Origin of the sequence: Streptomyces sp. NBC_00029 (assembly GCF_045160505.1) — a bacterium.
GTDB lineage: Bacteria > Actinomycetota > Actinomycetes > Streptomycetales > Streptomycetaceae > Streptomyces.
Map to the genome: position 1 here is coordinate 2,141,641 of NZ_CP108292.1, position 113,599 is coordinate 2,255,239.

The following is a 113,599-nucleotide window of genomic DNA, read 5'->3' on the forward strand; positions in this document are numbered from 1 at the left end:
GCTATTCCGTCGTGGATCCGGGTCAGTGCACAAGTGACACCACAAACCCACCCCCAAACAGGGGTAATTGGGGCAAACGGTCGGCGATTCGAGCGGTCCGCTCTCGCTGACCCCACTCCACGACGAAATGGCCGCTGTCAGGCGTCTTTCCACCCCAGACAGCGTCGAGACGCCCTCAATGAGGAGCGCTGGGGCGTCCTGGGCGGCCTATGACCGGCCACGGACGGTGGCCGGACGCATCTCGGCAGAGGAACCGAGGCCGTGGGCGGCCTATGTCCAGCCCAAGACGGTCTGGAGACGCTGAGAGGTGAGGAGCGCGTAGCGATCGGACGCGCCTCCCCCGACCCGGGCCCTGGGCTGCATGGGCCCCGTCTCGGGAAGAAGCCTCACCCCCGACAGGGCAGGGCTTCTCCGGCCGCCCCGTCCCTGTCTTGATGGCCCGGCCCGTTCCTTTGGGGGTTTCCCGGCAGTCTTCGTATGTCCGGGGCGGGACGGTCGGTCAAGGGTGGCCGCAGGCCATCGCGCAGCGACGCGACCGTAGGGAGCGCCCTTGAGGGGCCGGCCCGACACGGAGAGACGATGAGACTGACGGGAAACCCCCATACACATCCCAGACCACCGCCCCAGCGGCTCCCGCCGCCCCAGAAGCCACCCCGCGCCCCGCCAGGTCCGCCCGTCGAGCGCCTAGCCGCGCGTCGCGTCCGTGAGGTCCGGTCCGCGGCCGTCGATGAGGTCGGGAGCCGCGAGCCCGTAGCCCACGGCTCGTCCGTAGTACGTCGGCTCGCCGGCCTCCGCCGCCGCTCCGAGCGCCTGGTCGAGCTCCCGCAGGGCCGACTCGAGCCGGGGTGCGTTGTGGGCGTGGATGACCGGCTGCGGCTCGCCCCGGAAATCGCAGTGCCCCCAGACGTCGTGGTACACGGACAGTTCGGCCCAGAGGCCCGTCCGGTCGGACGCCAAGAAGAGTTCCACCAGCCGGTACTCCCTGTGCCGTTCACCGTCGGCATCGAGCCAGACGCCCGATCCCAGCACGGTGATCCCCCCGATCTCCGCCTGCGGATAACCGGTCGGCCGACAGGCGCGGAGCCGATCGGGCAGTGCCGGATCGTCGAGTGATCGCGTCACGAGGCTCAGGCGACTGTGCATACCGAGGCCGCCCCGGCCGGTCTGGAACCAGTCCCACTCAAGTGAGGACGGCACCAGCAAGGTGTACTTCTCCAGCACGGCGCTCATACGGCCGGCGGTCTTGAGCGCGAACTCCAGACCCGGCTCCGGCACATCATCCAGATCCCAGACCCACGAGCCGCTCTCTTTCGGCGCCCGCATCAGCATGGCCCACGAACCTCCTTACACTTCAACGGCATTGACGCGGCAATCCCAAGCCCCTTGCGCCGTCACCCCGGCGGCATCGGCTGCTCCGGCGCCTCGTTGAACAGATAGCCGTAAAGGGCCCGGAGATACGTATCCAGGGTTTCGGTGTCAGGAAATTCAATATCAGTCAGCTGCTCATACTCGGCCGGCCCGAAGGAATCGTCCGCAATGATCCGATCGAATCCCGAGCGGATCAATTCCACATAAGAGTCACTGAAGCTCAGCAAAGTGGGCCTCAGATAACCGCTCACGTCATAGCCCTCTTCGAGGCTCAGATGCGCTCTGAAGAAATTTCTGAAATTCGCGTCCACTGAATCATCTTCTTTGATGACGAGGACCGGACCTACGCTCGCCACCCGGCCCGGGCCGACTAGGCGGGCGGCGCGCCGCGCAGGTGGCGCAGGAGCTGCTCCAGAGCGGTCCAGCTCTCAGCGGTCCGGCCGTCGCCGAGCGCGTAGTAGAAACCGGGCCGGACGCTCGGGCCCAGCCGCACCGGGCGTTCCTTGAGCGGCGTCCTGCTCGCCCTGTCACGCCCCGCCTCCTGGACCTCCGTGGGGCCGAGTACGAACGCGTACGGCAGCGGCGGGTTCTCGTAGTGGGGCGGGGCGCTCAAGTCCCGGCGGGCTTCGCGCAGCTGGCACAGCATGGTCTGCAGTCCGTACCGGGTCACCAGCTCGCCCGCCAGCCCCGGCAGCGCCTCCATCGGGAGCTCCTCATCGGGGCCGTAGCCCACGGTGAGGGTGATGTCCTCCTCCACTCCCTCCGGGGTGCGGATGACGCGCAAGGTGGCGACGGCGGGCCGGTCAGGGGTGCCGACGGCAACGGTCCATGTGGAGCGGGGGGCGCGTTCGTACGCCAGCTCGGTCAGCTGGCGCCGCGACCACGTCAGACCGGCGGGCTCCGACGTGCCCCAGCCGGCCGGCGGGCCGCCGGTCAGCGCCTGCCAGGCGGCTTCGAGCGCGCCGCCGAGGAGCAGGTCCGCCGTGGGGCGGTGCAGGGTGCGGAAGGAGACGCTGAGCTGGCGCTCGCCGGTGGGCCCGGCCTCCTCGAAGGCGTCCGCCACCGGCGTCTCGCCGTTCTCGTCCCGGGCCGGGGAAAAAGCGTCGTCCTGCCAGGTCAGTACGGCGCCGGTCAGGCCGTCGTAGTAGCCGCACCGCTCGTCCTGCACCACCCAGCGCGAGGGTATCGACTGCAGCAGCAGGCGCGTGGGCAGGGAGATGCGACAGTGCGGCGGGGTGACGATCTGCAGGGACCGGTCGCTCTCCACGGTGGCTCGCAGCACCTCGGAGAGCCAGCTCGTCATGGGGACGACAGGGCGGTCCTGGAGGACAATGGCAGCCTTGTCGGTGAGCATGTCGACGGCCGGCTGGGCTGCGGCGGGGGCCGGTACTGCGGTGATGCCGGAGACGTCGACGGGGCGGGCCGCGCCGACGGTGCCCGGGGCGTCCGGCGGCCAGACCCGGCCGCCCAGCAGCATGGTCAGCCGGGCCGCGAAGGCTCCGGCGAGCTGCTCGGCCTGGGGTACGCCCGCGGCGGCGCGGGCCTCGACCCACCACGCCGGGCCGTCGCCCGACAGCTCTGCGCCGGGCCCCAGCAGGCGGGCCGCCTCGCCGGGCACCTGGAGCATCAACGGCACTTCGATCGATACGAGCGGCCGGCCATCGGCGTCACACAGTTGAACCACTGCGCCCTCGCCGGCGCTCTCGACCCGCAGGTCCGGCCCGCCCGCGAGCAGGCCGGCCAAAACGCTCATCGCGTCGGGCATGCGCTCGGTGAGCGCGATCACGTCCTTGGTCATGCCGTGTTCCCTGTCGTCATATCTCTCGGTGCGTTTCTGTCAGTGCTTCGCGGACCTGCGCACGCACGCGTTCGTTTCCGAAGGCCGGCAGATACTCGCCGAACCGCCGACCTTCCGGGCCCCGCGCTGGGGAGACGACGGCCCCGCATGGACCGGCACCCGATCTCGCCGAACTGGTCGCCCACTAGCCGAGCGCCGCATCGGTGACGTCCGATCCGAGCCCGTCGATGATGTCGGGAGCCCCGAGTCCGTAGCCCTCGGCCCGCCCGTAGTACGTCGGTTCGCCGGGCTCCGCGGCGGCGCCGAGCACCTGCTCCAGCTCCTGAAGGGCGGCGGCGAGCCTCGGTGCGTTGTTGGCGTGGGTGAGTGGCTGCGGTCCACGGAAATCGCAATGCCCCCAAACGCCGTGTGTCGGCCCTCAGCCTGCAGTGCACACCGAGGCCGCCCCTGCCGGTCTGGAACCAAGGCCACTCGAGTGAATGCAGCTCCATCAGGTCGTGCTTCGCGAGCACCGCGCTCATACGCGCCGCGGTGGCGAGCGCGAACTCCAGACCGGGACCCGGCATGTCGTCCAGGATCCAGGTCCACGAGCAGCTTTCCTTGGGCGCGCGCATCAGCATGGTCGGCGAACTCTCCTGCTTCGGGGCAGCTTTGCTGCGGAAGGACGGCGGTGGGCTCACCGCGGGTGTTGTTGTCGGCTCAGGCGGCGAGCAGAGCCTCGGCACGACGGAAGAGGTCGTCGTCCTCCAACTCCACGTGCTCTGCATTGATGTCGGTGACGATCCGCCGCAGAACCTTCACCCACTCACCGATGAACTCCCCCACAGGAACGACGACATCGCCCCGTTCGGCCAGTAGCGACTCGTAGCTGCCGAGGATGCTGTGCCAGCGCGCCCGGATCCTCAGCGAATCGCCCTTGCGGACGATGCCCCACTCGGCCGAGAACGTGTCCGACCCCCAGAAGACCTCGTCGTCCGAGAATCCCGGCCGCCGGATCTTCTCGAGCAGGGGCACCAGATCGTCGAGAAGGACGGCCAGGTCATGGCCGTACGACAGCCGGACCGGCACCAGATTCCAGACGAGAAAGGCGTCGTCGGCCGCGGAGGAGTACATCTCGCCGACGGCATCAGCCATGTCGGCGGCCGAGCCACACCTCTGAACGGCCGGGCAACCCGCCTGCATCGAAAAGCTCACCGTCGCACCACAGCACCGTCAGCCCGGCGGCATCGGCTGCTCCGGCCCACCCTGGAACAGGTAGTCGTACATCGCCCGGAGGTAGGCATTCAGATTCTCCTGGTCGGGGAATTCGATATCAGTCAGCCGCTCATATTCAGCCGGGCCGAAGGAGCCGTCTGCCAAAGCCCGAGCGAAACCCGAACGAACCGCCTCGACGAACGGTTCGTTGAATCCGAGCAGCGTGGATCTGAGGTAGCCGCTCGTGTCATACCCTTCCACGAGATCGAGATACCTCCCGACGAAGCGCTCGAATCGCTCGTCCAACGCCGCCGTTATTTCCCGTCCATCCTATCGAGGGCTTCACAGCTTCAGAATTCGAACGCAGCGTCGGACGGCCATTCGCCTTGAAGTATCGGACCTACCCCCGAGTCGCGTTGGTGAGGTCCGGCCCCAGCCCGTCAATGATGTCGGGAGCCGCGAGCCCGTAGCCCTCGGCCCGCCCGTAGAACGTCGGCTCGCCGGGCTCCGCGGTGGCCCCGAGCACCCGGTCGAGTTCCCGCAGCGCGGAAGCGAGCCGCGGCGCATTGTTGGCGTGAATCATCGGCTGCGGATCGCCCCGGAAATCACACTGACCCCAGACGTCATGAAAAACGGACACTTCGGCCCAGATCCCCAACTCATTCGAAGTCACCAGAAGTTCCACCAGACGGTATTCCCCGTGCCGCACTCCGTTCGCGTCGAACCAGGCACCCGAACCCAGTACGAGGATTCCGCCGATGTCCGCCTGTGGATTGCCAGTCGGTCGACAGGCGCGGAGCCGATCGGGCAACGCCGGATCGCCGAGCGGGCGCGCGCGGATGCTCATCCTGCAGCTCACATTGAGGACGCCCTTGCCGGCAATGGACCAGTCCCACTCGAGTGAGTCAGGCGCCAATAGGGCGTGCGCCTCCAGCACCGCACTCATGCGCCCGGCGATCTCGAGCATGGACTCCAGGCCGGGCTCCGCGACGTCGTCCAGATCCCAGGTCCACGAGCCACTCTCCTTGGGCGCGCGCATCAGCATGGTCGGCAAACTCCTTAAGGAAGGGTGGAATTGGTCGGATAGAAGGTGACGGACCCGTCATCAAACTTTAGTTCAAAATAGGCGTTGCAGGAGTCGGCGGCCCTCTGCACGAACTGCGCCTCGCGCTGCGTCATCTCGGTAACCGAGCCGCGAATGTCCAAGATTCCGGCCTTTACGTCGACCTGCGTGTACGGCAGGCCCGTCTTTTCATCGATCTTTCCCTTTAGCTGCTTATCCGCGATCTTCTTGACCGCTGACTTGATGCCCGAGACGCCATCGACATCCTTGAGCTGGGCACCGTACTCGATGCGCCCGTCACTACGAACCAGTACGTCGAGGTCGAGCTTCTCGGCAGGCAGCTTCACCTCAAACTCAATTCCCTTCAACCCCTTGGCCTGGAGCTCTGCAGCATGCTCCATCGCCTGATGCACAGCCGGGATCATGTCCTTCTGCTTGACCTGGTAAAGGAGGCCGTCCGGCTTCTTGAACCCAGGGACGTCCGCAAATCTACCGCTCGATATGTACTCCGCAACGGCCGCCCCGTATTCCGACTTCTTCAGGGCCGCGAGCAGACGGCCCTGGTCCACCGGCGGGACCTTCACGTCCTTGAGCGCCGCCGCGACGGCAGCCTCCCGCTCCGCCGCCATGGGCCCGCTGGGCTGTTGACCCGTCCGGTCGCGGTTCAGAGTGACCTCGGGTTGCCGGTCAGGGTGACCGGAGCCGCTTCCCGGACCGTCACCAGTGCCGCCTCCTCCGCCCGAGGACGGCCCGTCGGTGACGCCCCCGCCTTCCGGAGTGTCCGGGCTGCCGCCATGGCCTCCCCCACCACCGTGGCCCCCCGCCGGGTCGTGGCCGGCGCGCCCCTCGGCGCCGTGAGCGCTGCCGCCACCCGAGGTGTGCGAGTTGCCCGTCTCGCGGGAGGGCGCGTGCGAGTCCCCGCCTCCGCCGGTCGGGTGGTCCGCGGCGTGGCCGGCCGCGGGCGGCGTGTTGTGTGTGCCGCCGCCCCCGCCCGTGGGGTGGCCCGTGGAGTTCTCCACTCGGCTCGGGCCGCCCGCGCCTTCGAGGATCCGCTCCCTCACGGGGGCGGGCTCGTGGGTGTTGGGCAGGTCGTCCTTGTGCGGCTCCCTGTGAGGGGCCGTGTCGGGGACGACGTTGCCGTGCTCGTCGCGGATGGTGCCGTCGCGGCCGATGACGCGCTTGTTGCCCTGCGGGTCGGCGTACTCGTAGCCGGGCGGCGTCCTATCGCCGGCGCCTGCGGGGGGTGCGGTGGTGTCGGCCGGGTGCGGGGAGGTTCCGTCGGGCATGGTGCGGGCCATGTCGTCCACGCCCGCCCTGCTCGCCTTCAGGCCCTCCATCAGGTCGCCGACCTTGATCTTGGTGAGGTTCGCGGCCTTGCCGAGGTAGCTCATCGGGTCGACGAGCACGCCCGCCTTGCCCACCACGGTCGCGATCTCCGAGCCCACGCCCAGCTTTCCGGCCTTGCCGAGCTTGAGGAACGAACCCGCGCCGATGGTCACGATGTTGAACACCACCGTCCCGCCCGCCCGCGCCGGATCCTTGCCCCACTCGTCCCACGCGACCAGCGACTTGCCGAAGTTGCGCAGGGCCGCCTTGTTCTTCTCGCGCTCGGTGTGGTCGGCCGGGCCGAGCGTCTTGTCCATCACCCAGTCCCACGGCGTGAGGAGGTAGCCGCTGACACCCTCGAAGACGTCGCCGATGCCCGACCAGGTCTTCTTGAGAGTGTCCATGTCGAACACGTTGACCATGTTGCCGAGGCCCTTGAGGGTGCCCCAGACGCCGTCGACGAAGAAGCCCTTCAGGCCGCTGCCGACCTTGTCCTTCGTCCACTCCCACGCGGCCCGCAGGCCCGTGTACTCGCGCTCGTCGGCCGTCCCCCAAGGCGTCTCCTTGGCGTCCTTGACGTCGCTCTCCTTGAAGCCGTACATGCCGGCCTTGTGGGAGCCGTCGTCGACGACGAAGTGCGTGCCGCCCACCAGCGTGGTGATCTTGTTGGCCGCGTCGCGCTCGACGCCCTGGAACGCCACCCACGTCACGCCGACCTCACGGACGAGGCGCGCGTTCTCGTCGATCTTGCCCTGGTCCTGCTGCCAGTCCTCGTCGTCCTTGTTGTCCGCGACGAACTTCTCGGCGTCGATGCGGAGTTGCTTCATCTTGGCCACGAGCGGGCGGGCGGTCGACGCGAAACCCGTCAGCGCCCCGCTGACGGACTCCAGCTTCGTCGCGAACGCGTCCGCCTTGTCCCGCACGGGAATCGTCGAGTTGAGCAACTCCCCCTGTTCGGGGGCGTCATAGACCGGATCCAGCGCCTGGAAGGCGTTGTGCACGTCCCTGCCGGTGCCCCGGATGCTGGAGGCGGTCGTCTTGAGCGCGGCCGCGTGCGTCTCCAGGGTGTCCAGGTTGCCGGTGAAGGTCGGTATCTTCCCGACGTCGATCACTTCTTGGGACCCTTCAGCTCTTCCGCGGTCGGAGCCTTGGAGTACTCCTCCTGCTTGTTCTTCGCCATCTGCAGGTCGCCCTTGACGTACTCCTCGGTGGCGAGGCGCGCACCGGTGATGGACTTGCCCGTCCGGACGGGGAGGAACTTCAGGTCGCTTTCCGTTCGCTGCTGAAACTCAAGCAACGCCTGGGCCACAGGGCCGAACGCGCCCTCCTTGGGCAGCTCGGTCCCGCCCAGCACCATCGTGCCCGCCCACGTCGCGGCGCCGACCACACCGTCGCTGTACGACGTGAACTCTTCCTCGAACTTGCTGCCCGCTTCGGCGGTCTTGTTCAGGACCCCTTGGACGCCGGCCGGCTTGATGTCCCACGTAGACACGTTGTCCCCCGTTCCTCACAACGCTTCTCTCGAGTGCCCCGCCGCCGGCCGACGGCGCCGCCGCCCACCCGCACAGGTGATCCATTTCTATCAACTCGGCATTACTGTCTGCAAAGTGAATGAGGGTCATTCCGGCCCAGCGGCCGCCCCTGTCGCGAAGTTGTGACAAAGCGCGGAACAGCCCCTCGCCGTTTCACGACCCCACCCCGCCGACGGCGATCACGTCGGCCGGGTCGTCCACCGCGCAGGCTCTGTCGCGGTCGTCGGCGGCGGTTGGGGGTGCGGGACCGTGTGGCCCGCGGCGGGCCGGGAAGGGTTCACGGCGTCAGTCCGCCGCCGCCCACTGGCAGGGCCGCGGCAGACCGCAGATACGGGACACCCCCCGCGACAGACATCGTCGCGGGGGGTGTCGGGCCGTGCGGGGCCGAGCCGTGCGCTGCTACGCCGTGCGGCGCAGCAGGGCCAGGTACATCGCGTCCGTGCCGTGCAGGTGCGGCCACAGCTGGACGTCCGGGCCGTCGCCCAGGGCCGGGACGCCCGACATGAAGGGCCTGGCGTCGATCAGTTCGGCGGACACCGGTTCCTGGCCGGCGCCTCGGCCCTTGAGGACGTCGTCCACGACGACCCGGGTCTCCGCCAGGTGCGGCGAGCACGTCGCGTAGCCCACGATGCCTCCCACCCGCACCGCCGACAGCGCCTCGCGCAGCAGCCCGCGCTGGAGCGGTCCGAAGCCCTCCAGGTCCTCCGGGCGTCGGCGCCAGCGCGACTCCGGGCGCCGCCGCAGCGCGCCCAGGCCCGAGCAGGGCACGTCCATCAGGACGCGGTCGAAGGAGCCCGGCAGCCAGGCCGGCCGGGTGCCGTCGGCCGCGATGACCTGGTACGGGCCCGGGTTGCCCGCCAGGGAGCGCTCCACGAGCCGTGCCCGGTGCGGCTGCTTCTCCGAGGCGAGCAGGAACGCCCCGCGCTGCGCCGCGAGCGCCGCGAGCAGCGCCGCCTTGCCGCCCGGGCCCGCGCAGCCGTCGAGCCACCGCTCGTCGCGGCCCTCGACCGGCGCGGCCGCCAGGGCCATGGCCACCAGCTGGCTGCCTTCGTCCTGCACGCCCGCGCGGCCCTCGCGGACCGCCTCCAGCGCGCCCGGTTCGCCGCCCTCGGCCATCCGGACGGCGTACGGGGACCAGCGGCCCGGCAGTGCCGAGTCCTCGCCGACGGCCTCCAGCAGCTCTTCCGGCGTGGACCGCCCGGGGCGGGCGACCAGCGTCACCTCGGGCCGCTCGTTGTCGGCCTCCAGCAGGTCCTCGATGCCCGCGCGTCCGCCGCCCAGCGCGTCCCACAGGGCGCTGACGACCCACCTGGGGTGCGAGTGGTAGACCGCGAGGTGTTCCTCGGCGTCGTCCTCGTAGGGCGGGGCGACCCGCTCCAGCCAGCCCTCGAGGTCGTGCGCGGCGATCTTCCGCAGGACCGCGTTCACGAACTTGGCGCGTCCGTCCCCGAGCACGACCCGGGCCAGTTCCACGCTCGCCGACACGGCCGCGTGGGTGGGGATGCGGGTGCCCAGCAGCTGGTGCGCGCCGAGCGAGAGCACGTCCAGCACCGGCGGGTCCACCTCCCGCAGCGGCCGGTCGATGCACGCCTTGATGACGGCGTCGTACGTGCCCTGGCGGCGCAGCGTCCCATAGACCAGCTCGGTGGCCAGGGCTGCGTCGCGCGCTTCGAACTTCTCGTCCTGGCGGGCCTTCTTGAGGAGCGGCGGCAGGACGAGGTTGGCGTAGGCGTCGCGCTCGTCCACCGCCCGCAGCACCTCGAAGGCCAGCATCCGGACGGGGTCCTTCTGGGGCCGGCGGTGCGGCTTGGCCTGCTTGCCACCCGCGCCTGCGGGTGCAGGCTTGCGACGGGGCTGACGGGGCTGTTCGCTCACGTGAAAGGTGCTCCGGGTTTACGAGTGCTGCGAGATTGCTGCGTGGCGTGGTTGCTGCGTGATTGCTGCGTGACGGGTGATGTGGGTGATGCAGGTGGTATGTGCGGAAGGGCGTCCGTGCCCGGACGTCCCCTCCGATCAGCCTACGTCGGCTCCGCCGAGCCGCTCGCCGGGAGCGATCCGCACCCCGCGCGCCCAGTCGGCGGCCCGCATCGGCTTCTTGCCCTGCGGCTGCACCCAGAGCAGCTCCACGGCGTGCGAGCCGGTGCCGACGTGGACGTTGTTCTTGGCGGGGGCCAGTGCGCCCGGCTCCAGGTCCGTGCGGTCGGGCACCAGGCCCAGCGAGATCAGCTTGAGCCGCTCCCCGCGGAAGACGGTCCACGCGCCCGGCGCCGGGGTGCAGCCGCGCACCACGCGGTCGGCGCGCATCGCGGGGGCGGTCCAGTCGATCCGGGCGTCCTCCACGGTGATCTTGGGTGCGTGGGAGACACCGTCGTGGGGCTGCTCGACGGCGCGCAGGGTGCCGTCCTCGATGCCGTCCATGGTGGCGGCGAGCAGCCCGGAGCCGGCGAAGGCGAGCCGGGTGAGCAGGTCGCCGCTGGTGTCGGTGGGCCGGATCTCCTCGGTGAGGATGCCGTAGACCGGGCCGGTGTCCAGGCCTTCTTCGATCCGGAAGGTGGAGGCGCCGGTGACCTGGTCCCCCGCGATGATCGACTGCTGGACGGGCGCGGCTCCGCGCCAGGCGGGCAGCAGCGAGAAGTGCAGGTTGACCCAGCCGTGGCGGGGGATGTCGAGGGCGCTCTTGGGGATCAGGGCACCGTAGGCGACGACCGGGCAGCAGTCCGGGGCGATCTCGCGCAGCCGGGCCTGGAAGTCCGGGTCGCGGGGCCGGGCGGGCTTGAGCACCTCGATGCCCGCTTCCTCGGCGCGCTCGGCGACCGGGCTGGCCACGAGCCGGCGGCCGCGGCCGGCCGGGGCGTCGGGCCGGGTGATGACGGCGGCGACCTCGTGCCGCCCGGAGGCGATCAGGGCGTCCAGGGCGGGTACGGCAACCTCGGGGGTGCCTGCGAAGACGAGCTTCACTGGGGGACTACCTCGCTATCTCGGCTGTCAGCAGCGCACCAGTCTATGGGGCGTCCGTCGGGCCGCCCACCTGTGGTGTTGAGGGGGCGTACACACATGCGCGCGCCTCTCGCATATGCCGACACGCCCCCACAGCGTGACCTGGGCGACGGGTGGCGCGTTGGTCAAGAGAGATTGACCAAAACGGGCCGCGTGTGAACGGTGTCTGCGGCCCGATCCGCCCTTCAGCACCGGTTCGAGAGGCTTCTTCATGGCCGACCACGCCACCCACGACGCTCAAGCCCGGGCCAGCCTGCACCTCCTGGTACGGGACATCGAGCGGGTTCGCCGGCAGGTGGATGCTCTGCGTACGCTCACCGCCCAGCTCGGCAACGTGTACCGCCCGCGCCGATCGGGTCCCTCCACGGGCTTCGTCGTCTACGGCCGGGCACCCGCGCCGACCGTCCGTCTCGCGCAGGAGCTGCGGGACAGCGTCGAGACGCTGGTCACCGCCGCGGTGGACTTCGACCGCTCGCTCGGTTTCTCGTGGGACGCGGTCGGCTCGGCGCTGGGTGTCACCAAGCAGGCCGTGCACCGCCGGTACGGGGCCCGGCGGGCGCAGTCCGCGGAATCCGCGGAGCCGCTGGCCGAGGGGACGACGACCCGGACGCTGGGGCCGCTGCCGACCGTCCCGGCGGCCCGTTCGATGCCGCCGCAGCCGGTGCGCGAGGAGGCCCAGGCCGCTGCCGGGGGCGCTCCCGGGCGGGCTCTGGGCGAGGTTCCCCGCTCCCCCGCCTTCCCCGGTCCGCGCAACGGCTGAGGGGTGTCCTGCCGCCGGGACGCCGACACCCGACGGCCGGCCGGCCCGGTCCGCCGCATCCGATTCCGCCCCCGGTGGGACGACCGTACGGGTCGCCCCACCGGGGGTTTCGGCGTTCGGGCGGTGTCCTGTCCGCAGCGCGTGGGCGTCAGCCGATGTCCGAGGGGTCGATCCGCACCCGGACCGCCTCCGCCGCGGGCACCCCGCGGGCCATCCGGGCCGCCTGAGCCGACTTCAGGGCGGCCGCCAGGGCTGCGCCGCTGCCCGGCGGGACGCGGACCAGCGCCCGCTCTCCGGGAGACGCCTCCCCGCGCCGCCCCGGGAGCGGCACCGGGCCGAGGATCTCCGCGTCCGGCGGCAGTCCGGCTCCGGCCAGGAAGCCCTCCACCGCCTCGCCCCGCCCGGCCACCGCCGCCATCCGGGACACCGGCGGGAAGCCCAGCTGGGCCCGCTCCGCGAGCTCCCGTACGGCATGGCCCACGGGGTCCCACCGCACGAGCGCCTGGACGGGCCGCAGCGTCGGCTCGGCGACCACCACGACCTGCCCGTCGCCCCGGACCAGGGAAGCGGCGGCGATCCACCGCCGCAGTGCTTCCTCTCCCGCCCTCAGGTCGGGCCGGCTCAGCATGGCCCAGCCGTCGAGCAGCAGCGCCGCCGCGTACCCGGCGCCGGACGCCACCGGCTCGGCGCCGGGGGTGCACACCACGAGCGCGGGGCGGTCCGGCACCTCGTCCAGGACGTGGTCGCGCCCGGAGGTGCGGACGGGCACGGCCGGGAAGGCCCGACCCAGTTCCTCGGCGGTGCGCCGCGCGCCGACCACCTGGGCCCGCAGCCGGAACGACCCGCACTCCTCGCAGTGCCAGGAGGGTTCGTCCCGCCCGCACCACCCGCACCGCAGGTCCCGCTCGTCGGGGGCCTCCAGCGGTCCGGCGCAGACCGTGCAGCGGGCGGGCGTACGGCACCGCTCGCACGCCAGCCGGGGCACATAGCCGCGCCTCGGTACCTGCACCAGTACGGGCCCGGTCTTCAGCCCCTCCCGTACGGTCTCCCACGCCAGGCTCGGCAGGCGCGCGGCCCGGGCCGCCTCGTCGCGGGCGAGCAGCTCGTCGCCGACGGTCCGGATCCGGGGCGCGCAGGCCCGTACGGTCTCGCGGTCGGCGACCAGGGGCCGCGCCCAGCCGGACTCGACCAGCTGGGCGGCCTCCACGGTGCAGCTCGTACTGCCCGCGAGGAAGCCGCAGCCGTCGCTGACGGCGCGCAGTTCCAGGACCTCCCGCACGTGCGGGAAGGGGGCCCGGTCGTCGCTGTGGCTGGAGTCGCCGTCGTCCCAGATGGCGACCAGGCCGAGGTCCCGTACGGGTGCGAACATCGCGGCGCGGGTGCCGATGACGGCCCGCACGGAGCCCCGGTGGACGGCGAGCCACTGGCGGTAGCGCTTCTCGGGTCCCGACTCGGCGGTGAGCAGCGCGTGCCGTCCCTCTCCGAGCAGGGCGGTGAGGGCCGCGTCGACGCGGGCGGCGGTCCGCCCGTCGGGGAGCACGGCGAGGGCGCCGCGGCCGGAGGCCAGGGTGGCGGCCATGGCCCGGGCGAGTTCGTCGGCCCAGCCGGGGCCGGGCAGTGCGGTCCAGACGGCGCGCGGGGTGGCCCCGGTGGCAAGGGCGCGCAGGAAGCCGGGGCCGGCGCCGTACCGCTCCCAGCCGCCGGGCTCGGGGGCGGGGGGCGGCGGCAGCGGCTCCGGCGAGGGCTTGGCCTCGGCCCTGGCGTTGCGCGGGGGCAGGGCGAGCTGCAGCACGTCGGCGAGGCTGCCGGCGTACCGTTCGGCGACGGCGCGCGCGAGGGCGAGCATGCGGGGGCCGAGGACCACCTCGGGCGAGACGACCTGGGCGAGGGCGGCGAGCGCCCCGTTGTAGTCGGACTCCGCGCGACGCTCGATGATGAATCCGTCGATGAGGCTGCCGCCCTCGCGGCGGCCGCCGCGGACCTGGTGGGAGCCGGCACCGAACCGGACGCGGACGCGGACCCCGGGCTGGGCGGCCTCGGCGAGCTCTGCGGGCACGGCGTAGTCGAAGGTCCGGTCGAGGTGGAGCACGCCCTTGTTCACGAGGACCCGGGCAACGGGCAGCTCCTCGGCCAGGGCGGCCCCCCGCCAGGTGCGCGGCTTCGCCTTGGGCGCCTTGGCCTTCGCCTCGGCGACCATTTCCCGGATCAGTGCGAGCTGCTCCGGCGGGCCCGCCGCCCCGGTTTCGCTCTCGCCGTTGTCGCTGCTCACAGCAGCATTCTTGCAAACGGCACCGACAGTGGACGCTCTCCCGAGATCAAGGCGGGCGGCGGCGGGTGGAACAGTCCTTCAACACCGGGCTCGCGCCCGGCTCCAGATGAAGCCGTCATCCGGCGCACCGGGAGAGCAGGAACAACATAGACGTCCGGGCGGCTGTCGATCAACGCAATACGGCCCCGGACCAACAGGGGTCCGGGGCCGTACGGGTCCGCCGTGGGGCGGAGCGTGCTTACAGGCCGGCGGCGGCGCGCAGGGCGTCGACGCGGTCGGTGCGCTCCCAGGTGAAGTCCGGCAGCTCGCGGCCGAAGTGGCCGTAGGCGGCGGTCTGGGCGTAGATCGGGCGCAGCAGGTCGAGGTCGCGGATGATGGCGGCCGGGCGGAGGTCGAAGACCTCGGCGATGGCGTCCTCGATCTTCTGCGTCTCGACCTTGGCGGTGCCGAAGGTCTCGACGAAGAGGCCGACGGGCTCGGCCTTGCCGATGGCGTAGGCGACCTGGACCTCGCAGCGCGAGGCGAGGCCGGCGGCGACCACGTTCTTGGCGACCCAGCGCATGGCGTACGCGGCGGAGCGGTCGACCTTCGACGGGTCCTTGCCCGAGAAGGCGCCGCCACCGTGACGGGCCATGCCGCCGTAGGTGTCGATGATGATCTTGCGGCCGGTGAGGCCGGCGTCGCCCATCGGGCCGCCGATCTCGAAGCGGCCGGTCGGGTTGACCAGCAGGCGGTAGCCCTCGGTGTCGAGCTTGATGCCGTCCTCGACGAGCTGCGCGAGCACGTGCTCGACGACGAACTCACGGATGTCCGGGGCGAGCAGCGAGTCCAGGTCGATGTCCGAGGCGTGCTGCGAGGAGACCACGACCGTGTCGAGACGGACGGCCTTGTCGCCGTCGTACTCGATGGTGACCTGGGTCTTGCCGTCGGGGCGCAGGTACGGGATGGTCCCGTTCTTGCGGACCTCGGACAGACGGCGCGAGAGCTTGTGCGCGATGTGGATCGGCAGCGGCATGAGCTCGGGAGTCTCGTCGCAGGCGTAGCCGAACATCAGGCCCTGGTCGCCGGCACCCTGCTTGTCGAGCTCGTCCTCGTCGCCCTCGACCCGCTTCTCGTAGGCGGTGTCGACGCCCTGCGCGATGTCCGGGGACTGCGCGCCGATGGACACCGACACGCCGCACGAGGCGCCGTCGAAGCCCTTCTTCGAGGAGTCGTAGCCGATTTCGAGGATCTTCTCCCGGACGAGCTGCGCGATCGGCGCGTAGGCCTTCGTCGTCACCTCTCCCGCGATGTGCACGAGACCCGTGGTGATGAGGGTCTCGACGGCGACGCGCGAGGTCGGGTCCTCGCTGAGGAGCGCGTCGAGGATCGTGTCGCTGATCTGGTCAGCGATCTTGTCGGGGTGGCCCTCGGTGACGGACTCCGAGGTGAACAGACGACGGGACACAACGCTCCCTGGGGGTTGCAGCGGCTGCTGGCTGAATCATTTGGCGGAACCACATCGGGGGCTGCGCCCGATCACGTTCCGGATGCAGTTTATCGGTCGCCACCGTTTCCGGGACCACCCGTCTCGCCTTATGGGAGCCGTGTGACCTGCGGCACTCCATTCTTACGCACGGATTCGACGAGGAGAAGGGGAATCCGTCCAGGCGCGTCGCGGCTACAGCCGCTCGGCCACCTGGTCCCAGATCACATCGGCCAGTGATTCCTTCGGACCGTAAGGGACCTGGGTCTCAGACCCGTCGGAGGCCAGGATGACCGCCTCGTTCTCCTCCGAACCAAAGGTGCGGGCCTCGCCCACTTCGTTCACGACGAGAAGATCACATCCCTTGCGAGCGAGCTTGGCCCGGCCGTTCGCGAGGACGTCGTCGGTCTCGGCGGCGAACCCCACCACCACCTGCCCGGACCTGGCCCGATCGGCCGAGATCTCCGCAAGAACGTCCGGATTCCGTACAAGGGCGACCGGCGCCGGGTCCTGCCCGTCCTTCTTCTTGATCTTTCCGCCCGCGTACTCGGCAGGGCGGAAATCCGCCACGGCGGCGGCCATCACCACGGCGTCGGCGTCGGCGGCCGCCTTGAGGACGGCCTCCCGCAGCTGCACGGCCGTCCCCACGCGTACGACGTCCGCCCCGGCCGGGTCGGCCAGCGCGGTGTTGGCCGCGACCAGGGTGACCCGGGCCCCGCGGGCGACAGCCGTGCGGGCGAGCGCGTAGCCCTGCTTGCCCGAGGAGCGGTTGCCGAGGAAGCGGACCGGGTCCAGGGGCTCCCGCGTGCCGCCGGCGCTGATCACCACGTGCCGCCCGGCCAGGTCCGGCTCGGCCGCCCCGCGGGCCAGGACCCTGCGGCAGACCTCGAAGATCTCGTCGGGGTCGGGCAGCCGGCCCTTGCCGGTGTCCTTGCCGGTGAGCCGCCCGACGGCGGGCTCGATCACGAGGGCGCCGCGGCGGCGCAGCGTGGCCACGTTCTCCTGGGTGGCCGGGTGCTCCCACATCTCGGTGTGCATGGCGGGGGCGAAGACCACCGGGCAGCGGGCGGTGAGCAGGGTGTTCGTGAGCAGGTCGTCGGCGAGCCCGTGGGCGGCCTTGGCCAGCATGTCGGCGGTGGCCGGGGCGACGACGACGAGGTCGGCGGACTGCCCGATGCGCACGTGCGGCACCTCGTGGACGGACTCCCACACCTCGGTGGAGGCCGGGTTGCCGGAGAGGGCGGACCAGGTGGCCTCCCCCACGAAGTTCAGGGAGGCCGCGGTGGGCACCACCCGCACGTCGTGGCCGGACTCGGTCAGCCGGCGAAGCAGCTCGCACGCCTTGTAGGCGGCGATCCCGCCGCTGACTCCCAGTACGACCTTCGGCTTTTCCACCACGCACACCCCTTTGACAGCTCGCCGTGTCCGACGCGTTCGGCCCTGATCGTCGTCGTACCGTACCCACCCATGACACACCACAGGCCCGGCAGATGTTCTGCCGGGCCTGTGGTGAAAGGACTTCTACGCGCCTTACTGAGCCGGGGCCTCGATGGCCTCGGAGGTCAGCAGACCCGCGTTGATCTCGCGCAGCGCGATCGAAAGCGGCTTCTCGTGGACGTGGGTGTCCACCAGCGGGCCGACGTACTCGAGCAGGCCCTCACCGAGCTGCGAGTAGTACGCGTTGATCTGACGCGCGCGCTTGGCCGCGTAGATCACGAGGCTGTACTTCGAGTCAGTAGCCTCGAGCAGCTCGTCGATCGGCGGGTTGATGATGCCCTCGGGCGCAGTGATGGAAGAGGACACGCTCTACCTTCCGAAGATGGGTGAAAGATTCGGCCGCCCTGGAATCGATCGAAGCAAGAACATCGATCAACGATCAGACAACTGCCATCAAGGCTAGCAGCTCACGGGCCACGTCCTCGACGGAGGTGTTGACCAGGGTGGTGTCGAACTCGGACTCGGCAGCGAGCTCGATCTTGGCGGCGGCGAGCCGACGCTCGATGACCTCGGCCGATTCGGTGCCCCGGCCGGTCAGCCGACGCACCAGCTCGTCCCAGCTGGGCGGTGCCAGGAAGACCAGCTGGGCGTCGGGCTTGGACTCGCGGACGAGTCGTGCGCCCTGGAGATCGATCTCCAGCAGTACCGGCTCGCCGTTGTCCAGGCGTTCCAGCACCGCGCCGCGCGGTGTGCCGTAGCGGTTGCCCGCGAACTCGGCCCACTCCAGCAGCTCGCCGTTGGCGATCAGCTTGTCGAACTCGTCGTCATTGACGAAGAAGTAGTGGACTCCGTGTCGCTCACCGGGCCGCGGCTTGCGGGTGGTGGCCGATACCGAGAGCCATACCTCGGGGTGAACCTTGCGCATATGCGCGACGACCGTGCTCTTGCCGACCCCTGAAGGGCCGGAGAGCACGGTCAGCCGCGGACGAACCTCTGCTGCCATAGAGCGATTATCCAGGTTCTCGGGACTGCCTGAGAACGCCGGGAGAACTTCAGTCGACGCCTCAGGCGCCGGTGCTGCCGAACTCGCGCTCCAGAGAGGCGATCTGGTTGGAACCGAGACCTCGGACACGCCGGGACTCGGAGATGCCGAGGCGCTCCATGATCTGCTTGGCGCGCACCTTGCCCACGCCAGGCAGTGACTCCAGCAGGGCGGAGACCTTCATCTTGCCGATGACGTCGTTCTCCTGGCCCGTCTTGATGACCTCTTGGAGGGAGGCGCCGGAGTGCTTGAGTCGATTCTTCACCTCGGCCCGCTCCCGGCGAGCCGCGGCGGCCTTTTCGAGCGCGGCTGCGCGCTGTTCAGGGGTAAGGGGCGGAAGAGCCACGCCTACGTCACCTCGGATGTCGAACTGTCGGATACGGACCGGTGGGCAACCCAAAGGCAACACACCTCGCGAGCTCCCGAACAGCGATGGAACTCGTTCGCTGCACGTTCACTCTGGTCGGAGACTAGCGGCCAACACCGCTCCAGTCAGCGAGAACGGACGAAAAGTCCTGGTCAGCCTCCACTGAACCGTACATCACGGACAAAATACCCCTGTTTTGTCCGATGAAGAGCGTTCGAGTTTCGCCACGAAGTGCGAGAGGCCCTGCCGCGGAGGTGCGACAGGGCCTGAGCAGGTGACCGATTACGCCGAGACGGCCGCGTGGACCTCGTCGGCGAACCGTCGCGCCGAGTCGCGCAGGGCCGCCACGTCCGGACCGTGCTTCAGGACGCCCCGCGACACGTTCGGGACGACGTTGCGCACGGCCTTGCCGAACACGCCCGGCAGATCCGCCGCCGTCGCGCCCTGGGCGCCGATGCCGGGAGCCAGCAGCGGCCCGTTGATGTCCAGGTCGAAGGAGGACAGGTCGCCCAGCGTGGCACCGACCACCGCGCCGAAGGAGCCCATCGGGGCGGCGTCCGCGTTCTCCGCCGCCAGGTGCGCGAGCATCGTCGCGCCGATCGTCCTGCCGTCCTCCCGGACCGCCCGCTGGACCTCCGCGCCCTCCGGGTTGGAGGTCAGTGCCAGGACGAAAAGGCCCGCGCCCGACTCCCGGGCCAGGTCCACGGCCGGCTTCAGCGAGCCGTAGCCCAGGTACGGGGAGACCGTCAGTGCGTCCGAGAACAGCGGCGAGGCCGGGTCCAGGAAGGCCGAGGCGTACGCCGCCATGGTGGAGCCGATGTCGCCGCGCTTGGCGTCCATGACCACCAGGGTCCCGGCCGCGCGGGCGTCCGCGACGGTGCGCTCCAGGACGGCGATGCCCTTGGAGCCGAACCGCTCGAAGAAGGCCGCCTGCGGCTTGAAGACCGCCACCGACTCCGCGAGTGCCTCGACGACCGTACGGGAGAACCGCTCCAGGCCTGCGATGTCGTCCTGGAGGCCCCACTGGGCCAGCAGGGCGGCGTGCGGGTCGATGCCCACGCACAGCGGGCCCCGGGAGTCCATCGCCGCACGCAGGCGGGTGCCGAACGGGGTCACAGTCACTTGGTGGCCTTTCGGGTCTCGGCGCCCACGGCGTCGGCGAGCGTCGCGTACGGGCTGTTGGCCAGGCGCGCGGCCAGGCCCTTGTGGATGGCGCGGGCGTAGAACGGGCCCTCGTAGATGAAGGCGCTGTAGCCCTGGATCAGCGTGGCGCCGGCCAGGATCCGCTGCCAGGCGTCCTCGGCGTTCTCGATGCCGCCGACCCCGACGAGGACCAGGCGGTCCCCCACACGGGCGTACAGGCGGCGCAGGACCTCCAGGGAGCGCTCCTTGACGGGGGCGCCGGAGAGGCCGCCGGTCTCCTTCACCAGGGACGGGGAGGACTTCAGGCCGAGCCCCTCGCGGGCGATGGTGGTGTTCGTCGCGATGATGCCGTCGAGGCCCAGCTCCAGGGCCAGGTCGGCGACCGCGTCGACGTCCTCGTCCGCCAGGTCGGGGGCGATCTTGACCAGCAGCGGCACCCGGCGGTCGGTCACCGTGCGGTCGGCGGCCTCGCGCACGGCCGTCAGCAGCGGGCGCAGCGATTCGGTGGCCTGGAGGTTGCGCAGGCCCGGGGTGTTCGGGGAGGAGACGTTCACCACGAGGTAGTCGGCGTGCCGGGCCAGGCGCTCGGTGGAGGCGACGTAGTCCCCCACGGCCTCCTCCTCGGGTACGACCTTGGTCTTGCCGATGTTGACGCCCACGACGGTCCTGAAGACCGCCTCACGGGCCGCCAGGCGGGCTGCGACGGCCGCCGAGCCCTCGTTGTTGAAGCCCATGCGGTTGATCAGCGCGCGGTCCGCCACGAGGCGGAAGAGGCGCTTCTTCGGGTTGCCGGGCTGCGGCTCGGCCGTGACCGTGCCGATCTCGATGTGGTCGAAGCCGAGCATCGACATGCCGTCGATGGCGACGGCGTTCTTGTCGAAGCCCGCGGCGAGGCCGAAGGGGCCGTGCATGCGCAGGCCGAGGGCCTCGGTGCGGAGCTCCTCGTAGCGCGGGGCCAGGGCGGCCGCGGCGAAGGTGCGCAGCACGGGGGTGCGGGCGGCGAGGCGGATCCAGCGGAAGGCCAGGTAGTGGGCCTGCTCCGGGTCCATCCGCTTGAAGACCAGGTTGAAGAAGGTTTTGTACATCGTCGGTAAATCCTTCTGCGCTCGTGAAGAGGGGGACACCCGTCGTGAAACCGGTGTCCCCCTCCCCGTGTCCGGGCTGGCTGTGCGACCTGGGTCAGTCGCGGGCTGCGGTCAGGTGCTCCGCGTGCTCCTGGAGGGAGCGGACGCCCACGTCGCCGCGGTTGAGCGCGTCGATGCCCTGGACGGCGGCGGCGAGCGCCTGGACCGTGGTCAGGCACGGGACGCTGCGGGCCACGGCCGCCGTACGGATCTCGTAGCCGTCGAGGCGGCCACCGGTGCCGTAGGGGGTGTTGACGATCAGGTCGACCTGGCCGTCGTGGATCAGCTGGACGATGGTCTTCTCGCCGTTCGGGCCCTCGCCCTCGCTGAGCTTGCGCACCACGGTGGCGTTGATGCCGTTGCGGCGCAGCACCTCGGCGGTGCCGGAGGTGGCCATCAGCTCGAAGCCGTGGGCGACGAGCTCGCGCGCCGGGAAGATCATCGAGCGCTTGTCGCGGTTGGCGACGGAGATGAAGGCACGGCCCTTGGTGGGCAGCGGGCCGTAGGCGCCGGCCTGCGACTTGGCGTAGGCGGTGCCGAAGACGGCGTCGATGCCCATGACCTCGCCGGTGGAGCGCATCTCCGGGCCGAGGACGGTGTCCACACCTCGGCCGTGGATGTCGCGGAAGCGCGACCACGGCATGACGGCCTCCTTGACGGAGATCGGCGCGTCGATCGGCAGGGTGCCGCCGTCGCCGGTCTTCGGCAGCAGGCCCTCGGCGCGCAGCTCGGCGATGGTGGTGCCGAGCGAGATGCGGGCGGCGGCCTTCGCGAGCGGGACGGCGGTGGCCTTCGAGGTGAAGGGGACGGTCCGGGAGGCGCGCGGGTTGGCCTCCAGGACGTAGAGGATGTCCCCGGCCATGGCGAACTGGATGTTGATCAGGCCGCGGACGCCGACGCCCTTGGCGATGGCCTCGGTGGAGGCGCGCAGCCGCTTGATGTCGTAGCCGCCGAGGGTGATCGGGGGCAGGGCGCAGGCCGAGTCGCCGGAGTGGATGCCGGCTTCCTCGATGTGCTCCATGACGCCGCCGAGGTAGAGCTCGTGGCCGTCGTAGAGGGCGTCGACATCGATCTCGATCGCGTCGTCGAGGAACCGGTCGACCAGCACGGGGCGGGTCGGGGAGATCTCGGTGGACTCGGCGATGTACGACTCGAGGCGGGCCTCGTCGTAGACGATCTCCATGCCGCGGCCGCCGAGCACGTAGGACGGGCGCACCAGGACCGGGTAGCCGATCTCGTCGGCGATCGCCTTCGCACCCGCGAAGGTGGTGGCGGTGCCGTGCTTGGGGGCCGGCAGGCCGGCCTCGGCGAGGACCTGACCGAAGGCGCCGCGGTCCTCGGCGGCGTGGATGGCCTCCGGCGGGGTGCCGACGACGGGGACGCCGTTGTCCTTGAGGGCCTGGGCGAGACCGAGGGGGGTCTGGCCGCCGAGCTGGACGACGACACCGGCGATGGGGCCGGCCAGCGACTCGGCGTGGACGATCTCCAGCACGTCCTCGAGCGTGAGCGGCTCGAAGTACAGGCGGTCGGAGGTGTCGTAGTCGGTGGAGACGGTCTCCGGGTTGCAGTTGACCATCACGGTCTCGTAGCCGGCGTCGCTGAGGGCGAAGGAGGCGTGGACGCAGGAGTAGTCGAACTCGATGCCCTGGCCGATGCGGTTCGGGCCGGAGCCCAGGATGATCACCGCGGGCTTGGTGCGGGGCGCGACCTCGGACTCCTCGTCGTACGAGGAGTAGAAGTACGGGGTCTTCGCGGCGAACTCGGCGGCGCAGGTGTCGACCGTCTTGTAGACCGGGCGGACACCGAGCGCGTGGCGGACCTCGCGGACGACGTCCTCGCGCAGGCCGCGGATCTCGGCGATCTGGGCGTCGGAGAAGCCGTGGCGCTTGGCCTCGGCGAGCAGCTCGGGCCGGAGCTTCTCGGCGGCGGCGAGCTCGTCCGCGATCTCCTTGATGAGGAAGAGCTGGTCGACGAACCAGGGGTCGATCTTCGTGAACTCGAAGACCTCTTCCTGGGTGGCGCCGGCGCGGATGGCCTGCATGACGGTGTTGATGCGGCCGTCGGTCGGGCGGACCGCGGTGGCGAGGAGCTCGTCCTTGTCGCCGGTGGGGCCGACGAAGGTGAACTGCGAGCCCTTCTTCTCCAGGGAGCGCAGGGCCTTCTGGAGGGCCTCGGTGAAGTTACGGCCGATGGCCATGGCCTCGCCGACCGACTTCATGGTGGTGGTGAGGGTGGCGTCGGCCAGCGGGAACTTCTCGAAGGCGAAGCGCGGGGCCTTGACGACGACGTAGTCGAGGGACGGCTCGAAGGAGGCCGGCGTCTTCTCGGTGATGTCGTTGGGGACCTCGTCGAGCGTGTAGCCGATGGCCAGCTTGGCGGCGATCTTGGCGATCGGGAAGCCGGTGGCCTTCGAGGCGAGCGCCGAGGAGCGCGAGACGCGCGGGTTCATCTCGATGACGATGACGCGGCCGTCGGTCGGGTCGATCGCGAACTGGATGTTGCAGCCGCCGGTGTCGACGCCGACCTCGCGGATGATCGCGATGCCGATGTCGCGCAGCCGCTGGTACTCGCGGTCGGTGAGCGTCATCGCCGGGGCGACGGTGATCGAGTCGCCGGTGTGGACGCCCATCGGGTCGAAGTTCTCGATGGAGCAGACGACGACCACGTTGTCCTTGGTGTCGCGCATCAGCTCCAGCTCGTACTCCTTCCAGCCGAGGATGGACTCCTCCAGGAGCACCTCGGTGGTCGGGGAGAGCGTGAGGCCCTGGCCGGCGATGCGGCGCAGCTCGTCCTCGTCGTGGGCGAAGCCGGAGCCGGCGCCGCCCATGGTGAAGGAGGGGCGCACGACGACGGGGTAGCCGCCCAGGGTGTCGACGCCCTTGATGACGTCGTCCATGGAGTGGCAGATGACCGAGCGGGCGGACTCGCCGTAGCCGATCTTGGCCTTGACGGCCTCGACGACGCCCTTGAAGAGGTCGCGGTCCTCGCCCTTGTTGATGGCCTCGACGTTGGCGCCGATGAGCTCGACGCCGTACTTCTCCAGCACACCCTGCTCGTGCATGGAGATGGCGGTGTTGAGCGCGGTCTGGCCACCGAGGGTGGGCAGGAGCGCGTCGGGGCGCTCCTTCGCGATGATCTTCTCGACGAACTCGGGGGTGATCGGCTCGACGTACGTGGCGTCGGCGATCTCCGGGTCGGTCATGATCGTCGCGGGGTTGGAGTTGACCAGGATGACCCGCAGGCCCTCGGCCTTGAGGATGCGGCAGGCCTGGGTGCCGGAGTAGTCGAACTCGGCGGCCTGTCCGATGACGATCGGGCCGGAGCCGATGACCAGGACGGACTGGATATCGGTGCGCTTAGGCACGCTCGGCCTCCATCAGAGATACGAAGCGGTCGAAGAGGTACGCGGCGTCGTGCGGGCCGGCGGCCGCCTCGGGGTGGTACTGGACGGAGAAGGCCGGCTGGTCAAGCAGCTGGAGGCCTTCGACGACCTGGTCGTTCAGGCAGACGTGGGAGACCTCGGCGCGGCCGTAGGCGGTCTCGGAGACCTTGTCGAGGGGCGCGTCGACGGCGAAGCCGTGGTTGTGCGCGGTGATCTCGACCTTGCCGGTGGTGCGGTCCTGCACCGGCTGGTTGATGCCGCGGTGGCCGTACTTCAGCTTGTAGGTGCCGAAGCCGAGCGCGCGGCCCAGGATCTGGTTGCCGAAGCAGATGCCGAAGAGCGGGGTCTTGCGCTCCAGGACGCCCTGCATGACGGCGACGGGGCCGTCGGCGGTGGCCGGGTCGCCCGGGCCGTTGGAGAAGAACACGCCGTCGGGGTTCACCGCGTAGACGTCCTCGACGGTGGCGGTGGCGGGGAGCACGTGCACCTCGATGCCGCGCTCGGCCATCCGGTGCGGGGTCATGCCCTTGATGCCGAGGTCCACCGCGGCGACGGTGAAGCGCTTCTCGCCGATCGCGGGGACGACGTACGCCTCCTTGGTGGCGACCTCGGCGGAGAGGTTCGCGCCCTTCATCTGCGGCTGCGACTTGACCTTGGCCAGCAGGGCCTCGTCGCGGATGCCGACCCAGGCCTCGCCCGAGAAGATGCCGACGCGCATGGCGCCGCGCTCGCGCAGGTGGCGGGTCAGGGCGCGGGTGTCGATGCCGGAGATCCCGACGACGCCCTGCTTGACGAGCTCCTCGTCCAGCGAGCGCTGCGAGCGCCAGTTGGAGGGGACGCGGGCGGGGTCGCGGACGACGTAGCCGGCGACCCAGATGCGGGAGGACTCGGGGTCCTCGTCGTTGACGCCGGTGTTGCCCACGTGCGGGGCGGTCATCACGACGACCTGCCGGTGGTACGACGGGTCGGTGAGGGTCTCCTGGTAGCCGGTCATGCCGGTGGAGAACACGGCCTCGCCGAAGGTCTCCCCCACAGCGCCGTAGGCGCGGCCGCGGAAGATCCGACCGTCCTCCAGGACGAGTACGGCGGGAGCTTTGGCTGCTCCCCTGGTGGAGGTCGTCATCGTTCGGCGCCTTCCGTCGTGATGGATGAGTTCATGAGGTTGATCGCCTCGACCCAGGCGGCGTGTTCGGCCGCGCGGTCGGAGCGGAATCCGGAGTCGATCAGCTTGTCGCCGTGCGCCCAGGTGACGACGAGCAGACCGCCCTCGGTGAGTACCTTGCCCGCGATTCCCTTGTCGAGGCGGGCGCCGCGCAGCTGCGCGGCCGGTACGAAGAAATCGCCTGCACCCGGTCGGACCACGTCGAGGCCCGCGTCGGTGAGCGTGAGCTCGACCCGGCTGCGGACGCCCAGTCCGTGGGCGACGATGCGGTCGAGCCACTGTCCGGCGGTGGTGGACCCGTGGTACCGGCCGGTGAGTGCCAGCCGGTGCGCGGGAAGACCGTCGGGTGCGGCGGGCAGCTCCGGCAGATCGTTCTGCAGAGCGCCGCGCCATTTCCAGCCCTGCCGCATCAGCCAGTAGACGAACGCGATGAAGACGGCCAGGCCGATCACCCAGGCGATGCGGGCGCCGACGCTGGTCACCTCCGCCGACTGTCGTTCGGCGGCCTCGGCGGCCAGTTGGATTACTGCAGGTGTCACGCCAGTTTCCCGTCCACGACCGTTGCCCGGCCCCGCAGGAAGGTATGAGTGACGCGCCCCGGCAGCTCACGGCCCTCGTAAGGCGTGTTGCGGCTGCGGGAGGCGAAGTGTGCGGGGTCCACGACACCACGGTACGAGGTATCGACCAAGGTCAGGTTCGCGGGTTCACCTGCCGAGACGGGACGGCCGTGGTTCTCCAGGCTGCCGATGCGCGCCGGGGCGAAGGACATCCGCTCGGCGACGCCCTCCCAGTCGAGCAGTCCGGTCTCGACCATCGTCTGCTGGACGACGGAGAGCGCGGTCTCCAGGCCGACCATGCCCATGGCCGCGGCGGCCCACTCGCAGTCCTTGTCCTCGTGCGGGTGCGGGGCGTGGTCGGTGGCGACGATGTCGATCGTGCCGTCGGCGAGCGCCTCGCGCAGGGCCAGCACGTCGCGCTCGGTGCGCAGCGGCGGGTTGACCTTGTAGACCGCGTTGTACGAGCGCACGAGCTCCTCGGTGAGGAGGAGGTGGTGCGGGGTGACCTCGGCGGTGACGTCGATGCCGCGGGACTTGGCCCAGCGGACGATCTCGACGGAGCCGGCCGTGGAGAGGTGGCAGATGTGGACGCGGGAGCCGACGTGCTCGGCGAGCAGGACGTCACGGGCGATGATCGACTCCTCGGCGACGGCCGGCCAGCCGCCGAGACCGAGTTCCGCGGAGACGATGCCCTCGTTCATCTGGGCGCCCTCGGTGAGGCGGGGCTCCTGGGCGTGCTGGGCGACGACGCCGCCGAAGGCCTTCACGTACTCCAGGGCGCGGCGCATGATCACGGCGTCGTCGACGCACTTGCCGTCGTCGGAGAAGACGGTGACGCGGGCGGCGGACTCGTGCATGGCGCCCAGCTCGGAGAGCTGCTTGCCCTCCAGGCCCACGGTGACGGCGCCGATGGGCTGCACGTCGCAGTAGCCGGACTCCTTGCCCAGGCGCCAGACCTGCTCGACGACGCCGGCGGTGTCGGCGACCGGGAAGGTGTTCGCCATGGCGAACACGGCGGTGTAGCCGCCGGAGGCCGCGGCGCGGGTGCCGGTGAGGACGGTCTCGGAGTCCTCGCGGCCGGGCTCGCGCAGGTGGGTGTGCAGGTCGACGAGGCCGGGGAGGAGGACCTGGCCCTCGGCCTCGATGACGGTCGCGCCCTCGGCGGACAGGCCGGTGCCGACCTCCGCGATGGTCTCGCCGTCGATCAGGACGTCCTGCGCCTCGCCGCCGAGTACCTTCGCGCCACGGATAAGGATCTTGCTCATGGTTACTTGCTCTCCTCGGTACGGGCGGTGGTGACGGCGGGCTCGGAGCCTCCGAGCAGCAGGTACAGGACGGCCATGCGGGTGGAGACGCCGTTGGCGACCTGCTCCACGGCCGTGCAGCGGTCGGAGTCGGCGACCTGGGCGGTGATCTCCATGCCGCGGTTCATCGGACCGGGGTGCATCACGATGGCGTGCTCGGGCATCTTCGCCATGCGGTCGCCGTCGAGCCCGTACCGGCGGGAGTACTCGCGCTCGGTCGGGAAGAAGGCGGCGTTCATGCGTTCGCGCTGCACACGCAGCATCATCACCGCATCGGACTTCGGCAGCACCTCGTCGAGGTTGTACGAGACCTCGCACGGCCAGGTTTCGACCCCGATCGGGACGAGCGTGGGCGGGGCCACGAGGGTGACCTGGGCGCCGAGGGTGTGCAGCAGGTGGACGTTGGAGCGGGCCACGCGGCTGTGCAGGATGTCGCCGACGATGGTGATCCGGCGGCCGTTCAGGTCCTTGCCGAGGCCGGCGTCGCGGCCGACCAGGCGGCGGCGCATGGTGAAGGCGTCCAGCAGGGCCTGGGTGGGGTGCTCGTGGGTGCCGTCTCCGGCGTTGACGACGGCGGAGTCGATCCAGCCTGAGGTCGCGAGCCGGTAGGGGGCGCCGGAGGCGTGGTGGCGGATGACGACCGCGTCGGCGCCCATGGCCTCCAGGGTCAGCGCGGTGTCCTTCAGGGATTCGCCCTTGGAAACGGACGAACCCTTCGCGGAGAAGTTGATGACGTCGGCCGAGAGGCGCTTGGCGGCCGCCTCGAAGGAGATCCGGGTGCGGGTCGAGTCCTCGAAGAAGAGGTTGACGACGGTGAGGCCGCGCAGGGTGGGCAGCTTCTTGATCGGCCGGTCCGCGACGCGGGCCATCTCCTCGGCGGTGTCGAGGATCAGGACGGCGTCGTCGCGCGTGAGATCGGCGGCCGAGATGAGGTGGCGCTTCATCTGGATGGCTCCGTAGGTCGGGAGGGCAGGCGGACTGACGGGCGGAGGTGCGAGCGGGCAGGGCAGGGCTCGGTGCGGGCCCCGACGGGGCCCGTCACTCGGACGGTCTACTGCCCTGCGGCCGGGGCGGTCCGCTGGCCGAGCAGCACGGCGTCACGGCCGTCCTCCTCCTGGAGCTGGACCTTGACGGTCTCCCGCAGCGACGTGGGGAGGTTCTTGCCGACGTAGTCGGCGCGGATCGGCAGTTCGCGGTGGCCTCTGTCGACGAGGACCGCGAGCTGCACGGCGCGGGGGCGGCCGAGGTCGCCGAGGGCGTCCAGGGCGGCGCGGATGGTGCGGCCGGAGAAGAGCACGTCGTCGACGAGGACGACGAGGCGGCCGTCGAGGTCGTCGCCGGGGATCTCGGTGCGACCGATCGCGCGGGCGGGCTTCATCCGCAGGTCGTCGCGGTACATGGTGATGTCGAGGGAGCCGACCGGGATCTTCGTACCGGTGATCTCTTCGAGCTTGGCGGCCAGCCGGCGGGCGAGGTAGACACCGCGGGTGGGAATGCCGAGAAGCACCACGTCGTCGGCGCCCTTGGCGCGTTCGACGATCTCGTGGGCGATGCGGGTCAGGACCCGCGCGATGTCCTGTGCCTCGAGTACGGGGCGCATGGAATCGGTGTTCTGCTGGGTGTCCATGAAAAGGACCTCCTTCTCCGCCTCACGGGACGGACCTTAAAGGACGTCTGATGTACGCCTCCCACGGTACCAGGGGGAGCCCGGTGGCTCGGACCGGGGTGGTACGGAAGGGTCCTCAGAGGGCTGCTGGGACCGACCCCCAGGGGGGCGACGAAGACCATTCGGCTTGACGCATCCAAGTAACGCTGCGTAACCTCACAGTGAGTTACCAGCCGCGCGGCGGAGCCGCACGTAGTTACGTAGTCGCAGTGTCCATCAGTCACAGCGTCACAGCGTCCGGGAGCGTTATGTCCAGCGAATACGCCAAACAGCTCGGGGCCAAGCTCCGCGCCATCCGCACCCAGCAGGGCCTTTCCCTCCACGGTGTCGAGGAGAAGTCCCAGGGCCGGTGGAAGGCCGTCGTGGTCGGTTCCTACGAGCGCGGGGACCGCGCCGTGACCGTCCAGCGCCTTGCCGAGCTGGCGGACTTCTACGGGGTTCCGGTTCAGGAACTGCTGCCGGGAACGACGCCGGGCGGAGCGGCCGAGCCGCCGCCGAAGCTGCGTCTGGACCTGGAGCGCCTGGCGGGCGTCCCCGCCGAGAAGGCCGGCCCGCTGCAGCGTTACGCGGCGACGATCCAGAGCCAGCGCGGCGACTACAACGGCAAGGTGCTGTCGATCCGTCAGGACGACCTGCGCACCCTGGCCGTCATTTACGACCAGTCCCCCTCGGTCCTGACCGAGCAGCTGATCAGCTGGGGCGTGCTGGACGCGGACGCCCGTCGCGCGGTGGCGCACGAGGAACTCTGAGTTCCGGGCTCCAGACCAGCAGAAACGTTTACCGGTGGGTGCCGGACCCTTGCGGGGGTCCGGCACCCACCGGTTTTTCGTCCCCGTCGGGACGCTGCCGGCACCGCCATACGGAAGGGCCCGCAACGCATGCGTTGCGGGCCCTTCCGTATGGCGGTGCCGGCGCCGGCCGTGCGGTCAGCTCTCGCTGCGCCGCAGGTTCGGCTTCAGGTCCTTGAAGCGGGCCAGCATCCCGTTCACGAACGAGGGGGACTCGTCCGTCGAGAACTCCTTGGCCAGCTGGACGGCCTCGTCGATGGCCACGGCGTCCGGGGTGTCGTCCACCCAGATCAGCTCGTAGGCACCGAGCCGCAGGATGTTCCGGTCAGCGACCGGCATGCGGTCGAGCTCCCAGTCCACGGCGTAGGTGACGATCAGATCGTCGATGCGGTCCACCTTGTCGGCGTACCCCTCGACGAGATCCATCGTGAAGGCGCTGACCGGCGGCTGCCGGTCGTCCGACCGCGCGTGGCGGATCCAGTCCGCGAGGACCTCGCGGACGGGCACGCCGCGCTGATCGGCCTCGAAAAGGATCTGGAAGGCGCGCTTGCGCGCATTGCTCCGAGCAGCCACGGGTTAGTTGCTCTTCCGGCCGAGGTAGTCGCTGGTGCGGGTGTCGACCTTGACCGTCTCGCCGGTGGTGACGAAGAGCGGGACCTGGATCTCGTAACCGGTCTCCAGCGTGGCCGGCTTGGTGCCACCGGTGGAGCGGTCGCCCTGGACGCCCGGGTCGGTGTGCTCGATCTTGAGCTCGACCGCGGCCGGGAGCTCGACGTAGAGCACCTCGCCCTCGTGCTGGGCGACGGAGGCGGTGAAGCCCTCGATCAGGAAGTTGGCGGCGTCGCCGACGGCCTTCTTGTCGACCATCAGCTGGTCGAAGGTGCTCATGTCCATGAAGACGAAGTACTCGCCGTCCATGTACGAGAACTGCATGTCGCGGCGGTCGATGGTGGCAGTCTCGACCTTGGTACCGGCGTTGAACGTCTTGTCGACGACCTTGCCGGACATCACGCTCTTCAGCTTGGTACGCACGAAGGCCGGGCCCTTGCCGGGCTTGACGTGCTGGAACTCGACGACGGACCAGAGCTGGCCCCCGTCGAGCTTCAGCACCATGCCGTTCTTGAGGTCGTTCGTGGAAGCCACGGTTGCGGAATCTCCTGCACTGGAAGACCACGGGTGCGCGCACAGCCCGGCGGAGCCGGCTAGAGCGCGAGCAGTTCCTTGGTCGTAATGGTGAGTAGCTCGGGACCGCCGTCCGCCTCGGGGCGTACGACGAGCGTGTCATCGATCCGGACACCTCCCCGGCCCGGGAGGTGAACCCCCGGTTCGACGGTGACCGGCACGCAAGCGTCCAGTTTACCCATTGCCGTAGGTGCAAGCTGCGGGTCCTCGTCGATTTCGAGGCCGACGCCGTGTCCGGTGGACGGAGCGAGGGCCTCCGCGTGCCCCGCGGAGTCCAGGACGGAGCGTGCGGCATGATCCACGTCCCGGTAGGCGGCCCCCGGCAGCAGAGCCTCGCGCCCCGCCCGCTGGGCGGTGAAGACGAGGTCGTACAGCTCGATCTGCCAGTCGGCCGGGCTGGTGCCGATGACGAACGTCCGGCCGATCTCGCAGCGGTATCCGCGGTAGTTGGCGCCCAGGCACACCGTGAGGAAGTCGCCCTCCTCCACCCTGCGGTCGGAGGGCCGGTGCCGGGAGCGGCCGGAGTGCGGGCCGGTGCCGACGGAGGTCGGGAAGGCGGGCCCGTCCGCCCCGTGGTCCACCAGCCGCCGCTCCAGCTCCAGGGCGAGGTGCCGTTCGGTGCGGCCGACGAGGATGGACTCCAGCAGCTCACCGAGGGCCTGGTCGGCGATCTCGGCGGCGATCCTCAGGTAGGCGATCTCCTCCTCGTCCTTGACGAGGCGCTGCTGCTCCACGGCGGTGCCCAGGTCCGCGAGGCGCAGCTTGGGCGCGACCGACCGCAGGGCCCGGTGCCGGCCGACGGTGAGGTGGTGTTCCTCCACGGCGAGCGAGTCGGCCCGTACCGAGGCGGCCAGGTCGGCGGCCGCGACCGCCGGGTCCCCGCCGGGGCTGCCCAGGACGGAGACGTTCAGGTGTTCGTCGAGGCGGCCCTCGTCGGCCTCGCCGGTGGGCGCTCCCGCGCAGAACATCATGTCCTCGGCGGGGCCGACGAGCAGCACCGCGCCGAGCGGGGACGCCCCGGAGAGGTAGCGGACGTTCGCCGGACGCGTGATCAGTGCGGCGGCGTTCCCCGCGACGGCGCATCGGTCGCGAAGCAGGCTCCGGCGGGCGGCGTACACGTCTGACATGTCTTCGAGCGTACGAGCGCCCCGCCGACCCGGCGCGGCGAGCGCGTCCGGACGGGCCTTCGAGCCCCGGGCGCCCGGCGGCCGGCGCCTACCAGCCGCCGGGGGCCGCCAGGGCGCGGGCCAGGGCCTCGTCGAGGGCGCGGGCGGTGCCCTCGACGTCGAGGTGGGAGTTGTCGATGATCGGCAGGCCGGAGCCGTACCAGCCGGCCATGCGGCCGTGGATCCGCGCGACTTCCTCGTCGGAGAGCCGGCGGTTGCCGGAGCGTGCCGCGTTCCGCTCCAGGACGATCTCCAGCCCGGGCAGCAGCACCACCGGCAGCAGCGTGGGGCCCACGTGCCGCTTCCAGCCGCCCAGTCCGACCACGGGCCGGTCGGGGAAGACGGCGTCGTCGAGGATGCAGGAGATGCCGTTCGCCAGGTAGTTGCGGGCGGCGAAACCGCAGGTGCGGCGGGCGAGCCGGTACTGGGCCTCGGAGTGCTCGTTCCAGCCCGCCTGCGGGTCCGCGAAGCCGGCGCAGACCCACTCGCGGACGTCGTCCAGGCTCACGTGGGCGGTCGGTACCGGCCGGGTGCTCGCCCAGTGCCGGGCGACGGTGGTCTTCCCGGCACCGGCCGGTCCGATCAGCAGCACGGCCAGGACGGCCCCGCCGGTGCCCGGCACGGCGGGCGGCAGCGGGATGTGTCCGGTGGCCTCCGGGACGGAGGGCACCGGCTGCGACTGATGATGCTGGTGCGGCTGATGGGGCGGTTGGTGCTGATGGGGCTGGTGCGACGACTGCGGCGGGGGTGAACCCGGCCAGCCCTGCGCCGGGGGTATCGGCGGCTGCGGGGGCGCCGACGGATGCGGGCCCGGCTGTCCCCAGCCCGCGCCCCCGCCCCCCACTCCGTGCTGCATCCGCTGCCACTCCGTCTCGTTCCGGCGACTGATGCGAGAACGTTATATGACTGCCGGGGCCCAGCCGTGCACCAGCACCGTCAGGCAGGGTGTCAGGCGGAGATCTCGTCCGCCAGTGCGCGCAGCGCCAGCCGGTACGAACCGATGCCGAATCCCGCCACCGTCCCGGTCGCCACGGCGGCGATGACCGAGGTGTGGCGGAACTCCTCGCGGGCGTACGGGTTCGAGATGTGCACCTCGATCAGCGGCGCCGTGCGCTGCGCGGCCGCGTCCCTCATGCCGTACGAGTAGTGGGTGAAGGCCCCCGGGTTGATGACCACGGGGATCTTCCCGTCCGCCGCCTCGTGCAGCCAGCGGATCAGCTCGCCCTCGTCGTTGGTCTCGCGGACCTCGACGTCGAAGCCGAGCTCCTCGCCCAGCGAGCGGCAGCTCTCCACCAGGCCCGCGTACGAGGTGGCCCCGTACACGTCGGGCTCGCGCGAGCCGAGCCGGCCCAGGTTCGGGCCGTTCAGCACGAGGACGGGGCGGCTCACGCCGACACCTCGCCGTAGGCGGCGATCAGGTGCGCCGGGTCGGGGCCCTCCAGGACCGTCGGCTTGGCGAGCCCGTCGAGGACGATGAAGCGCAGCAGGTTGCCCCGGGACTTCTTGTCGACCTGCATCGTCTGGAGCAGCTTGGGCCACTGGTCACCGCGGTAGGTCAGCGGCAGCCCCACGGAGGCGAGGACCTCCTTGTGCCGGTCGGCCGTCGCGTCGTCGAGGCGGCCCGCGAGCCGGCCCAGTTCGGCGGCGAAGACCATGCCGACGGACACGGCCGCGCCGTGCCGCCACTTGTAGCGCTCGTTCTTCTCGATGGCGTGCGCGAGGGTGTGGCCGTAGTTGAGGATCTCGCGGAGTCCGGACTCCTTGAGGTCGCTGGAGACCACGTCGGCCTTGACCTGGATGGAGCGCACGATGAGCTCGGCGGTGTGCGGGCCCCCGGGCGTACGGGCCGCCGCCGGGTCCTCCTCGATCAGGTCGAGGATCACCGGGTCGGAGATGAATCCGGCCTTGATGATCTCGGCGAGGCCGCTGACGTAGTCGTTGACCGGCAGCGACTCCAGCGCCGCCAGGTCGCAGAGCACACCGGCCGGCGGGTGGAAGGCGCCCACGAGGTTCTTGCCCTCGGCGGTGTTGATGCCGGTCTTGCCGCCGACCGCCGCGTCGACCATCGCGAGGACGGTGGTCGGTACGGCGATCCAGCGCACCCCGCGCAGCCAGCTCGCCGCGACGAAGCCCGCGAGGTCGGTGGTGGCTCCCCCGCCGACGCCGACGATCACGTCGGTCCGGGTGAAGCCGGACTGCCCGAGCGCCTTCCAGCAGTAGGCGGCCACCTCGATGGTCTTGGCCTCTTCGGCGTTCGGCACCTGGATGGCGACCGCCTCGTAGCCCTGCTCGGCCAGGTCGTCGCGCAGCGCCTCACCGGTCGAGGCCAGCGCCTCGGGGTGGATCACGGCGACCCGCTGGGCCCGCGTACCGATCAGGGAGCCGAGCTCGCCGAGCAGCTGGTGCCCGACCAGCACGTCGTACGCGTCGTGTCCGGCGCTCGCGCCGACCTGGATCCGCGTCACCTGGTCTGTCATACGTCCTTCAACTCCAGAGCGTCGAGGACCGCCTGGGCGACCTCTTCGGGGGTGCGGTCGTCGGTGGCCACCACGACGCGCGCGACTTCGGTGTACAGGGGGCGCCGGGCGTCCATCAGCTCGCGCCACTGGCGGCGCGGGTTGACGGCGAGCAGCGGGCGCGCGGCGCCGAGGCCCACGCGCCGTACGGCTTCCTCGACGTCCATCGACAGGTAGGCGACGGGCAGGCCCGCGAGCAGCTCGCGGGTGCCCTCGTCGAGGACGGCGCCGCCGCCGAGGGCGAGGACTCCGGTGTGCCCGGCGACGGCGGCGGCGACCGCCTGCCGCTCCAGCTCACGGAAGTACGGCTCGCCCTCGTCGACGAAGAGGTCGGAGATCTCCCGGCCCTGGGCGGCGACGATGTCGGCGTCGGTGTCCCGGTAGGGGACGCCGAGCCGCTCGGCGAGCAGCGCCCCCACCGTGGACTTGCCGGAGCCCATGGGTCCGACGAGGACGACCAGTGGTCCGGCCGTCACCGGATCTGCAGGTTGTCGAGGTACGCGCGGACGTTGCGGCGGGTCTCCGGGACGGAGTCACCGCCGAACTTCTCGACGACCGCGTCGGCCAGCACGAGGGCGACCATGGCCTCGGCGACGATGCCGGCGGCCGGCACGGCGCACACGTCGGAGCGCTGGTGGTGGGCCACCGTCGCCTCTCCGGTGGCCACGTCGACGGTCGCCAGCGCGCGCGGGACGGTCGCGATCGGCTTCATCGCGGCCCGTACGCGCAGCAGTTCGCCGGTGGTCAGACCGCCTTCGGTGCCTCCGGAGCGGCCGGAGGTGCGCTTCAGGCCCTCGGGGGTGGAGACGATCTCGTCGTGCGCCTTGGAGCCGGGCACGCGGGCGAGCTCGAAGCCGTCGCCGACCTCGACGCCCTTGATGGCCTGGATGCCCATGAGGGCGGCGGCCAGACGGGCGTCGAGACGGCGGTCCCAGTGGACGTGCGAGCCGAGGCCGACCGGAACTCCGTACGCCAGTACCTCGACGACGCCGCCGAGGGTGTCGCCGTCCTTGTGGGCCTGGTCGATCTCGGCGACCATCGCCTTGCTGGCGTCCGCGTCGAGGCAGCGAACCGGGTCGGCGTCGAGCTTGTCGACGTCGGCGGGGGTCGGGTAGACGCCGTACGGGGCCTTGGCCGCGGCCAGTTCCACCACGTGCGAGACGATCTCGATGCCGGCGACCTCCTTGAGGAAGGAGCGGGCGATCGCGCCGAGCGCGACGCGGGCGGCGGTCTCCCGGGCGCTGGCGCGCTCCAGGATCGGCCGGGCCTCGTCGAAGCCGTACTTCTGCATGCCGGCGAGGTCGGCGTGGCCGGGCCGCGGACGGGTCAGCGGCGCGTTGCGGCCGGTGTCCTTGAGCAGCGAGGGGTCGACGGGGTCGGCCGACATGACCGTCTCCCACTTGGGCCACTCACTGTTGCCGACCATCACGGCCACGGGGGAACCCAGCGACAGACCGTGCCGGACGCCGCCCAGGAAGGTGATCTCGTCCTGCTCGAACTTCATCCGGGCCCCGCGGCCGTAGCCGAGCCGGCGCCGGGCCAAGTGGTCGGCCACCAGCTCGGTGGTGACCGGAACGCCGGCGGGAAGCCCCTCCAGCGTTGCCACCAGTGCCGGTCCGTGGGACTCCCCGGCGGTCAGCCAACGCAACCTGCTCAACGATGCTCCTCATGCTCGCGCCTGGTACAGCGACGGCGCGATCGGGTGCGCGGCCCGGACCCGCCTCACCCGATCCTCCCATGTCCAGAGGGGTTTACAGGGCCCCGGTCCAGCTGTCGGACGCCCGGATGGTCAGCGGACCCGCCTGCCGCGCCCGCGGTGCCAGGTGATCGCCGACCACAGAATGGCGGAACCGATGAGTCCGATAACGATCGCCTTGGCCCAGAGCGGCAGGCCGCCGAAGGCCACTCTGACCATGGTGAAGAGCACGAAGGGGAGGTCCCACTTCGATGCCAGTATCTGGTCCGTGCCGGTCCCGTCCATGCCGCCCCCCTGTGAATACGCAGGTGGAAAGCCTAACGGGAGGCGAGCGCCCGCTCTCCGGCAGCCCTCATGGCGGCAAGCGGGCCCGGGGCGCGACCGGTCATCCGCTCGACCTGGAGCACGGCCTGGTGGACCAGGAGGTCCAGCCCGCCGACGACCCGGCCGCCCTGCCGCGACCAGGCGGCGGCCAGCGCGGTCGGCCAGGGGTCGTAGAGGACGTCGAAGAGGGTGCCCGCGCCTTCGGGTACGGACGCGGCCAGCGCATCGGTCGTACCGGCCGGGGTGGTGGCGATCACCAGCGGCGCGGACAGCGCCCGGGCCGCCTCGGACCAGTCGGCCGTGCGGACGGGAACGCCGAGCCGCTCGCCCCACTGGCGCATCTCGTCGGCGCGTGACTGCGAGCGGACGTACGCCGTGACCTCGCCGGAGCAGATCCGCGAGAGCGCGGCGAGCGCCGAGGAGGCGGTGGCCCCGGCGCCGAGGATCGCGGCGGAGGGCACCTTTTCGACGCCGCGCTCGTGGAGCGCGGCGACGATGCCGGGGATGTCGGTGTTGTCGCCGAGTCGCCGGCCGTCCTCGGTGAGGACGACCGTGTTGACCGCCTCGACGGAGGCGGCCGTGTCGCTGATGCCGTCCAGCAGCGGCATGATCGCCCGCTTGAGCGGCATGGTCAGGGACAGCCCGGCCCACTCGGGGCCGAGGCCCGTCACGAACTCCGGGAGCGCGGCCTCGTCGATCTCGAAGCGGTCGTAGGACCAGTCGTCGAGGCCGAGCTCCTGATAAGCGGCGCGGTGCAGCACCGGTGAGAGGGAGTGCTCGATGGGCGAACCCAACACCGCGGCCCTTATGCGTGACATGTCCTGCTATCCGCCGTTCTTCTGCTTCTGCCGTTCCTGGAACTCGTCGGCCAGCTTCGTGTGCTCTTCGTAGGTCTTGGTGAAGGTCGTCGTATTGCCGTCGACCGACACGAAGAACATCCAGCCACCGTGGTCCGGGTTGAGCGTAGCGGTCAGGGCGTCCAGGCCGGGGTTCCCGATCGGGCCGGTGGGCAGGCCCCTGACGAAGTGCGTGTTGTAGGGGTTGTCGAAGGCCTGGGCTTCCTTCAGGTTGAAGTTGATCTCGCTCTGGTTCTTGACGTAGTTGTACGTCGAGTCGAACTGGAGCTTCTGGTTCGTGACGTCGTTGGTCTTCTTGAGGCGGTTGTAGACCACCTCGGCCATCTTCCGGAAGTCGTCGTGGTTCTTGCCCTCGGCGTTGACGAGGCTGGCGACCGTGACCACCTGGAGGGGGTTCTCCAGGCCCAGTTCCTTGGCCTTGCCCTCGACGCCCAGCTCCGCGTACTTGTCGCTCGCGTTCTTGACCATCTGCTTGAGCAGCGACTCGGGAGTGCTGTCCTTGCTGAGGTCGTAGCGGGCCGGGTACAGGAAGCCCTCGAGCGGGTCGATGAGCTTGGGGTTGTTGTTCGCCCAGGCCGGCAGGCCGAGGTTCTTGACCTCGCGCTTGGCGATGTCCTGGGTGGTGCCCTGCGGCTTGCCGAGCTTCTTGTCGATCGCGTCGTACACCTTGGTGTTGCGCCAGCCCTCGGCGACGGTGAGGACGTTCAGCTTGCTGGGGTCGATCATCACGGCCACGGCGGCCGCACCCGACATCTTCTTCTTCAGCGGGTAGGAACCCGGCTGGATGTTTTTGCCCTTGGGGTTGGCGTTGGCGGCGTCGACGAACGCCTGGGCGCTGGCGACCACGCCGGCTTCCTTGAGGATCCGGCCCATCTGGCCGAGGCCCGCGCCCTTGGGGATCACCACTTCGACCGTCTCGCCGGAGCCCTCGCCCGCGAAGTCCGCGGCCGCGCCGAAGCGATCCTGGAGGTAGGAGTAGCCGTAGTAGCCGCCACCGCCGACGATGCCGAGGATGACCACCGCGGCCACCAGGCAGGCCGTGCCGCTGCGCTTCTTGGGCTTGCCGTCCTTCGAACGGCCGCCCCGGCGGCCGTCACCGGGCTCGTCGCCGTCACTGCCGTCGTCGTCGCCGTCACGGCCGCCACCGGCGGTGAGCAGGCCGTCCTCCGGCTCCTCTTCCTCCTCGACGGGTTCGGGCTCCAGGTGCCGCCGGCCCGGGGGCTGCGGCGGCGCGTAGGCGTCCTCCGTGCCGTAGAGGTCGGGGGCCTCACCCGGGTAGCCCGACACGGGCTGCTGGGTGTAGGGGTCCACGCCCGCGTACGGGCCGCCCTGCACGGCGGCCTGGTACTGGCCGGTGTCCCAGCCCTGGCTGTCGTACACCGGCTGCTGCTGCGGCTGCTGGGCCTGCTGCGGCTGGGCATAGCCCTGCTGCTGCCCAGCGTACTGCTGCGGCGCGTACTGCTGCTGAGGCTGCTGCGGCTGCTGTTGCTGGTACTGGCCCTGCGGGTACTGCTGCTGCGGGTACTGCTGCTGCGACTGCGGCGCGTACTGCTGCGGCTGCTGGTACTGCTCCGGGTACTCCTGGTACTGCGGATGCTGGGGGTACTGCTCCTGGTACTGGGGCTCCTGCGGATACTCCTGCTGCGGGGCACCGCCGTAAGGCACCTGGCCCTGCTGGGTCTGGTGCCCGGTCCACCCCTGGTCCCCGTAAAGGGGGTCCTCGGGGTGCCAGGGTTCGGGGCCACGGCCCCGGCCATACTCAGTCATCGGTCCCCTAGAGCCGCGAGACGAAGGCCACGGACTCCGTCGTCCATGGCACCCGGTTCCGCCTCTTTGACGGTGGGCGACGGCTGTTCGAATGCCGCCTCATCGCGCGGAACGTTACCGTATCGCGATCAGACAACCACTTCGACGCACTCACCAGGCGGATTACCTGATACCCGTTCGGTCTCAAGAGCGTTCTGAAGGATCACCACAGCGGCTGCCTGGTCGATGACCGACCGGCCCTTCTTCGCGTTCCTGCCCGAGGCCCGCAGGCCCTGGGCGGCGGTGACCGTGGTCATCCGCTCGTCCACCAGACGGACCGTCACCGGCTTGATGCCCTTGGCGAGTTCGTTCGCGAAGACGCGCACCTTGGCCGCGGCCGGCCCCTCCCGCCCGCTGAGCGAGCGGGGAAGGCCGACCACGACTTCGAGGGGCTCGTACTCCTCGACGAGCTGCCGCAGCCGCCGGTGGGCGAAGGGGATGTCCCGGCCCGGAACGGTTTCCACCGGTGTGGCCAGCACCCCGTCGGGGTCGCACGAGGCGACCCCGATCCGGGCGTCCCCGACATCGATGGCGAGCCGGCGGCCGCGGCGCAGAGTCATCGTCAGGCCGTCTCGACGACGAGGCGTTCGACCGCGGCGATGGCCTCCGGCACGGCGGCCGGGTTCTGGCCGCCGCCCTGGGCGACGTCCGGCTTGCCGCCGCCGCCACCACCGAGGGTCTTGGCGGCCGTACGGACCAGGTCGCCGGCCTTGAGACCGCGCTCGCGGGCGGCCTCGTTGGTGGCGATGACGGTCAGCGGGCGGTCGTTCGCCACGGTGAAGAGGGCCACGACGGCCGGGCGGTCGCCCGGGATGCGTCCGCGGACGTCGAGGACCAGCTTGCGCAGGTCGTCGGCGCCGATGCCGTCCGCCACCTGGCCGACGACCAGGGCGACGCCCTTGATGTCCTGGGCGTTCTGGGCGAGCCCGGCGGCGGCCTGGAGGACCTTCTCCGCGCGGAACTTCTCGATCTCCTTCTCGGCGTCCTTCAGCTTGCCGAGCATGGAGGCGATCTTCTCCGGCAGCTCCTCCGGACGGCCCTTGACCAGCTCCTGGAGCTGGGCGACGACCGTGTGCTCCTTGGCGAGGAAGTTGTACGCGTCCACGCCCACCAGGGCCTCGACACGGCGCACGCCGGAGCCGATGGAGGACTCGCCGAGCAGCTTCACCAGACCGAGCTGGGAGGTGTTGCCGACGTGCGTGCCGCCGCAGAGCTCCTTGGAGAAGTCGCCGATGGTGACGACGCGCACCCGCTCGCCGTACTTCTCGCCGAACTCGGCGATGGCGCCCTGCTTCTTCGCCTCGTCGATGCTCATGATCTCGGCGGTGACGTCGAGCTCGCGCGACAGCACGTCGTTGATCTTCTGCTCGACGTCGGTGAGGACCGAGCCGGGGACGGCGTTCGGGGAACCGAAGTCGAAGCGGAAACGGCCGGGGCTGTTCTCGGAGCCGGCCTGGGCGGCCGTCGGGCCGAGGGCGTCGCGCAGCGCCTGGTGGGTCAGGTGCGTGGCCGAGTGGGCGCGGGCGATGGCCCGGCGGCGGTGGATGTCGATGGCGGCGTACGCGGAGGCGCCCACCGTCACCTCGCCGACCTGGACGGAGCCCTTGTGCACGGAGACGCCCGGGACCGGCTGCTGCACGTCGCGAACGACGATGACGGCGCCCGAGTCGAGCTTGATGCGGCCCTGGTCGGCGAGCTGGCCGCCGCCCTCGGCGTAGAACGGGGTGCGGTCGAGGACGACCTCGACCTCGTCGCCCTCGGAGGCGGCGGGCGCGGAGACGCCGTTGACCAGCAGTCCGACGATGGTGGACTCGCCCTGGGTGGTGGCGTAGCCGGTGAACTCGGTGGCGCCGGAGCCGTCGGCGATCTCACGGTAGGCGGACATGTCCGCGTGGCCGGTCTTCTTGGCCTTGGCGTCGGCCTTGGCCCGGTCGCGCTGCTCCTGCATCAGGCGGCGGAAGCCGGGCTCGTCCACGGAGAGACCCTGCTCGGCGGCCATTTCCAGGGTGAGGTCGATCGGGAAGCCCCAGGTGTCGTGGAGCAGGAACGCCTTGTCGCCGGAGAGGACCGTGCCGCCGGCGGCCTTGGTCTCGGTCACGGCGGTGTCGAGGATGTTGGTGCCACCCTTGACGGCCTTCAGGAAGGCGGCCTCTTCGGCGAGCGCGACGGTCTCGATGCGCTTGCGGTCGGTGACGAGCTCCGGGTACTGCTGGCCCATCGTGTCGATCACGACGTCGACCAGGTCCTGGACGACGGGACCGGTGGCGCCCATGAGACGCATGTTGCGGATGGCGCGGCGCATGATGCGGCGCAGCACGTAGCCGCGGCCCTCGTTGCCGGGGGTGACGCCGTCGCCGATGAGCATGACGGAGGTACGGATGTGGTCGGCGACCACGCGCATCGACACGTCGGTGCCCTGGGCGGCCCCGTACTGCACGCCGGTGAGCGCGGTGGCCTTGTCCATGACCACGCGCAGGGTGTCGGTCTCGTACATGTTCTGCACGCCCTGCAGGATCATCGCGAGGCGCTCGAGACCCAGACCCGTGTCGATGTTCTTCGACGGGAGGTCGCCGAGGATCGGGAAGTCTTCCTTCCCGTCGCCGGCTCCGCGCTCGTACTGCATGAAGACCAGGTTCCAGATCTCCACGTAGCGCTCGTCGTTGACGGCCGGGCCGCCCTCGACGCCGAACTCGGGGCCGCGGTCGTAGTTGATCTCGGAGCACGGGCCGCAGGGGCCTGGGACGCCCATGGACCAGAAGTTGTCCTTCTTGCCCAGGCGCTGGATGCGTTCGGCGGGCACGCCGATCTTCTCGCGCCAGATCTGCTCGGCCTCGTCGTCGTCGAGGTAGACGGTGATCCAGAGCTTCTCGGGCTCGAGGCCGTAGCCGCCGTCCGCCACGGAGCTGGTGAGCAGCTCCCAGGCGTACTTGATGGCGCCTTCCTTGAAGTAGTCCCCGAAGGAGAAGTTGCCGCACATCTGGAAGAACGTGCCGTGCCGGGTGGTCTTGCCGACCTCTTCGATGTCCGGCGTGCGGACGCACTTCTGCACGCTGGTGGCCCGCGGGGCCGGGGGCTTGGTCTCGCCGAGGAAGTACGGCTTGAACGGGACCATGCCCGCGTTGACCAGCAGCAGAGTCGGGTCGTCCGCGATGAGCGACGCCGAAGGGACAACGGCGTGACCGCGCTCCTCGAAGAAGCTCAGCCAGCGGCGGCGAATTTCAGCCGACTCCATCAGTGGTCCTCATTCCGGTCGTACGTAACCGCCGACTGGTTCGGGCGGTAAGTGGTCTTGGTGTTCTCAATGGCCCGCAGCCGCCGCGGCCCGGGAAGGGCAGTGACGTTGTCGGGCCGGTCGGGGTCCTGGTGGAGCCCCAGCGCATCGTTGAGCTCGTCCTCGCGCTGCGTCATTCCCGCCTTGACGTCGAGGGCGAAGTCCTTGAGGCGGTGACCCGCCTCCACGGCCTTGTCGGCCGCCTGGGCTGCGAGGCTCTCCGGTGTCAGCTTCTTGAGCTGGCGGTTGACCTTGGTGGTGGCCCACACGCCGGCGGCTGCGCCTGCGGTGAACCAGAAGGCTCGGCGGAACATCGGCGGTCTCAGCCCTTCTGCTTCCGGCGCCGGGCGGCCGGCACCGTACGGCCAACGATCACGGTTCGTCGGGATGCCTTCGGCGGCATGCCGCCCGACGTCGCGGCATCCCCCTTGCCCAGCGCCTTGCGGACGCCGTAGCCGAAGGCCGCGACCTTCACCAGCGGCCCGCCGAAGGCGGTGGCCACGGTGGAGGACAGCGCGGAGGCGTTGGAGGTGACCTCCTGGACGTCGCTCGCGATGGCGTCGACCCGGTCGAGCTGGGTGCGCGCGGAGCGGACGGTCGTGGAGGCGTCGGCCAGCAGCGGGACGGCCTGGTCGGTCACGTCGGCCACCAGCTTGGTGGTCGCCTTGAGGACCTGGGCCAGCCTCACCAGGGCCACCGCGAGGAAGGAGATCAGGATGGCCCAGAAGACGGCCACGATGATCCCGGCCACCTCTACACCGGACACGTCACACCGCTCTCTGTCTGTTCCTGAAGTGCAGGACTATTCGCCCTCCGACCCTATCGCGCCGGAGATCCCCGGCCGTACCGGAATACGGGGAGGACGGGACCCGTCTTGAACGCAGCGCATCCGGACCAGTACCCTCCGTGTCCCATGCGACAGAGACCCCATCCAAGTGCCGCCGGGGGCAATCTTCCCTCGGAGCTCAGCCGGTTCGTCGGGCGGGGTGGCGAACTCGCCGAGCTGGGGCGGCTCCTGGATTCCTCGCGGCTCGTGACGGTGACCGGCGTGGGCGGGGTGGGCAAGTCCCGGTTCGCGCTCGCGGCCGCCCGGGCCGCCGCCGAGGGAGTGCAGGAACGCTACTGCGACGGGGTCTGGCTGGCCGAGCTGGCGGGCGTACGGGACCCCGCGCTGCTGGAGCTGGCCCTCGCCGAGGCGCTGGGGCTGACCGACCACACCACCCGGCCGCCCCGCGCCGTCCTGGCCGGGCACCTGGCGGAGCGGCGCCTGCTGCTGGTCCTGGACGGCTTCGAGCAGCTGGTCGACGAGTGCGCCGATCTCGTGCGGGAGCTGCTGCGGCGCTGCCCCGGCCTGCACGTCCTCGCGGCGGGGCGGCGCCCGCTGGCCCTGGACGGGGAGCTGGCCTTCCCGCTGGCCCCGCCGGACCCCGAGGAGGCGCTGGCCCTGCTGGCGGCGCGGGCCGCCGCGGCCGACCCGGCCTTCGCCGTGACCGAGGAGAACCGGGACGCGCTGGTCGAGCTGTGCGCCCGCCTCGACGGGATCCCGCTCGCACTGGAGCTGGCGGCGGGCCGGCTGCGGACGCTCTCCCCGGCCCAGGTGCTGGCCCGGCTGGAGGACCGCTTCGCGCTGCTGACGGGCGGCGCGCGAGGCGGGCTCGCCCGGCACCGGGCGCTGCGGACGGCCATCGGCTGGAGCCATGAGCTGTGCACGCCGGCGGAGCGGCTGCTGTGGGCGCGGTTGTCGGTGTTCGCGGGGCAGTTCGACCTCGACGCCGTCGAATACGTGTGCGCGGGTCCGGATGTGCCGGTGGAGGACGTGCTGGACCTGGTCGGGGAGCTCCAGGCCCAGTCCCTGCTGATCCGCGAGGAGACGCCCGCCGGGGTGCGGTTCCGCATGCTGGAGACCGTACGGGCGTACGGGGCGGGCTGGCTGGAGTCGCTGGGTGACGCCGGGCGCCTGCGGCGGCGTCACCGGGACTGGTACGTGGGGCTGGCGACGTGGTGCGAGCTGGACTGGTTCAGCCCGCGCCAGGAGGAGGTGGCCGCTCTGGTGGAGGTGGAGCTGCCGAACCTCCGGCTCGCCCTGGAGTGCTGCCTGGACGAGCCGGACGAGGCGCACCTGGGCCAGTACCTCGCGGGGACGCTGTGGTTCTACTGGGCGGGCTGCGGGCGCCTGACGGAGGGGCGGCACTGGCTGGACCGGACCCTGGAGCCGGTGGACCGGGCGACGTCGGACTACGAGAGCTCGCGGCTGAAGGCCCTGTGGGTACTGGGCTACGTCGCGGCCCTGCAGGGAGACGCGGCGGCCTCGATGAGCGCCCTGTACGAGTGCCGGGACGGGGCGGCGCAGAGCGGGAACCCGGTGGCGTCGGCCTATGCGGTGCACCGGATGGGCTGTCTGGCTCTGGTCTCGGACGACATGACGCGGGCCCGGGAGCTGCTGGGCACCGCGCTGGAGCAGTACCGGGCGGCCGGCGAGCTGAACAGCAACGTGCTGATGTGCCAGGTGGAGCTGGGGATGGCGCTGGCCTTCCTCGGCGATCTGCCGGGCGCGCTCGCGCTGTGCGGGGAGGTCCGGGAGATCTGCGAGGAGCGCGGGGAGCGCTGGACGAAGGCGTACGCCCTGTACGTCCTGGCGTACGCGGCCCTGGACGGGGGCCGCACGCAGGAGGCGCGCCGGCTGCTGACCGAGTGCGTGGCGATCAACCACGTCTTCCACGACCTGGTCGGGCTGGTGCTCGCGCTGGAGCTGCTCGCGCTGGTCACGGTGGCGGAGGGGGACGCGGCCGAGGCCGCGGTGCTCCAGGGGGCGGCGGAGCCCATGTGGGGCGGGGTGGGGCTGCAGCTGTTCGGCTCGGGGTACTTCAACGCCCCGCGGCTGATGTGCCGGGAGCAGGCGGGCGAGCTGCTCGGCGCCGAGCGGTACGCGGCGTACGAGGCCGAAGGGCGGGAGCTGAGCCGGGAGGCGCTGGTGGGACGGGCCCTGAGCAGCCCCGAGGAGCGCGGTGGCGGCGCCGGCGGGCTCCCGCGGCCGACGGGCCGGGGCGGCGGCGGTCCGCGCGGCTCCCGGGTCTCGACCCGGGCGGCGGCGGACCAGCCCTGAGGGCCCGGCGGAAACGGAAAACCCGCCGCCCCCCGGAGGGGACGGCGGGCTGACCAGCCAGTGAGACTAGGCCTGCATCAGCGGGCGTAGTACTCGACGACGAGCTGCTCGTCGCAGATGACCGGGATTTCCTTGCGGTTCGGGTCGCGGTCCAGGCGGAAGGCCAGGGCCTTCAGGTTGACCTGCAGGTAGCGCGGGGTCTCGCCCTCGCCTGCGTAGCCACCCTCACGGGCAACCTGGAACGGAACCTTCTCGCGGCTGCGCTCGCGCACGGTGATGACGTCGTCCGGGCGGACACGGAACGACGGCTTGTCGACCTTGTCACCGTTGACCTCGATGTGGCCGTGAACGACCATCTGGCGGGCCTGGTAGATGGTGCGGGCGATGCCCGAACGCAGAACCAGGGCGTCGAGGCGACGCTCGAGCTCGACGACAAGCGCCTCGCCCGTCTTGCCTTCGGCCTTCTTGGCGCGGTCGTACGCGCGGGCCATCTGACGCTCAGAGATGTCGTACTGAGCGCGCAGACGCTGCTTCTCCAGCAGACGAACCTTGTAGTCCGAGTTCTGCTTGCGGCCACGGCCGTGCTCGCCCGGCGGGTAGGGGCGGGCCTCGAAGTACTTGACGGCCTTCGGGGTCAGCGCAATGCCGAGGGCACGCGACTTCTTGACCTTGGGTCGCTTCTGGTTCACGGGGAACCTACCTCCATGTAAGTTAGGTGAGGCTTACCTTATCGAGGAGGACGTAATGTCTCGACCACATGGGATCCCCCTGCCCAGTGCGCAACGCAGTCCGGATTCAGACGAAACAGAATCCGCTTGCGCCGACGATAAGCAAGGTCAGCCGCGTCCCAGGGAAGGCGTTCGGCAGCTCACCGGAGCCGAACGCGTACGAACCCTCGTAGAGTCCAACGCCTCAGTATCCCTCACGCTGATCGGTGCTCGTGACAGTCACGAGACCGAGGAGTTCGGGACAGGGCTGCCGGTCGCACGGACCGTCACCCCGGACGGGGACGTGATTCTCCTTGTCTCAGGGGAATCCGCGGCTGCCAGGGCAGCCGCTTACGCCCAGGACGACGACCTCACCGCCGTGATCGAGATCACGGATGTGGCGCCGGTGTCCGTCCCACATCGTATCCGAGGCCGCGCCTGGCTGGCCGGGTGGCTTACCCCGGTGCGCGGGGACGAGCGCGCGGCCTGCGCGGCGCTGCTCGCGGAGCGGCAGCCGGTGGGCGAGCTGCTGGGCATGCGGGAGTCCCTCGACTCCCCGAACGATGCTCTCCGGGGCGGCGGCCGCCCGGCCTGGATGATGCTGCGCCTCGAGGTCGGCGAGATCTCGGTGGACGACCTGTGGGGCGCCGAGCACGTGGACCCGGAGGACCTGGCCGCCGCGGAGCCCGACCCGATGGTCGCGCACGAGACCGAACTGCTGCAGCACCTGCACGCCGCCCACGGCGACCGGCTCGGTGAGCTGGGCGGGCTGCTGGGCGCCCGCGAGGCCCGCGGCATGTCCGCCGTCCCGCTCTCCCTGGACCGCCTGGGCCTGCGCGTCCGCTTCACCGGCGGCGCGGCCGGTTCCTTCGACGCACGCTTCGACTTCCCCGAGCCGGTGGCCGACATCTGCGGCCTGCGCCGGGCGATGCACTCGCTGTTCTCGGCGGCCTCGCACTAAGGGGTGCGCTGCGGGGCGCAAGAGGCCAGCATGTCCTGGAGGGCGAGCTTCTCCGGCGCCGTCACGGACAGCCCGTACTTGGCCTTGATGCCGGTGTAGCGGCGCGCGTACTCGCACCAGTACGCACGCCGGGGCGGCCGCCACTTGTCGGCCGTCCTGCTGCCCTTGTCGTAGTTCGTCTGCTTGTCCGTGGCGAGCAGCACGTCGAGGTCGTTCGCGTACTCCAGCCTGCGCTGCGGGGTCCACGCGTACGCACCGCCCCGCCAGGCGGCGCCGAGCGCGACCACGTGGTCGGTCTGGATCTGCGAAGCCCGCCGGTAGGTGTAGGGCAGCTCCTTGCCGGTGTACGGGTCGTGCAGCACCCCGGACAGCACGACGCACGGGTTGCGGTCCCCCTCACGGAGCTCCCTGAGGTCCCGGCGCAGCACGTCGTCGCGGGTGTCGCAGCCGTTGCGCCCGCCGACGGCACCGGTCCCGTCGGACCAGTACCTGCCGAAGTTCTCGCGCTTGTACGTCCGCCAGTTCCGGCCCGGCCCGACCTTCAGCCCGGCCAGCTGCGCCTGCGCGGTGCGCGCGTCCGGAGGGAACCCGGCGCCGGTGAGGGGCACCTGCGCGACCAGCGCCGCCGCGCTGGCCCGGGCCGTCTGGACGTCGTCGTGGTGGCACCCGGCCGTTGCGGGCCCGGCCAGGGCGAGCGTGAGGACCACGGCGAACGGCCGGGACGGAGCCATGCCCGGAGCCTAGGCTCCGCCGCCCGGACCCCGGCGGGGCCACGCCGGGGTGCGGCGTCGGGCAGGTTGAAGCCGAAGTCGATGCGGCGCTCGTCGGCGAGCGCGTCCCCGCAGCATGCGCGGGTGGGGAGGTGCGTGGTCGCCCGGGCAGCCTGGGCCACCCCTTACGAAGTGGATCCGCGCAGGCGCTCGCGCACCTTTTCCACCACGTCCGCGTAGCGGGCTTCCGCGCCGTAGCGCGTCGGCTCGTAGTACCGCTTGCCCTGGATCTCGTCGGGCGCGTACTGCTGCGCGGCGATCGCGCCCGGCACGTCGTGCGGGTACACGTACCCCTGCGCGTGCCCCAGCTTCGCCGCGCCCTTGTAGTGCCCGTCGCGCAGGTGCGCCGGGACCGCGCCCGCCAGTCCCGCCCGTACGTCGGCCAGCGCCGCGCCGATCGCGGTCGTCGCGGTGTTGGACTTCGGGGCCAGCGCCAGCGCGATGGTGGCGTGCGACAGGGTCAGCGCCGCCTCCGGGAAGCCGATCATCGCCACCGCCTGGGCCGCGGCCACCGCGATCGGCAGGGCCGTCGGGTCGGCCAGGCCGATGTCCTCGCTCGCGGAGATCATCAGGCGGCGGGCGATGAACCGGGGGTCCTCACCGGCGTCGATCATCCGCGCCAGGTAGTGCAGCGCGGCGTCCACGTCCGAGCCGCGGATCGACTTGATCAGCGCGCTGGCCACGTCGTAGTGCTGGTCGCCGTCCTTGTCGTACCGGACCGCCGCCCGGTCGACCGCCTCCTCCAGCGTCTGGAGGGTGATCTCGTCCTCGCCCTTGGCGATGGCCGAGCCCGCGCCCGCCTCCAGCGCCGTGAGCGCCCGCCGGGCGTCGCCGCCCGCGATCCGCAGCAGGTGCGCCTCCGCGTCCGCGGGGAGGGACACGGTCCCGCCCAGGCCCCGCTCCTCGGTGAGCGCGCGCCGCATCAGCGCGCTCAGGTCCTCGTCGGTCAGCGGCTCCAGCGTCAGCAGCAGGGAGCGCGAGAGCAGCGGGGAGATGATCGAGAAGTAGGGGTTCTCGGTGGTGGCGGCGATCAGCGTCACCCAGCGGTTCTCGACGGCGGGGAGCAGCGAGTCCTGCTGCGCCTTGCTGAAGCGGTGGATCTCGTCGAGGAAGAGGACGGTGTCCTTGCCGTAGCCCCCGGCCGCGCGCTTGGCGCCCTCGATGACCGCCCGTACTTCCTTGACGCCCGCCGTGATCGCGGAGAGCTCCACGAAGCGCTTCTGGGTGGCCTGGCTGACCACGTACGCAAGCGTCGTCTTCCCGATGCCGGGCGGGCCCCAGAGGATCACCGAGGAGGCGCCGGCCGGGCCGACCGCCCCTTCCCCGACCAGCCGGCGCAGCGGCGATCCGGGCTTCAGCAGGTGTTGCTGGCCCACGACCTCGTCCAGGGTGCGCGGGCGCATGCGGACGGCGAGCGGGGAGCTCGCGGGGTCTTTCTCCCGGCGGTCTTCGGCAGCGGCGGTGAACAGGTCTGGTTCCACACGGGAAGCCTATGCGAGCCCACCGACAGAGCCGCCCGCCACCGTCAGGAGGTCCAGAAGTCCCACCAGCGGGTCAGGATCAGCATCCCGATGATCCCGACGTGGAGCACGGGCAGGACCCAGGTGAACTCGTCGAAGAAGGACTTGAGCCAGCCCGGCGCGGGCAGCAGTCCCTCGCGGACGTTGTGCGAGGTGACGTACCAGAACATGAAGATCGTGGCGACCCAGGCGAGGCAGCACCACAGGCAGAGCGAGTTGATGTTGTACAGCGACTGGTACATGAGCCAGGCGCAGAAGACGACGCCGAAGAGGGTGCCGGCGTTGAAGGTGAGCCAGTACCAGCGGCGGAACGAGGCTCCGGCCAGCAGGCTCATGCCGACGCAGATCACGATCCCGTAGGCGACGAGTCCGAGCATCGGGTTCGGGAAGCCGAAGGCGGACGCCTGGTCGCTCGTCATGATGTTGCCGCAGGAGACGATCGGGTTCAGGCTGCAGGCCGGCTTGAAGTCCGGGTCCTCGAGCAGCTTGAACTTGTCGATGGTGATCACCCAGGCCGCGATCAGGCCCGCGATGCCGGTGATCACCAGCAGCAGGGCCAGCGCCCGGCTCCCCCCGACGGTCCTGCCCCGGGCGGTGTCCGCGTCCGCGCTTCGTGTCGTCATACCGCCCGCTCCACATCTGCCAGGTGATCAAGCACGGGCCATTGTGCCGTACGAGCCTGTGAACGGGCGGGGCCGGGGAAGGATCCCCGGCCCCGCCCGTTGTGCTGTTCCCGTACCGCTGCCGTCAGGCGAGGCGGGCCCGGACCGTGTCCACCAGCTCGGCGACGGGCACGGCCGTCTGCTCCCCGGACTCCATGTCCTTGAGCTGGACGACGCCCTCGGCGAGGTCCCGCTCGCCCACCACGACCGCGAAGCGGGCACCGCTGCGGTTCGCGTCCTTCATGGCGCCCTTGAGGCCCTTGCCGCCGTACGACATGTCGGCCGCGACGCCCGCCTTGCGCAGCTGCGTCACGAGGCCGAACACGGTCGCCTTGGCCTCGCCCAGCGCCACCGCGAACACCGAGGTCGACGCCGGGATGTCGAGCTCGACGCCCTCCGCCTCCAGGGCGAGGACCGTGCGGTCCACACCGAGCGCCCAGCCGACCGACGGCAGGGCCGGTCCGCCGATCATCTCGGACAGGCCGTCGTAGCGGCCGCCGCCGCCCACCGCGGACTGCGAGCCGAGGCCGCCGTGGACGAACTCGAAGGTGGTGCGAGTGTAGTAGTCCAGCCCGCGCACCAGCTTCTCGTCGTCCTCGAAGGCGACGCCGGCCGCCGTCACCAGGGCGCGGACCTGCTCGTGGTACGCCTTGCACGCGTCGCACAGGTAGTCCCGCAGCACCGGGGCGCCGACGAGCTGCTTCTGGACCTCGGCCCGCTTGTCGTCGAGGACGCGCAGCGGGTTGATCTCAGCCCGGCGCACGGTCTCCTCGTCGAGGTCGAGACCGCCCAGGAAGGACTGCAGCGCCTCCCGGTACACCGGACGGCACTCCTTGTCGCCCAGCGAGTTCAGCAGGATCCGGAAGTTGCGCAGGCCCAGCGAGCGGTACGCCTGGTCGGCCAGGATGATCAGCTCGGCGTCCAGGGCGGGGTCCTCGGCGCCGATCGCCTCGGCGCCGACCTGGGAGAAGTGGCGGTAGCGGCCCGCCTGCGGCTTCTCGTAGCGGTAGTAGGAGCCCGAGTACCAGAGCTTGACCGGCAGGTTGCCCTTCTTGTGCAGGCTGGCCTCCAGCGCCGCGCGCAGCACGGATGCCGTCCCTTCGGGGCGCAGGGCGAGCTGGTCACCGCCCTTGGTCTCGAAGGCGTACATCTCCTTGGAGACGATGTCGGTGGACTCGCCGACGCCGCGGGCGAAGAGGCCCACGTCCTCGAAGCCGGGGGTCTCGATGTAGCCGTAGCCGGAGTTGCGCAGGGGCGCCGCGATGGCCTCGCGCACCGCCAGGTACTTCACGGATACCGGCGGGATCAGGTCGTACGTGCCCTTGGGGGCCTGGAAAGTAGCCACGAAGCTTTCGTCACATTCCTCGTCGTGGAGCGGCGGTGCCGTCTCCGAGCCCGGCGGCGACCTCCCGAAGGTACGGGTTGGTCGCGCGCTCGCGGCCGATGGTGGTCTGGGGACCGTGGCCGGACAGCACCACGGTCGAGTCGTCGAGCGGCAGGCACACGCGGCCCAGCGATTCGAGGATCTCGGCGTGGGAGCCGCCGGGCAGGTCGGTGCGTCCGATGGAGCCGGCGAAGAGCAGGTCGCCCGAGAAGAAGACCGGCGGGATGTCGGCCAGCTCGGGCATCCTGAAGGTCACCGACCCCTTGGTATGCCCCGGCGCGTGCGCGACGTTGAATTCCATTCCGGCCAGTTTCAGGGCGGCGCCGTCGGTCAGCTCGCGGACGTCGTCCGGCTCCCCCACGGTCAGCTCGCCCATGAGGGGCATCCCGATGGAGCGTCCGAGGGCCTTCTCCGGATCGCTCATCATGTAGCGGTCCTCGGGGTGGATCCAGGCCGGTACGTCGTGTGCTCCGCACACCGGGACCACCGAGGCCACATGATCGATGTGGCCGTGGGTCAGAACGACCGCGACGGGCTTGAGCCGATGCTTCTTCAGCGTCTCCTCGACACCCTGGGCGGCCTGATGGCCCGGGTCGATGATGACGCACTCCTCACCGGCGGCGGGGGCGACCACGTAGCAGTTGGTGCCCCAAGCGCCTGCGGGGAACCCGGCAATCAGCACGTTCGTCCTCAATCGTCGTCCGGCGGGAGGTTGTAGACAGGAATCCTGCTGCTCAGAGCCTACCGGCGCCGCTCATTACACAGCGAACCCATATACGGTACGGCCTAGCCCAGCCCGGACAGCAGTACCAGACACGTACAAGGAGACGACCCGGTGGTCACGAGCGATCAGCGACGGCGACAGCTCGCCAAGGAGAAGTACGAGCGCCAGCAGAAGCGCCGGGCCGAGGCCCGGCAGAAGTCGCGCCGGCGTGCGGCCGTGATCGGTGCGGCGGTGGCCGTGGTGATCGCGACGCTGGTGGGCCTGATCGTCGGCGGTGTCTTCGACAAGGACAAGAAGGACCAGGCCGCGGACCCGTCCGCGGACCCCTCGGCCTCGGCGAGCGAGCCCGCGCCCAAGCAGTCCCCCTCGCCGGAGATGGCGATCGACCAGAAGGGGAAGTACACCTTCGCGCTGAAGACCAGCGCGGGCGACATCAACTTCGCGATGGACGCGGCGAAGACCCCGCAGACCGTCAACTCCTTCAAGTCGCTCGCCGACAAGGGCTACTTCGACAACACCAAGTGCCACCGGCTGACGGCCGGAGGGATCTTCGTGCTCCAGTGCGGCGACCCCGAGGGCACCGGCCGGGGCGGCCCGGGCTACAACATCCCGGACGAGAACCTCGATTCGCTGGGCAAGGCCAACGAGCAGGGCCAGGTCGTCTACCCGGCCGGCACCGTGGCCATGGCGAACACGGGTCAGCCCGGCTCGGGCGGCAGCCAGTTCTTCCTGGTCTACAAGGACAGCCCGCTGGCGCCGTCGTACACGCCGTTCGGCAAGATCGACCCGGCCGGCGTGAAGGTCCTGGAAGAGATCGCGAAGGCCGGTACGGTCGACGGCGGCCAGGACGGCGCGCCGAAGAACGAGGTAAAGATCCAGAAGGGCACGGTCACGCAGAACTGACGTGATGCGGGGACCCCGGGCCCGGCCGGCCCACCGCCCGTACGCCGATATTCCGTCGTGCGGGATGCGGACAGCCGGCCCGGCGGTCGCCTATGTTGGCGTTGTGCAGGGCGGGCGCTGCCCGCCCCAGGAAACTGTGGACGATGCCCAGGGGGTGAACCCCTCGCAAGGCATCAGGTGGAGGAGGCGCTGTGAGCAGCGACCCGTGGGGCCGAGTCGACGAGACGGGCACCGTGTACGTGCGTACTTCCGATGGCGAGCAGGTCGTCGGATCGTGGCAGGCCGGCACCCCTGAGGAGGCCCTGGCCTATTTCGAGCGCAAGTACGAGGGCCTGGTGGTCGAGATCGGCCTCCTCGAAAAGCGCGTGCGGACCACTGATCTGTCCGCCAAGGACGCCCAGACGGCTATCGACCACCTGCGCGTGCAGGTCGACGAGCACCATGCCGTGGGTGACCTGGACGCCCTGCGCGTGCGGCTGGACAAGCTGGTCACGACCGTGGAGTCCCGGCGCGAAGAGCGCAAGGTGGCGAAGGCCAAGCAGACGGACGAGGCCCGTGCGGCCAAGGACGCGCTGGTCGTCGAGGCCGAGCAGCTGGCGCAGAGCGACCAGTGGCGCAGTGCCGGTGAGCGGCTGCGCGCCCTGGTGGACATCTGGAAGGGTCTGCCGCGCCTGGACCGCAAGTCGGACGACGAGCTGTGGCACCGGTTCTCCCACGCCCGTTCCGCCTTCTCCAAGCGCCGCAAGGCGCACTTCGCCTCGCTGGACGCCCAGCGCGAGGACGCCCGCAAGGTCAAGGAGAAGCTGGTCGCGGAGGCCGAGTCGCTGTCGAAGTCGACCGACTGGGGTCCGACGGCCGCCCGCTACCGCGAGCTGATGGCGGACTGGAAGGCGGCGGGCCGGGCCCAGCGCGAGTCCGAGGACGACCTGTGGAACCGCTTCCGCGGTGCGCAGGACGTGTTCTTCGCGGCCCGCAGCGAGGTCTTCGCCGAGCGTGACGCCGAGCAGACCGAGAACCTCAAGCTGAAGGAAGAGCTGGCCGACGAGGCCGAGAAGCTCGTCCCGATCACGGACCTGAAGGCGGCCCGCGCCGCGTTCCGCTCGCTCAACGAGCGCTGGGAGGCCATCGGCCACGTGCCGCGGGACGCCCGGCCGAAGGTCGAGGGCCGGATGCACACGGTCGAGCGTGCGATCCAGGAGGCCGAGGAGGGCGAGTGGCGTCGTACGAACCCGGAGGCGCGGGCCCGTGCGGCCGGCCTGACGGGTCAGCTGCAGGCGGCCGTCGACAAGCTGCGTACGCAGATCGACGCGGCGCGTGCGGCGGGCAACAACGCCAAGGCCGACAAGCTGGCGCGTGAGCTGGAGGGCCGCCAGGCCCTGCTGGACCAGGCGCTGAAGGGCCTGGAGGAGTTCGGCGGCTGACGCCCCGGACGCCTGTGTACGCAGGAGGGCCCCGGTACGGAGATCCGTACCGGGGCCCTCCTGCGTGTGCTACGGCCTGCGGGCCGAGGTGACGCGGTAGACGTCGTAGACGCCCTCGACGCCCCGGACGGCCTTCAGGACGTGTCCCAGGTGCTTGGGGTCGCCCATCTCGAAGGTGAACCGGGAGGTGGCCACCCGGTCGCGGGAGGTCTGGACGGCCGCCGACAGGATGTTGACGTGCTGGTCCGAGAGGACCCTGGTGACGTCGGACAGCAGCCGGGACCGGTCCAGCGCCTCCACCTGGATGGCGACGAGGAAGACCGAGGACTGGGTGGGCGCCCACTCGACCTCCAGCATCCGCTCGGGCTCCTGGGAGAGGGAGTCGACGTTGACGCAGTCCGCGCGGTGAACCGATACGCCGCTGCCGCGCGTGACGAACCCGACGATCGGGTCGCCCGGCACCGGGGTGCAGCAGCGGGCCAGCTTGACCCACACGTCGTCGACGCCCTTGACGACCACACCCGGGTCGGCGTTGCTGCGCCGCTTGCGGCCGCGCGCGGGCGGGATCGACTCCTCGATGTCCTCGTTGGCCGCCTCCTCGCCGCCGAGCGCCGCCACCAGCTTCTGTACGACGCCCTGCGCGGCCACGTGGCCCTCGCCGATGGCCGCGTACAGGGAGGAGATGTCGGGGTAGCGCATCTCGTGGGCGAGGGTGACGAGCGAGTCGCCGGTCAGGATGCGCTGGATCGGCAGGTTCTGCTTGCGCATGGCCCGCGCGATGGCGTCCTTGCCGTGCTCGATGGCCTCGTCGCGCCGCTCCTTGGAGAACCAGCCGCGGATCTTGTTGCGGGCGCGCGGGGACTTCACGAAGCCCAGCCAGTCGCGGGACGGGCCCGCGCCCTCGGCCTTGGAGGTGAAGACCTCGACCAGGTCGCCGTTGTCGAGCGTGGACTCCAGCGGGACGAGGCGGCCGTTGACCCTGGCGCCTATCGTCCGGTGGCCGACCTCGGTGTGGACGGCGTACGCGAAGTCCACGGGGGTGGCGCCGGCGGGCAGCGCGATGACGTCGCCCTTGGGTGTGAAGACGAAGACCTCGTTGCGGGAGAGGTCGAAGCGCAGCGAGTCGAGGAACTCGCCCGGGTCCTCGGTCTCCTTCTGCCAGTCCAGCAGCTGGCGCAGCCAGGCCATGTCGTTGACCGTGTCCTGGCCGGCGCTGCCCTTGGCGGCCTGCGGGACGTCGGTGCGGACCTTGGAGGTGCCCGCGACGGTCTGCTGCTTGTACTTCCAGTGCGCGGCGATGCCGTACTCGGCGCGGCGGTGCATGTCGAAGGTGCGGATCTGCAGTTCGACGGGCTTGCCGCTGGGTCCGATGACCGTCGTGTGGAGCGACTGGTACATGTTGAACTTGGGCATCGCGATGTAGTCCTTGAACCGGCCGGGGACCGGGTTCCATCGCGCGTGCACGGTGCCCAGGGCCGCGTAGCAGTCCCGGACGGTGTCGACGAGGACGCGAATGCCCACCAGGTCGTAGATCTCCGCGAAGTCACGGCCGCGGACGATCATCTTCTGGTAGACGCTGTAGTAGTGCTTCGGGCGGCCCGTCACGGTGGCCTTGATGCGGGCGGCCCGGAGGTCGACCTGCACCTCGTCGGTGACGACGGCGAGGTACTCGTCGCGCTTGGGCGCGCGCTCGGCGACCAGGCGCACGATCTCGTCGTACATCTTCGGGTAGAGGATCGCGAAGGAGAGGTCTTCGAGCTCCCACTTGATCGTGTTCATGCCCAGGCGGTGTGCCAGCGGGGCATAGATCTCGAGGGTCTCGCGGGCCTTCTTCTCCTGCTTCTCCCGCTTGAGGTAGCGCATGGTGCGCATGTTGTGCAGCCGGTCGGCGAGCTTGATGACCAGGACGCGCGGGTCCTTGGCCATGGCCACGACCATCTTGCGGACGGTCTCGGCCTGGGCCGCCTCGCCGAACTTCACCCGGTCCAGCTTGGTGACGCCGTCGACGAGCAGGGTCACGGCGTCGCCGAAGTCGCGGCGCAGGTCCTCGAGGCCGTACTCGGTGTCCTCGACGGTGTCGTGGAGCAGACCGGCCATGAGCGTGGCGGGATCCATGCCCAGCTCGGCGAGGATCGTGGTCACCGCGAGCGGGTGGGTGATGTACGGATCGCCGCTCTTGCGCTTCTGGCCGCGGTGCCAGCGCTCGGCGACCTGGTAGGCCTGCTCCAGCTGGCGCAGCGTCGACGTCTCGATCTTCGGGTCGTTGCTGCGGACTATACGGAGCAGGGGCTCCAGAACCGGGTTGTACGGGTTCGAGCGCTGCACGCCGAGCCGGGCGAGGCGGGCGCGCACCCGGTTGGAGGACCCGGCGGACTTCGCCGGCGCGGGCTTGGCCGGCGGCGCCGGAGGGGCCGGCGGGGGCGTGGCGGGAGCCGCCGTGGTCTGCTCGGCCTGCGGGTCGGGCTGCGCGGCGGAGATTGGCTGGACCTCGTCTGGCAAGAGCGCTCCTCTGGGGGTCCCCCCGGACGCAAGTGTGGGGGAGGATCCGGTGCCCGTGTCCGGTCCGGACAACCCATGGTAGCGAGGGTTGGCCCACCCCGTTCCCCCAGCCTCCGCCCCCTGCTGCCGGCCCACCGGTGTCCGAGGCACGGGGGTCCGGGGGCGATGCCCGGCAGCGGCCCCGCACACGGAAGCGGCGGGCACCCGGGATGTCCCGGATACCCGCCGCTTCGGCACAGCAGGGTCAGACGACGATCAGCGCGTCCAGCGGAGCCCCGTCCAGGGCGGGCGCCAGCTTGGCCCGCCCCGGCAGGAACGACAGCTCCATCAGGACCGCCACGCCAGCGACCTCCGCGCCGGCCCGCCGGATCAGCGAGAGCGAGGCCTCCGCCGTCCCACCGGTGGCCAGCACGTCGTCGATGACCATGACCCGGTCACCGGCCGACAGGTCCTCCGCGTGGATCTCGATCTCCGCGGTGCCGTACTCCAGCTCGTACGACTGCGCGAGCGTCGCGCCCGGCAGCTTTCCGGCCTTGCGCACCGGCACGAAGCCGATCCCGGCCTGCACGGCCACGGGAGCCGCCAGGATGAAACCGCGCGCCTCCAGCCCGACGATCTTCGTCGCGCCGTACCGCCCGGCCAGCTCCACCAGCGTGTCCGTCAGCGCGGCGAACGCCTTGGGGTCCGCCAGCAGCGGCGTGATGTCCTTGAACATCACGCCCGGCTTCGGGTAGTCCGGCACGTCCTTGATCCGGCTGAGCAGCAGGGAGCGGACGTCCTCGGACAGCGGCGCCGTCAACGCCGCCGCCCCGGCCGGCCCTGCGCCACGACCTGCGGCTCGTCCTCGGCCTCGTAGGCCTCGTCCGGGGACTCGCCCTTGGCCACGGCGGCCGCCCGCTTCGCGAGCACCCGCTTCTTGAGCGCCTTCATCGCCGGCTCGCGCTCCTTGAGGTCGACGACCAGCGGGGTCGCGATGAAGATCGAGGAGTACGCACCGGCCGCGAGGCCGACGAACAGCGACAGCGAGATGTCGTTGAGCATGCCCGCGCCCAGGAAACCGCCACCGATGAACAGCAGGGCGGCGACCGGGAGCAGCGCCACGACCGTGGTGTTGATCGAGCGGACCAGGGTGCCGTTGATGCTGCGGTTGGCGATCTCGCTGTACGTGTAGCGGGTCTGCTTCGTGATGTCCTTCGAGCCCTCCTTCAGACCGTCGAAGACGACGACGGTGTCGTAGAGGGAGTAACCGAGGATCGTCAGCAGACCGATGACCGTGCCCGGGGTGACCTCGAAGCCGACGAGCGCGTACACGCCGACGGTGATCGTGAGGTCGTGGATCAGCGCGATCAGCGCGGCGACCGCCATGCGCCATTCGAAGGCGATGGCCAGGTAGATCACCACGAGGACCATGAAGATCCCGAGACCGGTCCAGGCCTTGTTCGCGATCTGCTCGCCCCAGCTGGGGCCGACCAGGTCGGCGTTGATGTCGGCCTCGCCGACCTTGAGGTCGGCGGCGAGCTTCTTCTTGACGTCGGTGGCGGCGTCGGTGTCCACACCCGAGATCTGGATGCGCAGACCGCCGGTGCCGAGCTCCTGGACGATCGCGTCGTGGCCGGAGGCCTCTTCCGCGGCTTCCGTCGCCTTGGCCACGGAGACGGTCGTCTTCGGGGTGGTGAAGACGGCACCGCCCTTGAACTCGATGCCCATGTTGAGGCCCTGGACGGCCAGGGCGACGATCGCCGTGATGGTGATCAGGATGGAAACGCCGTACCAGAGAAAGCGCTTGCCGACGAAGTCGTAGCCGACCTCACCGCGGTACAGCTTGGCGCCGAGAGCTCCCAGCTTCGACATCTCTCACGCCTCCTTTGCGTCGACGGGGGCGGGGGCGGAACCGGTACGGCGGGACCGGCGCAGCGGAGGCTTGGCGCCCAGCCGCTTCGGGTCCAGCCCGGACCACGGGTGTCCGCTGGCGAAGAACTTCGTACGCGCCACCAGGGTCATGACGGGCTTGGTGAAGAGGAACACCACGACCACGTCGAGCAGGGTGGTAAGACCCAGTGTGAAGGCGAAGCCCTGGACCTTGCCCACGGTGACGATGAACAGCACCGCTGCGGCGAGGAACGACACGAAGTCGGAGACCAGGATCGTGCGACGGGCACGCGGCCAGGCGCGCTCGACGGCCGGACGCAGGGTGCGGCCCTCGCGGATCTCGTCCCGGATGCGCTCGAAGTACACGATGAACGAGTCCGCCGTGATGCCGATCGCCACGATGGCGCCGCAGACGGCGGGCAGGTTCAGCGCGAAGCCGATGCCCTTTCCGAGGAGCGACATGATCGTGTAGGTCAGGATCGCGGAGACCAGGAGGCTGACGATGGCGATGAACGCCAGGCCCCGGTAGTACACCAGCAGGTAGATCACCACGAGGGCGAGGCCGATGGCGCCGGCGATCAGGCCGGCCTTCAGCTGCTCGCCGCCGAGGGCGGCGGTGACGGTGGTGACGCTGTCCTCGCTGAAGGAGAGCGGCAGGGCGCCGTACGAGAGCATGTTGCCCAGGTCCTGCGCGGACTGCTGGGTGAAGCCGCCCGAGATCTCGGCGTTGCCACCGGTCAGCGCCTGGCTCACGGACGGGTCGGAGATGACCTTGCCGTCGAGCACGATCGCGAACTGGTTCTGCGGCATCTGCTTGGTGGCCAGCTCACCGGTGATCTTGGCGAACTTGTCGGCGCCCTTGTCGGTGAACTGCATGGTGACGATCCACTGGCCGCGCTGGGGGTCGATCTGCCCCTTGGCTTCCTTCACGTCCTGGCCGTTGACCTGGGCCGGGCCGAGGACCCACTTGCTCCAGGCGTCGCCGCGCTGGCCACAGGCGATCATCGGCTCCTCGGGCTTGGCGCCCTGGCCGGCGGCGGCGCGCTGCGCCGGGTCGTTGCAGTCCAGTGCCGCGAACTTGGCCTGGAGGGCCGCTGCGGCGGCCTCGTCACCGGTCGGCGCCGGCGCGGAGGCGGAGGCCGAGGGCGACGGAGCCTTGGTGTCGTCTGCCTTCTTCGACTCGCTCGCCGAGGGCGAGGGAGTGGGGGCGGCCGGGGCCTTGAGGGCCTCACTGAGCGCGCGGCCCTGGGAAGTGGCGCTGGACGACGGGGTGGCGGAGGGGCTGGTCTTGCCGTCCCCGGCCTTGGGAGCCCCGGAGCCGCTCGCGGAGGGGCTCGGGCTCGGGGTGCCCTCGGGAGCGGCCGGGGAGCCGTCCGCGAAGGCGATGACCGGGCGGAAGTAGAGCTGGGCGGTCGTACCGACCTGCTCGCGCGCCTGCTGCTCGTTCGTCCCCTTGGGGATGTTCACGATGATGTGGTCGCGGCCCTGGGTCTGGACCTCCGCCTCGGACACGCCGAGACCGTTGACGCGGCGGTCGATGATGCCGACCGCCGTGTTCATGTTGGTCTCGTTGATGGCGCTCTCTTTGCCGGGCTCGCTCTTGGCCTTGAGCGTGATGCTCGTGCCGCCGGCGAGGTCGATGCCCAGCCTGGGAGTCGTCTGCTTGGAGATGAACATCCCCGCGGTGAGCGCCACCATTGCGATCAGGATGATCGCCAGGGCGCGCCCCGGCCTCCCCTGAGCCCCCGTGGGCCGCCGGCCCTTCTTCGGTGCTGCCACCTTGTCGTTTCTCCCTGTCCAACCGTCCCGCGCCGGGTCAGCGCGTGGACGGCCACGAAATGTGTGGTGGGGACCCCTGCCCCCCGCAGAAGTGTCACAGACGAGGACCGTGCCGGTCGCCGGTCGGGCGCCTCCACGGTCCCCCGTCGAGCGTTACTTCGCGCCGGCCTCGCCGTCGGACTTGCCGTCCTTGGGCTCGTCGTCGCCCTTGGGCGCGTCCTCGTCCTTCTTGCCCAGGTCGAGCTTCGGAGCCTCGTCCTCGTCCTTGGTGAGGTCCGTCTTCGGAGCCTCGGTCAGCGAGGAGGCGTCATCCGGGACGACCGGCGTGTCGGTCGGCTCGTCGTCGCTGATGCCGTGGACGATGCGGTTGTACTCCGCATCCTCGAGAATGGCGCCGATGGAGTTCTTCGCGAAGATCGCGTGGACGCCGGGAGCCAGCTCCAGAGTGACGGTGTCGTCACCGATCTCCTTCACCGTGGCGTACATGCCGCCGATGGTGCGGACCCCGGTGCCGGGCGTCATCTGGTTGCGCATCTGCGCAGCTGCCTGCTGCTTCTTCTTCGCGGAGCGGGTCATCAGGAACATCGCCCCGATGAGCACGATGAACGGGAGGAGTGTCACGAGATTCACGGGACGGAGATCCTTCGCACGACCGCACGCGGACGGCGGCCTTTTCTACGGGGGTGGGCACACCGACCCGAAGGGTCGGCATCGGCGGAGTCTAGGCGAGTCCGCACCGATGGAACAACGCCCAGCATGGCACCGCAGTTCCTGAGGGCGCGAACCTCCGCGCCGTCAGGCCCCGAACAAGCCCTGTTGTCCGCTTGATCCACTCCCGCCGTGCTGCGGCGGTACGAGTCCCAGGTGAGCCCATGCGGCGGGCGTCGCCACCCGTCCCCGCGGGGTGCGGGCGAGCAGCCCCTCGCGGACCAGGAAGGGCTCCGCGACCTCCTCCACGGTCTCCCGTTCCTCGCCGACCGCCACGGCGAGGGTGGACAGGCCCACGGGTCCGCCGCCGAAGAGCTTGAGCAACGCTTCGAGAACGGCCCGATCCAGTCGGTCGAGGCCGCGCCCGTCCACCTCGTACACCTGGAGGGCGGTGCCGGCCACCTCGCGGTTGATCACGCCGTCGGCCCGGACCTGGGCGTAGTCGCGGACACGGCGCAGCAGGCGGTTGGCGATACGCGGGGTGCCGCGGGAGCGTCCGGCGATCTCGGCGGCGCCGGCGGTGTCGATCTCGACGTCGAGGAGGCGGGCGGAGCGGTGGATCACGCGTTCCAGCTCCTCGGGGGCGTAGAACTCCATGTGACCGGTGAAACCGAAGCGGTCGCGCAGCGGCGGGGGCAGCAGGCCGGCCCGGGTGGTGGCGCCGACCAGGGTGAAGGGCGGCAGCTCCAGCGGGATCGCGGTGGCCCCGGGGCCCTTGCCGACGATCACGTCGACGCGGAAGTCCTCCATGGCCATGTAGAGCATCTCCTCGGCGGGCCGGGACATGCGGTGGATCTCGTCGAGGAAGAGGACCTCGCCCTCCTGGAGGGAGGAGAGGATCGCGGCGAGGTCGCCGGCGTGCTGGATGGCGGGGCCGGAGGTGATGCGGATGGGAGCGCCCATCTCGGCCGCGATGATCATGGAGAGGGTGGTCTTGCCGAGGCCGGGCGCACCCGAGAGCAGGACGTGGTCGGCGGTGGCTCCGCGCTGGCGGGCCGCCTTGAGGACGAGGTCCAGCTGCTGGCGGACCTTCTCCTGGCCGACGAACTCCCCGAGGTCCTTGGGGCGCAGGGCCGCCTCGACGGCGGTGTCCTCGCCGTCGGCGGCGGCCGCCACGATCCGGTCGTCGCTCTCGTCTTCCCAGTTCACGCTGTCAGTCTGCCTTCTCGGTGGTGGAGCAGGTGTTCGGTGCCCCGCGGGCGCAGCTCGGCACAGGGGGCCTCGCCGACGTTCGCGGAGCAGGGTGCGGGGCGGATCCGTGGCGGGGTCGGGGGCGGAAGAGCCCCGCTCATGGAGCCCCGGGCACGGCGGGGCCGCGGAGCGGTCAACGGGCCCGGTTGAGGGACTGCAGGGCCGCCCGCAGGAGCTGCGGCACGGGGGCGGAGCCGCCGGCGGCGATGGCCGCCTCGGCCTGCGGGGTGACTGCGGCGACGGCGTCCTCCGCGTCGCGCGAGGCGTAGCCGAGGCCGATCAGGGCGGCGGAGAGCTGCTCGGTCCAGGGGGCGGGTCCGGAGGCCGCGGCCCGCTGGGCGCCCACGAGGCCGCTGCTGCCCAGCGGAGCCCCCAGCTTGCCCTTCAGTTCGAGGAGCAGCTTCTGGGCCCCCTTCTTGCCGATGCCCGGTACCGCCACCAGCGCCTTCTCGTCCCCCGTGGAGACGGCGAGGCGCAGGGCGTCGGGGCTGTGCACGCCGAGCATGGCCTGCGCGAGCCTGGGCCCGACGCCGCTGGCGGTCTGCAGGACCTCGAAGACCTGGCGCTCGTCGTCGTCGGCGAAGCCGTAGAGGGTCAGCGAGTCCTCCCGTACGACCAGGGAGGTGGCCAGCCGGGCCTGCTCCCCCATCCGCAGGCCGGAGATGGTGTTCGGCGTGCAGTGCACGGCCATGCCCACTCCCCCGACCTCGATCACGGCAAGGGTGGGGGCGAGTGCGGCGACGGGGCCGCTGACGAAGGCGATCATCGGGTACGGCCTTTCGAGGCGTGCAGAGCGACCGCCTGCTGGAGGCGGTTCTGGGCGGGGGCCCGCCAGATGTGGCAGATGGCGAGGGCGAGGGCGTCGGCGGCGTCCGCCGGCTTGGGCGGCGCGTCCAGCCTCAGCAGCCGGGTGACCATCGCCCCGACCTGTGCCTTGTCGGCCCGGCCGCTGCCGGTGACGGCGGCCTTGACTTCGCTGGGGGTGTGCAGGGCGACCGGTATCCCGCGGCGGGCGGCGCACAGCATCGCCACGGCGCTCGCCTGGGCGGTGCCCATCACGGTGCTGACGTTGTGCTGGCTGAACACCCGCTCCACGGCGACGACTTCGGGCCGGTGCGTGTCGAGCCACTCCTCGATGCCCTGCTCGATGGCGACGAGCCGGAGGCCCAACTCGGCGTCCGCGGGCGTCCGTACGACCCCCACGCCGAGCATGGTCAGGGGCCGGCCGGCCACACCCTCGACCACGCCGACGCCGCACCGGGTCAGCCCCGGGTCCACACCGAGTACGCGCACGCACCAACCCCCTGTCCTTCGCTCGCCTGTCCGGTCCGGTGCAGGCTATCCGGCGCCACTGACAAAGCGACGGGCCGACAGGGTGTGTCCCTGTCGGCCCGTGGAAATCAGTGCCCGGATCAGGCGTCGACCTTCTCCATGACCTCGTCCGAGACGTCGAAGTTGGCGAAGACGTTCTGCACGTCGTCGCTGTCCTCCAGCGCGTCGATCAGCTTGAAGATCTTGCGCGCGCCCTCTTCGTCCAGCTCGACCTGCATGGTCGGCAGGAAGTTGGAGTCGGCCGAGTCGTAGTCGATGCCGGCGGCCTGGAGCGCGGTACGGACCGCGACCATGTCGGTGGCCTCGCTGATGATCTCGAAGCTCTCGCCGAGGTCGTTGACCTCTTCGGCACCGGCGTCGAGCACCGTCTCCAGAACGTCGTCCTCGGAGAGCTCGCCCTTGGGCAGCAGGACGACACCCTTGCGGTTGAACAGGTACGAGACCGAGCCCGGGTCGGCCATCGAGCCGCCGTTGCGGGTCATGGCGACGCGCACGTCGGACGCGGCACGGTTGCGGTTGTCGGTGAGGCACTCGATGAGCACCGCGACACCGTTGGGACCGTAGCCCTCGTACATGATCGTTTCGTAGTCGGCGCCGCCGGCTTCGAGTCCACCGCCGCGCTTGACCGCGGAGTCGATGTTCTTGTTCGGGACCGAGCTCTTCTTGGCCTTCTGGATGGCGTCGAAGAGCGTCGGGTTGCCATCGATGTCGGCGCCGCCCATACGGGCCGCGACCTCGATGTTCTTGATCAGCTTCGCGAAGAGCTTGCCGCGCTTGGCGTCAACCACGGCCTTCTTGTGCTTCGTCGTAGCCCATTTAGAGTGGCCGGACATCTGCCTGTCTCCTTCGCGTCACCAACAATGTTCGCCTCAGATCCTACCGGGACGCCGTTACAGCCCGGTGCGCACCATGTCGACGAAGTACGCGTGAACGCGGTCGTCTCCGGTCAGCTCGGGGTGGAACGAGGTCGCGAGGACATTGCCCTGGCGCACGGCGACCGTGTGGCCGTCGTACGTGGCGAGCACCTCGGCGGCGGCGCCGACCGACTCGACCCAGGGGGCACGGATGAAGACGCCCTCGACGGGACCGCCCGCTATGCCCGCGAAGTCGACCTTCGCCTCGAAGGACTCGTTCTGCCGGCCGAAGGCGTTGCGGCGCACGATCATGTCGATGCCGCCCAGCGTCTCCTGGTCCTCACGGCCGTCCAGGAGCTTGTCCGCCAGCATGATCATGCCGGCGCAGGTGCCGTACACGGGCATTCCGGCGGCCACGCGCTCGCGCAGCGGCTCCAGCATGCCGAACAGCACGGCCAGCTTCGACATGGTGGTGGACTCGCCGCCGGGGATCACCAGGGCGTCGACCTCGGCGAGCTCCTCGGGACGCCGGACCGGCCTGGCCACGGCGTCCGCCGCGGCCAGGGCGATCAGGTGCTCCCGTACGTCGCCCTGGAGCGCCAGGACACCGATCACGGGGGTGTTCGTCATGACCGATTACCAGCCGCGGTTGGCGTAGCGCTCGGACTCGGGGAGGGTGTCGCAGTTGATGCCGACCATGGCCTCGCCCAGGTTGCGGGAGGCGTCCGCGATGATCTTCGGGTCGTCGTAGAAGGTGGTGGCCTTCACGATGGCGGCGGCGCGCTTGGCCGGGTCGCCCGACTTGAAGATGCCGGAGCCGACGAAGACGCCCTCGGCACCGAGCTGGCGCATCAGCGCGGCGTCGGCGGGGGTGGCGACGCCACCGGCGGAGAACAGCACGACCGGGAGCTTGCCGAGCTCGGCAACTTCCTTGACGAGCTCGTACGGGGCGCGCAGCTCCTTGGCGGCGGCGAACAGCTCGTTGTTGTCGTAGCCGCGCAGGCGGGCGATCTCGTTCTTGATCTGGCGCAGGTGGCGGACGGCCTCGACCACGTTGCCGGTGCCGGCCTCGCCCTTCGAGCGAATCATGGCCGCGCCCTCGGCGATGCGGCGCAGGGCCTCGCCCAGGTTGGTGGCGCCACAGACGAAGGGGGTGGTGAACGCCCACTTGTCGGAGTGGTTGACCTCGTCGGCCGGGGTCAGGACCTCGGACTCGTCGATGTAGTCGACGCCGAGGGACTGCAGGACCTGGGCCTCGACGAAGTGGCCGATGCGGGACTTGGCCATGACCGGGATCGAGACGGCCTCGATGATCTCTTCGATCATGTTGGGGTCCGACATGCGCGCGACGCCGCCGTCCTTGCGGATGTCGGCGGGGACCCGCTCCAGGGCCATGACGGCCACGGCGCCGGCGTCCTCGGCGATCTTCGCCTGCTCGGCGTTGACCACGTCCATGATCACGCCGCCCTTCAGCTGCTCGGCCATGCCGCGCTTGACGCGCGAGGTGCCGATCGCCGACTCGGCGGACTGGGGGGAGGTGGGAAGCGTGCTCACGGATTGACCTCACTCGAAGGGAGCTCGAAAGGAAGACGGGGTACTGCTCGTACTACCCGGCCGAGCAAACCCCAGGGGACCAGTCCACTACAAGGGCCAATGTGGAGCCTGTGGCTCCTTGATTTGTCCCTCGCGGCCCTTGGAAGGTCGGCCTGATCGGCAGGACACCCCCTAGACCGGCCGATCTGCAAGATCCACCGGAGGCTCGTCGTCCATTTCGAAGGCGAGCGGGAAGGGCGCGTGCCCCGCCAGTCTGAACCAGCGGACCTTGCGATGCCTGCGCAGCGCGCGGGCGGCCCGTACCGAGTCGTTGAGGAAGCGCCGCGCCATCGGCACCCGGCGGACGGCCGCCGCCAGCTCCTCCGTGGCCTCCGCCCCGCCGGGGGCCGCCTTGAGCACGTCGACCTGGTCGGCATCGGCGAAGACCGCCCGCAGTGCCTGGCTGAGCTCGCTCTCGGCGACCTCGCGGTGCTCCTCCTCGGCCTGCCGGGCGGCGTGCGCGGCCTCGTACAGCACCAGGGAGGAGGCGGGGTCGAGCACCCCGGAGGTGGCCACCTCCAGCACGACGGAGGCCCGGCGTACGAGCTGCGCGTCGAGGGCGGCCCGCGCGGCGTCCATCCGCGAGTGCAGCCGGTCGAGCCGGCCGGCGGTCCAGCTGAGGTAGACCCCGATGACTCCGAGAGCCAGGGCGATCCAGACAAGGGTTTCGATCACGCTGCGCGACCCTACCGCTCCACTCGTCCCCCGCCCCCATCGGGCCTGGCCCCGGCCACCCCGGACCGCATAGGGTCCGTGATCCACACCGATCGGGGGGACACCGGCACATGGCGCCGTACCGCAGACCACTGGCCACAGCCCTGTCCGCCGTGGCGGCCGTCCTCGTGGCGGTCGCCCTGATCGCCTATCGCTGGGGCGGTTCGGACGGCGGTCTCGTCATCCTGAACAAGGTGCACGGCCATTTCGCCACCATGGGCTGGCTGGCGCTGGTCTTCCTGATCGCGGCGGCGCTGCTGGGAGCGCAACGGCCGTACACGCGCGTCGCCCTCGCTCTCCCGGTGGCCGTCCTCGGCGTCCCGGTCATGACCATCTTCACCATGCTGAGCCTCCTGGGCGGCGGGCAGGAGCAGAGCGAGAGCCTCGGAGCCCCCGGCCGCGAGGACCGGCGGCTGGTCGTCGAGCGGGGCTCGGCCATGATCGACCCGCTGTGGTTCGTGTACGTCCACCAGGGCGAGGGCCTGTGGGAGCGCCGCTGGGCCGTGGGCTACTTCAACGGCGACGCCGACGACAACGAACTCCGCGAGGCCGTGTGGACGGCGCCCGACCGGATTCGCCTGACCACCTCCGGCGGCGTGGTCGAGGAGGTGACCATCACCGCCGACGGTCGGCCGGACCGAACCGTCTCCGTCGGGTGACGGCCGACATCGAAATCCCCGGCCGGCCCGACGGAGCGACGCTCGGGTCAGGAGGACGAGACGTCCTTCGAGAAGCCCAGGCGGGTGCGCAGCGGTACCCGCTCGTCCGCGCCGACCGCCGCCGCGCCGTCCGTCACCGTTTCGTAGACGGCCAGGATGTCCGCCCCGACCGTGGACCAGTCGAAGCGGCGGACGTGCGCCGCGCCGCGGGCGCTGAGCTCGGCCCGGCGGCCTGGGTCGCGGAGCAGGGTGATCGCCGCCGTCGCCAGGGCGTCGGCGTTCTCGTTGGCGAAGAGGTCGCCCGCCCCGCCCTGGTCCAGGACCTGCGCGAAGGCGTCCAGGTCCGAGGCGAGGACCGCGGCCCCCGCCGAGAGGGCCTCGACCAGGATGATGCCGAAGCTCTCGCCGCCGGTGTTCGGGGCGACGTACACGTCGACGCTGCGCAGCAGCCGCGCCTTGTCCTCGTCCGAGACCATGCCGAGGAATTCGACCCGCTTGCGCAGGTCCGGGGGCAGGGAGGCCACCGCCTCCTCCTCGTCACCGCGGCCCGCGACGAGCAGCCGTACGTCCGGGCAGGCCTCGACGATCTTCGGGAAGGCGGCCATCAGCACCGGCAGGCCCTTGCGGGGCTCGTCGATCCGGCCGATGAAGCCCAGGGTCTGCCCGGACCACTCGGGGTTGGGCTCGGCCTTGGCGAAGAAGTCCACGTCGACGCCGTTGGGGATGACCACCGCGTCGCCGCCGAGGTGCTCCACCAGCGTGCGCCGGGCGTACTCGCTCACCGCGATCCGCGCGCTGATCTTCTCCAGGGCCGGCTGCAGGATCGGGTACGCGGCGATCATCGCCCGGGACCGGGGGTTCGAGGTGTGGAAGGTCGCCACGATCGGCCCCTGCGCCGCCCAGCAGGACAGCAGGCCCAGCGAGGGCGAGGCCGGCTCGTGGATGTGGATCACGTCGAAGGTGCCGTCGTGGAGCCAGCGCCGCACCCGGGCGGCGGAGAGGAACCCGAAGTTGAGGCGGGCCACGGAGCCGTTGTACGGGACCGGCACCGCCCGCCCCGCCGAGACCACGTACGGCGGCAGCGGGGTGTCGTCGTCCGCCGGAGCGAGCACGGACACCTCGTGGCCGAGGCGGATCAGGTGCTCCGCCAGGTCCCGGATGTGGAACTGGACGCCACCCGGCACGTCCCACGAGTACGGGCACACGATGCCGATCTTCACTACGGGCGCTCCTCCAGGTCGTCCAGCCACAGCCGCTGCAGCATGTGCCAGTCCTCCGGGTGCTCGGCGATGCCCCACGCGAAGACGTCCGCCACCGCCTGCGTCATGACGGTGGTCTTCTCGGTCCGGGTCCCGGTCTTCGGAACCTCCACCTCGGGGTGGATCCGGCCGTACATCCGGGGAGTGTCGCCGTAGTGCAGGGTGGCCGGGAGCAGGACCGCGCCGGTCTGCTGGGCCAGCAGCGCCGGCCCGGCCGGCATCCGCGCGGTGGATCCGAAGAAGTCCACCTCGACCCCGGAGGCCGACAGGTCCCGGTCCGCGACCAGGCAGACCAGGCCGCCGGAGCGCAGCCTGCGGGCGAGGGTGCCGAAGGCGGCTCCGCCGCTGTGCGGCAGGACCTCCATGCCCAGGCTCTCCCGGTAGGCCACGAACCGGTCGTAGAGGCTCTCGGGCTTGAGCCGCTCGGCGACCGTGGTGAACGGCGCCTTCATGTGGCCGATGGCCCAGGCCCCGGCGAGGTCCCAGTTGGCGAGGTGCGGCAGGGCGACGATCACTCCGCGCCCGGAGTCCAGGGCCTCGCGCAGCAGGTGCTCGTCCGTGAACTCGACGTCCGTGCTGAACCGTTTCGGATCCATGGTCGGCAGCCGGAAGGACTCCATCCAGTACCGCATGTAGGAGCGCATGCCCGCCTGCGACAGCTCGCGCAGCCGCTCCGGACCGGCGTCGGGCACCACCCGGGCCAGGTTCGACTCCAGCCGCAGCACGCTCTTGCCGCGCCGCTTCCACGCGAAATCGGCGATCCGCCGGCCGAGGGCCACGGCGGCCGGCTCGGGCAGCTTCTTGACGCCGGCCCAGCCGAGCCCGTACAGCGAGTCGACCAGCTTGTCCTGTGTGGCACCCATCAGGCCGCGCCGCCCTCGGCGGCGGCGGCCGCCGCGTCGGCCTCGGCCGACTCGCGCCGTACGGTGACCACCCGCTGGATCAGGGTGACGAGCGAGCCCACCGCCACGATCCACAGCGCGATCGGCAGCAGCACGCCGATCCAGGACGGCACCCCGAAGGTCTGCAGCCCCGACAGGCCGGCCGCGACCAGCGAGATCACCAGCCGCTCGGCCCGCTCGATGAGCCCGTTGACGGCCACCGGCAGCCCGATCGACTCGCCGCGCGCCTTGGTGTACGAGACCACCTGGCCGCTGGCCAGGCAGAAGATCGCCACCGCACAGAGCGCGTTGTCGTTCCCGGAGCCCGCGTACCAGAGCGCGAGACCGCCGAAGATCGCCGCGTCCGCCACCCGGTCGAGGGTGGAGTCGAGGAAGGCCCCCCACCGGCTGGAGACCCCGGCCTGGCGGGCCATGTTCCCGTCCACCAGGTCGGAGAAGACGAAGAGGGTGATCGTGATCGTGCCCCAGAAGAACTCGCCGCGGGGGAAGAAGAACAGCGCTCCGGCCACGACTCCGGCCGTGCCGATCAGGGTGACCGCGTCCGGGCTCACCCCCCGCCGGAGCAGAAAAGCGGCGAATGGCGTGAGAACACGCGTGAAGAATGCACGCGCGTACTTGTTCAGCATGGCCTTCCCGGAGGGTCGCTGGGCCGCACGGCCACCACGGCCACCGGCTGGCCCATCGTAGCCAGCGCGCCACCGCGCGAGCGCCGCGCACCCACCGGTTCGTGCCACGTAAGACGTACTTCACGCCGCGGACCCCCTCCGACGGGCCCCCGATCCGTCCCCGCGGCGCCCTCGGCACGTGCTGCGCACGCCCTCCCGTACATCCCCGGTACGACGTATGGACGGGATGTGACACCAGTGCAAAGCTCGAAGAATCCCGCATTCCTCCTCCGGGGAGCAGCCGGGAGACCGATCCGGACACCGATCCTCACATCACCCCACCCTCCTCACCGTCACCACCGGGAGGCATGAGAACCATGGGAGCCACATCACACCAAGCCGGAGCCGCCGGCAGGGCACTGACGGCCGACCGCCCCTCTTCCCTCAGGAATGTCGTGCTGGTCGGCCACAGCGGATCCGGCAAGACCACGCTGGTCGAGGCCCTCGCCCTGACCGCGGGAGCGGTCAACCGGGCCGGCCGGGTCGAGGACGGCGCCACCGTCTCCGACTACGACGAGATCGAGCACCGCCGGCAGCGCTCGGTCCAGCTGTCCCTCGTCCCCGTCGAATGGGGCGGAATCAAGATCAATATTTTGGACACCCCCGGGTACGCCGACTTCGTGGGGGAACTCAGGGCCGGTCTGCGCGCCGCGGACGCGGCCCTTTTCGTCGTCTCGGCCTCGGACGGGATCGACGGCGCCACCCGCATGGTCTGGGACGAGTGCGAGGCCGTCGGCATGCCCCGCGCCATCGTCGTGACCCACCTGGAGGCCGCCCGCTCCGACTACACGCAGATGACCACCGTCTGCGGCGAGATCTTCGGCGCCGACGACCCCGACGCCGTCATCCCCCTCTACCTGCCCCTGCACGGCCCGGCCGGTCCCGACGGGCACGCCCCCGTCACCGGCCTGCTCGGCCTGCTCTCGCAGCGCGTCTACGAGTACGCCTCGGGCGAGCGCGTGGAGCGCGACCCCGACCCCGCCGAGCTCTCCCTCATCACCGACGCCCGCGCCCGGCTCATCGAGGGGATCATCGCCGAGAGCGAGGACGAGGGCCTCATGGACCGCTACCTCGGCGGCGAGGAGATCGACCTCAAGACCCTCGTCGACGACCTGGAGCGGGCGGTGGCGCGCGGCACCTTCCACCCCGTCCTGATGGCCGCCCCCGCCGTCGACGGCGCCCGCCAGGGCCTGGGCACCGTGGAACTCCTCGAACTGGTCACCGGCGGCTTCCCCACGCCCCTGGAACGCGCCGCCGTCACCGTCACCCGCCCCGACGGCTCCGCCCGGCCCGCCGTCACCTGCGACCCCGACGGCTCCCTCGTCGCCGAGGTCGTCAAGACCTCCTCCGACCCCTACGTCGGCCGCGTCTCCCTCGTACGCGTCTTCTCCGGCACCCTGAAGGCCGAGGACACCGTCCACGTCAGCGGGCACGGCCTCGCCGACCGCGGGCACGAGGACCACGATGTCGACGAGCGGGTGGGGTCCCTCTCCTCCCCCTTCGGCAAACAGCAGCGCGTCCTGACCCGGTGCATCGCCGGCGACCTCGCCTGCGTCGCCAAGCTCACCCGCGCGGAGACAGGCGACACCCTCTCCGCCAAGGACGATCCGCTCCTCATGGAGCCCTGGACCATGCCGGACCCGCTGCTCCCCCTCGCCATCGAGGCCCACAGCAAGGCCGACGAGGACAAGCTCTCGCAGGGCCTGGCCCGGCTCGTCGCCGAGGACCCCACCATGCGGCTGGAGCAGAACCCGCACACCCACCAGGTCGTCCTGTGGTGCCTCGGCGAGGCCCACCAGGACGTGGCGCTGGAGCGGCTGCGCACCCGCTACGGGGTTCAGGTCGACCCGGTCCCGCACAAGGTGAGCCTGCGCGAGACCTTCGGCGCCAAGGCCGCCGGGCGCGGCCGGCACGTCAAACAGTCCGGTGGTCACGGCCAGTTCGCCATCTGCGAGATCGAGGTGGAGCCGCTCCCGCCCGGCAGCGGCATCGAGTTCGTCGACAAGGTGGTCGGGGGCGCCGTGCCCCGGCAGTTCATCCCGTCCGTGGAGAAGGGCGTACGTGCGCAGGCCGCTCGCGGGGTCGCCGCCGGATACCCGCTGGTCGACGTGCGCGTCACCCTCCGCGACGGCAAGGCGCACTCGGTGGACTCCTCCGACGCCGCCTTCCAGACGGCCGGCGCCCTCGCGCTGCGCGAGGCCGCCGCCGAGGCCCGCATCGACCTGCTCGAACCGGTCGCCGAGCTCGCCGTCCTCGTTCCCGACGAGTACGTCGGACCGGTCATGAGCGACCTCGCGGGCCGTCGCGGCCGTGTCGTCGGCACCGACCAGGCGGGCCCCGGGCGCACGCGGGTGCGCGCCGAGATCCCCGAGATCGAGATCGGCCGCTACGCCGTCGAGCTGCGCTCCGTCTCGCACGGCACGGGCCGCTTCGCCCGCGCGTACGCCCGCCACGAGCCGATGCCGCCGCAGATCGCGGAAAAGGTGCGCGAACAGAACGGGAAGGGAAGTTAGTTGTCGTAGAACCGGGTTCGGCCGCCCACCCAACCAGCTTGCGGTGGGCGGCATTTCCCTGTCCCATGACCATGGGGCGAGATCCGCCGATAGGCTCATCGGCGCACCAAAAGAGCACGAACGCACAGCGATGGGGGCAGCGGTGGCGGACGACGGATTCGACTTCAGGCCCGGAGCGCAGGTCCCGCTGCAGGGTGGCGGGGGGCAGACGGCGGCGACCAACGCCCTCGCCTCGGCCGCGTACCGCGACGGCGGCAAGGACAGCAAGCTCGAGAAGATAATCACCGCCAACAGCGAGAACCACCCCGCGACGGTCAAGCCCCCGAAGATCTCCCTCTTCGAGCCCAGCCTGGGCGAGGCCTTCTGCCGCGCCGTGGAGGCACGGACGCTCGGGGCGGACCGCAAGCCGCTCATCCAGTCCTTCGGCGCCGATCCGCAGACGGTGGTGGAGCACTGTCTGGCCGCCTCGCACATCCGCAAGGAGCGCGACCGCCGGCTCCGGCTGATCATGCTGGTCTGCGGTGTGCTGTTCCTGCCCGGGCTGCTGCTGTGGCTGGGCCTGTTCCAGCTGCGCAAGAGCCTCGCCTCCAAGGAGGGCCGGAGCTCGTGGCTGGGCACCGTACTCCTCGTCGGCGTCGCCGTCGTGGTGGCCGTCCTGATGTTCCGGCTGCCGCTGACCGGCTTCCTCGGCCTGTACGCCCGCGCCATGATCATCGCCCCGGCCCTGGGCTGGCTGCTCGCCCGCCGTACCTGCGAGGCCACCGCCAGGGACCTGCGCTCCCGCTGGGACGGGCTGCTGGCGGGCGGCGGGGTCGGCGCCAAGATCCCGGAGGCCGTGCCCGGCAACCCCGACGAGAAGGCCCGCGAGGACCTGCGCCACCAGCTCGCCAAGCTGACCGCGGAGGACCGCAGCAACCAGGTCTTCTACGCGGGCCCCAAGGGCATCCTCGGCATGGGGACCCGGTGGGGCAGCTGGCAGATGGCCGAGGAACTGGCTCCCAGGAGCGAGGGCATGGAGATCCACCCCTTCCGCAGCTGGGACGTCGTACGCGCGATCGACTCCCAGCTCCGCAAGCTGGAGCGGGGACCGCTGCACACCGGCGGCTTCCCGCCCGCCGCGATCCAGCACTGGATCGTCACCCCGATCGGCGAGGGCGCCGCCGAGGTGGCACGCCCCACCGGCGAGAACGTGGACGCCTTCCTCATCAAGCCGCACGAGATCACCCGGATCTGCAACGAGCAGCAGTTCAGCGCCGGCAACCGGCACTACCTGGGCATCCAGTACCCGCTCTGGGACGGCCAGCTGGTCATCAACATGCTGGTCACGGTCACCGTGCTGTACAAAACGCTGCGCGTGGACGTCACCGCGCACGCGCTGGGCCCCGTACACGGGCTGTTCACGACCAAGTCCGCGGCCCCGACCGTGGAAGTGCCCAAGAGCATCCGCTTCTGGGAGACGGTCGAGCGGCCGCTGCCGCTGGTGGACGTGCAGGAGGTGGTGCGCCTCGCGGTGCGTGCCCCGCTGACCTGGTACCCGCCGCTCCTCGACTACTTCGGCGGCAAGCTGGTCCTGCCCGAGCCCTTCGGCCTGCGTCACGTATGGGCGAGCTCGATGTGGCGCCACCGGTTCATGGCGGACGACGCCCTGCGCACGGTGGCCCCGGTCCTTCGGTCGATCCACGCGGCGACCTTCAAGGTGCTGGAGGAGAACGGCGTCGACACCGACCGCTTCACCAACCGCTCCTCGATCATGAGCGGGCTCATCCAGGAGCCCGCTCCGCGCAAGGCCGACGTCTACGACGCGTAGCTAGGCTGGAGGGGCGGCCGAGGAGGGACCATGACCGAGCGCAAACCACCGGGTGTCAGCTTCGAGTCCTTCGTGGACCGGCAGATCCGGCAGGCCACCGAACGCGGTGACTTCGAGAGCCTGCCCGGCTACGGCAAGCCGCTGGCCTCCCTCGACGCGCCCTACGACGAGCTGTGGTGGATCAAGGGCAAGTTGCACCGCGAGGGCTTCGCCGTCCTGCCTCCGGCGCTCGCGCTGCGCAAGGAGGCGGAGGACGCCCGGGAGAAGGTCCGCGGGGCCCGCACCGAACGCCAGGTGCGGGACGTCCTCACGGAGATCAACGAGAAGATCCGCGCGGCCCTGCGCATGCCCCCGCCGGGCCCGCCCCTGGGACTGACCGAGTTCGACGTCGAGGCCGAGCTGGAGGACTGGCGCCGGACGCGCAGGGACGGGCCCCGGCAGGATCCGGCCTGATCCGGCCCCTTCTGACTCGATCCGGCCAGATCGTCGAGCAGCTTCTACGACACCTAGTCGTTCGGCCAGGCGTCGGCCAGCATCTGGCGGGTGTCCGCGAGGAGTTGGGGCAGCACCTTGGTATGACCCACGACCGGCATGAAGTTCGTGTCCCCGCCCCAGCGGGGCACGATGTGCTGGTGCAGGTGCGCGGCGATGCCGGCGCCGGCGGCCGCGCCCTGGTTCATGCCGATGTTGAATCCGTGCGCACCCGAGGCCTCGCGCAGCGCGATCATGGCCCGTTTGGTGAGGTCGGCCAGCTCGGCCGTCTCCAGCGCGTCGAGCTCCGTGTAGTCCGCGACGTGCCGGTACGGGACCACCATCAGGTGGCCGCCGTTGTACGGGTAGAGGTTCAGCACGGCGTACACGTGCCGGCCCCGCGCGACGACCAGGCCGTCCTGGTCCGACATCTCCGGAATCCCGCAGAAGGGACAGCCGTCCCCGGCCTCCGGGCCGGTCGGCTTGTTCTCCCCTTGGATGTAGGCCATCCGGTGGGGCGTCCACAGACGCTGGAACGCGTCCTGCGTGCCCACACCGATCTGCTGCTCCGGCTGAGTCGTCATGGCGGCAAGCATATGACCTTGGCTTCGGGTACGAGGAAGGCCCCCGGAAAGTGATCACTTCCCGGGGGCCTTCCCGTGCCGGACGAGCCGGATCAGGCGGTCCGGAGCCGGTCCGGACGCTTCGTGCGTCAGACCTGGACGCGGTCCGCGACGACCTTGGCCAGCTTGGCCAGCGCCTCGTCCTTGGCGATGCCGTTCTCCTGCGAACCGTCGCGGTAGCGGAAGGAGACCGTGCCCGCGGCCATGTCCTCGTCGCCGACGATGATCATGAACGGCACCTTGAGCTTCTGGTGGTTGCGGATCTTCTTCTGCATGCGGTCGGAGGAGGCGTCCACCTCGACCCGCAGGCCCTGCTTCTTCGCCGCCGCGGCGAACTCCTGCAGGTACTCGACGTGCCCGTCGCCGATCGGGATGCCGACCGCCTGGACCGGGGCGAGCCACGGCGGCATGGCGCCCGCGTAGTGCTCCAGCAGCACGGCGAAGAACCGCTCGATCGAACCGAACAGCGCACGGTGGATCATGACCGGGCGCTGACGCGAGCCGTCCGGCGCGGTGTACTCGAGGTTGAAGCGCTCCGGCAGGTTGAAGTCCAGCTGCACGGTCGACATCTGCCAGGTACGGCCGATGGCGTCCTTGCACTGGACCGAGATCTTCGGACCGTAGAAGGCGGCGCCGCCCGGGTCCGGGACCAGCGGGAGGCCCTGCTTCTCGGCGACCTGCGCGAGGACCGCGGTCGCCTCCTCCCAGGCCTCGTCCGAGCCGACGAACTTCTCCGGGTCCTTGGTGGACAGCTCCAGGTAGAAGTCGGTCAGGCCGTAGTCGCGCAGCAGGTTGAGCACGAAGGTGAGGGTCGTGTCGAGCTCCTCCGCCATCTGCTCGCGGGTGCAGTAGATGTGCGCGTCGTCCTGGGTGAAGCCGCGGGCGCGGGTCAGGCCGTGGACCACACCGGACTTCTCGTACCGGTACACGGTGCCGAACTCGAAGAGGCGCAGCGGCAGTTCGCGGTAGGAGCGGCCGCGCGCGTCGAAGATCAGGTTGTGCATCGGGCAGTTCATGGGCTTGAGGTAGTAGTCGGTACCACCGTCGAGCTGCATGGGGGGGTACATGCCCTCCGCGTACCAGTCCAGGTGGCCGCTCTTCTCGAAGAGGGCGCCCTTGGTGGCGTGCGGGGAGTAGACGAACTCGTAGCCCTCCTCCTCGTGCCGCTTGCGCGAGTAGTCCTCCATGGTCCGGCGGATGATGCCGCCGCGCGGGTGGAAGACGGCGAGGCCGGAGCCGATCTCGTCGGGGATGGAGAAGAGGTCGAGCTCATTGCCGAGCTTGCGGTGGTCGCGCTTCTCGGCCTCGGCGAGGAAGTCGAGGTGGGCCTTCAGCTCTTCCTTGGACGGCCACGCGGTGCCGTAGATGCGCTGGAGCATCGGGTTCTTCTCGCTGCCGCGCCAGTAGGCGGCCGCGTTGCGCATGAGCTTGAAGGCCGGGATGTTCCGGGTGGTGGGCAGGTGGGGACCGCGGCAGAGGTCCTTCCAGCACAGGTCGCCGGTCTTCGCGTCCAGGTTGTCGTAGATGGTCAGCTCGCCGCCGCCCACCTCGACGTTCGCACCGTCGTCGGTGGACGCCGAGCCCTTGATGCCGATGAGCTCCAGCTTGTACGGCTCGTCGGCCAGCTCCTCGCGGGCCGCCTCGTCGGTGACGACGCGGCGGGAGAAGCGCTGGCCGCGCTTCTGGATCTCCTGCATCTTCTTCTCGATGGCCTTCAGGTCCTCCGGGGTGAAGGGCCGGGCCACGTCGAAGTCGTAGTAGAAGCCGTTCTGGACCGGCGGGCCGATGCCCAGCTTGGCCTCGGGGAACAGCTCCTGCACGGCCTGCGCCATGACGTGCGCGGTCGAGTGGCGCAGGATGTTCAGGCCGTCCTCGGAGGAGATCTCCACCGGTTCGACGGTCTCGCCGTCCTGCACCTCGTACGCGAGGTCCTTGAGCTCGCCCGCAATGCGCGCGGCGACGATGGTGCGCTCGCCGGCGAAGAGCTCCGCCGCCGTAGTGCCCGTGGCCACCACGCGCTCGTCCCGCTCGGAATCGCGTTGGATGATCACACGGACGTCTGACACCGGTCTCTCCTGACTCAGGGGGTGCGCGGGCGAACGCCGCGCGCCTGAATCGTACCGAGCGGAGTGGCTGCGCCGCTAAACGGTTACCGGTGGGGCCCGGGCAGCGGGGCCGGGGGCGGCCCGCCGACGCGTAACGTGGCCCGCCATGCAGATACGCGCGCTGGACCTCACCGACGATGCCACCGCGGCGGCCGTGCACCGGATCGGGCGGGCCGCGTACACGGTGGAGGCCGGCCTCATCGGCTTCGACGGCATCCCGGCCCTGGGTGAGAGCCTCGCCGAAATGCGGGGCCGCGCTCTGCACTGGCTCGGCGCGTTCTCCGGGGACGGCACGCTCGACGGCTTCCTCGCCTGGGAGGAGGAGGCCGCTGTCGTCTCCATCGACCGGCTGTGCGTGGACCCCGGGCGGTTCCGGCGGGGGGTCGGCTCGATGCTGCTGCGCCATGTCCTGGTGGAGATGTTCCCCGGACGGGCCGTCGAGGTCACGACCGGCGCCGCCAACGCTCCCGCGGTGACCCTCTACGAACGGCTGGGCCTCACCCGCGGCCCGGACTTCTCCCCCGTGCCGGGGCTGACCATGGCCTCCTTCGGCCGGGCCGCCGCGAACGCCGCGTGCGATGGTGGAAGGGGATCTTCCGACCGGGTGTGAGGTGACTCCTGTGGGACTGACCAGGAACGCGGCCGCCCTGGGCGCCGCGACGGCCGTGCTGGCGGGCGGACTGCTCTTCGGCGCCACCGCCACGGCGGCGCCCGCCGCGGCGTGCAGCGGAGAGCAGCTCTCGGCGACCGGCGCGGACCGGACGGACTCCACACGGGTGCGGTTCACGGTGGTCAACGAGGGACCGGCGTGCGAGCTGCGCGGCTTCCCGACGGTGGCCCTCGCGGGCCAGGGCTCACCGGAACGGAACGCGCCGCTGCGCGTCGTCCCCCGGGGCGAGGCCCGGCCGGTGCTGCTGGCCGCGGGCGGATCCGCCTCGACGCTCCTGACCTTCACCCCGGTCCTCGGCGAGGCGGACGGCTACTGCGCCTCCGGGGCCGATCCGACCGTCGCCCCCTCGCTGGTGGTGGGCGTAGCGGGCACGGGCTTCCAGGTGGCCCCGTCCGACGGCGGCGAATTCGCCCTCTGCGGCACCACAGTCCGGGCCACCGCCTTCCGCTAGGCGGTCTCTTTCGTTTTCAGTCGTCCGAGGGCAGGACGTCCTCGGGGTCGAAGGACGCGTCCAGCGACTTCATCAGCCGGTCCCGCTCGACCTCGTCCAGCGGGACCGGTGTCACGTCCGCCGCGTCGGCGAGCCGCCGGAATCCGCCCCGGCGTTGCAGCCGGCCGGTGACCCGGACCGGCAGGCCCACCAGGTGGGCGTGGCCCGCGATGCGGTACGACTCCTCGTCGAGCGCCGCCCGGACGTACGGGACCTCCGCCCCGGCCAGCACCCGCAGCCGGACCGTTCCCCCTCCCCCGGCGGCCTTTCGCCGCATCCGCACCACGGCCCCCGCGAGCCGGACCGGTACGGCGGGTTCCGCGCGGGTGTAGCGGGCCGCGGCCTCCCGCAGTACGGGGAGGTCGCCCGGTGAGAACTCCACCGGCTCGGGGCGGGCCGCGCAGCCCGCCGGGACCCCCGCCGCGGGTGCCCAGGCCAGCGCGATCCGGGCTCCTTCCGAGCCCCGGACCAGGGCGACGAGTGCCTCGGCGAGTTCCCGGCTGACGCCGGCGGCCACCGCCGCGTCGAAGGCCTCCATGCCGCCGGTGGCCCGCTGGTAGTCCACCGCCTCACGGGTCGCGTGCAGGGCGTGGTGCAGTCGGGTCACGGGTCCCCGGCCGCCGTCCACGGGGACGTACGCGGTCAGCCGTCGCCCGCCCGGGGAGGGTCCGACCAGGACCCCGTCCAGGGTGCGCTCGGCCTGCGCCTGGTGCCGGGCCCCGTAGTAGCCGGCCCGGGCCCGGTCGGCGAGGGCGGCCGCGAGAAGCAGCCGGCGGGCGGCGGAGCGCAGCTGTTCCTGTACGGGCCAGGCGGCCTCGCCCCGGAAGCCGTAGGGCCCTTCGGGTATCTCCCGCTCCCAGCGGATCTCGTCGCTGGGCACGCTCAGCCCGAGGAGCACCTCGCGCGCCGAGGGGAGCCCGCCGTGGGCCAGGGCGGTGAGCGCCTCCTCCAGGAGGTCCGTGCAGTCGGGGAAGGTGCGGCTCTCGGGGACGAGCAGGCTGGTGCCGGAGCGCCCGGGCGGGCTCCAGCGCCCGTACCTGCCGGCCGCGCCGCCCCGGCGCAGCCACCCGTGCCGGTGCAGCAGGGCCCCCAGGACCTGCGGGTCGACGTGTGCGGGATCGGGGCCGCCCGGGGTGTACGGCGGGGACGGGAGCGGTTGGAGGTGCGGTGAGTGCAGGTTCATCAGGGTGTCCCTCCCGACCCGACCCGGGTCATGATCTCGCACAGCGCCCGGTCGTCGAAGATCCGCGTGGTGGGGATCCGTACGGTGGTGCGGCGCCGGCCGGTCACGGGGTGTCCGGCGAGGTTGGTCCAGTAGCAGCAGTGCCTCAGGTCGAGCCGGTCGTGCCCGGCGGCGAGCCACTGGTCGCGCTCCCTCGGTACGAGCATCACGACGAGGATCTTGTGGACGGTGACGGGCGTCCGGGCCAGCTTCACCAGGTGCTCGTTGTCGAGGGTGAAGCCGAAGGTGGCCCCGGCCGGCCGGGGCGGTATCTGGTAGGTCGCCTTGAGCTGCACCTTGATGGTGACCTCGTCGTCGACGACGTGTTCCGGTGCCCCGTGCGAGACGTGCCAGTCGATGCCGTTGTCGGGGAAGGGCTGGGAGAGCGAGCACCCCGCGGCGGCCGCGACGGCGTGCAGGTATCCCACCTGGAGGGTCTCCATGCAGGCGGTGGTGGCGAGCGTGCCGCGCAGGGAGCCGGTCCGCGGACCCGTCCCCTCCTGCAGCACCCCGCTCGGTTCGGGCTGTGTGAGCGCCATGGCCGGCTCCCCATGCCTTGCGGGCTCTGCCGCGAGCGGTGCTGGGTGACGACCGGTCATGCGTACGGTCCCCCAAAGAAGTTGTCTCCGTACCCGGCTGCCCGCAAACGGCGTACGGGGCAAACAGCCCGGGTATCACCGATGCGGCGGGGGTGGTGTGTTCAGGAAGCGCCACCAGCCGCTCGGGGACGAGGAGTTCGCCATGACACGCTGGTACGAGGGCCCGCTGGCCGCATTCGACACGGAGACCACCGGGGTGGACGTCGAGCAGGACCGGATCGTGTCCGCCGCGCTCGTCGTCCAGGAGTGTGCGGGCGGCCGGGTCCGCACCACGCGGTGGCTGGTCAATCCCGGTGTGCCGGTGCCGCCGGGCGCCACGGAAGTGCACGGGCTGACCGACGAGCACCTGCAGCGCCACGGGCGCTGGCCGGCACCGGTGGTGGAGGAGATAGCCCGGGCGCTCGGGGAGCAGCAGGTGGCGGGCCGTCCGGTGGTGGTGATGAACGCGCCGTTCGACCTGACGCTGCTGGACCGGGAGTTGCGCCGGCACCGGGCGTCGTCGCTGTCGCGGTATCTGGACAACCGGCCGCTGACGGTGCTGGATCCGCGGGTGCTGGACAAGCATCTGGACCGGTACCGCAAGGGCCGCCGGACGCTGACGGACCTGTGCGCGCACTACGGCATCGAGTTGGAGGGCGCGCACGACGCGGCGGCGGACGCGATGGCCTCACTGGAGCTCGTACGGGCGGTGGGGCGGCGGTTCGCGGCCCGGCTGGAGCGCCTGTCGCCGGCCGAGCTGCACACGCTGCAGGCCGTGTGGCACGCGGCGCAGGCGCGCGGTCTGCAGGCGTGGTTCGCGCGCCAGGGGACGCCCGAGCCGGTGGATCCGCACTGGCCGCTGCGGCCGGACCTGTCGACCGCAGCGTAGGACGACACGGGCCCGGACATGCGGAAGGCCGGTCCGTCTGTGACGGACCGGCCTGTCCCGGTGGGCGATACTGGGATCGAACCAGTGACCCCTTCGGTGTGAACGAAGTGCTCTCCCGCTGAGCTAATCGCCCGGGAACGGACTGAACAATACAGAAGGCTCGGGGCTGGTTCAAACCGCTTCCCCGGCGGGGGACCGCCGGGCGCAGCTCACGTACCTACTCAGGGCACATCTGAGTACGCACACCCATGTCCTGACTGCGTGACCGGCGCCACACTCCCCCTATGAACACCCCTATGCCGCCCGCCGAAGAGCTGGCGCTCATCGACCGCGAGCTGGCTCAACTCGATGCCCGGCGGCTCTATTTGCTGGGCCGCCGGGACTGGCTGCTGCGCCTGCTGCAGCAGGCCGGGCCCGCGCCCGCCCCGGTCCGCTGGGGTCCCGCCGCGTCCTCCGCACCCACCACCGGGCCGGCGAAGGACGCCTCGGCCCCGAGCGCGCAGAACGTGCTGCTCGTCCTGGGCGCCGTGCTGCTGGCCGTCGCCGCGCTCGCGTTCACGCTGGTCAGCTGGGGGTCCATGGGGATCGCCGGGCGCTCGGCGGTGCTGGTCGTGGTGACTGCGGCGGCGCTGGGCGCACCCGTGCTGCTGCTGCGCCGCGGGCTGCGGTCGACGGCGGAGTCGGTCGCCGCGGTCGGCCTGCTGCTGACGGTGCTCGACGCGTACGCGCTGTACGCGGTCGGCATGCCGGAGCTCGACGGCACCGGCTACGCGGCCGGGGCGGCGGCCGTGCTGGCGGCGGCCTGGGCCGGGTACGGCGCGGGCCTGCGCAAGCTGCGGCTCCCGTTGCCGGCGGCGCTGCTGGCGGCGCAGTTCCCGCTGCCGCTGGCGGCGCTGGCCGGTCAGCCGGGGCCGCTGGAGCTCGGCTGGGCGCTGCTGGCGACGGCGGCACTGGATGCGGCGCTCGCGCTGCGGGTGAAGGCGGCGGCGGTTCCGGCGGCCGTCATGGGCGCGGGTGCGCTGCTGATCGGCGTGGCGCGGTCGTGGTCGGCCGATTCGGCGGCGCAGGCGCTGGCCCCGGCGGCGCTGCTGCTGGCGGGCGCGGCCCTCGCGGTGGCGGTGGCCTGGCGTGAGCCGCGCGCCTCGGCCGCGGCGCTGGTGGGCGGCCTGGCGTCGGTGGTCGCTCTGGGCGGGCTGGCCCGGCCGGGCCTGGACCCGGCCTGGGTGGTGCTGGTGCACCTGCTGCTGGCGCTGCCGCTGCTGGCGGCGGTACGGGCCTCCGCGCTCCCGGCGGCGGTCCGGCGCGGGCTCGCCCGGGGCGGCGCAGTGGTGGCGTCCGTGGCGGCGCTGGCGGCGGGTTCCGCGGTGGCTCTGACGCTGCCGGCCCGGGTGCGGGTGCTGGCCGAGGTCTGGGCGTCGACGACCCCGGACCGGGAACCGTACGGGCCGGGGGCGGCGGTCACTCTGACCCTGCTGATCTCCGCGGGTGCGGCCTGGTGGCTGTCGCGGGCGCTGTCGCGGCCGGAACCGTTGGTGGTGGCGGTGGTCCTGGCGTGGGCGGGGCTGTTCACGGCGCCGGAGCTGCTCGGGTTCCCGGTGGCGGCGGTGTTCGCCGCGCAGCTCGTGGTGACGGGTGCGGCGGGGCTCCTGGCCCTGCGCTCGCCGGTGCTCGGGGCCCGGATCGCGGCGGCGGTGTGCGCGGCGGCCGGGGCCGCGAACGTGTCCCTGGGCGCGCTGGACGGCCGGGCGGCGACCTTCGCTGTGTGGGGGCTGCTCGGTGCGGGCTGTGCGGCGGGAGCGGCGTACGGGGCGGCTCCGCGGGCCGCCCGGGCCGGGGCGGCCGTGTGCGCGGTCGGATACGCCACGGGCGTGCTGGTGGCCGCGGGCGCGGTGACGGACCTGGCGGTGGTGTGGTGGTCCCTCCCGGTGCTCGCGGTGCCGGCGCTGGTGGCGGCGCTCGGACCGCGGCTGGGTGAGGTGCGGCTGCCGGCCGAGATCGCGGCGGGTGCGGCGGGCGGGCTGGCGGTGGCCCTGTCGGCCGGGCGGCCGGGCACGCTGGCGCTGGTGCTCGCGCTGGCCGGGGTGATCTGTGCGGGGGCCGCGGTACGGCCGGAACGGCGGGTTCTGGGCTGGGCCGCGGGTGCGCTGTTCGCGGCGGCGACCTGGGTGCGGCTGGCCGAGGCCGGGGTCACCGCGCCGGAGGCCTACACGCTGCCGGTGACGGTGCCGGCCCTCGTGGTGGGTCTCCTGCGGCGGCGCCGGGACCCGCAAGCCTCGTCCTGGGCGGCGTACGGCCCGGGGCTGGCGGCGACCCTGGTGCCGAGCCTGCTGGTGGCCCTGGAGGACCGGAACTGGGTGCGCCCGCTGCTGCTGGGGCTGGCCGCGCTGGCCCTGACCCTGATCGGCGCCCAGCGGCGGCTGCAGGCCCCGCTGCTGCTGGGCGGCGCGGTGCTGGCGGTGGTGGCGGTGCACGAGCTCGCCCCGTACGTGGTCCAGGTCGCGGGTGCGCTCCCGCGCTGGGTGCTGCCGGCCCTGGCGGGTCTGCTGCTGCTGGCGGTGGGGGCGACGTACGAGCGGCGGCTGCGGGACGCCCGCCGCCTGCGGGACGCGATCGGCCGGCTGCGGTGAAACGCCGGAGGCCCGGAGACTGTGAAAGTCTCCGGGCCTCGGGTCCGGGTGGGCGATACTGGGTTCGAACCAGTGACCCCTTCGGTGTGAACGAAGTGCTCTCCCACTGAGCTAATCGCCCGGACGCACCGCAAACATTACCGCATGTCAGCGGTGCTCCTTGACCATCACTGGTCCTTGAGGCTCCAGGGCAGGACGAGCCCGTACTTCCACAGGTAGAAGCCGATCAGCGCGCCCGCGATGACGAGGCCCACGCTGGTCAGGATGATGTTGCGGCGGCGGACCTTCGGGTCGAGCGCCTTCTGCGCGGCCTCGGTGACCTTCCGCTTCGTCCAGCGCAGCACGAGGTGCGCCCAGGCGAACTCGGTGGCCCAGATCGCCAGGCCCGCGAAGATCGCGACCCAGCCGGGGCCGGGCAGCACGAGCATCGCGACACCGGCGCCGATCACTGCGAGGCCGACGATGAAGACGCCGACCTGCCAGCTCAGGTGCAGGCTCCTGCTCCGCTTGATGAAGGCCGGGGCCTTCGATACGTGCGGCGTCTCCTCGGCCGCCTCGGCGGCTGCTTCCGCGCCGGATCCCGTGGCGGGTCCCGTGGTGGATTCGTCGGCGGCGGACTCGTGCGTCCCGTGGTCACTCCCCGTATTCATGAGTCCGAATCTACCGGAGCTCGATGCACACGTGAATGCAGGTTTGGATCCGCCGTCCGAGGGACCCAGAGGTCCGCAAAACGGTCAGAGGGGTTTACAACGGCACCGTAGGTGGCATGTCGATTTCGCCGACGTGCGAATCCCCGAGCGCACACTGAGCGAAAGGCCCTGGCGCTTATGAACACCACGGTCAGCTGCGAGCTGCACCTGCGCCTCGTTGTGTCGAGCGAGTCCTCACTGCCTGTTCCCGCGGGCCTGCGGTATGACACGGCCGACCCCTACGCCGTGCACGCCACCTTCCACACCGGCGCCGAGGAGACGGTCGAATGGGTATTCGCCCGCGACCTCCTCGCGGAGGGTCTCCACCGGCCCACCGGTACCGGCGACGTCCGCGTCTGGCCGTCCCGCAGCCACGGTCAGGGCGTCGTCTGCATCGCCCTGAGCTCACCGGAGGGAGAAGCACTGCTCGAAGCACCCGCCCGAGCACTCGAGTCGTTCCTCAAGCGGACGGACGCCGCGGTCCCACCCGGGACCGAGCACCGGCACTTCGACCTCGACAAGGAGCTCTCCCACATCCTGGCCGAAAGCTGAGCCAGGCCTACAGCCGCTCGACACCGTCCGACTCGGGGCGACGGTGCGGTGCGGCCGACAACCACATACGGCAGTGCCGGCGCTGTTCCCGCGGAAGCCATCCGCGAGGACGGCGCCGGTGTGCTGCGACGGGACCCGCTATTGTCGGGCGGCAGCGGCGGCGCCTCCCGTCGCCGCAGGCCCGGCCCCCTAGGGAGACCCCGTGCAGATCCCCCACGACACCCGTCGCGCGCTCGACGTCGTCGTCGCGCTGGTGAACACCGCGGCCGAGTCGGACCAGCCCGACGGGCTCTCGGACATCGGCGCCCTGCGCGGATTCGTCCAGGAATACTCGATCAGCGACGTCGGCGAGCTCAGCGCCCGCGACCTGGCCGGCGTGCGTACCGTGCGCAGCAAGTTCGCCCAGGTCTTCGCCTCACCGAACCCGCGTGCGGCCTCCATACTGATCAACGAGCTCGTGGCCACGGCCGGCACCACGCCGCAGCTGACCGACCACGACGGCTACGACTGGCACGTGCACTACTTCGCGCCGGGCGCGTCGGTGGGGGACCACCTGGCGGCCGACGGCGGCATGGCCCTGGCCTTCATCGTGGTCTCCGGCGAACAGGAGCGGCTGCGCCGCTGCGAGGCGCCGGACTGCCGGCGGGCCTTCGTGGACCTGTCCCGCAACCGCTCCCGGCGCTACTGCGACAGCCGGACCTGCGGGAACCGGCTGCACGTGGCGGCGTACCGGGCCCGGCGCAAGGAGGCCGACGCGGAGGCGTCAGAGCAGGTAGAGATCGTGCACGGCGGCGAGCAGCAGCAGGATGCCGATCACCGCTAGGAAGATCATCAGGGGCGGTTGGGAGAGCGCGAAGAGGCAGCCCCGCGGCTCCTCCACCACTGGGGCGGGTACCGGCGGCTCACCGTGCGATGTCTCGAACATGTCGGGCCGATGATGGCGCAGCGCGCCGATCACCGCCCTTCAACACGCCAACATCCGCGCGGCAGTTCGCCCGATCTTGTGGACGAGTGGCGTTCCGCGGGTCAGATCCCGTGCTTCTTGAGGATGGCCTCGATGTCGGAGAAGTCGTCCGCGGGGGCGGCGGACTGCGGCGCCGGGCCGGTGCGGGCGGCGCCGGATCCCAGCGACGGCGCGGAGGCGGCCGGGGCCACGGCCCCGGTGGCCGGGCGGCCCTTGACCTTCTTCGCGGGCCCGGCGGGCCCGGCGGCCTCGGCGGGGTCCCCGGAAGCGGCCGGACTGCGGCGCTCGATGGCACGGGTGGTCATGAACAGCACCCATGACAGCCCGAGCAGCCCGAAGCCGGCCCACACCACCGGGTCGAAGACCATCCCGGACACCCAGTCCACGAAGCCGGTCATCACCAGGGCGACCGGCACGAGCGCGTACGCGGTGATCCGCACGGCGGCCAGGAAGCGCTTGCGGTAGGCGGTCACCGCGGCGAGGCCCAGGCCCGCCGCTGACACCGCGGAGCAAATGGTCTCGGCAAGCATGCGGTCCTCCGGACTCTCGGCGGGGCTCGGCGATCTGTCCCTATCCATCCTGCACCGGCCGCAGCCGCAGCGGCCAGGTCCGCAGCCGCTCCCGGGCGGATCTCCGGGACATCTCCGGGTCGCGCCTCCTCCCTGGGTCCCGGTCGGTGGGCCCGGCGGGGGCTGGGAGACTGTCCGTATGACCGATTCCGTGATCCTCGACGTCTGGTGCGAACTGCAGTGCCCGGACTGCCACCGCGCCCTGGACGACGTTCGCGCCCTGCGGGCCCGCTACGGCGACCGGCTGGACATCCGGCTGCGCCACTTCCCCCTGGAGAAGCACAAGCACTCCTTCGCCGCGGCGCAGGCCGCCGAGGAGGCGGTCGAGCAGGGACTGGGCTGGCCCTATGCGGAGGCCGTGCTGGAGCGCACCGCGGAGCTGGCCGAGCGCGGCGAGCCGGTGCTGCTGGATGTGGCGCGTGAACTGGGCCTCGACGTCGAGGAGTTCGACACCGCCCTGATCGACGGGCGGCACATCCTGATCGTCGACGCCGACCAGGCCGAGGGCAAGGCGATCGGCGTGACCGGCACCCCGACGTACGTGATCGACGGACAGCGTCTCGACGGCGGCAAGAGCCAGGACGGCCTGCGCGCCCGCATCGAGGAGATCGCGGACCGCCTGCTGGCGGCCTGACGAATCTAGATCAGGTCCTTGGCGTAGTTGAAGTCGGTGGGGCGGTAGCCGAGGGACCGGTAGAGCCGCAGGGCCGGGGTGTTGCCGGTGAAGACCTGGAGCGCCAGCAGGCGGTGGCCCTCGGCCAGGGCCGCGCGTTCGGCGAGCAGCATCAGGTGGCGGCCGTGCCCGCGGCCGCGGTGCTCGGCCGCCACCTCGATGTCGTAGATGTACGAGCCCTCCCCGCGCGGCGCGAGCCACACGTGGCCGACGGGCACCCCGGCCGCCTCCAGCACGACGAAGGTGGCTCCCGGGCTCGCCAGGCCCCGGGGCAGCTGGCTCTCGTGGTCCGCGACGGACTTGGCGTGCGCGGCCTCGGCGGACATGCCGCGGCTGCTCCAGTTCGCGGCGTAGGTCTCGATGGCCCCGGCGTGCCAGACCTCGTACTCGGCATCGGTCATGGGCCTGCCGTGCACCCCCTCGGGGAGGGCGGGCGGCTCGGCGGGCAGGTCCTTGGCCATGTTCCGGCTGTACTCGGTGTACCCGAGGGCCTCGGCCATGCGCAGGCCGCCTTCCGAGTCGGCCGGAACGGAGATGCGGACCCGGCGGCAGCCCCAGCCGCGCAGCACTTCCTCGGCGGCGAGCGCGGCCACGGTGGCCCTCCCCCGCCGCCGGTCGCCCGTTTCGACGGCGAGGTCGCGGATCTCCCCGACCGTGGGCCCGAAGGGGGTGTCGGAGGCGATCAGCAGGGCGCCGACCCGCCTGCTGTTGACCCGGATCTCGTACGGGCGCGAGCGCGCGCCGTCCGCCGTCTGCTGGATCGGCCCGGACGGCCGCAGGGTGGTGGTCATCCCCCGAGTTCTACCCGTCCCGGGGCCGTCACGACAGCCCTTTCACTCCCTACGGGTCGACGTCCGCGCCCGACTTCACCTCGAAGATCCTCATCACCTCGGCCGTGACGGGTCCTGGGGCGGTGCCCAGCTCCCGGTCGTCGATCCGCAGTACCGCCTGGGCGTCGCGCAGCGAGGAGGTGAGGAAGATCTCCTCGGCCCGTTCCAGCGCCTCGAAGGGCAGGTCGGTCTCCTTGGCGCCGGCCCATTCGACGACCAGTTCCCGGGTGATGCCGGCCAGGCAGCCGGAATCCAGCGGCGGGGTGTGCAGTTCCCCGTCGAGGACGACGAAGACATTGGAGCCGGTGCCCTCGCAGAGCCGGCCGAGGGTGTTGGCGAGGAGCGCCTCGGAGGCCCCGGCCCGGTGCGCGGCGGCGAGGGCGACCACGTTCTCGGCGTAGGAGGTGGTCTTCAGCCCGGCCACGGCCGAGCGCTCGTTGCGGACCCAGGGCACGGTGACAACGGCGGTGGTGTCCGGGCGGCGGGGGGACTCCGCGGCGGCGACGATCAGGGTGGTCCCGAAGTCCCCACGGTCGGAGCCGAGCGGGGAGACTCCGCCGGTGTAGGTGACGCGCAGTCGCCCCCGCTCCACCGGGTTGGCCTCCAGTACGGCGGCGCAGGCGCGGCGGACCTCGTCGAGGTCGGGGTCGGGCAGACCCAGGCCCCGGGCCGAGCGGGTGAGGCGTTCGAGGTGGCGGGTGAGCGCGAAGGCCCGGCCGCGCTCCGCCTTCAGCGTCTCGAAGACGCCGTCGCCCACGGTCAGGCCGTGGTCGAGGACGGAGACCTTGGCGCTGTCCACCTCGGTCAGCGTTCCGTCGAGCCAGATTCTCATGGTGCGGTCCTTCCGATCGTGCCGTTCGGCTCCGGGGTACTGCTCACCTCGTGCCCCGTGGCCACCCGGAGCAGGCGGGCGGCTTTCAGTTCGGTTTCCGCCCACTCGCGGTCGGGATCGGAGCCCCAGGTGATGCCCGCGCCGGTGCCGAAGAGCAGGCGGGGGCCGCCGGGGGCGGTGCGGTCGATCCAGAAGGTGCGGATGCCGACGGCGAGCTCGGCGGTGCCCCGGTCGGCGTCGACCCAGCCGATGCCTCCGCAGTAGGGGCCTCGCGGGGCGGTCTCCAGGGCGTCGATGATCCGCAGGGCGGAGGATTTGGGTGCGCCCGTGACGGATCCGGGCGGGAAGGTGGCGGCGAGCAGCTCGGGCCAGCCCGCGCCTTCGGCGAGTTCGCCGCTGACGATGGAGACGAGGTGGACCAGGCCGGGGTGCTCCTCGACGGCGCACAGCTCGGGGACGGCGACGGAGCCCGTCGCGCAGACGCGGCCGAGGTCGTTGCGCACGAGGTCCACGATCATGACGTTCTCGGCGTGGTCCTTGGGGAGCAGGTCGTGGACGGTGCGGCCGGTGCCCTTGATGGGGCCGGACTCGATGTGCCGGCCGGTCCGGCGCAGGTACAGCTCGGGGGAGGCGGTGGCGATCTCGACTCCGTGCGCGGCCAGGCGAATCGTTCCTGCAAAGGGCGCGGGGTTGCCGCGCGCCAGGAGGGCGGTGAGCGCGTCCACGTCCGCGCGGTCGGGGTGGGGCAGCGGCGCGGACATCACCCGGCAGAGGTTGGCCTGGTAGACCTCGCCCGCGGCGATGTGCTCGCGGATGCGCCGTACGCCGGCCACGTACGCGGCACGGTCCAGCGAGGAGGTCCAGCGGTCGGCGTCGGGGCCGCGCCAGGCACCGGGGACGGGCGCGGGAACGGGCTCGCGGCGCACGTCGCCGAAGCGGGCGCAGATCAGCCGCCCCTCGAAGTCGGCGGACACCGCCCAGAAGCCGGTGGAGTCGAGAGCGGCGGGATCGCTGGTGACGTCCCGGAGATCGGTCGCGAGGAGGCCGCCGAAGCGGGCCATGGGGAGCAGGTCGTGCACGGCTGCGAGTCTATGACCGGTGACGACGCGGCGCCGGTGCGGTGACGACCGGGTGACCTGTGGTGATCGGGCGGCAGCACGCTGCGGAAACGCGTTTTTGAGCTGGCCCGGGAATCCGCTAGAGTTCAACACGTCGCCAGGGAGCGAAGGGGGAAAACCCCGGAGCGAACACGGTGACCTGCGGACGTAGCTCAGTTGGTAGAGCACCACCTTGCCAAGGTGGATGTCGCGAGTTCGAGTCTCGTCGTCCGCTCGAAGTGGGGGATCTTCCCGAGAACCCCTGCAGCTCCATGGTGGAGTGGCCGAGAGGCGAGGCAACGGCCTGCAAAGCCGTCTACACGGGTTCAAATCCCGTCTCCACCTCCAAGGACGATTAGCTCAGCGGGAGAGCGCTTCCCTGACACGGAAGAGGTCACTGGTTCAATCCCAGTATCGTCCACTGATCCGCAAGGATCCCCGCGCGATTAGCTCAGCGGGAGAGCGCTTCCCTGACACGGAAGAGGTCACTGGTTCAATCCCAGTATCGCGCACGCAGCATCTGTTCGACCTGCGGCTTTCGAGCCGTGGAGCCCGCGCGATTAGCTCAGCGGGAGAGCGCTTCCCTGACACGGAAGAGGTCACTGGTTCAATCCCAGTATCGCGCACCACCGGAAAGCCCCGATCGTCCGACGATCGGGGCTTTCGCGTTCCCCCGCACGAGTGGGCCGGCGTGCGGGAAGAGCTCGGACCATGACGGGCTCCCACGGGCCGGTGCCCATTCAAGCGATGAGCAGGCGGAGGCCGAGGTCTGCCGTGTCGAGGTGGGCGAGGTCGCTGTTGCGCTCAGCCCACCGGCCGGAGTCCAGGTCGTCGCGGAGGCTTCGCACCGCCCGCTGCTCGGCGTCCGGCCCGACCCTCGTCCACACCGACATCGCACGCCGGACGTGCTCCTCCAGATACTCCCCCGGTCTGCGCCAGTACGCCTCGAACAGGCCGTCAGTGCAGTCCCACGGGATGGGCACCGGCTCAGCGCGGGCGCCGATCGCGTCGGCCATCCCCGCAAGTGAGGGAAATTCCGCGAGGACGGTGGCGAACTCGGGCAGGTAGTCGCGGGTGAGCCAGAACCGGTCCGGCCATCCGGGCTCGTCGGTGTCGAACGTCAGCACCACCACGCGGCGGGCCACGCGCCGCATCTCGCGCAGCCCCGCTATCGGGTCCCCCCAGTGGTGAACAGTGGAGACGGCCATCGCGACGTCGAAGGAGTGGTCCTCGAACGGCAGGCTCTCCGCGGCGGCAGCCACGCACGGCGCCGAGCCGGCAGGCCGCTGACGCCGCATCACCTCCGAGGGCTCCACCGCGGTCACCTCGCGATCAGCCGGCTCGTAGGAGCCGGTGCCGGCCCCGACGTTCAGCACCGTCCGCGCGTCCCCGAGCGCGTCCCAGGATCTGCGCTGCGATCCGCGGCTCGGTACGCCGCGTCGCCGTGTAGGCGCCGCCGATCGCGTCGTACAGCCGTGCACCGAGCATCCCCAGTTGCTCCTCCGGTGTCACCTTCAGTCCCCTCGCTCGTGCCTCGAGTTCCCTGTCAATGGCCGCCATCATGGCGTCGGCGCGATCACGCCGCTCCAGCAGCAGGCCACGCAGTCGGCGCAGGTGCGCGACCGCGTCGGTGGACGAGTCGCCGACCAGTTCCGCAACCTCCGGCAACCCAAAGCCCAGCCGCCGGCAGGCCAGTACTCCCTCAGCCGCTCAACGTCACCCGCCGAGTAGGCCCATACCCACCAGGGGTCCGCGCCGACGGACGCACGAGGCCGATCTCGTCATAGTGATGCAGCGTGCGGACGCTCACGCCGGCCAGCTCGGCCACGCGCCCCACGGTCCAGTGATCTTCCACGGCACCGACTATGCAGCCTGACGTCACGTGAGGGTCAGGAGCCGCACTCATGACCCGTGAGAGCCCGACGCCCGCCGGGCCGTGATCAATCTCAGCGGACTTTCCGTACCGCAACTACGACATGCAGAGTCACACTCTGCATTGGGGTGCTCGGGAATACGCGACACCTGAACATGCGAGCTCACCAGTCCGCCAGCGCACACCCGGATCAGCGGGGCAGGATGCGCAGTACTGCCTCGCGTTCGCCGCTGAGCCGCAGGCCTTGCTGTACTGCGGTGCTCAGATCGAGGTCGCCGAGCAGGGTCGCGGCCAGCAGGTGCGGCGGTCCGGTCAGTGACGCGGTGGGGTGGTCGACCCGGCCGGCGTGTGTGTGCACCAAGCCGTCCTTGACTTCGATGACCAGGTCTTCGTTGCCGTCGGCGTGCAGTTGCAGGGCGATTGCCGGCTGGTCGGGGCGGTGGTCGGTCAGTGCCCGGGCGGGCATGTCCAGCCAGTGGGTGCGGAAGGTGTCGCTGCCGGCCGGCTCACGCAACAGCGGAATTCCCCATCGGCTCAGTTCCCGCAGCACCGGCTCCAGCTCGCGGCCACGCTCGGTGAGGGAGAACAGGGTGGTGGCCACCGGCGGCGGGGCGGCCTCGCGGTGGATCAGGCCGGCTTCCTCGAGTTCGCGGAGCCGGTCGACCAGCAGGTTGCTGGCGATCCCGGGCAGCCCGTTGCGCAGGTCGGTGTGCCGGCACGGACCCAGGGCCAGCAGTTCACGGACGATCAGCAGGGTCCATCGGTCGCCGACGGTGTCCAGTGTTTTCGCGATGCCGCAGTACTGCCCGTAGGTGCGCATGCCACCACCCTACATCGCGGTGTTGAGATTCAAAACTCTCTTGTTGACTTTCTCAACAGCGTCGGTCTAGCGTCGCTGCCCATGACCCCCACCCTTTCCGTGCGTCGGCTGGCCTGGGCCGGCGTCGAGATCCGTCTCGGCGACACCCGCCTGCTGATCGACCCGCTCGAGAACGTCGCTCCGCTGGCGCCGGTGATGGGGCCGCCGCACCGGCCGGTCGACCCGGTCGATACCCCGCCCGGCACCCACGCCCTCATCACCCACCTGCACCCCGACCACTACGACCACGACCTGATCGCCCGGATCGCGCCCACCGGCACGATCGGCTGCCACACCCCGAGCGCGGCGGCACTGCACGAGGTGGGCATCACCCCCGTCGCCCAGGACCTGGGCCAGTCACGCCGCATCGGAAAGCTGACCGTCACCCCGGTGACCTCGCTGGACTGGCGCGGCAACGACTGCGACCAGGTCGCCTGGGTCGTCGAAGGCGGCGGCCGGCGGGTCATCCACTGCGGCGACACCCAGTGGCACGGCAGCTGGTGGCAGATCGCCCGCGACCACGGCCCGTTCGACGTCGCGTTCGTCCCGGTCAACGGCGTCATCGCCCACTTCGAGGGCTACGCGGCCAACGTCCCGGCGACCATGACCCCCGAGCAGGGCGTCGAGGCCGCCGTCGCACTCGGCGCCGGCACCGTCTGCGCCATGCACTACGGCCTGTTCCACAACCCGCCGTTCTACACCGAACAACCCGACATCGAGCAGCGGTTCCAGCACGCCGCCGCCGAGCGCGGCATCACCGCGGCCCTCGTCGCCGACGGCCAGCCCGTCCTCTGACCATCAGAAACAAGGAGCAACACATGAAGATCGTCCTGTTCGGTGCCAGCGGCAACATCGGCCGGCCCGCCACCGAGGAACTACTGCGTCGCGGCCACACCGTCACCGCGGTCACCCGAGCCGGCCACCTCGACGGCCTCGAGCACAAGGCCCTGACCGTGACCACCGGTGACGTCACCGACGCCGCCGCGGTCGCCGGCCTCGTCGCCTCCCACGACGCCGTACTGTCGGCCGTCGGCCCCCGGATCGGCCAGGAGAACGACCGCGCCACGATCGTCGGCGCCGCCCGTGCGCTGATCGACGGACTCCGCCGAGCCGGCGTCACCCGCCTGGTCACCATCGGCGGTGCCGGTAGCCTGCGCACGCCGACCGGCGCCCGGGTCATGGACGACCCGGACTTCCCCGCGCTGTGGAAGGCCAATGCCGAGGCCCAGTCCGAAGCGCTCGACCTCTACCTCGGCGTGCACGACCTCGACTGGACGTACGTGTCGCCCGCTGCGGTCATCGGAGCGGGCGAGCGGACCGGTGCCTACCGCAGCGCCGGGGACACCCTGCTCACCGACGACGACGGCAACAGCCGCATCTCGTACGCCGACTACGCGATCGCCCTGGCCGACACGATCGAGAGCGGCACCGCGATCCGCCGCCGCATCACCGTGGCGTACTGAGCCATGAGCAACGACGCCGCCGGCCGGCACACCCGATTCATCGTCCTGCTCGCAGCGCTCGTGGCCCTGGGACCACTGTCCATCGACGGCTACCTGCCCGGACTGCCGGACCTCGCCGGCGACCTGCGCGCCAGCGCCGCGGCCACCCAGCTCACCATCACCGCCTGCCTGGCCGGGCTGGCCATCGGGCAGCTGATCGCCGGGCCGCTGAGCGACACCTACGGCCGGCGGCGTCCGTTGCTGGCGGGCCTCGCCCTCTACACGATCGCCAGCGCGCTCTGCGCGGTGGCGCCCGACGTCCGGACACTCATCGGCCTACGCCTGGTCCAGGGCATCGGCGGGGCGTTCGGCATCGTCATCGCCAACGCCATGGTCCGCGACCGCACCTCCGGAACCCGCACCGCACGTCTCTTCTCCGCACTGACCTTGATCACCGGCCTGGCGCCGGTGTTCGCGCCGGTCCTCGGTGGCCAGCTACTGCGCGTCACGGCCTGGCCGGGGATCTTCGTGAGCCTGGCCGTACTCGGCGCCGTGATGCTGGCGGCCTCCGCCGCAGGCCTGCCGGAGACCCGGTCCTCCGCGTCACGCCAGCCGCTGCCGGCTGTCGTCGGGCAGCTGCTCAGCGACCGGGTCTTCACCGGGTACGTCCTGGCCAACGGCCTGGTCTTCGCGGCGATGTTCGCCTACATCTCCGGCTCGCCGTTCGTCCTGCAGGAAATCCACGGCCTGTCACCGCAGCAGTACAGAGCCGTGTTCGCCGTCAACGCCGCCGGACTCATCGCAGCCGCCCAGATCAGCGGCCGGCTGGTGGCCCGGGCCGGCGCCCGCGTGCTGCTGCTCGCCGGTCTGCTGGGCGCGACAGCCGGTGGCACCACGGTCCTGGGCGCGGTGCTGACACGGGCACCCCTGCCCGTGCTCCTGATCGGCCTGTTCGTCCTGGTCTCCAGCGTGGGCCTGGTCATGCCGAACGCCACGGCCCAGGCCCTGGCCGACCACGGCGGACACGCCGGGTCGGCCGCCGCTCTGCTCGGCTTCAGCCAGTTCATGTTCGGCGGGGCACTTGCTCCGCTGGCCGGCGCGGGTGGCGCCACCGACGCCTTGCCGATGGGAATCATCGTCGCCGTGCTGCCGGCGCTCGCTCTGCTCACGCTCGGCGTCCTCACCCGGTCGCCCGGTGAGCGCACCGCAGGCCGGCTCGCCAAGGACCTGCCGGGCACCGGCGACCGCGCCGGCACATCGATCGCAGACGAGCCGGCATCCAGTGAATCGGGCGAGCGTCTGGCGAACAGGGTGATTCCGCGATCAGCGTGACAGACGTACGACGACGGTCGGGTGCAGGGACACGTGGAACGCGTCTCCGCCCGTCCGGGGCACCTGCTCGCATCCCTGCAACTGCCCGCCTTCGTGGAGGGCCGCCATTTCGACGTGCTCGCGTTGCGGCCCGTACGGAACTGGGTGGACGACCCGTACGTGACCCTCGACATCTACCCCCTTCCCCCCGACCAGAGCTGACGGGAGCCACTGATGCGCTACTTCCGCGAGTCGATGCAGAACACCATGAGCCTGTGCCAGTACAACGTGCGGGCCTTCACCCACCCCGAGATCGACGCCCTTGAGGAGTACGACGACCAAGTCACCCTTCCCGCGTACTTCGACCTGGAGACCCTGCTCGCCGACACCGACGACCCCGCCGGCGCCTTCCGCCAACGGGCCGAGGAACTGACCCGCTGGCACAACGCCCTCGCCCGGCTTCTCACCGACCCCCGGCTCAAGAACACCGGCGACAACGACCAGGAGCCCTACAGTCCCGCCGCCCGCCGCTTCCTCAAGGTCGCCGCAGGCGACTACCACCGACACCGGCACGGGTACGGGTACGCCGTCACCGTCTGGGCTCTCGGACTCCAGGCCCCAACCAACTACCCGCCGGAGACCCGGCAAAGCCGATACGCCGCTGAAGATCACACACGGTCACCAGCGGGTTAGGTTCGGCGGGGAACTGGTGACAGTTGAATACGAGAGCTCACCAGTCTCACACCCGCATGAGAACCGGGCGCATGAGAACAGGGCGCATGAAAAAGGGTGCTGCCCGTCCGACTCCCCAGTCGTACGGGCAGCACCCTTCACCTGCCGTCCGTCCGCCGCTCCCCCGTCCCCACGGGGTTCGGCAGGCCGATGTCCCGGTCCGGGCCGCTCTCCCGGACCTGGGGCGCCGCTCAGCGCCCCAGCATCACGCCCACGGACGACGCCTGTGCCGCCAGCTGATCGAAGCCTCCGAAGAGGAAGAGCAGCACTGCGGCCAGGGGGAGCACCATGGCCGCGGCCACCAGCGGGTGGCGGGTGCCGGACTCGTGGCCGTTGAACGCGAATGCCTTGCGTCCCTGCCGTGCGATGTCCGCCATGGCCCTCTCCCTGTCGTTTGGCAGCGGCGGGCTCGTGACCTCGGGGGACGAGTGCGCCACCCGCCGCTTGTCTTCAACACTAGGCGGGCGGACGGCCCCTGGCCTCATGCCCTCGTACCCATTGCCGGGCCTCCGGGAGGATGACAGGGAGTGCCCCGTGTACTCCCCTGGGTGGACACCGCCGCCCCACTGTCGGGGTCTACCCGGAGGGGATGACCGGAGGGTAGTGACTTCGCTCACTTCCGTCACTCCCTGTTGCCTCGTGTCCGCCCACCGGTCGACGGCAAGATCGACTCGGTCGGGGCAACCGTACGGGCACGCCACAGGGGGCCCGGACCTGCCGGGGAACCTCAATCCCCTTGGAACGAAGGCGGCTTGGGCATGCGACGCTTCCCGGGCGGGCACCCGGACGGCAGTACCGACGCTCTCTCAAGTGTGCTGTGCCGCACTGACAATCGAATCCCCCGGCGAGGGCGCGGCCTCTGAGCACGCATGCCGGATGGTCCGTAAGCTGTGGCACGTCAACAGGACGACCGGTCAGCGGGGTGGACATGGCGATGATGCGGCTCCGGCGCGAGGACCCGCGTGTCGTCGGCTCGTTCAGACTGCACCGGCGGCTCGGCGCCGGCGGCATGGGCGTGGTCTACCTGGGATCGGACCGGCGCGGGCAGCGCGTCGCCCTCAAGGTCATCCGGCCGGATCTGGCCGAGGACCAGGAGTTCCGCTCCCGGTTCGCCCGCGAGGTGTCCGCCGCCCGGCGGATCCGGGGCGGCTGCACCGCGCGCCTGGTGGCGGCGGACCTGGAGGCCGAGCGCCCGTGGTTCGCGACCCAGTACGTCCCCGGTCCCTCGCTGCACGACAAGGTGGCCGAGGAAGGCCCCCTGACGGCCGCACAGATCGCCGCCGTGGGCGCCGCGCTCTCCGAGGGCCTGGTCGCCGTCCACGAGGCGGGCGTCGTCCACCGCGACCTGAAGCCCTCGAACATCCTGCTGTCCCCCAAGGGTCCCCGGATCATCGACTTCGGCATCGCCTGGGCCACCGGCGCGAGCACCCTCACCCATGTGGGTACGGCCGTGGGCTCCCCCGGCTTCCTCGCACCCGAACAGGTGCGCGGCGCCGCCGTCACCCCGGCCACCGACGTCTTCGCCCTCGGCGCCACCCTGGCCTACGCGGCCACGGCCGACTCCCCCTTCGGGCACGGCAGTTCCGAGGTCATGCTGTACCGCGTGGTGCACGAGGAGCCGCACCTGCAGGGCGTACCGGACGCGCTGGCGCCCCTGGTGCGGGCCTGCCTGGCCAAGGACCCCGAGGAGCGGCCCAGCACGCTCCAGCTGTCGATGCGGCTCAAGGAGATCGCGGCCCGCGAGGCGCAGGGGCTCTCGGACGGACGCCCGCCGGCCCAGCGGGCCCAGGTCGAGCGGCCGACGGGACGGCTCCCGGAGGCCGAGCGGATCGGCGGGGCCGAGGAGTACCCGGGACGGCGTACGGGCGGCTCCACCGCGCCCCGGCCCCAGGGCGGGTCCCCGAGCGGTCCGCACTCGCGGCCCTCGTCCTCCCGCAATCCGCAGCACCCCGGCGGCCCGGCCTCCCGGCCGACCTCGGGGCGTACGGGCGGCCGTCCGGCCCCCAGGACGACGGGGACGGGACGACGGCCCTCGCGGCCGGACCCCAGGCTGATGAGGCAGCGCCTGATCGTGTTCGTCGTGGTGACGCTGATCGTCGCGCTGGGCATCGCCGCGGCCCAGAAGCTGTAGCGCCCGTTCCTACTGGGGCGCGCGGCCCTGGGCCACCGCGTAGAAGGCGACCGCGGCCGCGGCGCCCACGTTCAGCGAGTCCACGCCGTGCGCCATGGGGATCCGTACCCACTCGTCGGCGGCGACCAGCGCGGGCGTGGACAGTCCGTCGCCCTCGGCGCCGAGCATCAGCGCGACCCGCTCCAGGGACTGCGGCGCGGCCACGTCGATCGGCGTGGCCTTCTCGTGCGGGGTGAGCGCGAGCAGTTTGAAGCCCGCCTCGCGCACCGAGTCCAGGCTCTTGGGCCAGGCCTCGAGCCGGGCGTAGGGGACGGAGAACACCGCGCCCATGGAGACCTTCACCGAGCGGCGGTAGAGCGGGTCCGCGCAGTCGGGCGACAGCAGCACCGCGTCCATGCCGAGGGCGGCGGCGCTGCGGAAGATGGCCCCGATGTTGGTGTGGTCGTTGACCGCTTCCATGACGACCACGCGGCGGGTCGTGGCGAGCAGCTCCTCGGCCGTGGGCAGCGGCTTGCGCTGCATGGAGGCGAGGGCGCCGCGGTGCACGTGGTAGCCGGTGACGCGCTCGGCGAGGTCCGGGCTCACGGCGTAGACCGGTGCCGGGAGTTCGTCGATGACGTCGCGCATGACGTCGACCCACTTGGCGGAGAGCAGCATCGAGCGCATCTCGTACCCGGCGTCCTTGGCGCGTCTGATGACCTTTTCGCCCTCGGCGATGAAAAGGCCCTCGGCGGGCTCGCGCCGACGCCGGAGTTCGACGTCGGTCAGGCCCGTGTAGTCGCGCAGGCGCGGGTCGTCGGGGTCGTCGATGGTGATGAGATCAGCCACAGGGTGATACTGCCTTGTCCTGGGTGCGGTGCCAACGGCCTGTCAGGCGTTGGTGGTGGGGAGGGTGCCCGGGCCGTTCACGCGGACGACCTCGCCGATGACGATGACGGCGGGCGGACGGACCTCTTCCGCGCGCACGGTCTCACCGACCGTGGCCAGGGTGGCGTCCACCCGGCGCTGGGTGGCGGTGGTGCCCTCCTGGATGACCGCGACGGGGGTGTCCGCGGAACGGCCGTGACGCACGAGGGCCTCGGCGATCAGGCCGATCTTGTCGACGCCCATCAGGATCACCAGGGTGCCGGTGAGCTTGGCGAGCGAGGCCCAGTCCACGAGGGAGCGCGGGTCGTCGGGACCGACGTGACCGCTGACCACGGTGAACTCGTGCGCCACACCGCGGTGGGTGACCGGGATGCCGACGGCGCCGGGCACCGAGATGGAGCTGGAGATGCCGGGGACGACCGTGCAGGGGATGCCGGCCTCCGCGAGGGCCTGGAGCTCCTCCATGCCACGGCCGAAGACATACGGGTCCCCGCCCTTGAGCCGGACCACGTTCTTGCCGGCCTTGGCGTGCTCGATCAGCGCGTTGTTGATGGCCTCCTGGGCCATGAACCGGCCGTACGGGATCTTCGCGGCGTCGATGACCTCGACGTGCGGCGGAAGCTCGTCCAGCAGGTCGCGGGGGCCGAGCCGGTCGGCGATGACCACGTCGGCCTCGGCGAGGAGGCGGCGGCCGCGCACGGTGATCAGGTCCGGGTCGCCCGGGCCGCCGCCGACCAGGGCCACGCCGGGGGTGGCCCTCGTACGGTGGGCGGGAGCGGTGAGGGTGCCGTCGCGCAGGCCCTCCACGACGGCGTCGCGGACGGCCGCGGAGCGGCGGGGGTCGTTGCCGGTCAGCACGGCGACGGTGACGCCCTCGATGCGGCCGGTCGCGGGGGTCCAGGCGGTGGCGGCGGAGGCGTCGTCGGCGCGGACGCACCAGACGCGCTCGCGCTCGGCCTCGGCGGAGGCGCGCTCGTTGTCCTCACGGTTCTGGGTGGCGATCAGCGCGTACCAGGCGTCGGCGAGGTCGCCGTCCCGGTAGCGGCGGCGTTCCCAGCGGATCTCGCCGGTCTCGGCCATGGCGTCCACGGAGGGGGTGGCGGACGGCGAGATGAGCAGGACGTCGGCGCCGGCCGCGATGAGCGCGGGGAGGCGGCGCTGGGCGACCTGTCCGCCGCCGATGACGACGACGCGGCGGCCCGCGAGGCGGAGTCCTACGGGGTAGGCGGGGGTGTCGGCCATGGCGGTGCGGCTCCTGGTGCGGCGGTCGTTCTGTCGTGCCGCTGCGGCTCTGGAGCGGCGGGGGTGCTGACGTGCGGGTTCTTGGTGCGGGTCCACCATACGACTCGGGTCGTCCCGAGGCGCGGACGGGGCGGCGAGTGCGGCCCGGGGACCGGGGCTCCGGCCCCGGGCCCCGCGTCCCGATCGTCGGCGGGGCCGATGCCGCCCGGCAGGGGGCTGCCCTGCCCGTCCGGCCGGGGCGTGCCCCGGCCGGGACCGGGTTACTTCTCCGTCACGCCCGCCGAGTCGAAGGTGGCGACCTCGTGCATCGCGCGGGCCGCGCTCTGGACCAGCGGGAGGGCCAGCAGGGCGCCCGTACCCTCGCCGAGGCGGAGGTCCAGGTCGACCAGCGGGCGCAGGCCCAGCTTGTTGAGGGCCGCCACGTGGCCCGGCTCGGCGCTGCGGTGGCCCGCGATGCAGGCCGACAGGGACTCGGGTGCGATGGCGCGGGCCACCAGGGCGGCGGCGCCGGCGCTGACGCCGTCCAGGATGACCGGGGTGCGCAGGGACGCGCTGCCGAGGATGAGGCCCACGATCGCCGCGTGCTCCAGGCCGCCGATCGCGGCGAGGACGCCGACCGGGTCCGCCGGGTCCGGCTGGTGGAGCTCCAGGGCGCGGCGGACGACCTCGACCTTGCGGGCGTGCGTCTCGTCGTTGATGCCCGTGCCCCGGCCGGTGACCTCGGCCGCGTCCACGCCGGTGAAGACCGAGATCAGGGCCGCGGACACGGTGGTGTTCGCGATGCCCATCTCGCCGGTCAGCAGGGCCTTGTTGCCGGCTGCGACCAGGTCGCGGGCCGTCTCGATGCCGACCTCGATGGCCGCGATCGCTTCCTCACGGGTCATGGCGGGGCCGGTGGAGAGGTCGGCGGTGCCCGGGCGGACCTTGCGCGGGAGCAGGCCCGGGGTGGCCGGGAGGTCGCCCGCGACGCCCACGTCGATCACGCAGACCTCGGCTCCGACCTGGTTGGCGAAGGCGTTGCAGACCGCTCCGCCGCCCAGGAAGTTGGCCACCATCTGGGTGGTGACCTCCTGGGGCCACGGGGTGACGCCCTGGGCGTGCACGCCGTGGTCACCGGCGAAGATCGCGACCGCTGCCGGCTCCGGGATCGGCGGCGGGCAGACCCGGGAGAGACCGCTGAGCTGGGCGGAGATGATCTCCAGCATGCCCAGGGCCCCGGCGGGCTTGGTCATGCGCTTCTGCCGCTCCCAGGCCTCGCCGAGCGCCTTCGCGTCGAGCGGGCGGATGCTGGCGACCGTCTCCGAGAGGAGATCGTGCGGCTCCTCGCCGGGCAGGGCGCGGCGGCCGTAGGTCTCCTCGTGGACCACCCAGGAGAGCGGGCGGCGCTGCGACCAGCCGGCCTGGGCCAGCTCGGGCTCCTCGGGGAACTCGTCGACGTAGCCGACGCAGAGGTACGCGACGACTTCGAGGTGCTCGGGAAGGCCGAGCTCGCGGACCATCTCGCGCTCGTCGAAGAAGCTGACCCAGCCGACGCCGAGGCCTTCGGCGCGCGCGGCGAGCCAGAGGTTCTCGACGGCGAGGGCGGAGGAGTACGGGGCCATCTGCGGCTGGGTGTGCCGGCCGAGGGTGTGGCGCCCGCCCCGGGTGGGGTCGGCGGTGACGACGATGTTCACCGGGGTGTCGAGGATGGCCTCGATCTTGAGTTCCTTGAACTGCTTCGCCCGGCCCTTGGGCAGCGACTTGGCGTAGGCCTCGCGCTGGCGCTGGGCGAGCTCGTGCATCGTCCGGCGGGTCTCGGCGGAGCGGATGACGACGAAGTCCCAGGGCTGCGAGTGGCCGACGCTGGGTGCGGTGTGGGCCGCTTCCAGGACGCGGAGCAGCACCTCGTGCGGGATCGGGTCGGTACGGAAGCCCTTGCGGATGTCACGGCGCTCGCGCATGACGCGCAGGACGGCTTCGCGCTCGGCGTCGGCGTAGCCGGGCGCCGCCTCGCCCGCGGCGGGCTCGGCGGGGGCGTCCACCGCGGGCTCGGCCTCGGTCTCGGCGGCGGGCTCGGCCTCCGGCTGTGCCTCGGACTGCTCCGCCCGGACCGGCTCCGGGGCGGGCGCGGGGTGGATCTCGACGTGCTCCGGCTCCGGCTCGGGCCGGACGGTCTGCGGCCGGACCGGCACGGCGACGACGGCCGGGGCGGCGAGCACCGGCTCGGGCTGCTCCTCGACCGGCTCGGCCGCGGCCTCGGGCTGCTGCGCCCGGTCGGCCTCCGGCTGCGCCGGCTCGGCCACGGCGGCCGGGACCACGAGCACCGGCTCGGGCTGCGACTGGGGCTGGGGCTCCACGGCCACCGCCGGCTGCGGCTGCGGCTGCGGTTCCGGCTCGGCCGCGGCGGGCTCGGGCTGGACCGGCTCGGCCGCGACGGCCACGACCGGCTCGACGGGGGCGACCGGCTCAGGCGCGGACTCGGGCTGCAGCTCGGGCTCCACGGCCACCGGCTCGACGGCGGCCTGCTCGACGGCGACCGGCTCCGGCTGCGGCTCGGCCGCGGCGGGCTCGGGCTGGACCGGCTCGGCCACGACGGCCACGACCGGCTCGGCCGGGATCGCCGTGTCCGCCGGTGCCTGGACCGGCTCCGGCTCCACGGGCTGCGCCGCGGCCTCGGCGGGAGCCTCGACGGGCTCCGCCACCGGCTCGGGCGCTGCCGCGGGCTCCGGCGCCCACGGATCCCCGGCCTGCGGCGGGATCTCGCCCGGCTGGGCGGTCTCGGCGCGCGGGATGTCCAGGTACTCGGGGCCCGTGGTCGGGGGCCCGGCCTGGCGGATCGGGGTGGGTGCCGCCGGGGTGCTCACGGCGGCCATGGGGGCGGGCTGTGCGGGCGCCGCGGCCGGGCCGCGGTCCGCGAGGGACCGTACGACTCCGCCGTTGGCCTCGGGCAGGGGCGGGCCCATGTGCAGCGGGCGCCGGAGGGGGGCCGCGGCGGCCACCGGGGCGACGGGCGCCGCCGGGGGCGGGACGACGAGGCCGCCGAGGTCGAGCGCGCCGGAGTCACGGCCGCCCGTCTCGTGCGCGCCCGCGCTGTAGCTGCCGTCGGGGAACACGGGCGGGGGGAATTCGGTGTACGCGGCGGGCTCGGGGTATCCGGCCGGGGCTTCGGGGTACGCGGACTCGGCGGCGTAGGAGGGGTCCGTGTACATCTGCGGTTCGCCGGGCTGGGGCGGGACCGGGAAGGCGGGGACCGGCGGGACGACCTGCGGGTCGCTCCACGCGCCCTGGCCGCTCGGCATCAGCAGCAGTTCCTCGTCCTCCGGCTCGGCCGGGTTGTCCATGAGGTCCTGGAAGGCGTAGCCAGCGGGGATCGGTGCCGGGATCTGGACCGGAGCGGGGACGCCCTGCTGATCCACCATGCCCGCGTTGTCCGGGAGACCCTCGCCCGGGACCTGGCCGGTGTCAGTCATGCTTACCCCTCGCCCATCGGTGTTGCCTCTTCGATCGCCCGGTCGCCCACGAGGCCGCCGAGCGGTTTTGCCTGCGGGGTTGCGGTGCGACGAACTCGTCTCGCATGCGCCTGCACGACAACCAGTAAGCATTGTCGCGCCCGTCGGCGATCGTGGCGGCCATAACCGTCACGGTCCTCTGTGGACTGCGCCACGTCGCGCGTCCAGGCGGTGCCGCGATGCCCGAATCGTCCGGGGCAGTACGACGATCGGCCAGCCTACCCCGGCCCTCGTGTCAACGCGTGACGGGGCGTTCCGCTGCCAGGAGGAACACCACGGAACGGTCCTGTTCGGCCCAGGTCCGGGGGTCCAGGGCGACGGACTGCAGCAGCGCGCACTCGACGGCGTAACCGTGTTCGGTGAGTGCCCTGCCGATCGCCTCGGCCTCGTCACGGGTGGAGGCGTGGCTGACGATCCGTTCGGGGCGGCGTTCGGCGACGGCCGCGACGACGGCGGCGCCGCCACCGCCGACGCGGACGACATCGGGCTCGGGCAGGTTCTCCAGTACGTGCGGTGCGCGCCCGGCGACGACCTGGAGCTGCACTCCCCGCCTGCGGGCGGCGGCACTTACCCGGTCGCAGGCGACCGGGTCGGTGTCCACCGCGATGACGGCGGCGCCGAGGGCGGCCGCGTCCACGGCCACGCCGCCGGATCCGACGCCGATGTCCCAGACGAGGTCGCCGGTGCGCGGGCCGAGGCGGGCGAGCTGGGCCGCGCGGAGCTGTGCGGACTCGCCCTCGCCTGCGCCGGGCTGGGGCCTGGCCCAGCCTCGGTCGGCCGACTGGGCGGCGCTCCGGCCGAGGAGCCAGCCCGCGTCGTCGGGTGCCGGTCCCCCGCCCCCGATGACGATGACGACGTTCGGGTCGCGCCAGCTGTGGTCGGCGGCCTTGTCGGAGGTGAGGACGCTCACCTGCTCCCGGTCCGTGCCGAGTTCCTCGCAGACCACGAAGGTGCGGTGAACTCCGTCGAGGAGCAGGGCCAGTTCGGCGGGTCCGGCGCCGGGCGAGGTGAGGACGGCGACCTTGGCGTGGGCGCGGCAGACGTTGACGGCGCGGCGCAGGGTGCGCGGGTGGGCCACGACGACCTGGGCGTCGTCCCAGGGCATTCCGGCGCGGGCGAAGGCGGCGGCCACGGAGGACACGGCGGGGACGACCTCGACCTCCAGGCCGTGCTCCGGGGCGCGCAGGGTGCGTACGACGCCGAAGAAGCCGGGGTCCCCGTCGGCCAGGACCACCGCCGTGCCGCGGTGGCCGGCGATGCGGCGCGCGGCGAGACCGAGGCTGCCGAGGCGGATGCGCTCGGCGGTGGGCGGCACTTCGGGGAGGTCGAGGTGGTGGGCGGCGCCGGCCACGAGGGTGGCTGCGGAGAGCGCGGACCGGGCGCCCGCGGTCAAGGGGGAACCGTCCCAGCCGATCACCGTGACCCGGTCGGCCATCGTCGTCAGTCTCCTGGTGTGGCAGGGGCACCTCCCAGCGGCGGCTGGGGAGGGCGAAAGCTGCAGCGGGCGGCGGGCACGGTGAGACTACCCGGTCATCGGTTCACTTCCAGTCGGCGCCGACGGGGTGGCCGTTCGCGCCCTCCCGCTGCGGAAAGGCGCTGTTGCGGGCGTATCCGTCGTAGCTGTCGAAGCTGTCGTAACCGTCGTAGCCGTCGCCCTCGTCGAGGTCCTCGGGGACGAGGCTCCAGACGATGAGGTCGGTGCGGGTGTCGGCCCAGCCGCCGTCGGGCGTCTGCGTCCGTACTATCCACGCGTTGCGCAGGACGCCCTCACTGATGCAGCCGATCTTCTGGGCCACCTGCTGCGAGGCGGTGTTGTCCGCGGCGGTGCGCAGTTCGAGGCGCTCGAACCCCCTGTCGCGGAAGAGCCACCCGGCGACGGCCAGGACGGATTCGCTGGCGTAGCCCTCGCCGCGGGCCCAGGGGGCGGTGACGTAGCGGACCTCGGTGGCGCGGGTGTGCCAGTTGGTGTTCCGCAGGTGCACGATGCCGACGAGGCGCTGGGTGAGGAATTCGGTGACGGCGAAGACGATGCCGCGGCCCTCGGTGCGTTCCGCGTGGGAGTGCCGGGTGGTCCAGGCGTGCGCGTCGGCGTGGGTGTAGGGGTGGGGCGCGCTGGTCCAGGCCGTGACCTGTTCGTCGTTCATCATCTCGGTGAGCGCGGTGACGTCCTCTTCCTCGAAGGGGCGCAGCACCAGCCGGTCCGTGCTGATGGTGACGTCCGGGAAGGTGGTAGTCATGCGCAGCTCCATGCCTGAGACCGTGGTGCGACCGTGTTGCGATGCGACCGCGGTGCGGGACCGTTCGTGCGGGACCGTGCGTGCGGGTCGTAGGCCACAGCATGCAGCATCGACCGGGTGATGTGCAGGGCCGGGTTGCCCGGAAGCGGGCAGAGTTCGGCCCCGCGCGCCGTCAGGGGCGTGCGGGGCCGAGATTCATGACCGGTCCGGGGGGAACCGGTCGTGAAAGGCCGTTCAGGAGGAACCGGTTCAGGAGGCGGGGGTCCCGAAGGCCGGGGTGACCGAGCCCTGGTACTTCTCCTCGATGAACTTCTTGACCTCGTCGGAGTTCAGGAGCTTGGCCAGCTTCTGGACCCGCGGGTCGTTCTGGCTGCCGTCCTTGACCGCGAGGAAGTTGGCGTAGGGGTTGCCCTCGGCCTTCTCCAGGATCAGGGCGTCCTTGGCGGGCGACAGGCCGGCCTCGATGGCGTAGTTGCCGTTGATGATCGCGGCGTCCACGTCGTTCAGGGCGCGCGGGACCGTGGCGGCCTCCAGCTCCTTGAACTCCAGGCCCTTCTTGTCGGTGATGTCGGACAGCTTGGCGCTGGTGCCGACACCCTCCTTGAGGGTGATCAGGTTGTTCGCGGCCAGCAGCTGGAGCGCGCGGCCCTCGTTGGTGGTGTCGTTGGGGACGGCGATGGTCTGGCCGGCCTTGATGTCACCGATGGCCTTGATCTTCTTGGAGTAGAGGCCGAGGGGCTCCAGGTGCACGTTCACGACGGGCACGACGTGCGTGTTGTTCTTCTTGTTGAAGTCGTCGAGGTACGGCTTGTGCTGGAAGTAGTTGCCCGCGACCTGGCCCTGCTCGGTGGCGGTGTTCGGCAGGACGTAGTCCGTGAACTCCTTGACCTCCAGCTTGAGGCCTTCCTTGGCCGCGAGCTTGTCCTTGACGAAGTTCAGGATGTCGGCGTGCGGGCTCGGGGAGGCCGCTATGACGAGGGGCTTGCTCTCGTCGGTCTTGCCGCCGTCGCTCTTGGCCGAGGTCGGGTCCGAGGAGCTGCCGCAGGCGGTGAGGCCGAGGGCGAGCGCGGTGGCCGAGGCGGCGAGGGCGGTGAGCTTGATGTTCTTACGCACGAAGAGTGCCTTTCTTGCTGAACAAGTACCGATGACTTGCTGGTGGTGGCCCAAGCACGACAAGTGCGGGCTCTGTGAGGGGGGGGAAAGTCTTTTCAGGCGGTCCTGCCGCGGCGGGCGAGGAGCCGGACCACGCCGTCGCCGAGCAGCTGGATGACCGTGACGAGGAGGATCAGGACCACCACGGTGGCGATCATGAAGCCGGTCTCGAAGCGCTGGAAGCCGTAGGTGATGGCCTTGGATCCGAGTCCCTCGCCGCCGACGGCGCCCGCCATGGCGGAGTAGCCGACGAGGGTGATGACGGTGGTGGTGACACCGGCGACCAGCGAGGGCAGAGCCTGCGGGAGGAGCACCTTGCCGACCAGGGTGGGGATGCCGCCGCCCATGGACTCGACGGCTTCGATCAGGCCGTGGTCCACCTCCCGGACGGCCGTCTCGACGAGCCGGGCGAAGAAGGGTACGGCGCCGATGGCCAGCGGGACGATCATGGCGGTGGGGCCGATGAAGGTGCCGACGACCGCGGTGGTGACCGGGATCAGGAAGATCAGCAGGATGATGAACGGCAGCGAGCGGCCTATGTTCACGATCACGCCGAGCACCTTGTTGAGCGGCTGGTTCTGCAGCAGGCCGCCCTTGTCGGTGAGGACCAGCAGGATGCCGATGGGCAGGCCGCCGAGCACGGTCACCAGGGTGGACCACAGCACCATGTAGAGGGTGTCGTAGGTGCCCTGGCTGAGCAGGGGCTGCATTTCGGACCAGGTCACTTGGCACCATCCTTGACCAGCACGGCGAATTCGGTGTCGGCGTCGCCGTCTGCGGCGCCCTCGACGATGTCGACCTGGAGGCCCTGCTCGCGCAGGAAGCCGACCGGCACGACGTTGTCCTCGTAGCCACCGGGCAGTTCGATGCGCATCCGGCCGATCTGCCGGCCCGCGACGGTGTCCATCGCGGCGCCGAGGATCGAGATGTCGATGTTGTACGTGCGCGAGAGCTGCGAGATGACCGGCCGGACGGCGGATTCGCCGTGGAAGGTGACGTCGACGACCGTGCGGTCGGGTCCGGTGGCGGTGCCGGTGACCGGGAAGAGTTCGCCGGCGAGCTCGGAGCCGGGGGTGGCGAGGAGTTCGGCGACGGTGCCGGACTCGATGATCCGGCCGTTCTTCATCAGTGCGGCCGAGTCGCAGACGGACTTGACCACGTCCATCTCGTGGGTGATGAGCAGCACGGTGAGGCCGAGCTGCTGGTTGAGGTCGCGCAGCAGCCCCAGGATGGAGCGGGTGGTCTCGGGGTCCAGGGCGCTGGTGGCCTCGTCGGAGAGCAGCACCTTGGGGTCGCCGGCCAGGGCGCGGGCGATGCCGACGCGCTGCTTCTGGCCGCCGGAGAGCTGGGTGGGGTAGGCCTTGGCCTTGTCGGCGAGGCCGACGAGGTCGAGGAGTTCGAGGGCCTTGCGGGAGCGCTCGCGGCCGGAGACGCCGAGGATCTCCAGGGGCAGTTCGACGTTGGCCTGGACGGTGCGCGAGGACAGCAGGTTGAAGTGCTGGAAGACCATGCCGATGCGGCTGCGGGCCTCGCGGAGCTCCTTGCCCGCGCGGCGGCCGCGGCCGGCGAGGGCGGTGAGGTCGACGCCGTCGACGGTCACCGTGCCGGTGGTGGGACGCTCCAGCAGGTTCACGCAGCGGATCAGCGAGGACTTGCCGGCGCCGCTCTGGCCGATGACTCCGTATACCTCGCCCTCACGGACATGGAGATCGACGCCGTCCAGGGCGGTGACCTCGCGGCCACGGGACTGGTAGACCTTCGTGAGGCCCGATGTGGTGATCACAGGATTTCCGTCGCTGTCGAGTGCACGGCGCAGCGGAGTGCCGGGCACGGGGCAAACATTCTGGGGACGCGATACGGGACGAACCGTCAGAAAACGATGGCATCGACACGTGCGCGGGGCATGAGTCAGCCGTGCTGTTCATCAGCTGGTGACGTCGTGGCGCGGCTGGTCTCGCTTCGGGGCGCGAGGCTCAGGAAGGGGCCCTCAGAAGGCGCACATTCGACACATACAGCGAGCACCGGGCGTCTTCGTCGCCTCGGTCGCAAGGGTGCGGCTGCTCGTCGTGGTCATGGGCCCCAGTAAACCAGACGCATCCCGTGACCGATCAATGACGTCCGGATAGCGGACGGATTCTGACCACATACCGGACGACTCCGGTCACTGCGGGCCCTGCGTCCCATGGTGGCTGCGCCACTGCTGACCTGCACGGACAGGGCTTGCGGTGCCCCGACTGCGACCTCGGTCCGCAGTGCGGCATCCGGGCCCGCTGTGGTCAAGACCACGGCCCCCGGCGGGCACGCTCGCGGCTCACGGGGTTCCGGGAAAGAGGGGTGCGCGCATCGGGTCTTTCGGCCCGTAATACCCTCGCTGCATGCTCGACGCCCTGACGGTCGCCATCGGCGTGGCCGCACTCGCCCTCGCCGCCTGGTGCGGCCACGCCGCATGGCGGGACCAGCCGACCAAGGACTGGCACTTCATCGGCATGGCCGTCGTGACCGTGCTGGTGCTGGCGCAGCTGGTGATCGGCCTGGTCATGCTGGCCCGGGGCGAGAAGCCCGACGAGGGCACGGTGATCTTCGTGGCCTACCTGCTGGGCGCGTTCGCCGCGGTCCCGGCCGCCGGGATGCTCTCGCTGACCGAGCGGACCAAGTGGGGATCGATCACGGTGGCCGCCGGTGCGGTCGTGCTCGCCGTCCTCGAAGTACGGCTCTACGACATCTGGGGAACCACCGGTGCCTGACGCTGACACGACGACCGGCACTGCCGCCGGGCGCAAGAGGCTGGTCTCCGGGCCCGGGCTGCTGCTGGTGTGGCTGTACGGGGTGATGGTGGTCGGCGCGGTCTCCCGCTCGGCGTTCCAGATCTCCACCGAGTTCGGCCGGGCGCCGCTGGCCTACTCCCTGTCCGCCGTGGCCGCGCTGGCCTACGCGTTCATCACGTACTCGCTGGTGCGCGGCGGGGAGAGGGCCCGCAGGGCGGCGCTGTTCTGCTGCGGCGCCGAGCTGGCCGGTGTGCTGGCGGTGGGGACCTGGACCGTGCTGCGGCCCGAGTCCTTCCCCGACACCACCGTGTGGTCCCAGTTCGGGATGGGCTACCTGTTCATCCCGGTGATCCTGCCGATCACCGGGATGCTCTGGCTGCGCAAGCGCTGACCAGCCCCGGCCCGCCCTGACCCGTCCCCTCGATGAAGGGGACGGCGTACTGGGCGCCAGGAGGTGTCTAGGCGCTGACCGTGAAGTCGGTCGGGTCCTTGGCTTCCTTCTCCAGGATCACCAGCTGGACGCCGTCGGAGGCGGTGCGGCCGCCGACCTTGACGTAACCGGCCTTGCGGTAGAGGCGAAGGTTCGACTCGCTCTTGTGCCCGGTGTGCAGGCGGAAGCGGGTGGTGGTGCCGGGGCTCGCCAGCGCCACCTCGACGGCGCGCAGCAGGCGCGCCCCGAGACCGTGACCCTGAAGACGCGGGTGCACACAGAGCTTGGCGATCTTGCCGGTGCCGTCCTCGTCGACGTTGCCGCGCACCGTCCCGACGATCTCGTCGCCGAGCCGGGCCACCAGGACGGTGTCCGTCGCCAGCTCCCCCTTCAGGGAGTCCAGGGACTGGGTGAGCGGCTGGATGAGGTAGTTGCCGTACAGCTCGGCCTCACGCTGGAAGGCCAGGTACTGCAGTTTGAAGATCTGCTCAGCATCCTCGGCAGCCGCCGCCGAAATGGTCACGCTCATGCCCATGTGCGCATGCCTCCAGCTCACCTGGTAGCCCGATGGTCTACCGCTCCTTTCCCCGCAGGCCAGGAGCCGCAACCTCTGCAGCCAGCATTCTGCGCAGACATCCCAGGCAACGGGAACGGACGGGCCCCAAACTTCCTTGTGAGATACCCAACTCTCCTGCGATTTCACGGTAGGTGAGGTCTCTGGGCGAAAGAAGTGCCTTCATCAGCTCGGGACAGCGTCCGGGCAACCGGGCGACCGCCGATCGGAGTGCACGGTTGTCCTCGCCGTGCATGAGGGCGTCCTCCGGTTCGGCCCCGGCGGTCCCGCCGCCGGCCGGCGGGCCCCCGTCCACCGCGTGCCGGCGGTGGCCGTCCGCGGAATGACGACGGGAGTCGTACGGGATCTCCCGCCTCGCCCGGCGCCGGGCGAGGCGCGCCTCCGCGCGGACCGCCCGGCGCAGCCACCGCGCCGGTTCCGCGGGCTCGGCCGGATCGGGAGCGAGGCGGCCGCTCTCCAGCAGCCTGACCCAGACGGCTTGTTCCAGGTCGGCCGCGTCCACTCCGGTCCCCGGAGCCTCCGCGGCCGCCTCGGCGGAGAGCAGCGGGCCGAGCTTGTCGAGGTAATCAGCCTTCAACAGGTCCATGCCGGGCGGGACGAGCGGGCCGGGCCGGGCGGTTTCCGTGCCGGGCCCGGCCCACTCGTACGGGAAGCGGCGCTCAGCGGTTGACGGGGCGTCGGCCCGGCCGGAACGCCTCGGCCGCGAGCAGTCCCGTGTCCGGGTTGTCGGTGAAGATCCCGTCGATGCCCTGTTCGAAGTAGGTACGGAAGGCGGCGAGGGCGTCCCCGTACGCGGCCGGGTCGGTGCCCTTGCGGTACTCGGCCGGCAGGAAGCTGTTCTCGTTGCGCGCGGTGTAGGGGTGCAGCAGCAGGCCGCGGGCGTGGGCGTCCTTCACCAGGGTGGTCGGCGCGCCGAGCCGGCCGTCCGCGTCCCGCGGCAGGATCAGGTCCATGGTCGGGCCGATGCCCTGGGCGAAGCCTGCGATCCATTTCAGGCCCTCGGGCTTGACCAGGTCCGCGACCGTGCGCGGGTCCTTGGCCAGTTCGAAGTCCCAGGGGCGGGTGCCGGCCGCCGAGAGCAGGACCACGCGGGGCGCGGAGACCAGCCGGGACAGGCGCTGGATGCTGGAGGGCTCGAAGGACTGGAGGAAGACGGCGGCGCCTCGGCCGTCGCGCCCGTAGCGGCGCAGCAGCTTGGCGAGGGGCTCCTCCAGGCCGAGGCCGAGGCTGCGGAAGTAGCTGGGGTGCTTGGTCTCGACGTGCAGCCACACGCGCCTGCCGCGACGCCTGCCCTCCTGGTCGGCCCAGCGCAGCACCTCTTCGAAGGTGGGAACGGCCCACTGGCCGTCGTAGAGCGTGTTGCGCTGGCGGACGGCGGGGATACGTTCCTTCGCGCGCAGGGTCTTCAGCTCGGCCAGGGTGAAGTCCTCGGTGAACCAGCCGGTGACCGAGACGCCGTCGACGGACTTGGTGGTGCGCCGGGAGGCGAACTCGGGATGCTCGGCGACGTCGGTGGTCCCGCCGATCTCGTTCTCGTGGCGGCATACCAGCCGG

The 113,599-nt window shown here is 71.3% G+C and carries 107 protein-coding genes, 7 tRNA genes and 2 pseudogenes (1 of these 116 cut by a window edge); 30 read left to right on the plus strand and 86 right to left on the minus strand.

The window, feature by feature from the left end; all coding sequences use genetic code 11:
- Nucleotides 1-684: 684 nt before the first annotated feature.
- The 11 genes from OG753_RS10325 to fmt all read right to left on the minus strand — a co-directional run bounded on the left by OG753_RS10325 (nt 685) and on the right by fmt (nt 11,239).
- Nucleotides 685-1,329 (minus strand): hypothetical protein, encoded by a 645-nt coding sequence (locus OG753_RS10325; protein WP_327261519.1) that lies wholly within the window; start codon nt 1,327-1,329, stop codon nt 685-687.
- A gap of 62 nt (nt 1,330-1,391) precedes the next feature.
- Entirely contained in the window at nt 1,392-1,679 is a 288-nt protein-coding gene (locus tag OG753_RS10330) for a hypothetical protein (RefSeq protein ID WP_327261521.1), read from the minus strand.
- 59 nt (nt 1,680-1,738) lie between these two features.
- Nucleotides 1,739-3,166 carry a DUF6177 family protein gene (locus tag OG753_RS10335; protein ID WP_383200354.1) on the minus strand — a complete coding sequence of 476 codons (1,428 nt, stop codon included), beginning with the start codon at nt 3,164-3,166 and terminating at the stop codon, nt 1,739-1,741.
- A 184-nt stretch (nt 3,167-3,350) separates the two neighbouring features.
- Nucleotides 3,351-3,476 carry a hypothetical protein gene (locus OG753_RS10340; RefSeq protein WP_405788196.1) on the minus strand — a complete coding sequence of 42 codons (126 nt, stop codon included), beginning with the start codon at nt 3,474-3,476 and terminating at the stop codon, nt 3,351-3,353.
- Between the two features lie 389 nt (nt 3,477-3,865).
- Nucleotides 3,866-4,300: a hypothetical protein gene (locus tag OG753_RS10345; RefSeq protein WP_327261524.1), complete on the minus strand. Its 435-nt coding sequence runs from the start codon at nt 4,298-4,300 to the stop codon at nt 3,866-3,868.
- Nucleotides 4,301-4,378: 78 nt separating this feature from the next.
- Nucleotides 4,379-4,666, minus strand: a complete 288-nt coding sequence (locus tag OG753_RS10350; RefSeq protein WP_405788198.1) for a hypothetical protein — start codon at nt 4,664-4,666, stop codon at nt 4,379-4,381.
- 94 nt (nt 4,667-4,760) lie between these two features.
- The gene (locus OG753_RS10355) at nt 4,761-5,405 is read right to left on the minus strand and encodes a hypothetical protein (protein ID WP_327261526.1); all 645 of its coding nucleotides are present in this window, start codon (nt 5,403-5,405) and stop codon (nt 4,761-4,763) included.
- Nucleotides 5,406-5,419: 14 nt separating this feature from the next.
- Nucleotides 5,420-7,861: a hypothetical protein gene (locus tag OG753_RS10360; RefSeq protein ID WP_405788199.1), complete on the minus strand. Its 2,442-nt coding sequence runs from the start codon at nt 7,859-7,861 to the stop codon at nt 5,420-5,422.
- Nucleotides 7,858-8,241: a DUF6507 family protein gene (locus OG753_RS10365; protein WP_327261528.1), complete on the minus strand. Its 384-nt coding sequence runs from the start codon at nt 8,239-8,241 to the stop codon at nt 7,858-7,860. The genes OG753_RS10360 and OG753_RS10365 overlap by 4 nt, the downstream gene beginning before the upstream one ends.
- A 439-nt stretch (nt 8,242-8,680) precedes the next feature.
- Nucleotides 8,681-10,156 (minus strand): transcription antitermination factor NusB, encoded by a 1,476-nt coding sequence (locus OG753_RS10370; RefSeq protein WP_327261529.1) that lies wholly within the window; start codon nt 10,154-10,156, stop codon nt 8,681-8,683.
- 138 nt (nt 10,157-10,294) lie between these two features.
- On the minus strand, nt 10,295-11,239 hold the full coding sequence (gene fmt / locus OG753_RS10375; protein ID WP_327261530.1) for a methionyl-tRNA formyltransferase: 945 nt from the start codon (nt 11,237-11,239) through the stop codon (nt 10,295-10,297).
- Between the two features lie 250 nt (nt 11,240-11,489).
- On the opposite strand from fmt, the gene OG753_RS10380 reads away from it, so the two are divergent.
- On the plus strand, nt 11,490-12,038 hold the full coding sequence (locus tag OG753_RS10380) for a hypothetical protein (RefSeq protein ID WP_405788201.1): 549 nt from the start codon (nt 11,490-11,492) through the stop codon (nt 12,036-12,038).
- A 148-nt stretch (nt 12,039-12,186) separates the two neighbouring features.
- On the opposite strand, the gene OG753_RS10385 is transcribed toward OG753_RS10380, so the two are convergent.
- From OG753_RS10385 to pyrR, 14 genes are all read right to left on the minus strand, one after another.
- Entirely contained in the window at nt 12,187-14,307 is a 2,121-nt protein-coding gene (locus OG753_RS10385; protein ID WP_405788202.1) for a primosomal protein N', read from the minus strand.
- Between the two features lie 238 nt (nt 14,308-14,545).
- Nucleotides 14,546-15,754 (minus strand): methionine adenosyltransferase, encoded by a 1,209-nt coding sequence (gene metK / locus OG753_RS10390; RefSeq protein ID WP_327261533.1) that lies wholly within the window; start codon nt 15,752-15,754, stop codon nt 14,546-14,548.
- A gap of 213 nt (nt 15,755-15,967) precedes the next feature.
- Complete coding sequence (gene coaBC, locus OG753_RS10395) at nt 15,968-17,167, minus strand: bifunctional phosphopantothenoylcysteine decarboxylase/phosphopantothenate--cysteine ligase CoaBC (RefSeq protein WP_405792598.1); 1,200 nt, start codon at nt 17,165-17,167, stop codon at nt 15,968-15,970.
- A gap of 135 nt (nt 17,168-17,302) precedes the next feature.
- Entirely contained in the window at nt 17,303-17,575 is a 273-nt protein-coding gene (gene rpoZ, locus OG753_RS10400; RefSeq protein ID WP_004948662.1) for a DNA-directed RNA polymerase subunit omega, read from the minus strand.
- Nucleotides 17,576-17,648: 73 nt separating this feature from the next.
- Nucleotides 17,649-18,212 (minus strand): guanylate kinase, encoded by a 564-nt coding sequence (gmk, locus tag OG753_RS10405; RefSeq protein ID WP_030008745.1) that lies wholly within the window; start codon nt 18,210-18,212, stop codon nt 17,649-17,651.
- Between the two features lie 61 nt (nt 18,213-18,273).
- Nucleotides 18,274-18,597: an integration host factor gene (locus OG753_RS10410; RefSeq protein ID WP_030008746.1), complete on the minus strand. Its 324-nt coding sequence runs from the start codon at nt 18,595-18,597 to the stop codon at nt 18,274-18,276.
- A 303-nt stretch (nt 18,598-18,900) separates the two neighbouring features.
- Nucleotides 18,901-19,740, minus strand: a complete 840-nt coding sequence (pyrF, locus tag OG753_RS10415; RefSeq protein ID WP_327261534.1) for an orotidine-5'-phosphate decarboxylase — start codon at nt 19,738-19,740, stop codon at nt 18,901-18,903.
- On the minus strand, nt 19,737-20,846 hold the full coding sequence (locus OG753_RS10420) for a quinone-dependent dihydroorotate dehydrogenase (protein WP_327261535.1): 1,110 nt from the start codon (nt 20,844-20,846) through the stop codon (nt 19,737-19,739). The genes pyrF and OG753_RS10420 overlap by 4 nt, the downstream gene beginning before the upstream one ends.
- 94 nt (nt 20,847-20,940) lie before the next feature.
- On the minus strand, nt 20,941-24,249 hold the full coding sequence (carB, locus tag OG753_RS10425) for a carbamoyl-phosphate synthase large subunit (protein ID WP_327261536.1): 3,309 nt from the start codon (nt 24,247-24,249) through the stop codon (nt 20,941-20,943).
- Nucleotides 24,242-25,390, minus strand: a complete 1,149-nt coding sequence (carA, locus tag OG753_RS10430) for a glutamine-hydrolyzing carbamoyl-phosphate synthase small subunit (protein WP_405788204.1) — start codon at nt 25,388-25,390, stop codon at nt 24,242-24,244. The genes carB and carA overlap by 8 nt, the downstream gene beginning before the upstream one ends.
- Complete coding sequence (locus tag OG753_RS10435) at nt 25,387-25,968, minus strand: hypothetical protein (protein WP_327261538.1); 582 nt, start codon at nt 25,966-25,968, stop codon at nt 25,387-25,389. Before OG753_RS10435 ends, carA begins: the two co-directional genes overlap by 4 nt.
- Nucleotides 25,965-27,251 (minus strand): dihydroorotase, encoded by a 1,287-nt coding sequence (locus OG753_RS10440; RefSeq protein WP_327261539.1) that lies wholly within the window; start codon nt 27,249-27,251, stop codon nt 25,965-25,967. Before OG753_RS10440 ends, OG753_RS10435 begins: the two co-directional genes overlap by 4 nt.
- 2 nt (nt 27,252-27,253) lie before the next feature.
- A complete protein-coding gene (locus OG753_RS10445; protein ID WP_327261540.1) occupies nt 27,254-28,234 on the minus strand; it encodes an aspartate carbamoyltransferase catalytic subunit in 981 nt (326 codons plus the stop codon).
- A gap of 107 nt (nt 28,235-28,341) precedes the next feature.
- Nucleotides 28,342-28,917, minus strand: a complete 576-nt coding sequence (gene pyrR, locus OG753_RS10450; protein WP_327261541.1) for a bifunctional pyr operon transcriptional regulator/uracil phosphoribosyltransferase PyrR — start codon at nt 28,915-28,917, stop codon at nt 28,342-28,344.
- Nucleotides 28,918-29,204: 287 nt separating this feature from the next.
- Between pyrR and bldD the strand changes: the two genes are divergently transcribed.
- Nucleotides 29,205-29,705, plus strand: a complete 501-nt coding sequence (gene bldD, locus OG753_RS10455) for a transcriptional regulator BldD (RefSeq protein WP_030008755.1) — start codon at nt 29,205-29,207, stop codon at nt 29,703-29,705.
- Nucleotides 29,706-29,882: 177 nt separating this feature from the next.
- Here the strand turns inward: bldD and nusB are convergent, their stop codons facing one another.
- From nusB to OG753_RS10530, 15 genes are all read right to left on the minus strand, one after another.
- Complete coding sequence (gene nusB, locus OG753_RS10460) at nt 29,883-30,317, minus strand: transcription antitermination factor NusB (RefSeq protein ID WP_327261542.1); 435 nt, start codon at nt 30,315-30,317, stop codon at nt 29,883-29,885.
- 3 nt (nt 30,318-30,320) lie between these two features.
- Entirely contained in the window at nt 30,321-30,887 is a 567-nt protein-coding gene (efp, locus tag OG753_RS10465) for an elongation factor P (protein ID WP_189972641.1), read from the minus strand.
- 59 nt (nt 30,888-30,946) lie between these two features.
- Complete coding sequence (locus OG753_RS10470; protein ID WP_327261543.1) at nt 30,947-32,053, minus strand: aminopeptidase P family protein; 1,107 nt, start codon at nt 32,051-32,053, stop codon at nt 30,947-30,949.
- An 88-nt stretch (nt 32,054-32,141) separates the two neighbouring features.
- On the minus strand, nt 32,142-32,948 hold the full coding sequence (locus OG753_RS10475; RefSeq protein ID WP_405788207.1) for an AAA family ATPase: 807 nt from the start codon (nt 32,946-32,948) through the stop codon (nt 32,142-32,144).
- A 92-nt stretch (nt 32,949-33,040) separates the two neighbouring features.
- Entirely contained in the window at nt 33,041-33,481 is a 441-nt protein-coding gene (gene aroQ, locus OG753_RS10480) for a type II 3-dehydroquinate dehydratase (protein ID WP_030387213.1), read from the minus strand.
- The gene (gene aroB, locus OG753_RS10485) at nt 33,478-34,569 is read right to left on the minus strand and encodes a 3-dehydroquinate synthase (protein WP_327261545.1); all 1,092 of its coding nucleotides are present in this window, start codon (nt 34,567-34,569) and stop codon (nt 33,478-33,480) included. Before aroB ends, aroQ begins: the two co-directional genes overlap by 4 nt.
- Nucleotides 34,566-35,084, minus strand: coding sequence for a shikimate kinase (locus OG753_RS10490; protein ID WP_327261546.1), 519 nt, complete (start codon nt 35,082-35,084; stop codon nt 34,566-34,568). The genes aroB and OG753_RS10490 overlap by 4 nt, the downstream gene beginning before the upstream one ends.
- Nucleotides 35,081-36,265, minus strand: a complete 1,185-nt coding sequence (gene aroC, locus OG753_RS10495; protein WP_327261547.1) for a chorismate synthase — start codon at nt 36,263-36,265, stop codon at nt 35,081-35,083. Before aroC ends, OG753_RS10490 begins: the two co-directional genes overlap by 4 nt.
- A gap of 132 nt (nt 36,266-36,397) precedes the next feature.
- Nucleotides 36,398-36,589 (minus strand): hypothetical protein, encoded by a 192-nt coding sequence (locus tag OG753_RS10500; RefSeq protein WP_327261548.1) that lies wholly within the window; start codon nt 36,587-36,589, stop codon nt 36,398-36,400.
- A gap of 32 nt (nt 36,590-36,621) precedes the next feature.
- Nucleotides 36,622-37,446 (minus strand): shikimate dehydrogenase, encoded by an 825-nt coding sequence (locus OG753_RS10505; protein ID WP_405788209.1) that lies wholly within the window; start codon nt 37,444-37,446, stop codon nt 36,622-36,624.
- Nucleotides 37,447-37,452: 6 nt separating this feature from the next.
- Complete coding sequence (mltG, locus tag OG753_RS10510) at nt 37,453-39,252, minus strand: endolytic transglycosylase MltG (protein ID WP_405788211.1); 1,800 nt, start codon at nt 39,250-39,252, stop codon at nt 37,453-37,455.
- A gap of 128 nt (nt 39,253-39,380) precedes the next feature.
- Entirely contained in the window at nt 39,381-39,851 is a 471-nt protein-coding gene (ruvX, locus tag OG753_RS10515; RefSeq protein ID WP_073920293.1) for a Holliday junction resolvase RuvX, read from the minus strand.
- Between the two features lie 2 nt (nt 39,852-39,853).
- Nucleotides 39,854-42,523, minus strand: coding sequence for an alanine--tRNA ligase (alaS, locus tag OG753_RS10520; protein WP_405788212.1), 2,670 nt, complete (start codon nt 42,521-42,523; stop codon nt 39,854-39,856).
- The gene (locus tag OG753_RS10525) at nt 42,523-42,876 is read right to left on the minus strand and encodes a DUF6167 family protein (protein ID WP_327261552.1); all 354 of its coding nucleotides are present in this window, start codon (nt 42,874-42,876) and stop codon (nt 42,523-42,525) included. The genes alaS and OG753_RS10525 overlap by 1 nt, the downstream gene beginning before the upstream one ends.
- An 8-nt stretch (nt 42,877-42,884) precedes the next feature.
- Complete coding sequence (locus OG753_RS10530; RefSeq protein WP_327261553.1) at nt 42,885-43,328, minus strand: DUF948 domain-containing protein; 444 nt, start codon at nt 43,326-43,328, stop codon at nt 42,885-42,887.
- Nucleotides 43,329-43,475: 147 nt separating this feature from the next.
- Here OG753_RS10530 and OG753_RS10535 point away from each other — a divergent pair, with 147 nt between their 5' ends.
- A complete protein-coding gene (locus tag OG753_RS10535; RefSeq protein WP_405788214.1) occupies nt 43,476-45,665 on the plus strand; it encodes an ATP-binding protein in 2,190 nt (729 codons plus the stop codon).
- Between the two features lie 77 nt (nt 45,666-45,742).
- On the opposite strand, the gene rpsD is transcribed toward OG753_RS10535, so the two are convergent.
- On the minus strand, nt 45,743-46,354 hold the full coding sequence (rpsD, locus tag OG753_RS10540; protein WP_008740451.1) for a 30S ribosomal protein S4: 612 nt from the start codon (nt 46,352-46,354) through the stop codon (nt 45,743-45,745).
- Between the two features lie 55 nt (nt 46,355-46,409).
- Here rpsD and OG753_RS10545 point away from each other — a divergent pair, with 55 nt between their 5' ends.
- Complete coding sequence (locus OG753_RS10545) at nt 46,410-47,333, plus strand: DUF2470 domain-containing protein (RefSeq protein WP_327261555.1); 924 nt, start codon at nt 46,410-46,412, stop codon at nt 47,331-47,333.
- Here OG753_RS10545 and OG753_RS10550 read toward each other — a convergent pair.
- From OG753_RS10550 to OG753_RS10570, 5 genes are all read right to left on the minus strand, one after another.
- Nucleotides 47,330-48,064 carry an HNH endonuclease family protein gene (locus OG753_RS10550; protein WP_405788216.1) on the minus strand — a complete coding sequence of 245 codons (735 nt, stop codon included), beginning with the start codon at nt 48,062-48,064 and terminating at the stop codon, nt 47,330-47,332. The two genes, OG753_RS10545 and OG753_RS10550, sit on opposite strands and share 4 nt — an antisense overlap.
- A gap of 164 nt (nt 48,065-48,228) precedes the next feature.
- Nucleotides 48,229-49,584 (minus strand): replication-associated recombination protein A, encoded by a 1,356-nt coding sequence (locus OG753_RS10555; protein ID WP_327261557.1) that lies wholly within the window; start codon nt 49,582-49,584, stop codon nt 48,229-48,231.
- Nucleotides 49,585-49,628: 44 nt separating this feature from the next.
- On the minus strand, nt 49,629-50,246 hold the full coding sequence (locus OG753_RS10560; RefSeq protein WP_401284291.1) for a vitamin K epoxide reductase family protein: 618 nt from the start codon (nt 50,244-50,246) through the stop codon (nt 49,629-49,631).
- Between the two features lie 124 nt (nt 50,247-50,370).
- Nucleotides 50,371-51,630, minus strand: coding sequence for a histidine--tRNA ligase (gene hisS / locus OG753_RS10565; RefSeq protein ID WP_401284289.1), 1,260 nt, complete (start codon nt 51,628-51,630; stop codon nt 50,371-50,373).
- Between the two features lie 10 nt (nt 51,631-51,640).
- Complete coding sequence (locus tag OG753_RS10570; RefSeq protein WP_327261560.1) at nt 51,641-52,351, minus strand: MBL fold metallo-hydrolase; 711 nt, start codon at nt 52,349-52,351, stop codon at nt 51,641-51,643.
- A 153-nt stretch (nt 52,352-52,504) separates the two neighbouring features.
- On the opposite strand from OG753_RS10570, the gene OG753_RS10575 reads away from it, so the two are divergent.
- Both OG753_RS10575 and OG753_RS10580 read left to right on the plus strand, forming a co-directional pair.
- Nucleotides 52,505-53,296, plus strand: a complete 792-nt coding sequence (locus OG753_RS10575; RefSeq protein WP_327261561.1) for a peptidylprolyl isomerase — start codon at nt 52,505-52,507, stop codon at nt 53,294-53,296.
- Nucleotides 53,297-53,487: 191 nt separating this feature from the next.
- Entirely contained in the window at nt 53,488-54,717 is a 1,230-nt protein-coding gene (locus tag OG753_RS10580; RefSeq protein WP_327261562.1) for a DUF349 domain-containing protein, read from the plus strand.
- A 69-nt stretch (nt 54,718-54,786) separates the two neighbouring features.
- Here OG753_RS10580 and OG753_RS10585 read toward each other — a convergent pair whose 3' ends face one another.
- The 12 genes from OG753_RS10585 to OG753_RS10640 all read right to left on the minus strand — a co-directional run bounded on the left by OG753_RS10585 (nt 54,787) and on the right by OG753_RS10640 (nt 67,217).
- Nucleotides 54,787-57,216 (minus strand): bifunctional (p)ppGpp synthetase/guanosine-3',5'-bis(diphosphate) 3'-pyrophosphohydrolase, encoded by a 2,430-nt coding sequence (locus tag OG753_RS10585; RefSeq protein ID WP_327261563.1) that lies wholly within the window; start codon nt 57,214-57,216, stop codon nt 54,787-54,789.
- 244 nt (nt 57,217-57,460) lie between these two features.
- Nucleotides 57,461-58,015 (minus strand): adenine phosphoribosyltransferase, encoded by a 555-nt coding sequence (locus OG753_RS10590; RefSeq protein WP_327261564.1) that lies wholly within the window; start codon nt 58,013-58,015, stop codon nt 57,461-57,463.
- The gene (gene secF / locus OG753_RS10595; RefSeq protein ID WP_405788221.1) at nt 58,012-59,067 is read right to left on the minus strand and encodes a protein translocase subunit SecF; all 1,056 of its coding nucleotides are present in this window, start codon (nt 59,065-59,067) and stop codon (nt 58,012-58,014) included. Before secF ends, OG753_RS10590 begins: the two co-directional genes overlap by 4 nt.
- Before the next feature lie 3 nt (nt 59,068-59,070).
- On the minus strand, nt 59,071-60,864 hold the full coding sequence (gene secD / locus OG753_RS10600) for a protein translocase subunit SecD (RefSeq protein WP_405788223.1): 1,794 nt from the start codon (nt 60,862-60,864) through the stop codon (nt 59,071-59,073).
- Between the two features lie 153 nt (nt 60,865-61,017).
- Nucleotides 61,018-61,494 (minus strand): preprotein translocase subunit YajC, encoded by a 477-nt coding sequence (yajC, locus tag OG753_RS10605; protein ID WP_405788225.1) that lies wholly within the window; start codon nt 61,492-61,494, stop codon nt 61,018-61,020.
- Between the two features lie 165 nt (nt 61,495-61,659).
- Nucleotides 61,660-62,721: a Holliday junction branch migration DNA helicase RuvB gene (gene ruvB, locus OG753_RS10610; protein WP_030723602.1), complete on the minus strand. Its 1,062-nt coding sequence runs from the start codon at nt 62,719-62,721 to the stop codon at nt 61,660-61,662.
- 175 nt (nt 62,722-62,896) lie between these two features.
- Nucleotides 62,897-63,529, minus strand: a complete 633-nt coding sequence (gene ruvA / locus OG753_RS10615; RefSeq protein WP_327261568.1) for a Holliday junction branch migration protein RuvA — start codon at nt 63,527-63,529, stop codon at nt 62,897-62,899.
- On the minus strand, nt 63,526-64,056 hold the full coding sequence (gene ruvC / locus OG753_RS10620; protein WP_030387186.1) for a crossover junction endodeoxyribonuclease RuvC: 531 nt from the start codon (nt 64,054-64,056) through the stop codon (nt 63,526-63,528). The genes ruvA and ruvC overlap by 4 nt, the downstream gene beginning before the upstream one ends.
- A gap of 119 nt (nt 64,057-64,175) precedes the next feature.
- Nucleotides 64,176-64,928, minus strand: a complete 753-nt coding sequence (locus OG753_RS10625) for a YebC/PmpR family DNA-binding transcriptional regulator (protein ID WP_030765687.1) — start codon at nt 64,926-64,928, stop codon at nt 64,176-64,178.
- Nucleotides 64,929-64,985: 57 nt separating this feature from the next.
- Nucleotides 64,986-65,579, minus strand: coding sequence for a pyridoxal 5'-phosphate synthase glutaminase subunit PdxT (pdxT, locus tag OG753_RS10630; RefSeq protein WP_401284273.1), 594 nt, complete (start codon nt 65,577-65,579; stop codon nt 64,986-64,988).
- A gap of 6 nt (nt 65,580-65,585) precedes the next feature.
- On the minus strand, nt 65,586-66,503 hold the full coding sequence (pdxS, locus tag OG753_RS10635) for a pyridoxal 5'-phosphate synthase lyase subunit PdxS (protein WP_030010552.1): 918 nt from the start codon (nt 66,501-66,503) through the stop codon (nt 65,586-65,588).
- Between the two features lie 171 nt (nt 66,504-66,674).
- Nucleotides 66,675-67,217 carry a hypothetical protein gene (locus OG753_RS10640; RefSeq protein ID WP_327261570.1) on the minus strand — a complete coding sequence of 181 codons (543 nt, stop codon included), beginning with the start codon at nt 67,215-67,217 and terminating at the stop codon, nt 66,675-66,677.
- Nucleotides 67,218-67,327: 110 nt separating this feature from the next.
- Between OG753_RS10640 and OG753_RS10645 the strand changes: the two genes are divergently transcribed.
- Entirely contained in the window at nt 67,328-67,915 is a 588-nt protein-coding gene (locus tag OG753_RS10645; RefSeq protein WP_405788229.1) for a hypothetical protein, read from the plus strand.
- Between the two features lie 47 nt (nt 67,916-67,962).
- Here the strand turns inward: OG753_RS10645 and OG753_RS10650 are convergent, their stop codons facing one another.
- From OG753_RS10650 to pgsA, 3 genes are read right to left on the minus strand one after another with little or no spacing between them, the layout of a single operon-like run.
- The gene (locus OG753_RS10650; RefSeq protein WP_327261572.1) at nt 67,963-69,135 is read right to left on the minus strand and encodes a glycosyltransferase family 4 protein; all 1,173 of its coding nucleotides are present in this window, start codon (nt 69,133-69,135) and stop codon (nt 67,963-67,965) included.
- On the minus strand, nt 69,135-70,037 hold the full coding sequence (locus OG753_RS10655) for a phosphatidylinositol mannoside acyltransferase (RefSeq protein WP_327261573.1): 903 nt from the start codon (nt 70,035-70,037) through the stop codon (nt 69,135-69,137). Before OG753_RS10655 ends, OG753_RS10650 begins: the two co-directional genes overlap by 1 nt.
- Complete coding sequence (gene pgsA, locus OG753_RS10660; RefSeq protein ID WP_327261574.1) at nt 70,037-70,702, minus strand: phosphatidylinositol phosphate synthase; 666 nt, start codon at nt 70,700-70,702, stop codon at nt 70,037-70,039. The genes OG753_RS10655 and pgsA overlap by 1 nt, the downstream gene beginning before the upstream one ends.
- Before the next feature lie 356 nt (nt 70,703-71,058).
- Between pgsA and OG753_RS10665 the strand changes: the two genes are divergently transcribed.
- From OG753_RS10665 to OG753_RS10675, 3 genes are all read left to right on the plus strand, one after another.
- Nucleotides 71,059-73,254, plus strand: a complete 2,196-nt coding sequence (locus tag OG753_RS10665) for an elongation factor G-like protein EF-G2 (protein ID WP_405788232.1) — start codon at nt 71,059-71,061, stop codon at nt 73,252-73,254.
- Nucleotides 73,255-73,396: 142 nt separating this feature from the next.
- The gene (locus OG753_RS10670) at nt 73,397-75,061 is read left to right on the plus strand and encodes a hypothetical protein (RefSeq protein ID WP_405788234.1); all 1,665 of its coding nucleotides are present in this window, start codon (nt 73,397-73,399) and stop codon (nt 75,059-75,061) included.
- Nucleotides 75,062-75,091: 30 nt separating this feature from the next.
- Nucleotides 75,092-75,514: a DUF1992 domain-containing protein gene (locus OG753_RS10675; protein ID WP_405788235.1), complete on the plus strand. Its 423-nt coding sequence runs from the start codon at nt 75,092-75,094 to the stop codon at nt 75,512-75,514.
- Nucleotides 75,515-75,567: 53 nt separating this feature from the next.
- Here the strand turns inward: OG753_RS10675 and OG753_RS10680 are convergent, their stop codons facing one another.
- Nucleotides 75,568-76,128, minus strand: a complete 561-nt coding sequence (locus OG753_RS10680) for an HIT family protein (protein WP_405788236.1) — start codon at nt 76,126-76,128, stop codon at nt 75,568-75,570.
- 116 nt (nt 76,129-76,244) lie between these two features.
- On the minus strand, nt 76,245-78,221 hold the full coding sequence (gene thrS, locus OG753_RS10685) for a threonine--tRNA ligase (RefSeq protein ID WP_327261581.1): 1,977 nt from the start codon (nt 78,219-78,221) through the stop codon (nt 76,245-76,247).
- A 145-nt stretch (nt 78,222-78,366) separates the two neighbouring features.
- On the opposite strand from thrS, the gene OG753_RS10690 reads away from it, so the two are divergent.
- Nucleotides 78,367-78,870 (plus strand): GNAT family N-acetyltransferase, encoded by a 504-nt coding sequence (locus tag OG753_RS10690; protein ID WP_405788238.1) that lies wholly within the window; start codon nt 78,367-78,369, stop codon nt 78,868-78,870.
- Between the two features lie 10 nt (nt 78,871-78,880).
- On the plus strand, nt 78,881-79,381 hold the full coding sequence (locus OG753_RS10695; RefSeq protein WP_327261583.1) for a DUF4232 domain-containing protein: 501 nt from the start codon (nt 78,881-78,883) through the stop codon (nt 79,379-79,381).
- Nucleotides 79,382-79,397: 16 nt separating this feature from the next.
- On the opposite strand, the gene OG753_RS10700 is transcribed toward OG753_RS10695, so the two are convergent.
- Both OG753_RS10700 and OG753_RS10705 read right to left on the minus strand, forming a co-directional pair.
- Nucleotides 79,398-80,603 (minus strand): hypothetical protein, encoded by a 1,206-nt coding sequence (locus OG753_RS10700; protein WP_327261584.1) that lies wholly within the window; start codon nt 80,601-80,603, stop codon nt 79,398-79,400.
- The gene (locus tag OG753_RS10705) at nt 80,603-81,181 is read right to left on the minus strand and encodes a DUF4365 domain-containing protein (protein WP_327261585.1); all 579 of its coding nucleotides are present in this window, start codon (nt 81,179-81,181) and stop codon (nt 80,603-80,605) included. The genes OG753_RS10700 and OG753_RS10705 overlap by 1 nt, the downstream gene beginning before the upstream one ends.
- Before the next feature lie 202 nt (nt 81,182-81,383).
- On the opposite strand from OG753_RS10705, the gene OG753_RS10710 reads away from it, so the two are divergent.
- A complete protein-coding gene (locus tag OG753_RS10710) occupies nt 81,384-82,109 on the plus strand; it encodes a 3'-5' exonuclease (RefSeq protein WP_327261586.1) in 726 nt (241 codons plus the stop codon).
- A 61-nt stretch (nt 82,110-82,170) separates the two neighbouring features.
- On the opposite strand, the gene OG753_RS10715 is transcribed toward OG753_RS10710, so the two are convergent.
- Nucleotides 82,171-82,242: transfer RNA gene (locus tag OG753_RS10715), tRNA-Val, on the minus strand.
- A 151-nt stretch (nt 82,243-82,393) separates the two neighbouring features.
- Between OG753_RS10715 and OG753_RS10720 the strand changes: the two genes are divergently transcribed.
- Nucleotides 82,394-84,736: an SCO7613 C-terminal domain-containing membrane protein gene (locus tag OG753_RS10720; RefSeq protein WP_405788239.1), complete on the plus strand. Its 2,343-nt coding sequence runs from the start codon at nt 82,394-82,396 to the stop codon at nt 84,734-84,736.
- 49 nt (nt 84,737-84,785) lie between these two features.
- Here OG753_RS10720 and OG753_RS10725 read toward each other — a convergent pair.
- Nucleotides 84,786-84,857 (minus strand) — tRNA-Val (locus OG753_RS10725).
- 46 nt (nt 84,858-84,903) lie between these two features.
- Nucleotides 84,904-85,386 (minus strand): TIGR02611 family protein, encoded by a 483-nt coding sequence (locus OG753_RS10730; protein WP_405788240.1) that lies wholly within the window; start codon nt 85,384-85,386, stop codon nt 84,904-84,906.
- A 177-nt stretch (nt 85,387-85,563) separates the two neighbouring features.
- Here OG753_RS10730 and OG753_RS10735 point away from each other — a divergent pair, with 177 nt between their 5' ends.
- Both OG753_RS10735 and OG753_RS10740 read left to right on the plus strand, forming a co-directional pair.
- The gene (locus OG753_RS10735; RefSeq protein WP_030011909.1) at nt 85,564-85,977 is read left to right on the plus strand and encodes an SsgA family sporulation/cell division regulator; all 414 of its coding nucleotides are present in this window, start codon (nt 85,564-85,566) and stop codon (nt 85,975-85,977) included.
- 202 nt (nt 85,978-86,179) lie between these two features.
- The gene (locus tag OG753_RS10740) at nt 86,180-86,800 is read left to right on the plus strand and encodes a CGNR zinc finger domain-containing protein (protein WP_327261589.1); all 621 of its coding nucleotides are present in this window, start codon (nt 86,180-86,182) and stop codon (nt 86,798-86,800) included.
- Nucleotides 86,801-87,003: 203 nt separating this feature from the next.
- Here the strand turns inward: OG753_RS10740 and OG753_RS10745 are convergent, their stop codons facing one another.
- A complete protein-coding gene (locus tag OG753_RS10745) occupies nt 87,004-87,471 on the minus strand; it encodes a hypothetical protein (protein WP_405788241.1) in 468 nt (155 codons plus the stop codon).
- Nucleotides 87,472-87,649: 178 nt separating this feature from the next.
- Between OG753_RS10745 and OG753_RS10750 the strand changes: the two genes are divergently transcribed.
- On the plus strand, nt 87,650-88,144 hold the full coding sequence (locus OG753_RS10750) for a DsbA family protein (RefSeq protein ID WP_327261592.1): 495 nt from the start codon (nt 87,650-87,652) through the stop codon (nt 88,142-88,144).
- A gap of 5 nt (nt 88,145-88,149) precedes the next feature.
- On the opposite strand, the gene OG753_RS10755 is transcribed toward OG753_RS10750, so the two are convergent.
- The 3 genes from OG753_RS10755 to OG753_RS10765 are packed head-to-tail and all read right to left on the minus strand — an operon-like array spanning nt 88,150 to nt 90,924.
- Nucleotides 88,150-88,974, minus strand: a complete 825-nt coding sequence (locus tag OG753_RS10755) for a GNAT family N-acetyltransferase (protein WP_405788242.1) — start codon at nt 88,972-88,974, stop codon at nt 88,150-88,152.
- A gap of 49 nt (nt 88,975-89,023) precedes the next feature.
- Nucleotides 89,024-89,845, minus strand: coding sequence for an aminodeoxychorismate lyase (locus tag OG753_RS10760; RefSeq protein ID WP_327261594.1), 822 nt, complete (start codon nt 89,843-89,845; stop codon nt 89,024-89,026).
- On the minus strand, nt 89,842-90,924 hold the full coding sequence (locus OG753_RS10765) for a chorismate-binding protein (RefSeq protein ID WP_327261595.1): 1,083 nt from the start codon (nt 90,922-90,924) through the stop codon (nt 89,842-89,844). Before OG753_RS10765 ends, OG753_RS10760 begins: the two co-directional genes overlap by 4 nt.
- Nucleotides 90,925-91,104: 180 nt before the next feature.
- Between OG753_RS10765 and OG753_RS10770 the strand changes: the two genes are divergently transcribed.
- The 5 genes from OG753_RS10770 (at nt 91,105) to OG753_RS10790 (ending at nt 91,571) form a co-directional block, all read left to right on the plus strand.
- Nucleotides 91,105-91,177 (plus strand) — tRNA-Gly (locus OG753_RS10770).
- Between the two features lie 39 nt (nt 91,178-91,216).
- Nucleotides 91,217-91,290 (plus strand) — tRNA-Cys (locus OG753_RS10775).
- A 1-nt stretch (nt 91,291) separates the two neighbouring features.
- Nucleotides 91,292-91,363: transfer RNA gene (locus OG753_RS10780), tRNA-Val, on the plus strand.
- Between the two features lie 19 nt (nt 91,364-91,382).
- Nucleotides 91,383-91,454, plus strand: a tRNA-Val gene (locus OG753_RS10785).
- Between the two features lie 42 nt (nt 91,455-91,496).
- Nucleotides 91,497-91,571, plus strand: a tRNA-Val gene (locus tag OG753_RS10790).
- A gap of 111 nt (nt 91,572-91,682) precedes the next feature.
- Here the strand turns inward: OG753_RS10790 and OG753_RS10795 are convergent.
- Nucleotides 91,683-92,779, minus strand: a pseudogene (locus tag OG753_RS10795) (methyltransferase domain-containing protein).
- A 226-nt stretch (nt 92,780-93,005) separates the two neighbouring features.
- Nucleotides 93,006-93,635 (minus strand): winged helix-turn-helix transcriptional regulator, encoded by a 630-nt coding sequence (locus tag OG753_RS10800; RefSeq protein ID WP_405788244.1) that lies wholly within the window; start codon nt 93,633-93,635, stop codon nt 93,006-93,008.
- An 81-nt stretch (nt 93,636-93,716) separates the two neighbouring features.
- Here OG753_RS10800 and OG753_RS10805 point away from each other — a divergent pair, with 81 nt between their 5' ends.
- The 5 genes and pseudogenes from OG753_RS10805 to OG753_RS10825 all read left to right on the plus strand — a co-directional run bounded on the left by OG753_RS10805 (nt 93,717) and on the right by OG753_RS10825 (nt 97,120).
- Nucleotides 93,717-94,469, plus strand: coding sequence for an MBL fold metallo-hydrolase (locus tag OG753_RS10805; protein WP_405788246.1), 753 nt, complete (start codon nt 93,717-93,719; stop codon nt 94,467-94,469).
- A gap of 23 nt (nt 94,470-94,492) precedes the next feature.
- Nucleotides 94,493-95,137 carry an NAD(P)-dependent oxidoreductase gene (locus tag OG753_RS10810; RefSeq protein ID WP_405788248.1) on the plus strand — a complete coding sequence of 215 codons (645 nt, stop codon included), beginning with the start codon at nt 94,493-94,495 and terminating at the stop codon, nt 95,135-95,137.
- A gap of 3 nt (nt 95,138-95,140) precedes the next feature.
- A complete protein-coding gene (locus OG753_RS10815) occupies nt 95,141-96,448 on the plus strand; it encodes a multidrug effflux MFS transporter (protein WP_405788250.1) in 1,308 nt (435 codons plus the stop codon).
- Nucleotides 96,449-96,484: 36 nt separating this feature from the next.
- Nucleotides 96,485-96,583 (plus strand): annotated as a pseudogene (locus OG753_RS10820) (transcriptional regulator); the annotation flags it as partial.
- Between the two features lie 78 nt (nt 96,584-96,661).
- Nucleotides 96,662-97,120: a hypothetical protein gene (locus OG753_RS10825; RefSeq protein ID WP_327261601.1), complete on the plus strand. Its 459-nt coding sequence runs from the start codon at nt 96,662-96,664 to the stop codon at nt 97,118-97,120.
- 230 nt (nt 97,121-97,350) lie between these two features.
- Here OG753_RS10825 and OG753_RS10830 read toward each other — a convergent pair whose 3' ends face one another.
- The gene (locus OG753_RS10830) at nt 97,351-97,536 is read right to left on the minus strand and encodes a hypothetical protein (RefSeq protein WP_327261602.1); all 186 of its coding nucleotides are present in this window, start codon (nt 97,534-97,536) and stop codon (nt 97,351-97,353) included.
- 551 nt (nt 97,537-98,087) lie between these two features.
- Here OG753_RS10830 and OG753_RS10835 point away from each other — a divergent pair.
- On the plus strand, nt 98,088-99,290 hold the full coding sequence (locus OG753_RS10835) for a serine/threonine-protein kinase (protein WP_405788252.1): 1,203 nt from the start codon (nt 98,088-98,090) through the stop codon (nt 99,288-99,290).
- Nucleotides 99,291-99,299: 9 nt separating this feature from the next.
- Here OG753_RS10835 and OG753_RS10840 read toward each other — a convergent pair whose 3' ends face one another.
- The 8 genes from OG753_RS10840 to OG753_RS10875 all read right to left on the minus strand — a co-directional run bounded on the left by OG753_RS10840 (nt 99,300) and on the right by OG753_RS10875 (nt 110,059).
- Nucleotides 99,300-100,118: an RNA methyltransferase gene (locus OG753_RS10840; protein WP_327261604.1), complete on the minus strand. Its 819-nt coding sequence runs from the start codon at nt 100,116-100,118 to the stop codon at nt 99,300-99,302.
- A 42-nt stretch (nt 100,119-100,160) separates the two neighbouring features.
- Nucleotides 100,161-101,399, minus strand: a complete 1,239-nt coding sequence (cobA, locus tag OG753_RS10845) for a uroporphyrinogen-III C-methyltransferase (RefSeq protein ID WP_327261605.1) — start codon at nt 101,397-101,399, stop codon at nt 100,161-100,163.
- 260 nt (nt 101,400-101,659) lie between these two features.
- Nucleotides 101,660-104,848 (minus strand): nicotinate-nucleotide--dimethylbenzimidazole phosphoribosyltransferase, encoded by a 3,189-nt coding sequence (gene cobT / locus OG753_RS10850; RefSeq protein ID WP_405788254.1) that lies wholly within the window; start codon nt 104,846-104,848, stop codon nt 101,660-101,662.
- A gap of 274 nt (nt 104,849-105,122) precedes the next feature.
- The gene (gene cbiE, locus OG753_RS10855) at nt 105,123-106,322 is read right to left on the minus strand and encodes a precorrin-6y C5,15-methyltransferase (decarboxylating) subunit CbiE (RefSeq protein WP_327261607.1); all 1,200 of its coding nucleotides are present in this window, start codon (nt 106,320-106,322) and stop codon (nt 105,123-105,125) included.
- A 103-nt stretch (nt 106,323-106,425) separates the two neighbouring features.
- A complete protein-coding gene (locus OG753_RS10860) occupies nt 106,426-107,124 on the minus strand; it encodes a GNAT family N-acetyltransferase (protein ID WP_327261608.1) in 699 nt (232 codons plus the stop codon).
- Between the two features lie 249 nt (nt 107,125-107,373).
- Nucleotides 107,374-108,237, minus strand: a complete 864-nt coding sequence (locus OG753_RS10865) for a MetQ/NlpA family ABC transporter substrate-binding protein (RefSeq protein WP_327261609.1) — start codon at nt 108,235-108,237, stop codon at nt 107,374-107,376.
- Between the two features lie 95 nt (nt 108,238-108,332).
- Nucleotides 108,333-109,001, minus strand: a complete 669-nt coding sequence (locus OG753_RS10870; protein WP_327261610.1) for a methionine ABC transporter permease — start codon at nt 108,999-109,001, stop codon at nt 108,333-108,335.
- Nucleotides 108,998-110,059 (minus strand): ATP-binding cassette domain-containing protein, encoded by a 1,062-nt coding sequence (locus OG753_RS10875; protein WP_327261611.1) that lies wholly within the window; start codon nt 110,057-110,059, stop codon nt 108,998-109,000. The genes OG753_RS10870 and OG753_RS10875 overlap by 4 nt, the downstream gene beginning before the upstream one ends.
- A 592-nt stretch (nt 110,060-110,651) precedes the next feature.
- On the opposite strand from OG753_RS10875, the gene OG753_RS10880 reads away from it, so the two are divergent.
- On the plus strand, nt 110,652-111,020 hold the full coding sequence (locus OG753_RS10880; protein WP_327261612.1) for a hypothetical protein: 369 nt from the start codon (nt 110,652-110,654) through the stop codon (nt 111,018-111,020).
- A complete protein-coding gene (locus OG753_RS10885; protein ID WP_327261613.1) occupies nt 111,013-111,432 on the plus strand; it encodes a hypothetical protein in 420 nt (139 codons plus the stop codon). The genes OG753_RS10880 and OG753_RS10885 overlap by 8 nt, the downstream gene beginning before the upstream one ends.
- A gap of 67 nt (nt 111,433-111,499) precedes the next feature.
- Here OG753_RS10885 and OG753_RS10890 read toward each other — a convergent pair whose 3' ends face one another.
- From OG753_RS10890 to OG753_RS10900, 3 genes are all read right to left on the minus strand, one after another.
- A complete protein-coding gene (locus OG753_RS10890; protein ID WP_327261614.1) occupies nt 111,500-112,006 on the minus strand; it encodes a GNAT family N-acetyltransferase in 507 nt (168 codons plus the stop codon).
- 37 nt (nt 112,007-112,043) lie between these two features.
- On the minus strand, nt 112,044-112,631 hold the full coding sequence (locus OG753_RS10895) for a sigma-70 family RNA polymerase sigma factor (protein WP_405788257.1): 588 nt from the start codon (nt 112,629-112,631) through the stop codon (nt 112,044-112,046).
- Between the two features lie 73 nt (nt 112,632-112,704).
- Nucleotides 112,705-113,599: the 3' portion of a glycerophosphodiester phosphodiesterase gene (locus tag OG753_RS10900; RefSeq protein ID WP_327261616.1), read on the minus strand. Its footprint extends 281 nt past the window's final position; only the last 895 of its 1,176 coding nucleotides appear in the window; its start codon lies off the right edge, out of view; its stop codon occupies nt 112,705-112,707.

Coding starts and splice junctions, on each gene's coding strand:
- OG753_RS10325 (WP_327261519.1), bottom strand. CDS start 1,329: ATGCTGATGCGGGCGCCGAAAGAGAGCGGCTCGTGGGTCTGGGATCTG.
- OG753_RS10335 (WP_383200354.1), bottom strand. CDS start 3,166: ATGACCAAGGACGTGATCGCGCTCACCGAGCGCATGCCCGACGCGATG.
- OG753_RS10345 (WP_327261524.1), bottom strand. CDS start 4,300: ATGGCTGATGCCGTCGGCGAGATGTACTCCTCCGCGGCCGACGACGCC.
- OG753_RS10355 (WP_327261526.1), bottom strand. CDS start 5,405: ATGCTGATGCGCGCGCCCAAGGAGAGTGGCTCGTGGACCTGGGATCTG.
- OG753_RS10380 (WP_405788201.1), top strand. CDS start 11,490: ATGGCCGACCACGCCACCCACGACGCTCAAGCCCGGGCCAGCCTGCAC.
- gmk (WP_030008745.1), bottom strand. CDS start 18,212: ATGGCAGCAGAGGTTCGTCCGCGGCTGACCGTGCTCTCCGGCCCTTCA.
- OG753_RS10420 (WP_327261535.1), bottom strand. CDS start 20,846: ATGTACAAAACCTTCTTCAACCTGGTCTTCAAGCGGATGGACCCGGAG.
- carA (WP_405788204.1), bottom strand. CDS start 25,390: ATGACGACCTCCACCAGGGGAGCAGCCAAAGCTCCCGCCGTACTCGTC.
- OG753_RS10440 (WP_327261539.1), bottom strand. CDS start 27,251: ATGAGCAAGATCCTTATCCGTGGCGCGAAGGTACTCGGCGGCGAGGCG.
- OG753_RS10445 (WP_327261540.1), bottom strand. CDS start 28,234: ATGAAGCGCCACCTCATCTCGGCCGCCGATCTCACGCGCGACGACGCC.
- pyrR (WP_327261541.1), bottom strand. CDS start 28,917: ATGGACACCCAGCAGAACACCGATTCCATGCGCCCCGTACTCGAGGCA.
- bldD (WP_030008755.1), top strand. CDS start 29,205: ATGTCCAGCGAATACGCCAAACAGCTCGGGGCCAAGCTCCGCGCCATC.
- OG753_RS10470 (WP_327261543.1), bottom strand. CDS start 32,053: ATGTCAGACGTGTACGCCGCCCGCCGGAGCCTGCTTCGCGACCGATGC.
- OG753_RS10475 (WP_405788207.1), bottom strand. CDS start 32,948: ATGCAGCACGGAGTGGGGGGCGGGGGCGCGGGCTGGGGACAGCCGGGC.
- aroB (WP_327261545.1), bottom strand. CDS start 34,569: ATGACAGACCAGGTGACGCGGATCCAGGTCGGCGCGAGCGCCGGACAC.
- OG753_RS10500 (WP_327261548.1), bottom strand. CDS start 36,589: ATGGACGGGACCGGCACGGACCAGATACTGGCATCGAAGTGGGACCTC.
- OG753_RS10505 (WP_405788209.1), bottom strand. CDS start 37,446: ATGTCACGCATAAGGGCCGCGGTGTTGGGTTCGCCCATCGAGCACTCC.
- mltG (WP_405788211.1), bottom strand. CDS start 39,252: ATGACTGAGTATGGCCGGGGCCGTGGCCCCGAACCCTGGCACCCCGAG.
- ruvX (WP_073920293.1), bottom strand. CDS start 39,851: ATGACTCTGCGCCGCGGCCGCCGGCTCGCCATCGATGTCGGGGACGCC.
- alaS (WP_405788212.1), bottom strand. CDS start 42,523: ATGGAGTCGGCTGAAATTCGCCGCCGCTGGCTGAGCTTCTTCGAGGAG.
- OG753_RS10525 (WP_327261552.1), bottom strand. CDS start 42,876: ATGTTCCGCCGAGCCTTCTGGTTCACCGCAGGCGCAGCCGCCGGCGTG.
- OG753_RS10535 (WP_405788214.1), top strand. CDS start 43,476: ATGCGACAGAGACCCCATCCAAGTGCCGCCGGGGGCAATCTTCCCTCG.
- OG753_RS10545 (WP_327261555.1), top strand. CDS start 46,410: ATGTCTCGACCACATGGGATCCCCCTGCCCAGTGCGCAACGCAGTCCG.
- OG753_RS10550 (WP_405788216.1), bottom strand. CDS start 48,064: ATGGCTCCGTCCCGGCCGTTCGCCGTGGTCCTCACGCTCGCCCTGGCC.
- OG753_RS10560 (WP_401284291.1), bottom strand. CDS start 50,246: ATGACGACACGAAGCGCGGACGCGGACACCGCCCGGGGCAGGACCGTC.
- secF (WP_405788221.1), bottom strand. CDS start 59,067: ATGTCGAAGCTGGGAGCTCTCGGCGCCAAGCTGTACCGCGGTGAGGTC.
- ruvA (WP_327261568.1), bottom strand. CDS start 63,529: ATGATCGCCTTCGTCAGCGGCCCCGTCGCCGCACTCGCCCCCACCCTT.
- OG753_RS10625 (WP_030765687.1), bottom strand. CDS start 64,928: ATGTCCGGCCACTCTAAATGGGCTACGACGAAGCACAAGAAGGCCGTG.
- pdxT (WP_401284273.1), bottom strand. CDS start 65,579: ATGACGAACACCCCCGTGATCGGTGTCCTGGCGCTCCAGGGCGACGTA.
- OG753_RS10645 (WP_405788229.1), top strand. CDS start 67,328: ATGGCGCCGTACCGCAGACCACTGGCCACAGCCCTGTCCGCCGTGGCG.
- OG753_RS10655 (WP_327261573.1), bottom strand. CDS start 70,037: ATGGGTGCCACACAGGACAAGCTGGTCGACTCGCTGTACGGGCTCGGC.
- pgsA (WP_327261574.1), bottom strand. CDS start 70,702: ATGCTGAACAAGTACGCGCGTGCATTCTTCACGCGTGTTCTCACGCCA.
- OG753_RS10665 (WP_405788232.1), top strand. CDS start 71,059: ATGGGAGCCACATCACACCAAGCCGGAGCCGCCGGCAGGGCACTGACG.
- OG753_RS10675 (WP_405788235.1), top strand. CDS start 75,092: ATGACCGAGCGCAAACCACCGGGTGTCAGCTTCGAGTCCTTCGTGGAC.
- OG753_RS10680 (WP_405788236.1), bottom strand. CDS start 76,128: ATGCTTGCCGCCATGACGACTCAGCCGGAGCAGCAGATCGGTGTGGGC.
- OG753_RS10690 (WP_405788238.1), top strand. CDS start 78,367: ATGCAGATACGCGCGCTGGACCTCACCGACGATGCCACCGCGGCGGCC.
- OG753_RS10700 (WP_327261584.1), bottom strand. CDS start 80,603: ATGAACCTGCACTCACCGCACCTCCAACCGCTCCCGTCCCCGCCGTAC.
- OG753_RS10705 (WP_327261585.1), bottom strand. CDS start 81,181: ATGGCGCTCACACAGCCCGAACCGAGCGGGGTGCTGCAGGAGGGGACG.
- OG753_RS10710 (WP_327261586.1), top strand. CDS start 81,384: ATGACACGCTGGTACGAGGGCCCGCTGGCCGCATTCGACACGGAGACC.
- OG753_RS10720 (WP_405788239.1), top strand. CDS start 82,394: ATGAACACCCCTATGCCGCCCGCCGAAGAGCTGGCGCTCATCGACCGC.
- OG753_RS10730 (WP_405788240.1), bottom strand. CDS start 85,386: ATGAATACGGGGAGTGACCACGGGACGCACGAGTCCGCCGCCGACGAA.
- OG753_RS10735 (WP_030011909.1), top strand. CDS start 85,564: ATGAACACCACGGTCAGCTGCGAGCTGCACCTGCGCCTCGTTGTGTCG.
- OG753_RS10745 (WP_405788241.1), bottom strand. CDS start 87,471: ATGCTTGCCGAGACCATTTGCTCCGCGGTGTCAGCGGCGGGCCTGGGC.
- OG753_RS10750 (WP_327261592.1), top strand. CDS start 87,650: ATGACCGATTCCGTGATCCTCGACGTCTGGTGCGAACTGCAGTGCCCG.
- OG753_RS10755 (WP_405788242.1), bottom strand. CDS start 88,974: ATGACCACCACCCTGCGGCCGTCCGGGCCGATCCAGCAGACGGCGGAC.
- OG753_RS10760 (WP_327261594.1), bottom strand. CDS start 89,845: ATGAGAATCTGGCTCGACGGAACGCTGACCGAGGTGGACAGCGCCAAG.
- OG753_RS10800 (WP_405788244.1), bottom strand. CDS start 93,635: ATGCGCACCTACGGGCAGTACTGCGGCATCGCGAAAACACTGGACACC.
- OG753_RS10805 (WP_405788246.1), top strand. CDS start 93,717: ATGACCCCCACCCTTTCCGTGCGTCGGCTGGCCTGGGCCGGCGTCGAG.
- OG753_RS10810 (WP_405788248.1), top strand. CDS start 94,493: ATGAAGATCGTCCTGTTCGGTGCCAGCGGCAACATCGGCCGGCCCGCC.
- OG753_RS10815 (WP_405788250.1), top strand. CDS start 95,141: ATGAGCAACGACGCCGCCGGCCGGCACACCCGATTCATCGTCCTGCTC.
- OG753_RS10825 (WP_327261601.1), top strand. CDS start 96,662: ATGCGCTACTTCCGCGAGTCGATGCAGAACACCATGAGCCTGTGCCAG.
- OG753_RS10830 (WP_327261602.1), bottom strand. CDS start 97,536: ATGGCGGACATCGCACGGCAGGGACGCAAGGCATTCGCGTTCAACGGC.
- OG753_RS10835 (WP_405788252.1), top strand. CDS start 98,088: ATGGCGATGATGCGGCTCCGGCGCGAGGACCCGCGTGTCGTCGGCTCG.
- cobA (WP_327261605.1), bottom strand. CDS start 101,399: ATGGCCGACACCCCCGCCTACCCCGTAGGACTCCGCCTCGCGGGCCGC.
- cobT (WP_405788254.1), bottom strand. CDS start 104,848: ATGACTGACACCGGCCAGGTCCCGGGCGAGGGTCTCCCGGACAACGCG.
- cbiE (WP_327261607.1), bottom strand. CDS start 106,322: ATGGCCGACCGGGTCACGGTGATCGGCTGGGACGGTTCCCCCTTGACC.
- OG753_RS10860 (WP_327261608.1), bottom strand. CDS start 107,124: ATGACTACCACCTTCCCGGACGTCACCATCAGCACGGACCGGCTGGTG.
- OG753_RS10880 (WP_327261612.1), top strand. CDS start 110,652: ATGCTCGACGCCCTGACGGTCGCCATCGGCGTGGCCGCACTCGCCCTC.
- OG753_RS10890 (WP_327261614.1), bottom strand. CDS start 112,006: ATGGGCATGAGCGTGACCATTTCGGCGGCGGCTGCCGAGGATGCTGAG.
- OG753_RS10895 (WP_405788257.1), bottom strand. CDS start 112,631: ATGGACCTGTTGAAGGCTGATTACCTCGACAAGCTCGGCCCGCTGCTC.